This is a genomic window from Methylobacterium aquaticum (assembly GCF_016804325.1).
Lineage (GTDB): Bacteria > Pseudomonadota > Alphaproteobacteria > Rhizobiales > Beijerinckiaceae > Methylobacterium > Methylobacterium aquaticum_C.
In genome coordinates this window covers 949,693-1,063,436 of the sequence record NZ_CP043627.1, presented here as the reverse complement: position 1 = coordinate 1,063,436, position 113,744 = coordinate 949,693, and the positions used below count along the sequence as shown (strand labels likewise).

Here is a 113,744-nt window from a genome sequence, read left to right as displayed (position 1 = left end):
GCCGGCCCGGCGGTAGAGCGCCGTCATGCCGCTGCCGCGCGGATCGTGCAGGAGCCCGGCCACCCGCTCGTGGGACAAGCCTGAGAGATCGGTCAGGGCCGCCTCCGTGAAGGCCATCCGGCCCGACAGCAGCGCCCGCAGGATCAGCCCGGCGGTGAGCTGGCCCGCCCCGCGCAAGTAGGCGACGAGGCGGCGCAGGTCGGCGCGGTCCGAGGCCTCGGCGAGCCCGAGGGTCGCGCGTTCCCGCGCCTCGCGGGTCACCCGCTCGCTGCGCTCCGGCGAGAGCCAGCCGCAGCCGGTCACGAAGGCCGAGAGCGCGCTGGCGAGGCGGGCGGTCACCGCCTGGCGCACGTCGACGGGCAGGTCGGCCCGGGCGAGCAGCGCCTCGCGCAAGGAGGCGTCGTCGCCGTGGCGCTCGACCATCCGCAGGAGGCTGCCGCGGGTGATCTCGGCCCCCGGATTGGCGGCGAGCGCCCGCAGGGCCGCGACCCCGGCGATCTCGGCCAGCGCGCCGCACAGCATCGCCGAGAGGTAGGGACGACCCGCGATGGCGATCCGCCCCGCCTCGTCGCCGACGGCGGCGCAATCGACGAGATCGGCGTCGGACAGGACCGGCGAGCGCGCCAGCACCAGCCCGGCGATGTCCGGCCGGTCCTGGGCGAGAGCCACCACCAGGGTCCGGGGCGCCTCCGCGGCATTGGCGCAGGCCTCGGCGAGCGCCCGCCGCACCAGGGGCGAGGGATCGTCGAGGAGCGCCGTGATCGCGGTCTTGGCCTCCCAGCGGGCCGCCGGGTCGAGCTTGGCGTAGAGATAGGCCCGGGCGAGCGACGCGGCCGCCTCGGCCCGCCTTCCGGCGGATTCGTGCTGCGTCCAGAGCAGGAACTGGCGGACGATCATCGGCGCGGCTCCGTGGAGGGGTTTTTCGGCGGGTGGTCAGGATTGGATCGAGGGGGGCGTGACGGCGGCGCGGCCGCGCCCGCCGAATTCCGGCGGACGGGCGGGCGGCAGGGGGATGCCCGGGATCGGGGCGTCCTGGGCGCCGTCCTGACTCTCGGCCGGGGCGGCCGGCAGGCTCGGCGCGGGCGCGGCGGCCGCGAGGACCGGGCCGTCGTTCGAGCGCGGGAAATAGCTCGGCGCGCTCGCGCCGGTGCTCCGGCTGCCCCACAGGCGGGCGACGCTGTCGGAGACCGGGCCGCGACGGGCATCGGTCTGGAACAGCGAGCGCAGGCCGCTGCCGGCCTCGGGTGCGTAGGCCGAGGGCGCGGCGGCTTGCGCCGCGAGGGTGGTGGCCGTCGCGGTCGGGACGGCGGGACTGGTGCCGAGCACGGCGTAGAGTTCCGAGGCGCTGCGCGCCCGGCCGGCGCGGTCGTAGAACAGGCCGCGATTGCCGGCGGCCGCCTCCGGCAGGTCGGCGGCGGCGGAGCGGCCGGGGCGCCCTCGGCGGCGCGGATCAGGGTCAGCGCCCCGCGTACCCCGAGAAGATGGGCGGCGTAGAGGTCGGCCCGGTTCGGCTCGCGGCCCAGCGCCTCGGAGAGGGCGTCGGCGTTGCGCCGGGTGAGCGCGCCGGCCATCGCGGAGGCGACCTCCGGGTCCCGCCGCAGGTCGAGGATCGCCTGGCGGGCGGCCGGGTCGCTGACCGTGTAGCCGCCCGACGACCGCGCGGTGATCGCGTCGGCATAGGAGCCGAGGCCCAGCGACGGGCCGTCCTGCTTCATCACCCCGAGCCAGGTCTGCTCGATGAACTGGAACAGGCCGGTGGCCGAGGACGACCCGGCCTTGGCGCTCGGGTTGAGGCTCGATTCGCGTTGCGCCGTCGAGAGCAGGTAGTCGAAGGCGGCGCCGGTCTTCTCGGCGCCCTGGCGGATCGCGTCGATCACCGGGTTGCCGGACGCCGCGCGGCCGGTGGCCTGGGCGTTCATCCCTTGGCTGGCAGTCCCTTGCGACGGCGTGCTGCTGAACAGGAACATAGCGGCCCGGTGGAGCGGAGCCGCAACGCGCGGGCCGGCTCTCTCATGGGCCGCAGGATGCTGGGGTTATGGTAAAGGAAGGTTGAAGGCGGGGTGAGGCCGCCGAGTCCCGCTCGGGTTCCTCCCTCCCGCGCCCTGCCTTCCGGCTCCCCGGGCCCACGACCGCGATGGGCTACCTCACGCGAAACGACCATCCCGTTCGGCCTCGGCGAAGAGTGCTTCCAAGGCAGCATCGACCTCATCGAGAGTCAGGTCGGGCCGCGGATCGTCCAGCGAGCGGCGGATGCGGGCGCGGATGGCGTTGAGGCGCCCGGCGTGCTCCTCCTCGCGTTCGCGCTTCTCCAGGCTCACCGCATCGCGCAGCACGTCGCCGAGGGAGGCGTGCTCGCCCGCCGCACCGCTCTCGCGCGGTGGCTCGGACGGAACGCTGATCCCGGTCGTCTTGTCGGCGGCTTGCATCGGGGACTCCTTCGCGGTGTACTCGAAGGATGGTGGCACGGGTCGGACCCGATATCGGCCTCACGTGCGGCACGGAGAGAGATACCTCGCCGGTGGGTACGGGAGGCATGGGGCGAGCACGGCAGTTCGAAGCTCTCACCTGATGCATGAGGCCTCCCGCGGGTGCCAGGACGGTCCGGGGAAATTTTCGAGACGAGAAGAGCGCGGGTCTCCCCTCTCCCGCGGGCGGGGAGAGGGGAGACCCGCCTCGTCGGGGGTGAAGGGAGCCCGCAGGGCGAGGGTGAGGGGGTGTCTCAGGATGAGGCTCTTCCGGAACCTCCCCCTCACCCTCGCTCCGGCTGCGCCTCCGCTCACTTCATCGACGACAAGGTCGATGAAGTCCTCTCCCGCCCGCGGTGAGAGGGGGATTTCCCGCGCCTCTTCTTTTCCCCGGACAGCCCTGCCGCCCGCGGGGAGAGGAGAGAACTCGCGCCCCTCTTGTCCCGGCCAGTTCCGCAGCGCGAGGCGTCTGCCCTCACCGCTTCGGCACGTCACCCCCGCCCGCCGGCCGGCGCATCTCGAAGCGGTTCTCGGATTCGACCGTGAAGTAATCGAAGTAGCCGCCGCGCATGATCGGGCGCATCGCCCCGGTATCGACCCGGCCCTCCGGCGTCACGAAGCGGTCGTCGATATACATCGACACCACCTGGCCGATCACCATGAAGTAGGCCGCCTCGCCCCCGCCGGCCGGCACGAGCGGGATGGTCTGGAGCCATTTGCATTCGAGGGCCGCGGGCGCGTCGGCCACCCGCGGCGGGCGCACCTTGCGCGACGGGGCGGTGGCGAGACCGGCGAAGGCGAACTCGCTCTCGCCCCGCGGCAGGGGCGCCGAGGACTGGTTCATGCCCTCCCGGGTGTCGAAGGTGGCGAGGCTGCACACGAACTCGCCCCCCTCCTCCGCGAAGGTCAGCGCGTCCTTGCGGCCGAAGGACGAGAACATCACCATCTCGGGGTTGTCCCCGATCCCGTTGAAGAACGAGTAGGGCGAGAGGTTCAGCGCACCCGAGGCGCCGATCGCGCTGACCCACCCGATCGGGCGCGGCGCCACCAGCGCCTTGAACGGGTTGTGCGGCAGGGTGCGGGTCTCGGCGTCGTAATGCATCGGCGGCCCCGAAATGCTCTGGAAGCGGCGGCCCGTCCGGACCGCCCGCCGCCAGTTAGAGCATCCCCGGGGCCCGGCGCCAGCCCGCTCGCGCTCAGTACCGCGTCACGATCTCGGACAGCGCCGGCCGCGGCCGGTCGGGGGGCACCTCGCCGGCCCGGCCGACATGGACGAAGCCCGCCAGGCGCTCGGCCGGGTCGAGGCCGAGCGCGTCGAGCACCCGGCGGTCATAGGCCATCCACTCGGTGAGCCAGGCGGTGCGCAAACCGAGCGCGTTGGCCGCCACGATCAGGTTCATGCAGACGGCGCCGGCCGAGAGCACCTGCTCCCAGTCGGGGATCTTCACGTGGGGGGCGGCCCGCGACACCACGGCGATCACCAGGGGCGCCTGGGCGAGGCGCCCGGCCTCGAGGGCGAGGCGCTTGTCGTCGGCCTCCGGATGGTCGGCCCGGTAGGCCTCGGCCACCACGCGGCCGATCCTGGCCTGCCCCTCGCCCTCGATCAGGATGAAGCGCCAGGGCGCGAGCTTGCCGTGGTCGGGCACGCGCGCGGCGGCGGCGAGGATCGTGTCCAGTTCCTCTCGGGAAGGGCCGGGGCCGGCGAGCTGCGCCGGCGGCACCGAGCGGCGGGTGCGAAGAAGGTCGAGGGTTGCGTTCATCTCGGCTTCAGTGGCTTGAGCTATAGCGGGCGGACGGAACGACAGGCTGCCACGCTGGCGCCCCGATGCTCCCTTTAAGCACCATTCCGCCCCGGACGGCCACGGCCGGGCGCGACGACTAGCCCTGCGCCGGGAGAGCCGGTGCCGAGGACGCCGACCGCACCATGACGCGCTCCCCCGTTTCCCAAACGTCACCGGCCCATCTCCCACCGGTCCATGCCTGGACCTCCCGGGACCTCTGGCTGGCGCTCGCCGCCGTGATGCTGTTCTGGGCCGCCGCCGCCGCGGTGTGGCCGCTCGCCGGCGCCGTGGTGCCGTGGGATTCCAAGAACCACTTCTACCCGATGCTGCGCTATCTCGGCGCCGCGCTCGCCAACGGCGAGTTGCCGCTCTGGAACCCCTACCACTTCGCCGGCCACCCCTCGGTCGCGGACCCGCAATCGCTCCTCTTCACCCCGACCATGCTGTTCTTCGCGTGGCTCGATCCCTCCCCGTCGATGGAGCTGTTCGACGCGGTGGTGTTCGCCCACCTGATCCCCGGCGCGGTCGCGACCCTGCTGCTGTTCCGCCGCCGCGGCTGGCACCCGGCCGGCGCGGTCGCGGCCGCGATGGTGTTCGTGCTCGGCGGCTCGGCCTCGGCCCGGCTCCAGCATACCGGCATGATCATCTCCTACGGCTTCGTGCCGCTGGCCTGGTGGCTCCTGGAGGAGGCGCTGGCGCGCCGCTCCTATGCCTTCGGTCTCGCCTTCGCGGTGGTGGCCGCGGTGATGACGGTGGGGCGCGACCAGGTCGCCTTCCTGTGCGGGCTGAGCCTGATCGGCGTCGCATTCCACGCGATCCTGACGGCGCCGGCGCCGCTGGCCTATCTGCGGGCGCGGATCGGCGTGCTCGCGGTGATGGGCGTGGTCGGCGGGGCGCTGCTCGCCGTGCCCTCGCTCCTCACCATGCAGTTCCTGATGACCTCGACCCGGCCGTCCTTCGGCTACGGCGCGGCGATCATGGGCTCGCTGCCGCCGTCGAGCTTCGCCACCACGCTGTTCGCCGACGTGTTCGGCTCGCTGCGCTGGACCTACGACTACTGGGGTCCGGACTGGCAATCGATGGACGGCAACACCTGGACCGACCGGGCGGTGAACTACCTGTTCGCCGGCACCCTGCCGGCAGTGCTGATCCTCTGGCACGGCATCGCCGGCGGTCGCCTCGCCGCCCGGGAGATCCGCTACCCGGTGATCGTGCTCGGCGCCGCCATCCTCTATGCGCTGGGGCGCTACACCCCGCTCTTCGCACCGATCTTCGACCATTTCCCCGGCGTCGACCTCTACCGCCGGCCGGCCGACGCGACCTTCGTCATCAATATCGGGCTGGCGCTCACCGCCGGCTACCTCGTCCACCGCTACGTCACCGAGGGCGCGCCCCGGCTGTCTTCGGGCGCGGCGGGCCTCGCGCGGGCCGCCCGCCTCGCCCTGCGGGCGCGGCCTTCGCCATCCTGGCGGGGATCGTGTGGGTGTCCTACCGCTACGCGGCCAAAGGCCAGCACCTGCCGGACGCCCTGCGCGACGGCCTGATCGGCACCGGCATCGCGCTCGTTGCCGTCATGGTGATGCTGCGGGCGACGCCGCGGCGGCGGGCGCTCGCCGCCTCCTGCCTCGTGGCCGTGCTCGGCGCCGAGCTGGTCTGGCGCAATGCCGGCAATTCCCTCAATGCCGAGCCGGCGGGCCGCTACGCGGTGTTCCAGAAACTGCCGCCCGAGCAGCTCCAGGGCCTGACCCTGCTGAAGGCCGAGCTCGACGCGCGCCACGCCAAGGGCGAGCATCCCCGGGTCGAGATCCTGGGTCTCGGCGGCGCCTGGCAGAACGCCTCGATGGTGCTCGGGCTCGAGGACACGATTGGCTACAACCCCCTGCGGCTCGCCGATTACGAGCGCGCCGTCGGCCCGGGCGAGAACGCCGCCGATCCGAACCTGCGCCAGTTCCCCGGGCTGTTCCGCGGCTACCGCTCGCGGCTCGCGAGCCTGCTCGGCCTCGAATACCTCGTCCTCGACCGGCCGGCCGAGCGACTCCCAAAACACTTCCCGCAGCTGACCGGCGCGAAGCTCCTCTACGGCTCGGGCGAGATGTGGATCTACCGCCTCGATCCGGCCAAGCCCCGGGCCTATCTGGCGACCCGCCTCGTCCCGGTCGATTCCGAGAGCGTGCTCGACCAGGACGAACTGCCCGACTTCGAGGGCAACGACACCGCGCTCGTCGACAAGGACAGCGTGCCGAAGATCTCGGGCGAGTTCGGCCTCAAGGACCCGGCGGCCCCGGTGACCGCGGCGAAGGGCACGGCGACGATCCTGGCCTATCGCCGCAATATCGTCACGGTGGAGGTCGAGACCGACCGCGACAGCGTGCTGGTGCTGCACGACATCTTCTATCCGGGCTGGCAGGCCCGGGTCGACGGTGCCCGCCGCCCGATCCTGCGCACCAACCTGCTCTTCCGCGGGGTCGAGGTGCCGGCCGGCAAGCACGTGGTCGAGTTCAAGTTCCGTCCGCTCTCGGTCGACAACCTGGTGGCGGCGGCGAGCGAGTTGCTGGCGAGGGACGATGACGCGGGCGAGACGGCGGTACGGTAAGGCGCTCGCGCTCGCGCTCGCGGCAAGCCCAGCGCTGGGACACCTCCCGGCCCTGGCGCAGGCACCGGCCCCCCTCACGGGCGCCGCGCCGCAGGGCGTGACGCAGGGCCCGCCCCCGGCGCCGGCCCCCGCCGAGGCCAGCCTGTCCCTGCGGGCGGTGCTGACCAGCGAGGCCAAGCCCCTGCGCGGCGGCCTGACCTGGCGGATCTACGAGGACCGGCCGGAGGGCGGCAAGCCCGTGGTGCTGGCCCGCTCCGAGGAGGCGCAGCCGACCTTCCGGCTGCCGCCGGGGACCTATCTGGCCAACGTCACCTACGGCTTCGTCAGCACCTCGAAGCGGGTGACCCTGAATTCCGGGGCGGCGAGCGACCAGCTCACCGTCAATGCCGGGGCGTTGCGCCTCGCCGGCGCGGTCGGCGAGGCGAAGATCGCCCCGGGCCAGCTCGCCTTCGCGGTCTTCGTGCCGATCGGCAACAACCCGGAGGGGCGGCTCGTCCGCGACGGCGTCAAGGCCGGCGAGGTGGTGCGCCTGCCCGAGGGCACCTACCACGTCGTCTCGACCTGGGGCGATTCCAACGCGATCCAGCGCGCCGACCTGAAGGTGGAGAACGGGCGTCTCACCGACGCGACCCTCAACCACCGCGCCGCCACCGTGACGCTGAAGCTCGTCGCCTCCCCCGGCACCGAGGCCTTCGCGGGGACCGCCTTCAGCGTGCTGACGCCGGGCGGCGACACGATCCGCGAGGCGATCGGCGCCTTTCCGCAGGTGACGCTGGCGGAAGGCGAGTACCAGCTCATCGCCCGCCACGACGGCAAGGTCTACACCCAGGACTTCAAGGTCGAGAGCGGCGTCGACCGGGACATCGAGGCGATCGCCAAGGATCCGTGATACGAAGTCCGGACGATCACTTCCGGACTTCGTATCACGAGCCCGCGCGGCGAAGCCGTAGGCTTCACTGGTTTGAGCGAAGCCGATTTCCGCATCGCGAAGCGATCAATCGGAAGTCGTATGATACGCCCGCAAGCGCCGGGCGGGCGCGCCCATCGGCGGAGGACCTCGCCGCCGGGGCCGGGTCTGTGGGTAACCGGTCCGGGCATCGCGTCCGACGGTCCGAGTCCCGGACTCTCCGAGATCCGATTACCGCGATCTTAACTTGCTTGCCCTAGGGCTAGCGGCATGCGGCACACGCTTCGCCTCCTCCGTGAAGACAAGGGATCGACCACCGTCGAGTTCGCCCTGGTAGGCCTGATGTTCATCGTGGCCCTGCTGTTCACGTTGGCCGTCGCCCAGATTCTCTATTTCGGCCAGAGGCTCGATTTCGCGGTCGAGAAAGCCGCACGCGACATCATCGTCGGCAATTCCCAGAAGATGAATCCGCCGCCGACGCTGGCCACCTTCACCCAGACGTTGTGCGCGACCCTGCCGTCGACGATCTCCTGCGACGACATCATCGTCAACCTGTACGTCGTGACCGGGAGTTACTACGCCTACGTCAAGGCCGACCAGAGCGGCCTCGCGATCCCGCCCCTGACGCCGGGAAGCGGCCAGTTCACCCTCGGCACGCAGGGGCAGTACCAGTATCTGCAGGTGATCTACCCGGTCACCTTCCTGCCGTCCGTCGTGGCCGACCTGATCGCCACCACGGCGACCTACAAGGGCAAGCCGGCCTACCTGATGATCTCGACCGCCGCCTTCCGCGTCGAGCGATACTGATGCGCGCCGGTCTCAGGCTCCGGCTCCGGCGCTTCCGTGCCGCCGATGACGGGCTCGCCGCGATCGAGCTCGCACTGATCCTGCCCGTGCTCCTGGTGTTCATGCTCGGGGGCATCCAGCTCGTCGCCTACATCAACGCGGTGCGCAAGGTCGAGCTGGTGGTGGAATCGATCAGCCAGATGATCTCGCAGACCACGCCGCCGAGCAACGGCAGCACGAGCGTCGCCACCGTCAATGCGGGTGACCTGCATTTCAGTTACGATTCGGCCCTCGTGCTGTTTCCGTACCTGATGAGCGAGGGCCGGCGGCAGGGCAAGTCCTGGTGGCAGGTCGTCACCATCAACTATGCCAGCATCCAGTTCACGCAGGTGGCGACGTCCTGCAGCGACAGCAGCGACCTGTCCGCCTGCTACCGCGCCGACGTGGTCTGGACCAGCACGGGCACGACGCAGCCGTCGGGCGGGCCGGCCTACCGGCCCTGCGGCATCGCGCAGGTTGCGGCCTCGAACACCGCGGCTCCGACTCCGCAGACGCTGCCGCGCTCCCTCTTCGGCCCGGCCTCGATGGTGGTGATCGACGTGGTGTTCACGTTCAACCCGACCTTCGGGCCGGCTACCTCCCCTCGCTGCGGATCGCCCGCTCGGCCTACATCCAGCCGCGCTACGCCTCGCTCATCACTTTCGACACGACCGGCAACGACGGAATCGCCACGAAATGTCCCGGCTTCTGAACTGCGCGTCCCGGTTCACCGCCGCGGCGGCATCCCTGGCCCGCGCCCGCGACGGCGGCATCGCCATCCTGTTCGGTCTCAGCCTGATCCCGCTGATCGGCCTCGTCGGGCTCGCGGTCGATTACGGCATCGCCATCACGGACCGGACGCGGCTCGACCGGGCCGCGGACGCGGCGGCGCTCGCCGCGGTCGTGACCGCCAAGGCCTACGCCGCCGCCCATTCGGGCGAGAGCGGCATGATGGCTGCCGCCCTCGCCGCGGGCTCGAAACAGGCCGTCAACACCTTCAACGTCAATGCCGGCAACGTGCCCCTCGCCACCGTGACGATGCAGACGCCGCAGGTCTCGTCCTCGGCCAACGGACTGACGATCACCGCGTCGATCACCTATACGGCAACGATCAACAACAGCTTCTCCAAGATTTTCCTGGTTCCGACCACGACGATGACCAACACCGCGACCGCGTCGGTCGACCTGCCGAGCTATCTCGACTTCTACCTGATGGTCGACGTCTCGGGATCGATGGGCCTGCCCGCGACCCCGACCGGCATGACCCAGCTCGCCAGCGTCAACTACGACATGTATTCCGATTACCAGCAGGGATGCCAGTTCGCCTGCCATTTCCCCGGCAATACCGGCTGGGGCCTGGCGGCGGGCAAGATCCAGCTGCGATCGGACGCGGTGAACAACGCCGTCTGCGCGCTGCTCCAGCGAGCCTCGAACCAAGCCGTGACGAACCAGTACCGGATCGGCTTCTATCCGTTCGTCAACCAGCTGGCGACGCTCGCGGCGCTCTCCGGCGACCTCGGCAGCCTGAAGACGACGGCCCAGTGCGCGAGTCCCTGGCCGCTCGCCTTCACCAATCTCCTCGATACCGGGGCCACGCAGCTCTACTCCCCGGGCGATCCGACCACCGGCACCGGCTCGGGCGGCACCCATTTCGAGGTCGCCTTCCCGCAGATGAAGGGGATCGTCGGCCTCAACGGCTTCGGGGACGGTTCCAGCAGCGCGAGCCGCAAGCCTTTCGTGTTCCTCATCACCGACGGGATGCAGAACGGTCAGCACTTCTTCACGTCGAGTAACGGCAAGTATGCCTATCCGGGCAATCCCTCGAAGTTTCCGGGCTATGCGAATGCCTGGTGGGATGGCTCGCAGCCGTCGCAGATCGACTACAAGAACTGCGACGCCCTGAAGGCCGCGGGCGCGACCGTCTCGATCCTCTACATTCCCTACAATCAGATCAGCTTCGTCGACAAGGGCGGCGGCGTCGCCTGGGAGAACAACCGAGTCAACGGCTTCAGCCCGACGCTGGCGACGCCGCTTCAATCCTGCGCGTCGCCGGGGAACTTCTGGACCGCCGACGGTCCGGACCAGATCAACGCCGCCTTGGCCGCGATGTTCGACCAGGCGCTGAAGGTCGCCCGCCTCGTCCAGTAGGGCGATGGCATCGAGCGTCCGCCGCCAAGTCCGCACGCGGGAAACCAGGTCCTGACGCGGAACGCCAAGTCGTCACCCGGCACCGGGTTGTGGGCAAGCCCGGCGGCGATCTCCCGCTCCTCGGCCGCCGTCAGTCGGGCGCGCAGCCCACGCGTCGCGCGGCCGGCCCTCCCGGTCCATCGGACCGTGCCTTGCCCGGACAGGTCGAGCGGAAGCCGGATCACGGCTCGGTGCCCACGGTGTCCCCGCCGGGGAAGCCGAGCCGCGCCCGCACCTCCTGCGGGCTCACCCCGCGCCCGCGCAACGCCGCCAGCGCCTCGGAGCGCAGGCTCTTCGACAGCTTCTCCCCCTCCGCGTCGCGGATCAGCCCGTGGTGATGGTAGCGCGGGGTCGGCAGGCCGAGCAGACGCTGGAGCAGGACGTGGAGGTCGGTGGCGGCCTCCAAGTCCTGGCCGCGGACGACGTGGGTGATCCCTTGCGCGGCGTCGTCGAGCACCACGGCGAGGTGATAGCTCGTCGGCACGTCCTTGCGGCCGAGGACCGCATCGCCCCACCGCGCCGGCTCGGCGGTGCGGACCGTGTCGGGCTCGCCCGGCGCGAAGGCCGTGTAGGCATGGGGCCCGGGGCAGCGTGCGAGCGCCCGCCCGATGTCGAGGCGCCAGGCATGGGGCGCCTCCGGCACCGGCTTGCCGCGGCAGGTACCGGGATAGAGCGGCGCTCCGTCCGGGTCGCGGGCGGCGCCGGACGCCGCCTGGATCTCCCGTCGGGTGCAGGTGCAGGGATAGATCAGGCCCCGCTCCCGCAACGACTCCAGGGCGGCGCGGTAGGTGGACATCCGGGCCGACTGGCGCCAGACCGGCTCCGGGAACGTCAGCCCGAGCCAGGCGAGGTCGTCGATCACGGCGTCCGCCAGCTCGGGCCGGCAGCGGAGCGGGTCGATGTCCTCGATGCGCAGCAGGACTTCGCCGTGCAGCGCGCGGGCGATGGTCGCGTTGAGGAGGGCCGAATAGGCGTGGCCGAGATGCAGGCGCCCGTTCGGGCTCGGGGCGAAGCGCAGGCGGGGAGACGGCACGGCGGCATGCGGACGAAGAAAGCTTCTCACGCCATAATCCCGCCGGGCTCCGCCGTCACCGGGGTGCTGCTGGATTCGGAACGTGCCCTGCGCGAGGGCACGGCAGCGCTGGCGGCCCTCGATCCGGTGATGGCGCGACTGGTGACACAAGGCGCGCAGCCGGTGTTGCGCAAACGGCCGCCCGGCTTCGAGGGTCTTGCCGGCATCGTGGTCGGACAGCAGATCTCCACCGCCGCCGCCTCGGCGATCTGGGGCCGCCTGACGGCCTGCCTGCCGGACCTCACCGCCGAGACCCTGACGGCTGCCCCGGACGAGACCTTGCGCGGGGCCGGCCTGTCGGCACCGAAGATCCGCACCCTGCGGGCGGCGGCGGACGCGGTCATCGGCGGCGCCCTGCCCCTCGATTCCCTGCATGCGCTCCCGGCCGACGAGGCCCACCGGCTGATGGTGGCGGTGCATGGCATCGGGCCGTGGACGGCCGACGTCTACCTGCTGTTCTGCCTCGGCCATCCCGACGCCTTCCCGGGCGGCGACCTCGCCCTCCAGGAGGCGGCCCGCCTCGCCGACGGGCTGGAGACCCGGCCGACAGCCGCCGCCCTGATCGTGCGGGCCGAGGCGTGGCGCCCGTGGCGCGGGGTCGCCGCCAAGGTGCTGTGGGCCTATTACCGGGTGGCCAAGGCGCGCGATGGCGCGCCGCTCTCCCCCTAGAATCGAACGGAGCCCGAGACCCGATGCCGATCCTCACCGGCCCGCGCCTGATGCCCCGCTCGGGCGCCCGACCGCGCCAGCTCGTCGTCCTGCTGCACGGCTTCGGCGCCGACGGCAACGACCTGATCGACCTCGCCCAGGAATGGCAGCCGCTCCTGCCCGACGCCGCCTTCGTGGCGCCGCACGCGCCCGAGCCCTGCATCCAGGGCTTCGGCCGGCAATGGTTCTCTCTCACCTTCCGCGATCCGCACGAGCGCTGGCGCGGCGTGAACCGGGCCGGCCCGACGCTGAACGCCTTCCTGGATGCGGAACTCGCGGCTTCGGGGCTGGGCCCCCACCAGCTCGCCCTCGTGGGGTTCAGCCAGGGCTGCATGATGGCCCTGCACGTCTCCTTGCGCCGCTCCGCCCCCTGGCGGCGGTGGTCGGCCTGTCCGGCATGCTGGTGATGGAGGAGGGCCAGGGTCCCGAAAGCCTGAAGCCGCAGGTCAGGGCGGTGCCGCCGATCCTGCTCGCCCATGGCGACCAGGACGAGGTGATCCCGGTCGACGCGCTGTTCCTCTCGGCCGAGGCGCTCGCGGCGGCGGACGTGCCGGCGGAGTGGCACCTCTCCGCCGGGATCGGCCACGGCATCGACGACGGCGCCCTGCACCATGCCGGCCAGTTCCTCGCCGCCGGCTTCAGGCGGGCGGCGGGGCGCGTCTAACCACGCGCCTCCTTCAGCGCCGCCGCGGCGCCGGCCCGCAGCAGGGCGCCGTCGCCCGAGAGCGCGATCAGGTCGAAGCCCTCGGCGATCAGCTCGCGGGTGCGCGGGCCGGACAGGGAATAGATGCCGATCCGCTTCCCCGCCGCCCGGGTGCGCGCCATGGCGTGCTTGAGCGCGTCGCGCACCGCCGCGCCGTCGGGATCGAGGCCGGCGCCGTTGGAGAGCGCGATCGAGAGGTCGGAGGGGCCGATGAAGATGCCGTCGATCCCGTCCACCGCCAGGATGTCGTCGAGGACGGCGAGCGCCTCCCTGGTCTCGATCATCGCGAGCGTCTGGCAGAAGCCGTTGGCCTCCTTCAGGTAGGTCTCGGGGGAAAGGCCCGACAGCATCAGGGCCGGGGCCGGGCCCCAGCTGCGCTCGCCGAGCGGCGGGTACTTGGCCAGGGCCGCGAAGCGGCGGGCATCCTCCACGGTGTTGACCATCGGGGCGATGATGCCCGAGATGCCGGCATCGAGCAGGCGCGACACGGTGGCGAAGCCGCCGACCGGCACCCGTGCGAGGGTCGGCTTGCCGCGGGCCGCGACGAGGGCGACGGTGCGGCTGATGCTGTCGAAGTCGTGGGCGCCGTGCTGCATGTCGAGCGTCACGGTGTCGAAGCCTTCCGCGGCGAGCAGCCCCGCGACCGAGGGCTCGGGGATCCCGCACCAGGCGGTGATCAGCGGCTTGCCCTCGCGGAACCGCGCCGCCAGCGCAGCCACCGCGCCGCCCCGTTCCGCCATCGCTCGTTCCGCCATCGTGATCCCTCCCGGATCGGCCGCCGGTTCCCGCGCGGCTCGTGGCCGCAAGCTTAGGTCAGGCGAGGGAGCGCCGTCGAGGCGGAGACGCCCTCGCCCGCGACATGGCGCCCCCTCCCGCCACGCTTGCACCATCGGCGCCCGATGCGCATATCGGCGCGACCACCAACCGCAATCCATCGCAGCGGCGTCCGGGCTCTCCCCGGCGCACAGGCTAACGCGTTGTGCTGCCTTCGCGGTTCGGGTAATTTGCCCCCGGCCGCCGGGACGCCCGGAGCGACGCGTCCCCCGGCCCGGCCTCCTCGTCTCGGAGGTCGTCCGCGCCGCGGGTCCCACACGTCGTCAGGAGCCTCGGCCCCATGGACTTCCTCAAACCACGGTACACGCCTATGAACCGCCGCCGTCGCATCTACGAGGGCAAGGCGAAGGTCCTCTACGAGGGTCCCGAGCCCGGCACGCTCATCCAGCATTTCAAGGACGACGCGACCGCCTTCAACGCCAAGAAGCACGAGGTGATCGACGGCAAGGGCGTGCTGAACAACCGGATCTCCGAGTTCGTGTTCCAGCACCTCAACGACATCGGCGTGCCGACGCACTTCATCCGCCGGCTGAACATGCGCGAGCAGCTGATCCGCGAGGTCGAGATCATCCCGCTCGAGGTGGTGGTGCGCAACGTGGCGGCGGGCTCGCTGGCGACGCGGCTCGGCCTGGAGGAGGGCACCCAGCTCCCGCGCTCGATCATCGAGTTCTACTACAAGAACGACCAGCTCAACGACCCGATGGTGTCGGAGGAGCACATCACCGCCTTCGGCTGGGCGACGCCGCAGGAGATCGACGACATCATGGCGCTGGCCATCCGGGTCAACGACTTCATGTCGGGTCTCTTCCTCGGCGTCGGCATCCGCCTCGTCGACTTCAAGATGGAGACCGGCCGGCTCTGGGAAGGCGACATGATGCGCATCGTCGTCGCCGACGAGATCTCCCCGGATTCCTGCCGCCTGTGGGACATCAAGAGCCAGGACAAGCTCGACAAGGACCGGTTCCGCAAGGATCTCGGCGGCCTGATCGAGGCCTATACCGAGGTGGCCCGCCGCCTCGGCATCCTGGGCGAGAACGAGAAGGTGCAGACCGGCGGACCGCGCCTGGTGCAGTGACGCGAAGCCGGCATCGAGCCGGATCGGGATGACGAGCGGGGCCGCTTCCGGGAGGGGGCGGCCCCGTCGTCGTCTCCGGACCGCCCGAACGGCACCCCACCCGGCACGACCCCCGATCATGGCACGGCCGCCGCCGCCGTCGAGGCGCGCCACGGCGCACCCCCGATGCGCGGCCTTGGCTGGACAAGACCCGCCCGCTCCTGCCACTCTCCCGCGAAACAACATTTCGCAGGGTGGAAAATCCAATGATCAGTGCGGATCTGCGCGGGCGCTGCGTGCTCGTCACCGGCGGCGCCTCCGGGATAGGGCTCGCGGCCGTCACGGTGTTCGCCCGCTGCGGCGCCAGCGTGGTGCTCAACCATCTCGCCGAGGATGCCCGCGGGCCGGATGAGGCCGGGCGGCTGACGGCGGAGGGCCTGAACGTCCAGGCGCTCGCCGGCAACGTCTCGGTGCCGGGCGAGGCGGAGGCGATGGTGGCGCGGGGAATCGACGCGCTCGGCGGCCTCGACGTGCTCATCAACAATGCCGGCACCCCGGCCACGACCACGCCGATCGACTTTGCCGACCTCGACGCGATGACCGAGGAGTTCTGGCAGACCATCCTGGCCACGAACCTGATCGGCCCCTATCGCTGCGCCCACGCGGCGGCGCCGGCGCTCCGCCGCGCCAAGGGCGCCATCGTCAACACCGCCTCGGTGGCCGGCCTCGGGCAGCGCGGCTCCAGCATCGCCTATTCGGCGAGCAAGGCGGGGCTCATCAACCTCACCCGCAGCCTCGCCCGGGCGCTCGCCCCGGATGTGCGGGTCAACGCCGTGGCGCCGGGCCTGGTCGAGACGCCGTGGACGGCGCCCTGGTCACCCGAGCGCAAGGCCGACTCGGTGTCCCGTACCCTGCTCGGCCGCATGGCGAAGCCCGAGGACATCGCGCAAGCCATGCTGTTCCTCGCCGCCGGCGCACCTTACGTCACCGGCCAGACCCTGGCGGTCGACGGCGGCATGCTCTGAGGGAGGGACCGATGTCTCGCAAGACCGTCATCACCTGCGCCCTCACCGGCTCGTTCGACACGGCGTCGAAGAACCCCGCCGTCCCGGTGAGCCCGCAGGCGATCGCGCAATCGGCCCTCGAGGCCGCGGCAGCCGGCGCGGCGGTGGTCCACATCCACGTCCGCGATCCCGCCACGGCCAAGCCCAGCATGGAGCTGGCGCTCTACCGCGAGGTGGTGGAGCGGATCCGCGACCGGAACGCCGACGTGATCCTCAACCTCACCACCGGGGCCGGCGGGCGCTACGTCGCAGGCGATCCCGACCCGGGCGTGGCGGGCCCCGGCACGACCCTGGCCTCGCCGGAGGCCCGCACCCGCCACGTCACGGCGTTGCGGCCGGAGGTCTGCACCCTCGACGTGGCGACGATGAATTTCGGCGAGCACGCCTTCATGAACACGCCCGCGCATTTGCGGGCGATGGCGGCGATGATCCGCGAGGCGGGGGCAAAGCCCGAGATCGAGGTGTTCGACCTCGGGCAGATCGAGCTCGCCCGCCACCTCCTGGCGGAGGGGCATCTCGACTCCCCGCCTTTGTTCCAGATCTGCCTCGGCATTCCGTGGGGGGCGCCGGCGACGCCCGAAACCCTGCTGCAGATGCGCGACCGCCTGCCGAGGGACGCGGTGTGGTCGGCCTTCGGCATCGCGCGGGCCGAGTTCCCGATGGTGGCGCTCGCCGCCACCGCCGGCGGCCACGTCCGGGTCGGGCTCGAGGACAACCTCTACCTGTCGCGCGGGCAACTCGCGCCGAGCAACGCGGCCCTGGTCGAGAAGGCGGTGAGCCTGCTCGCCCATCTCGATTGCGCCCCCGCCAGCCCGGCCGAGGCGCGGGCGATCTTCGGGCTCGGCGCCTGAACCGACGGCGTGGCCGAAAGGCCACGCCCGCGGACCGTCGTCCCGGCAGGCCCTGCCCGGCCCTATCTCCTTCGACGAATCGGTCGCGCTCGCTCGAGACGGGTCCGTCTCGGGTCGTGTTGCAGTTCCGCCGTAAAGGTTTCGCAGAGGGCGGGATCGTAGTGTCGCCCGACGGGCGGGCGCGACTTGGATGACGCGACTTGACTGAAAACGGGATCCGCGGCGGCCCGACGTCCCGAGGCTGAGCGCGCGGCTCCCAAGGAGTGTTGGGGATGATCGGAAGCGGTTACGGGAGGGCGCTCATCGCCGCGGGTCTCGCGGTGCTGGCCGGGAGCGCGCAGGCGGCGCAATGCGGCAACACCTCCGCAGGGTTCGAAGCCTGGAAGCGGGAATTCGCCGACGAGGCCCGTGGGCGCGCCAGCCCGGCGGCGATCTCGGCGCTGATGGGCACCTCGTACTCGTCGGCGACCATCGCGGCGGACCGGGGCCAGAAGAGCTTCAAGCTCTCCCTCGACCAGTTCATGGCCAAGCGCGGCGCCGCCTCGATCATCTCCCGCGGCCGGGCGATGAAGCGCTCGCAGGCGGCCCTGTTCGACTCGATCGAGCAGCGCTACGGCGTGCCGCCGGGCCCGCTGCTGGCGATCTGGGGCATGGAGACGGCGTTCGGCGCCGTGAAGGGCAACGTCAACACCCTCTCGGCGGTGGCGACCCTGGCCTATGATTGCCGCCGCTCGGCCTATTTCACCGACCAGCTCTACGCGGCCCTGACCCTGGTCGATCGCGGCGTGCTCACCCCGAACACCCGCGGCGCCGCCCATGGCGAGATCGGCCACACCCAGTTCCTGCCCAAGAACGTCCTGAACTACGGCACCGGCGGCAGCCTCGACAACGCCTCGACGGCGCTGAACTCGACCGCGAACTTCCTCAAGGCCCATGGCTGGCGCGCCGGTGCCGGCTACCAGCCCGGCGAGCCGAACTTCGCGGCGATCCAGGGCTGGAACGCCGCCTCGGTCTACCAGCGCGCCATCGCGATCATCGGCGCGAAGATCGACGGGGAGTGATGGCAAGCGGCCTCCGGGATTCGTCTCCGGGGGTCGTTTTCGCTTGGATTCCTGTTGATCCGACAACGATGTTGACATCCTCCATGTCATTCCAGGGACGCGGAGCGGAGCCCGGAATCCAGACCCTCAGGTGATCAAGAATCGAGCGGAACGCGGCCCGCTTCGTTCTGCACCATCCGCGGTTCTGGATTCCGGGCTCCACTTTCGCGGCCCCGGAATGACATGGAGGGTACGATAATCGTCGGTTTTTCGATCGAGCCGATCTCTCAGCCTCGCGTATACCGGTCCGACGGGCCGCCCCGGCCGATCCGCGGCAGGTCGCTCGCGCCCGCGCCCGGCACCACGACGAGGCGGCGGACCTCGCCGCGCAGGAAGGCCTGCAGGAAGCGATCGTAGTTGCGGAACGAGACGCAGCCGTTCGAGGCGCCGCTCGGGCCGAGCATGTAGGTATGGGCGAGCAGCCCGACGCGCCCGTGGATGGCGCCGCTGCCGCCGACCGGGTTCAGCCGGATCGCCCGCACGCCGTGGAAGAGGGCCTCGCGCTCGGTGAGGTCGTAGGTGCCCGGCGGCGTCGCGCCGCGCATCTTCAGGTGGACGTTGCGCGGATCGTCCATGTGCGGCCCGAGGCCGGAATGGGCCTCCAGCGACTCGCCGCTCGGCAGGGTCACGGTGCGGGCGCTGATGTCGTAGACCGCGATGCCCGGGCTGGCGCTCAGGCGCGGCCGCGGGCTCGGATCGAGGCCGCCGGGGGCGGCATAGGCGAGAGTCTGCGATGGGGCGCTCGAGCCCCCTCCCCCGAAGATCCGGTCGAACAGCGACGGCTCTTCCGGCAGGGCGGCCTTGAACACGCTCTGGGTCGAGGCGATGGCCTGGTTCTGGCGCCGCGGGATCCGGGTCGCCAGGACGGTCGGCGACGGCCGCGCCTCGGAGGGGCGCAATTCGGGCGGGCGCGGCACCGGCAGGGGCACGGCGACGAGCGGCGTGGTGGCGGGCTGCACCGCCTCGGACGGTACCGCCGGTGGCGGAACCAGGGCGGCCGGCACGGCCTCGGCAAGGCGCAGCGGCTCGGGAGCCGGCGACGGCGCGGGAGAGACGGCGGCGATCTGCCGGTGCGCCTCGACCGGGAGGTCGCGGGTGAAGCCCGTCGTCTCGCCCCTCAGGGTCGGCAGCGGCGCGAGCATCCAGCCGAGCTCGGCCGGGGCGACCCGGGCCTCGCGGACCGGCGCGGCCGGCTCCGCGGCGATCCCGGCGACGGGCGAGCGAGTTTCCTCGCGCGGCACCAGGGCGGCGGCGGCCCCGATGCCGCCGAGCACGGCGGCGATGCCGATGAGCCGCCGGTTGCGGCGGCGGCGACGGATGGAGCCCGGGGCGAGGCGACCGGACGAATACGCGACGAGGTCCATGCGGCCTGTACTCGATGGCTTGTCCCGCACGGACCCGCCCGGCCGGCCGCCGGCGCGCGAGCGCAGGGCGGGCCGGTGAGATCGGCCGTTTAGGAAAGGATCAACCTTAAGCCCTCGTATTGAGGCGGTTTTTGGTTAATCCCAGCTAAATGGGAGCGACCGAAATCATGGAATTCTCATTCATCGGTCCCGACTCCCTTCGGCCCGGTCGATCCCGGGCACCGGTCGGCAGGTGCCGCTGGACCGCCGGCAGCGGTGGCCCGGTCCATCTGGTGCCCACCGGTCCCGTCTCCCTCGCGGTGTCGCCGCCCGACGCGCCCCCATCCATAAGCGGCGACCTGGATCGGCAACGGGCGGAGGGCGCCGAGATCGGGCTTGGGGCACGCGGTGCCGAGGCTAATCGACGTTTGTCAGGATTTGGCAAATCGTTTAGTCAACGCGCGCATTGGCCGTTCCCGCTGCGGGCTTGACGCCCCGCGTCGCTCTCGGCCCCGGGCGCCGGCCATCCACGATTTCCGGGACCACAGGGGATCCGAGGCGATATGGAAAAGTGGCTCCTGATCTCCAATTGCCAAACTGAAGGGCTGAAGAACAGTCTCACGCTGCGCAGTCCAGGTTTACAGGTCGAAGCGCTGGATATCTGGTCGTTCCTGGCGTCCACGCGCTCCTGGAGCGAGGAGATGCCGGCCTACGACCGCGTCGTCGCGGCGACCCAGGTCATCCAGATGCGACCCGACAGCTTTGTCCATGTGGGCAAGCTGTCGAAAATTCCAAACTTTATGTTTCGTGCATTTCACCCAGACGTATGCTACGTACAAGCAGGTGACGAACCGTTGTTCTCACCGCTGCATGATTATTACTCTGCGATCTGCGCTGCGGCCTACAAGGCTGGCTACTCCGCGCAGGACACTGCAGCTCTCTATAACCAGGATGTCTACGAAAGCCTCGGCTTCTTTTCCCTATGGGATGCCGAGAGGGATGCAATTACCCAGGAATACAAGGCTGAAGGAATCGATATCCGCCGCCCTTTCCTGGATTGGTCGCGCCTGCCGACGCCGTTCATGCATGTCTTCAATCATCCCAATATCAGTGTGATCTATGATTTGGCGGGCGCCATATTGAACAGTCTTGGCGTGGAGTGCCAGACGCTGAACTTCCTCCCGCCCGACAACCTCGCGAATGCGAGCATTTTCCCCGTCTATCCCGAGATCGCCGAGCGTTACGGCTATGCCGGCGGCGCATATCGTTTCAAGCCGCACAGCACCTACACCACGTTGTCCCTTGGTGAGTATGTGGCGGGCTGTTTCGCATACCTGAGCAAGCACGACCGTGCTGCGATCACATCGGCCAGCCCGCAATTCGCGGCGGCATACGAACTGTTTTCGGAGTCGTGATGAGCAATCCATACCAGGGTGCCCCGGATTACCGGATGTGGCGTCGGGCGATCTCCAACGTCGAGCCTCACCGTGTCGATCCTGTCGTGGCACCGCGGTTCCTCATCACCAGATCGGACAAGTTCGCCACGGCCGGCAGTTGCTTCGCACAGCACATCTCGCGGCGCCTGACAGCCCTCGACTTCAGTTATTTCATCCCGGAGCATGGCCTGCACCTCGATCCCGATATCCGAGCGAGGCGCGGATTTGGCATGTTTTCTGCGCGGTTCGGAAACATCTATACGGTCCGGCAACTTCTATTCCTCCTGCTGGAGGCCATCGGGGAGCGCGTCCCCGCCGAGCGAGCGTGGAGGCGACCAGACGGACGTTTCGTCGATCCGTTTCGTCCGAACATCGAGCCCGATGGCTTCGGAACCGAGGACGACGTCGTGGCTGCCCGCGCGGAGCACATCGCGTTCGTCCGACGGATGTTTCTCGAATCGGACATCTTCATCTTTACGCTCGGCTTGACCGAGGGTTGGGTCAGCAAAGCCTCGGGTGACGTGTTCCCGCTCGCACCCGGCGTGGCGGGTGGCGACTACTCCGACGGCCTCCACGGATTCGTCAATTTTACCATTGACGACGTGCGGGCGGATCTGTTCGCCTTCTTGGAGAAGATCAAGCAGGTCAACCCATCGGTGAAGGTTTTGCTGACCGTCTCACCGGTTCCGCTGATCGCGACGGCGGAAGACCGTCACGTGCTGGTCTCGACGACGTATAGCAAGGCCGTGCTGAGAGTCGCTGCCGAGGCAGCTTATCAGGCATACGAATGGGTGGATTATTTTCCTTCATTCGAGATAATTACCGGAAATTTTAACTTAGGCAAATATTACGAAGCCGATCTGCGTGATGTCAACAAGACTGGCGTCGATCATGCGATGCGGTGCTTCATCGAGCATTACGTTCGCCGAAACAAGCAGGCGAGCGATGGGATCAGGTTCATAGACAACATCGAGTATTCAAAGGCTCTCGGTTCGGTCATTTGCGACGAGGAAACGATCGCTGCCGTGACGACTTGAGGTCAGTGACTGTCGGCGACCGTGCGCACAGCCGTCGGCGCGGAAGCGCATACAAGCGGGCGAGGTTGGCCGTTTCGGAAACGATCAACCTTGAACCGCCGTATCGAGACCGATTTTTTGTTAAACTCGGCTAAATGAGAGCGGCTGAAACACTGGAACTCTCAGCCACCGAGCTGGATCCGAACCATCATCGAACGTCCTGAATGCCGGTTTCCATGGCGGGTAGCACTTGGCGTCGTCTGCTGGACGCGCAGGGATGACCGCTTTGCGGCCGTCCGGGCAGCAGGACGCGCACATGCGACCGATTATGCCGACCGGGAGGCGGATTTTAACACACGCCGAACCTCGCGGGTGGTCATCAGCCGGACACGATGCCGAGTGATCCTGTTGACGTCGGCGGCCGACCGCTGCCCGCAGCGCGCTCCGGGGCGACCGGACGGACCGTCGAGGTACTGCCCCCCTCGATGCAGGGCGCGCATCGAAGGGATGCGCCGCCGCCCCTCAAGCGGCGCTGCTCTCGTCCTCCTCGATGGCTTCGCGCAGTTTATCGACGGTGCGCGCATCGGACGTCAGGTCGAGGACGCGGCTCTCGCACGCCTTGCACATCGCGGCGTAGTCCTGGAGCGTGATGGCGTCAATCCGAGCTACCAGTTCGTCGATCGTGTCGGCCAGGATCGAGGTGGTATCGTCGAGAAAAAAGGCCTTGAGTGTCGTTCCTGCCATCAAGCTGTTCAGCCCAACCACGGGAGTCCCGATCATCATCGACTCAAGACATGTCAGGCCGTACCCCTCCGCATCCTTCAAATGGACGGTGAAGAACGCTTCTGCCATCTTCGTGTGGCACTGCGCGTGACTTAGAGCCCCTCCTGAAGCATCGGTCCCGTATTGCTCACACTCACCATCGTATTTGCTTGTGAATTCCGCAAAAGCCTGCGACCCTCTCGGCCAATGATGCGGAAGATTGATATAGGAATAAATTTTCTTGCCGTAGTATGCGGTTTCAATGTTTTTTGTTGGTATAGATTCGATGAATGGCCTCGGAAAGTAAAGTAGCTTATGTTTGATGTGGCTAGAATAATTATTGTATAAACCAATATCTGGACAAATCATTATGTCCGATATTCCGCTTTCGTATTCATGATGTTGCTGCGCGATATTTAATATAATGCCGTGATTTCCGCTCCTGGCTAGCTTCTTGAAATCTTCTTCCTGAGGCTTGCATGCAATCATCACGTATCCAGGCGGCAACGCGACAAACTCCTCGTAGCTGATCAACTCGCCGCCAAGACCATCATTAGGCGCATAATATGATATACGACCCCAATTGCTATCGGGCGCGACAACTCTGAAGCCGATTTTTTTGAAGTCGCGGATCAGGCCCTGTGTACCTGGTGGATGATAATTCTGTATAAGTATCGTTCTTTGCTTCATCTCGAAATCCCTTCGGCCCGACAGCTGTTGCCGAACTGAGCAAGAGCCGGCGAACCGAATAGCACTTTTGCCGGATGTTTGTCGAACCGGGCGGACCTATTCCACAGTCACGGACTTCGCCAGGTTGCGCGGCTGGTCGACATCCTTACCTAGCACCACGGCGGTATGGTAAGCCAGGAGTTGCACCGGGACCGCGTAGACGATCGGCGCCACGACCGGGTCGAGGTCCGGCATCATCAGGGTGGCGAGCGTATCGAGGCCGGCGGCGTCGGCGCCGCGGGCGTCGCCGATCAGCACGATCCTGCCGCCGCGGGCCGCCACCTCCTGCATGTTCGAGACGGTCTTCTCGAAGGTGGCGTCGTGCGGGGCGATCACGATCACCGGCACCGCGTCGTCGATCAGCGCGATCGGGCCGTGCTTCAGCTCGCCGGCGGCGTAGCCCTCGGCGTGGATGTAGGAGATCTCCTTGAGCTTCAGCGCGCCTTCGAGCGCCATCGGGTAGGCCGTGCCGCGGCCGAAATAGAGCACGTCCCGGGCCTTGGCGATCTCGCGCGACAGGACCTCGATCTCGTCCTCCTGCTTCAGGGCCTCGGCCATCAGGCCCGGCACCTTGATCAGCGCGTCGACGAGGCGCTTCTCCTCGGTCGCGTCGATGGTGCCGCGGGCCCGGCCTGCGGCGAGCGCGAGGCAGAGCAGCACCGTGAGCTGGCACGAGAACGCCTTGGTGGAAGCCACCCCGATCTCGGGGCCGGCCAGCGTCGGCACCACGGCGGAGGCCTCGCGGGCGATGGTCGAGGTCGGCACGTTGACCACCGCGAGCGTGTGCTGGCCTTGCGACTTGGCGTAGCGGAGCGAGGCCAGGGTGTCGGCGGTCTCGCCCGATTGCGAGATGACGATCGTCAGCCCGCCCTTCTCCAGCGGCGGTTCGCGGTAGCGGGTCTCGGACGCGACGTCGATCTCGACCGGGAGCCGAGCCAGCGTCTCGAACCAGTACTTGGCGACGAGGCCGGCATAATAGGCGGTGCCGCAGGCGGTGATCGAGATCCGGCTCAGGTTCGCGAAGTCGAAGGGCAAGGCCTCCGGCAGGGCGACGCGGCCGGCGGCGAGGTCGACGTAATGGGCGAAGGTGCGGCCCACCACCTCCGGCTGCTCGTAGATTTCCTTCGCCATGAAGTGGCGATAATTGCCCTTGTCGACCAGGAAGGCCTGCGTGGCGATCTTCTGGCGCGGGCGGGCGACGACGTTGCCGGCCTGATCGCGGATCTCGGCGCCGTCGCGGGTCAGGATGGTCCAGTCGCCCTCGTCGAGATAGGTGATCTCGTCGGTGAAGGGAGCGAGCGCCAGCGCGTCGGAGCCGAGATAGGTCTCGCCGTCGCCGAAGCCCAGCGCGAGCGGCGCACCATGGCGGGCCCCGATCAGGAAGTCCTCCTCGCCGGCGAACAGGAAGGCGAGCGCGAAGGCGCCGCGCAGGCGCGGCAGGGCCGCCTCGACGGCGGAGACCGGGCCGAGGCCGGAGCGCATCAGGTGGGTGACGAGCTGAGCCACCACCTCGGTGTCGGTCTCGGTCTCGAAGACGCAGCCCTCGGCGGCAAGCTCGGCCTTCAGCTCGCGAAAATTCTCGATGATGCCGTTATGGACGACCGCCAGGCGCTCGGTGGCGTGGGGATGGGCGTTGGTCTCGTTCGGCCGGCCGTGGGTGGCCCAGCGGGTGTGGCCGATGCCGATCGCGCCGGAAAGCGGGTTCTGGAGCAGCTTCAGCTGCAGGTTCGACAGCTTGCCCTCGGCGCGCCGCCGCTCCAGCCGCCCGGATTCCAGGGTGGCGATGCCGGCCGAGTCGTAGCCGCGATATTCGAGGCGGCGCAGCGCATCCACCACCTGTCCCGCCACGGCATTCCGGCCGACGATTCCAACGATCCCGCACATGCTCACCGCCTCAACGTCTCGCCCGCAGAGTGTCCCGCTGCGGGACGCCCCGGCCCTTATACGGAGCATTGCGGCAGGATTCCCGCCAGTCGGTTCCGACCGGGGAATTCCTGCTGCACCGCACCCGCCACGCTCGTCGTCCTTCTAGCGGACCGGCCGGCGATCCGGCGAGTCAACTTGCGTAACGGATTATGACGTCCAAGGCTCACGGGGAGGTTTCACGGACCGGCTGCCCCGGGCGGCGGCCGGGCGGTGCTCCCGCCCGGCGACCGGATCGATCAGGGCATCAGCACGGTGTCGATGACGTGGATGACACCGTTCGACTGCATCACGTTGCCGATCGTCACCCGGGCGGTGTTGCCCTTATCGTCGGCGACGAACAGCCGCTTGCCCTTCTGCATCACCGTCAGGGTCTGGCCGGCGGCGGTCTTCAGCTCGGCTTGGCCGCCGCCCTGCTTCACCAGCCCCATCAGGTCCTTGGCCGTGTAGGTGCCGGGCACGACGTGATAGGTCAGGATCTTGGTGAGCGTCGCCTTGTTCTGCGGCTGGACGAGCGACTCGACCGTGCCGGCCGGCAGCTTGGCGAAGGCGGCGTTGGTGGGCGCGAAGACCGTGAACGGACCGGGGCCGGCGAGCGTGTCGACGAGGCCGGCGGCCTTCACGGCGGCGACGAGGGTGGTGTGGTCCTTCGAGTTGACCGCGTTCTCGACGATCGACTTCGAGGCATACATCGGCGCGCCGCCGACCATCGGGTTCTTGGCATGGGCGCTGCCGGCGGTCGCCGCCAGGGCGAGGGCGAGAACCAGGGTGCGGGCGTGGGTCCGGATCGTCATGGGATCGCTTCCGTCTCTCGTATCGGCCCCGCTCTCGTCGGGGTCGAGGGCCGGTACGGAAGGCCGGACGGGAAAGTTTCGAAAGGGCGGCGATTTTTTCGTCCGCCCCCGAATTTTTTCGCGCCTATTCGCGGATCAGGCGGCCGGTATAGACCACCGGCCCGGTCGGGGCGCCCGAGGGCGAGCCGCCGGGCGGCTCCACGGTGACGGCGAGGCTCGCTCCCTCGAGGAGGCCGCGGTCGCCCGCCGGCAGGGGGAGACGGGTGCCCGCCTCGTCCCGGACGAGGCCGACGGAGCGGGGCGCGCCGGCCGCCGGCACCACCCAGAGCTCCAGGCTGCGGTCGCGCGGCGCCTCGGCGGCGAGCGCCCGGACCTGCACCGTGCCGGCCCGCGGATCGACCCGCACCACCAGGGCCGGCAATTCGCCGCCCCGGTTCACCACCGCGAGGTACTGCGCCGCCTCCGGGCGCGGCATCAGGCGCTCGACGGCGATGAACATGGCGAGGCCGGCGGCGAGCGACCCCGCCGCCAGGGCGGCACGACGCCAGCGCCGGAGCGCCGGGCGCAGGTCGACGACCGGGGCGGCGGGACGCGGCGCCTCGCGGGCCACGCGCGCGGCGATGCCCGCCCAGGCGCCGGGCGGGCTTGCGACCTCCGGCACGGCCCCGGCCAGGGGGGCGAGGCGCGCCTCCCAGGCCCGCTCGGCCGCTTGCAGCGCCGGGGAGGTCTCCCGGTCGCGCCGATAGGCCTCGCGCTCGGCGGCGCTCAGGGTACCGAGCACGTATTCGGCAGCCCGCAGGTCGGGTTCGTCGGGCGGGCCCATCGCGTCGGGGGCGCTCATGCGGCGTCGTCCAGGCAGCCCCGCAGCGAGGCGAGCCCGCGATGCAGCCAGGTCTTCACGGTGTTGACCGGTCGGTCGTAGCGCACGGCCAGTTCCTCCCGCGACAGGCCCTCGCAATAGGCCCGGACCACACAGTCGCGCTGCGTCGGCTCGAGCCGTTCGAGGCAGGCGAGGAGCGCGTCGCGGCTCAGGAACTCGGCCTCGCGGTCCCGCGGGTCGGCGATGCGCTGGAGCCAGTCCTCCTCGTCGTCGTCGCTTGCCGGCATCGGCACCTCGCCCCTTCGCCGCACCCAGTCGATGGCGCGGTGGCGCGCGATCGCGGCAAGCCAGGCCATCGGCCGCCCCGCCTCCGGGGCGTAGCCTCCGGCATGCTGCCAGACCCGCAGGTAGGAATCCTGCAGCACGTCCTCGGCGGCGGCCCGGTCCCGGACGATACGCAGGATCAGGCCGAAAAGTTTCGGGGCCGTGCGGTCGTAGAGCGCCCGCAGGGCCTCCTGCCGCCCCGCCGCCACCCGGGCGATCAGCTCGGCCAACAGGGCGACGTCACGGTCGGCGGGCGGGTCTCTCTGGAGCAGGTCTCTCGGGGCCGGTCCTCGCCGCGCAGCATCGCTCGTGCCTCCGGGGACGCCGCCCCTCTTCCGCTTCCGCCATAGATCAATCGCGCGCCAAGGACCACGGGGCAGCCTCGGATCATCGGTGCGATGCGCGTCTTCCGGTCCCCCCGCGATCTGCGCCATGATGCCGGCGCCCGGGCCCGGACGACGAAGAGGCGCCGGCAAGGGAGGCCCCATGATCGCCGCGACGCCGGAGGCCGCCGCCCTCCCGTTCCCCAAGACGCCGTCCGAGACCATCACGGTCCTGGCGCATTACCACCGGGCCGAGATCGCCCGCATGGCCGGCTGGCGCGACCGGATCGACCGCACCACCAACTGGGCGATCACCGTCATCGCCGCGATGCTGTCGGTCTCGCTCTCGACGCCGACGGCGCATCACGGCGTGCTGCTCTTCGCCATGCTGCTGGTGATGCTGCTGCTCGGCATCGAGGCACGGCGCTACCGCTTCTTCGACGTCTACCGCACCCGGGTGCGCCAGCTCGAGCGGCACTATTACGCCGAGGTGTTCGCACCGGGGAGCGTGGTCGATCCCGGCTGGACCCGGCAGCTCGCCGAGGACCTGCGCCACCCGGTGTTCCACATCGGCCTGCGCGAGGCGTTCGGCCGGCGGCTGCGGCGCAATTACGGCTGGATGTTCGCGATCCTGCTGCTCGCCTGGGTGCTGAAGATCACCTCGGCGCGGCTCCAGGAGACCGGGACGCAGGCGGGCGTCGCCGAAACCGCGCACGGCATCCCGGAGATCCTGGCCGGGGCCGGCCTCGGGCCGCTGCCGGGCTGGCTGGTGCTCGCCGGGGTGGCCGGGTTCTACGTCTGGCTCCTGGCGGCCGGCCTGCGGGCGGGCCGGCGCGACCCGGATGATGGGTCGGTTCATGTGTGATACCAACGGTCGTTGGAAACGACCTTTGGTTCCGTTCTGGAATTTTCGTCAAGCCTCTGGCTTGGCACAGAAAATTCGAGATGGCTCAATGGCCCGATGCGTCAGCATCTTGGGCCATTGGTATGAAGCCTGTTTATTGGCTTCAGGCATGCGATCCGACGCGCGACCTCATCCTGAGGTGTTGGCGATCGAAGATCGCGCTCCATCGAAGATGGGCTGACCTCGAAGGAGGGCTCCAGGGATCGCAGCGACATCTGGAGCCCTCCTTCGAGGCTGCTTCGCAGCACCTCAGGATGACGTCGCGAATGGGACAATAGAATTCGACCGTGATGCTCATATCCGAAGCCGGACTCTCTCCGAGCGCGCGCCCTCACCCCTTCGTCGGCTTCACCCACCCCGCCTTGATCACCTGCCGCCCGCGCCCGATCGCCAGGGTACCGGGCGGCACGTCCTCGGTGATGACCGAACCGGAGCCCACGAAGGCGCCGGCCCCGACCGTGACGGGGGCGACGAGCGCCGAGTTCGAGCCGATGAACGCCCCGGCCCCGACCACCGTGCGGTGCTTGTTCACGCCGTCATAGTTGCAGGTGATGGTACCGGCCCCGAGATTGGCGCCCTCCCCGATCTCGGCGTCACCCACGTAGGTGAGATGGTTGACCTTGGCGCCGGCCCGGATCGCCGCGTTCTTCACCTCGACGAAGTTGCCGATGCGCGCGCCCTCCTCCAGCACAGCGCCCGGCCGCAGGCGGGCATAGGGGCCGATCTGGACGCCTGCCGCGAGCCGGGCCTTCTCGAGATGCGAGAAGGCGTGGATGGTGCAGCCGTCGCCGACGACGACGCCCGGGCCGAACACCACGTGGGGCTCCACCACCACGTCGCGGCCGAGCGCGGTGTCGTGGCTGAAGAACACCGTCTCGGGGGCGATCAGGGTCGCGCCGCCGAGCATCGCGCGCCGCCGCAAGGTCGCCTGTACCGCCGCCTCGGCGACGCTGAGCTGCACCCGGTCGTTGACGCCCTGCGCCTCGGCCTCGTCCACCGGCACCACCGCGACCCGGTGGCCGTCGGCAACCGCCAGGGCGACCGCATCGGGCAGGTAGTACTCGCCGGCCGCGTTGGCGTTGCCGATCCGCTCCAGCAACCCGAGGGCGTGGGCGCCGGAGAGCGCCATCAGGCCGGCATTGCACAGGGTGACGCGGCGCTCCGCCGCGCTCGCATCCTTCTCCTCGCGGATCGCGACGACCCGGCCGTCCTCGACCAGCACGCGGCCGTAGCCGGCCGGGTTCGGGCTCTCGAAGGCCAGGACGGCGACCGCGGCGCCTTCCGCCAGCGGCGCCCGCAGGCGGGCATAGGTCTCAGGCGCGATCAGCGGCGTGTCGCCGAAGGCCACCACCACGTCGTCGGCGCCCTCGGCCAGCGCCCGGCGGGCCGCCAGCACCGCGTGGGCGGTGCCGAGGCGCTCGGCTTGCGGAAACGTCGCGGCGCCGGCAAAGCCCGCCACGATCCGGGCGACGTCGTCGCGGCCGGGCTCGACCACCACGGCGAGGCGCCCGGCCCCGGCCTCGGCCACCGCCGCCAGCACGTGCGCGAGCATCGGCCGGCCGGCGATCGGGTGGAGCACCTTGGGCAGGTCGGAGCGCATCCGCGTGCCCTTGCCGGCGGCGAGGACCACGGCGAGGAGGGAGCGCGCCCCTGAGGGCTTCGGGGTCGAGGTCATCGGCGGCCTGTCGCGTCCGGGGGAAACTGTCTGCTGGCGACCGTCTAGCCGATCGCCCCGTCAGAACAAGCACCGGTAGGCCCTTCCCCAGCGGCGCCACTGTCGCGTTTCTTAACCCCCGGTTCAGCCCGGATCGTGGTAAACGGCCGGCGCCCCCTTGTTTTCCGTATCCGGTGACGGTTCCTCTCCCCACGATGACGCACAGCCCCACCGCTCCGCCCTCACGCACAGCCCTCGACCGACGCGCGGTTCTGGCGCTCGCCGGTGGCCTGGCCGCGACCACAGCCGCGGGCGCTCAGCCGACGGAGCCCGCGCCCCTGTCGGACGGCCAGCGTTTCGATCCCGGCCAGGTGGTCGATCTCGCACGCGCGCTGGCGAAGAAGCCCTACGCGGCGCCGCAGGCCGACCTGCCCGATTCCTTCAAGGACCTCACCTACGACCAGTATATCGGCGTGCGGGCTCAAGCCCCGGGCCTGCTCTGGGCCGGCGAGGGCCGCGGCTTCGTGGTCGAGCCGCTGCACCGCGGCTTCGTCTTCACCACGCCGGTGGCGCTCCACGCGGTCGAGGACGGGGTGGTGCGCCGCATCGCCTACGATCGCAACCGCTTCGCCTTCGGCAAGCTGAAGCCGCCGGAGGAGGGCCGCGACCTCGGCTTCTCGGGCTTCCGGCTCTATGCCAGCTTCAACGGCGCGGCGCCGACCGATTGCGCGATCTTCCAGGGCGCCTCGTTCTTCCGGGCGCTCGCCGCCGGTCAGAGCTACGGCGTCACCGCCCGCGCCCTCACGCTGAAGCCCGCCGAGGCGAAGGGCGAGGAATTCCCGCTGTTTCGCGCCTTCTGGCTCGAGCGGCCCGGGGCCGGGACCGGGCAGATCGTGATCCACGCCCTGGTCGATTCCGAATCCGCCACCGCGGCGCTCCGCATGACCCTGCGGCCGGGCGACGCCACCATCGTCGACATCGAGGCGACTGTGTGCCCGCGCACGCCGCTCGAGCATGTCGGCATCGCCGGCATGACCGGTGCCTTCCTGTTCGGCCCGACCGACCGGCGCGGCGTCGACGATGCGCGGCTGGCCGCCCACGAGGTCGACGGTCTCCAGATCCGCAACGGCTGGGGCGAGGCGATCTGGCGCCCGGTGCAGAACCCCGAGACGCTGCAGATCTCCGCCTTCCTCGACCAGGACCCGAAGGGCTTCGGGCTGATCCAGCGCGCCCGCGCCTATGGCGACTACCAGGACGACGTGCAGCGCTGGGAGAAGCGGCCGAGCCTGTGGATCGAGCCCCTCGGCAGCTGGGGGCCGGGGGTGCCGCAGCACGGCTGGGGCGCCGGCGCGGTCCAGCTGATCGAGATCCCGAGCGAATCCGAGGTCAACGAGAACATCCTGACCTATTGGCGCCCCAAGGAGCCGGTCGCGAAGGAGACCGCCTTCAGCTACCGGCAGTTCTGGTGCTGGACGGTGCCGGGCGGGCCGCCCCTCGCCGCCTGTTCCGGCACCCGGGTCGGCAAGGGCACCGGCGGGAAACGCCGGATGTTCCTCGTCGACTTCACCGGCGAGGCGCCGTTTGCCGAGGGCATCGACCCGGCCACGCTCCAGCTCGCCCTGAGCACCGCGCCGGGCAGCATCGCCCGCCAGCGCCTCTACCCGTATCCGGAGCGCAAGACCGTGCGCGCGGTGTTCGAGCTCGATCCGGGCAACGACACCTCCTGCGAACTGCGCTTGGTCGTCAAGGCCGGCGACAAACCCGTCACTGAGACATGGCTGTACCGGTGGACCCCGTGACCCTCGCACAAGATCCCGACACCCTCCGCCGCGACGCGCAGCCCGTCGCGGTCGCGCCCGCGGTGCCGGAGGAATCCCCCCTCGCCATGCCGGTGCAGGACCTGCGCCGCTGGTCGGACGCGCAAGCACACAAGGTGCCCGGCCGCCGCGCTCCTTGGGCGGCCCGCGCCTTCGTGTTCGGCGGCGGCCTCGCGCTGACGGCCTACGGCGCCGTGCAGATGTACGAGGTCGTGTCGGTCGCCGGCTCGACGACCTGGCTGCAATGGCTGCTGCTGGCGCTGTTCACCCTCAACTTCTCGTGGATCGCGCTCGCCTTCACCTCGGGCCTGCTCGGCTTCCTGGCGCTCCTGCGCCGGCGCCGGCCGCAAGCGCCGCAGGCCCCGCTCACCACCCGCACCGCCGTGGTGATGCCGGTCTACAACGAGGCCACCGCCCGCACCTTCGCGGCGGTCGAGGCGATCCGCGAGTCGATCGAGGCCACCGGCGAGGGTGACGCCTTCGATTACTGGATCCTGTCCGATTCGACCCAGGCCGATGCCTGGATCGCCGAGGAGCGGGCCTATCTGAGCTTACGCGCCCGCCTCGGCGACGGCGCCCGCCTGTATTACCGCCACCGGCAGAAGAACCACCACCGCAAGGCCGGCAACATCGCCGACTTCGTCACGCGCTGGGGCGGCCATTACGACCACATGCTGGTCCTCGACGCCGACAGCCTGATGAGCGGCGACTGCGTGGTGACGCTGGCCCGCGCCATGGAGGCCGATCCGGATTCCGGCATCATCCAGTCGCTGCCGCTCATCATCAACCGCAACACCCTGTTCGCCCGGGTGCAGCAATTCGCGGCCCGGATCTACGGGCCGGTCATCGCCACCGGCCTCGCCCTGTGGTCGGGCCGGGACGGCAATTACTGGGGCCACAACGCGATCATCCGCACCAAGGCCTTCGCCGACCATTGCGGCCTGCCCGACCTCTCCGGCAAGCCGCCCTTCGGCGGCCACGTGCTCAGCCACGACTTCGTCGAGGCGGCGCTGATCCGGCGCGCCGGCTGGAGCGTCTACATGCTCCCGGAACTCCAGGGCTCCTACGAGGAGAGCCCGCCCTCGCTGATCGACGTGGCGATCCGCGACCGGCGCTGGGCGCAAGGAAACCTCCAGCACAGCCGCATCATCGGCACGGCGGGGCTCAAGCTCGCCTCGCGCCAGCACTTCGCCACCGGCATCGCCGGCTACCTCGCCTCGCCGCTCTGGGCGGCGCAGCTCGTCGTCGGTATCGCGCTCGCCCTCCAGACCGCCTACATCCGCCCCGAATACTTCTCGACCGAGTTCCGCCTCTACCCGGTCTGGCCGCGCTTCGACCCCGTCCGCGCGCTCCAGCTCTTCGGGATCACCATGGCGATCCTGCTCGCCCCGAAGCTCTTCGGCCTGATCCTCGGCCTCCTCGACGGCCAGGTCCGCCGGGCGAGCGGCGGGGGCCTGCGCCTCGTGCTCTCGGCGCTGATCGAGACCCTGCTCTCGGCCCTGATCGCCCCGATCGCCATGCTGGTGCAATCCGGCTCGGTGATCCAGATCCTGCTGCGGCGCGACGCCGGCTGGAACCCGCAGCGGCGCGACGACGGCTCGATCCCGCTCTCGGACATCGTGCGCCGCCACCGCTGGCACACCATCCTGGGCCTCGTCGCCGGCATCGCGGCCTTCGCCATCGCCACCTCGCTGTTCCTGTGGATGTCCCCGACGATCCTCGGCCTCGTCCTGGCGATCCCGATCTCCTGGGCGAGCGGGCAGCTCTTCCTGGGCCTGGCCTTGAAGCGCGCCGGCCTGCTGATGACGCCCGAGGAGCGCGAGCCTCCGGCGATCGCCACCGCCGCCCGGGCGATCGAGGAGCGCAACGCGGCGCTCGCCTACGACGATGCCGACGGGTTGCGGGCCCTCCACGCCGATCCGGACCTCCAGGCCGGCCACCTCGCCTTCCTGCCCCCGGCCGAGCGCCGGCCCCGCGGCGCGCCGCAAGCCGACCACGTCATGGCCCAGGCCAAGGTCGTCGAGGCCGAGACCATCGACGAGGCGGCCGAGTGGCTGAACGCCAAGGAAAAGATGGTGCTGCTCCACGACCGGGCCTTGCTGGACCGGCTGGCCCGGCTCGACGGGTAGAGTTCCGCCGGATCGTCGGCCCCCTCCCGCCTCGTCCCGACCTCGTGTCGGGGTGCCGCCGTCGGCGGCACCCCGCGGAGGAGGGGTCCATGCTCTCTCGCCTCTTCCGGAGCCCTCCTTCGAAGTCCGGCGATTCGTCGATCGACGGGTACGGGAGTCTCGACGGCGGCCTCGAACAGCGGCGCGTCGGGTCAGGGACCTCTCCGCCGTCATCCCGAAAATCTACAATTCCGGATTCGTCGGCTCGGTGCGCCGCGCCACCACCGTGTAGCAGAGCCGCTTCTGCCCGAGCAGCGTCGGGCGATGGTAGGTCACCGTCGATTCGCCGAAGCCCAGGATCGCCAGGAATTCCTGCATCGTGGTCGGGGCGATGGTCCACCAGGTGTCGAAGCGGATCCGCTGGTCGGAGCGCGGCAGGAGAAACAGCGGCAGGCCGAGGCTGCGCGGCAGGTAGCGCAGCCATTGCAGCGATTTCGGCAGCATCTCGGTCACCACCACGGTCTCGCGGGTGAGCCCCAGAGCGCCATGGAGGGCCCGGAACGGATCGCGCAGGCGCGCCAGCGCGTTGCCGAGCACCGCGACGTCGACCGGACCGATCGCCTCCGGCACGGCATAGAGCGAGCCGCCGGCCCGCCGCGCCCGCGAGCCGAGGGCGGCGTGCGAGAACCAGAACGCGTCCTCGAACCGCCGCAGGTGGTTGCGGATCTCGGGCGCGATCACCGCACGCTCGAAATCCGGATACGGCACCATCTCCCAGCAGGCGTCGCCGGTGAAGTCGTAGGACACCACCTCGGCACCGCGCGCCTCCATGGCGAAGCCGAGGAATCCGCTGGTGGCGCCGAAATCGAGCACGCGCTTGTCCGCCACCGCGACGTGGCCGAGATACGCGTCGAGCCCGGAACGCAGGTCCCAGGCTCCCGCCATGGTGCCGTGACCGGGCAGGTCGATGGTGTGGTTGAAGGTGCAGACCGCCGGGTCGTCGACCGCGCGGGGCGGCAGGAAGGGCCGGTCGGCCAACGGCGCATCGGTTTCGGGGTGAGCGGTCGGGTCCGCCATCGTCATGCGGGCATCGTCTCGTGTGGCGGCGGGAAATGGGGGGTGTCAGGAGCCGCGGGCCCGCGGATGCGCCGGCAGCCCGGGGGCCAGAGCGACCCAGGACAGGCGGCGCGAGACCCAGACCTGGTCGCGCGGCGGGAAACGCTCGGGATCGTCGAGGCTCGCCATCGTCAGGTCGATCTCGTCGGGCAGGGCGTCGGCCCGGTAGGCGAGCGGCGTGCCGCAGGACGGACAGAAGCCCCGCTCCGCCCGCGGGCTCGAACGGAACCAGGCCGGCTCCGCGGTGAAGCGGCAGGCGTCCCGCCGCACGGTCAGCCAGCCGACCATCGGCGCGCCGGTGGCACCGCGGCAATCCTGGCAATGGCAGACTGTCAGGTTCCACGGCGCCCCCTCGGCCTCGTAGCGCACCGCGCCGCAGCGGCATCCTCCCGAGATCCTTGCGGAAATCGTCGTGCTCATCGCGCCGCCTCCGTCAGGGCGCCGACCCGCGGCTGCGGGAACGCGGCGGCCGCGAGGCGCGGATAGACGAGCGCCTGGCCGAGGCCGCGGGCGGCCAGGAAGATCAGCATCGCGAGCCAAAGCCCGGTATTGCCGAAGCCCCGCGTCGCCGCCAGCATCGCGACATCGACCGCGAGCGCCACGAGCATCAGGTTGCGCATCGCCCGGGTCCAGGTCGCCCCGATATAGACGCCGTCGAACGCGAAGGCGGCGGCCGCCGCCAGCGGCGTCAGGGCGGCGAAGACGAGGTAGTCGCGCGCGAAGGCCCGCACCTCCGGCGCCGTGGTGACCGCGTCGATGAACGGCCCGCCCATGCCGAGGAAGAGGCCCGAGACCGCCAGCGCGAAGCCGAGGCACCAGCCCAGCGAGAGCCGCACGGCACCCCGGAAGGCGCCCTCGTCGCGGGCGCCGAGCGCCTGTCCGCACAGGACCTCCGCGGCGGTCGCGAAGCCGTCGAGGAAGAAGCTGCCGATCAGGAAGAGGTTCTGGAGCACCGCATTGGCCGCCAGCGTCACGTCGCCGGCCCTGGCACCGAGCCCGGTGAACAGGGCGAGCGCGGTGATGAGCGCCAGCGTGCGCACCATCACGTCGCCGTTGACCGCGAGCATCCGAGTGAGGCCGGTCCGCTCGACGATCTCGCGGACGGGCACCCGCCAGGGCCGGGAGCCGAGGCGATGCAGCACCACGAGCCCGAGCGCCGTGCCGGCCACCTCCGCCAGCACGGTGGCGAGCGCCGCCCCGGCGACGCCGGATCCGAGACCGAGGACGAACAGGAGGGTGAGCGCGACGTTGACGGCGTTGATCGCCACCTGCAGCGCGAGGCCGAGATCGGTGCGGCCCCGTCCCAGGGTCGAGCCGAGGATGGCGTAGTTCGCCAGCGTGAACGGCGCGCACCAGATCCGCACTGAGACATAGCTCGCGAGCGCCGCATTCACCGCCGGGCTGGCGCCGAACAGCCGGAGCGCCGCCGCCCCGAGCGGGCCCTGCACCGCCACCATGGTCAGCCCGACCGCCAGGGCCACCGCGAGCGCCCGGGCGAGGGTGCGGTCGATCTCGGAGCCGTCGCCGGCCCCGGTCGCCTGCGCGGTGAGGCCGGCGGTGGCCATGCGCAGGGCCCCGAAGGTCCAGAACAGGTAATCGAAGACCACCGCCCCCAGGGCCAGAGCCCCGAGCAGGGCCGCGTCGCCGAGCCGCCCCACCGCCGCCGTCCCGACGAGGCCCAGCAGCGGCGTGGTGACGTTGGCGAGCGTCATCGGCACGGCGAGCGCGAGGATGCGCCGGTGCGTCACCTCCGGGCTCGCGCCGGGCCGATTTGGGGCGGCGGGCTGCATCGCGACTCAGCGGCTGCGGGCGAAGACGCGCGACAGGAGCCACAGCGGCACCACCACGACCGCGCCGGCGACGAACCAGCGGCCGGCATCGTGGAAGGTGTCGAAGCCGAGCGCGATCAGCGAGTGGATCGTCTCGTAGGCCTGGGCGAAGAGCAGCCCCGGCGTCACCCCCATCATCGCCATGCCGGCGCCGACGAGGAGCGACAGGAACACCAGCCGCACCAGCACCGCCCCCGGCGAGCCGCCGAGGAAGCGGTTCAGGTTCAAGCGCCTTTCGTCCCGGTAGCCCGGATCGTAGCCGCCGGGGGACTGGCCATAGGGATCCTGGCCGTGCGGTGCCTGCCCGCCGAAGGGGCGGTGAAATCTCTGCTCGCTCATGCGTCCTCGCGACCCTGCCGTTGCGGAATCCGATATCCAAACGTTGCGGGATTGTCACATCCCTGACGAAACCCGGCGCGGCCCGGCGCATTGCACCGTTTGGCAATCCGGACCTGAGATGGCAACCTTCGCGGAATATCCCAAGATGCCTGACGTAAGATGCCCGCCGTCCCATTCGGGCGGGACGGTGACCCGCCTGCAACCCCGAGACGCTCCGCCGCCCCGCGCCGGCGGCGCAGCGCCGCGAGATTGATACCCCCAGCATGATCGACCACGCGATCTTCGACCCGGCGAAAACCGATCCCGACGCCGAGCGCCTGAACCGGGAGATCATCGCCGCCCAGGCGCAGGCGCCGGACCCCTGGTCCATGCCGGTGGCGGAGGTGCGCGAGCGCCGCAGGCGCGGCAGCCTCGCCTATCCGGCGATGCCGCACAGCGCCCGGGCCGAGACGATCACGATTCCCGGGCCCGGCGGCCCGCTGACGCTCCGGGTGATCCGGCCGCAGCGCAAGGCCCGGGGCGCCTACCTGCACATCCATTCCGGCGGCTGGGTCTGGGGCGGGTCGGACGAGCAGGATCCCTGGCTCGAGCGCATTGCCGAGCGCTGCGGCTTCGTCTGCGTCTCGGTCGAGTACCGGCTCGCGCCGGAACACCCCTACCCGGCCCCGATCGACGATTGCGAGGCGGCGGCGCTCTGGCTCCATCGCGAGGGCCGCGCGCTGTTCGGGGTCGAGGCCCTGACCATCGGCGGCGAATCGGTCGGCGCGCATCTGAGCGTGATGACGCTCCTGCGCCTGCGCGACCGCCACGGGCTGCGCAAGGCGTTCCGGGGCGCCAACCTGTTCTCCGGCCTCTACGACCTCGGCGTCACCGCCAGCGCCCGCAACTGGGGCGAGGAGCGCCTGGTCCTCAACTCCACCGACATACGCCGCTTCGCCGACGGCTTCGTGCCCGAGGGCGTCGCCCGGCGCTCGCCCGACGTCTCGCCGCTCTATGCCGACCTCGCCGGGCTGCCGCCGGCCCTGTTCTCGGTCGGCACCCGCGATCCGCTCCTCGACGACACCCTGTTCATGTCGATGCGCTGGGCCGCGGCCAATAACGGCGGCTACACCTCGGTCTATACCGGCGGCTGCCACGTCTTCATCCGCTACGACATCGCCATGACGCAGCGGGCCCTGGAGCTGATCGAGCGCTTCCTGATGGCCCTGGCGTGAAGGATTCGGGCACGGGAGCCTGCTTGATCCAATGACGGGGTTTCCCACCCGCGACCTCATCCTGAGGTGCTGGCGATCGGAGATCGCTGAGCCTCGAAGGAGGGCTCCAGAAACCACAGCGTTTCCTGGAACCCTCCTTCGAGGTCAGCCCATCTTCGATGGGCTGACACCTCAGGATGAGGTCGCGAGTGGGACGAAAACTCCAGCGACGCTGCTTGTGCAGGTCGAACCGTTTCTGAAAGACCTCGCGTGAAACACGGCCATTCGGCCGCGGCCGCCTACGCGCTGCTCGCCTTCGCGACGTTCCTCTGGGCCGGCAACGCAGTGGCGAGCAAGGTCGCGGTCGGCCTCGTCTCGCCGCAGGCCCTCGTCGCCCTGCGCTGGTCGATCGCGCTCACCGCCATCGCGCTGATCGCCGGGCGCGAGACCTGGGCGCATCGGCGCACCCTGTGGGCGCATTGGCCGATGATCCTGCTGATGGGCGGGGTCGGCTATACCGGCTTCAATGCGCTCACCTACGAGGCGGGCGCGCTGACCAGCGCCGTCAACCTGTCGCTGATCGAGGGCACGATCCCGGTCCTGGTGCTCGTCCTCAACTTCCTCGTCCGCGGCGTCGCGGTGCGGCCCGGCCAGATCGTCGGGTCGGTCATCACGCTCGCCGGCGTGGTGCTGGTGGCGAGCCACGGCGACCTCGCGCGGCTCCGCGCCCTCGACTTCAACCGCGGCGACCTCCTGGTGCTGCTCGCCTGCCTGTTCTACGCCGGCTACACCGTCGCCCTCCCCTTGCGGCCGGCGGTGCGGGCCTCGCCTTCTTCGCCGCCATGGCGATCGCCGCCTGGGCGACCTCGGTGCCGCTGCTGATCGGCGAATGGGCGGCCGGAAGAGTGCTCTGGCCCGGTATCCCCGGCTGGGCGCTGATCGCCTTCACGGCGCTCGGGCCGTCGCTCGTGGCGCAGCTCGCCTACATGCGCGGGGTCGAGACGATCGGGCCGAACCGCGCCGGCCTGTTCAACAACCTGGTGCCGGTCTTCGGGGCGATCCTGGCGGTGGGCCTGGTGGGCGAGTCCTTCGGCCTCGTCGAGGCCCTGGCCCTGGCCTTGGTGCTCGGCGGGATCGCGGTGGCGGAGTTTTTCGGGCGCAGGGTGGGGTGAGGCGGCCTGAGCTGTTTTCTCGTTCCGTGCTTCGACGGACGATCGGTTCCCAGGGTGCATCTGCCACCCTCCGCGTCATCCCGGGGCCGCGAAAGCGGAGCCCGGGATCCAGAGCCGTGGATGGTGCAGTCTTGCGCGGAATGCAAGCCGCTTTATCCTGATCGGCCCGAGGTTCTGGATTCCGGGCTCCGCTTTCGCGCCCCCCGGAATGACCAGGTGCTTGTCAGATTCGTCGAGCGTGTCCAATGACCATGTCCGGATATTTCTCTCCGGACACACCGCTCACGCCTCCATCGCCTCCAGTTCCGCGATCATCCCCTCGATCATCGACAGGCCGATCTGCCAGAAGGCCGGGTCGCGGGCATCCAGCCCGAACGGCGCCAGCAACTCGCCGTAGGGCTGGCTGCCGCCGGCCGCGAGCAGCGCGAAGTAGTGCTCGACGAAGGCCTGTTCCGCCGCCGGGTCGCCGCTCGCCCGCTGGTAGACGCCGTAGAGCGAGTTCACCAGGCAATCGCCGAAGGCGTAGGCGTAGACGTAGAACGGCGAGTGGATGAAATGCGGGATATAGGCCCAGTACGGCTCGTAGCCCTCGTCGAGCCGGATCGCCGGCCCCAGGCTCTCCGCCTGCACCGACATCCACAGGGCGTTGATCGTGTCGGCGGTCAGCTCGCCCTCGCGGCGGGCGAGGTGGACCTTGCGCTCGAAGCTGTAGAACGCGATCTGGCGCACCACCGTGTTGATCATGTCCTCGACCTTGGCGGCCAGCATCGCCCGGCGCTGGACCGGGTCGGTGGTGGCCTCCAAGACGCGGCGGAAGGTCAGCATCTCGCCGAACACGCTGGCGGTCTCGGCGAGCGTCAGCGGCGTCGGCGCCATGAGCGCGCCGTTATGGCCCGCCAGCACCTGATGCACGCCGTGGCCGAGCTCGTGGGCGAGCGTCATCACGTCCCGCGGCTTGCCCTGGTAGTTGACCAGCACGAACGGGTGGGCCGAGGGCACGGTCGGGTGGGCGAAGGCGCCCGGCGCCTTGCCGGGCCGCACCGGCGCGTCGATCCAGCCGCCGTCGAAGAAGCGCCGGGCGATCTCGGCCATCTTCGGCGAGAAGGCGCCGTAGGCCGACAGCACGGTCTCGCGCGCCTCGGCCCAGGGGATCGTGCGCTGCTCCACCTTCGGCAGCGGCGCGTTGCGGTCCCAATAGGCGAGGTCGTCCCGGCCGAACCACCGCCCCTTCAGCGTGTAGTAGCGGTGGGACAGGCGCGGATAGGCCGCCTGCACGGCGGCGACCAGGGCCTCGACGGTGTCGCGCTCGACCCGGTTGGCGAGGTGGCGGGCATCCGACACGTCGGAGAAGCCGCGCCAGCGGTCGGAGATCTCCTTGTCCTTGGCGAGCGTGTTGGTGATCAGCGTGAATACCCGCAGGTTCGACCGGAACACGCTGCTCAGCGCGCCGGCCGCGTCCCGGCGCACGGTCTCGTCCGGGTCCTGGAGCTTGTTGAGGGTCGGCTCCAGCGTCAGCTCCTCGCCCCGCAGGGGGAAGCGCAAGGAGGCGATGGTCTCGTCGAACAGCCGGTTCCAGGCGGCGCGCCCGGTCACCGACTTCTCGAGGAAGAGCTTCTCGGTCTCGTCGCTCAGCTGGTGCGGCTTCTCGCGGCGGATGTCCTCGAGCCAGGGGCGGTAGCGGGCGAGCGGCGGGTGGGCGGCGGCCGCGTCGATCAGCGCGTCCTCGACCCGGTTGAGCTCGAGGGTGAAGAACAGAAGGTCGCTCGACGCGGTGGTCAGGCGCTCCTGGGTGTCGCCGTAGAACTTGGCGCGGGCGGGATCGGTGGTGTCGCCGGAATAGACCAGGCCGGCATAGGACATCAGCCGGCCGAGACGGTCCTCGATCGCCTCGTAGGCGGCGACCGCGGTGCCGAGCCTGTCGGACGCGCCCTCGCCGGCGACGAGGTCCCGGACGCGGCCGCGATAGCTCTCGGCGAAGCTCCGGCACTCGGCCTCGGCGCGGTCGAGATCGGCGGCGAAGGCCGGGTCGTCGAGGCCGGCATACAGGTCCGACAGGTCCCATTCCGGGAGCGGCCCGAGATCGACGGCGCGGGCCGTGGCCTTCGCGGTGCTCAGGGCGCTGTCCGACGGCGCGGCGGCACTCAGCGGCATGGACGATGTTCCTCTCGGGGGAAAACGGTGCGGGGGACATATCGGTCCCGGGGCCCTGCGATCAACCGAGCCCGCCACGATTGCGGCGCAAGGCCCCTCGAAGGCTTTCGCCCGGTAACCTCCCGTTGGCGTTAAGAGCGACTTTACGGTTGTGCCGCAGCATACGGCTCGAAACGAAACAGCCGCGTGATTCGCGGACGGCTCGCCCGGGCCGCCGGACACGCCAGGCTTCGCGGGCGGTGCTCCACGGCCCCGGTCCTGCCTGAGGAGAACAGATGACCACCACGGTCCTCATCGTCGACGACGATCCCGTGCAGCGCCGGCTGGCGGAGGCCATGGTGCGGCGCCTCGGGTTCGAGGCCGTGGTGGCGGAGAGCGGCAGCGCCGGCCTCGATGCGATCCGGGCCCCCGATTCCGGCATCGACGTGGTGCTCCTCGATCTGGCCATGCCGGGCGGCCTCGACGGGCTCGGCGTGCTGGGCGAATTGCGCAAGGCCGGCATCGACACGCCGGTCATCGTCCAGACCGCGAACGGCTCGATCGACGCCGTCGTCAACGCGATGCGGGCCGGCGCGGTCGATTTCGTGGTCAAGCCGGCGGGTCCCGAGCGGCTCCAGGTGTCGATCCGCAACGCGCTCCAGGTCGACCAGCTCCAGGACGAGATCCGGCGGATGCGCCGGCGGGCCTCCGGCGCCCTGTCGTTCCGCGATCTCACGTCGAAGAGCCCGGATATGGGCCGGGTGATGCGGCTCGCCGAGCGGGCGGCGAAATCGAACATCCCGGTGCTGATCGAGGGCGAATCCGGCGTCGGCAAGGAGGTGCTGGCCCGCGCCATCCAGGGCTCGGGCGACCGCCGCGGCAAGCCCTTCGTCACGGTCAATTGCGGGGCGATCCCCGACAACCTCGTCGAATCGACCCTGTTCGGCCACGAGAAGGGCGCCTTCACCGGCGCGACCGAGCGCCATCTCGGCAAGTTCGTCGAGGCCTCGGGCGGCACGCTGTTCCTCGACGAGATCGGCGAGCTGCCCCTCGACGCGCAGGTGAAGCTCCTGCGGGCGCTCCAGGAGGGCGAGGTCGATCCGGTCGGCGGGCGCAAGAGCGTGCGGGTCGACATCAGGCTGGTCTCGGCGACGAACCGCTCGCTCCTCGACCTCGTCAAGCAGGGCCGGTTCCGCGAGGACCTGTATTACCGCCTCAACGTCTTCCCGATGACCCTGCCCCCGCTACGGGCCCGGCGCGAGGACATCCCGGACCTCGCCCGCTCGTTCTGCGCCCGGTTCGCGGCGGAAGAGGGCAAGCGGGTCCGCGGCATCGCCGCGGAGGCGATGGCGCTCATCACCCGCTACGACTGGCCCGGCAACGTGCGCCAGCTCGAGAACGCGCTGTTTCGCGCCGTGGTGCTCGCCGACGGCGACGAATTGACGATCGCGGAATTCCCGCAGATCGCCGCCCAGGTCCAGGGCTTCGACGTGCGCATTCCCGCCGCCCCGGCAGCGCCCGAACCCGGCACCGCCCCGGCGCCGGTGCGGGAGATCGTCCGGGTCGAGGTGCGCGACCCCCATGCCCTGTCCCTCGTCGCCGAGGAGACCGGCGAGATGAAGACCATGGAGGGGCTGGAAGGTGAGATCATCCGCTACGCCCTGCAATTCTACCGCGGGCGGATGTCGGAAGTCTCGCGCCGCCTCGGCATCGGTCGCTCGACGCTCTATCGCAAGTTGAAGGAACTCGGCCTCGACGACGAGAAAGCCGAGGACGCCGCCTGATCTTCGCGTCCGCGCGCGGTCCCGTCAGAAGAAAACCGCATTTGACGGGCTTTGAGCCCGGAATGCGGTTGCCGATCCGGGTTTTGCGACCCGACCACGTTCGCGGTGCGTTGCGACACGCGGCGAACGCCCAGGGTTGCATGTCGTCGGGGTGTGGCTGCCGTGCGATGGCACGGCCTGCGCCGACGTGTTTACTGATCTAGATTGACCAGCGTGGCCGCTCGTGATGGCCGCGGCTTCGAGGAGAGGACCATGGCTCCCAGGCGCAGGACCGGGCGGAATGCGGGCGCGGCAGCGACCCTCGCGGTGCTGCTGGCGGCGCAATCCGGCCTGCCGGGGGCGCGGGCCGAGGGCGTCGCCCCGGGGCCGGTCGCAGGCGTGACCGCAACGCCGCCGGCGATCACCACGATCCCGGACGCGGCAAAGCCCATCGCCGAGGCCCCGAAGCCGGAGGCTTCGACACCCGCTGTCGACGGCAAGTCCGGCGACACGGCAAAGTCCGGCGACACGGCAAAGCCGGGCGACGCGCCGAAGGCGGCGTCGGTCTCGACCGAGCCGATGCCCGTCCCGGCGGAGACCGCTCCGGCCCAGCCCGCGTCCCTGCCCGGCACGACGGCGCCGGCCGACGCCGCTCCCGTCCCGACCGAAGCCACGGCACCCGCCCTGCCCCCGCCCGCCCCCGGCGACCCGGTGGCCGAGGTTGTGGCCGCGCGCCTCGCCGATCCGAGCTTCAGCCTGATCCGCCGCCTGAACGCCAAGCAGCGCGAGGCGATGCAGGCCTTCTACGCGCTCGGCGCGTTCAAGTCGGTCTGGCTCACCGATTCCGGCTGGTCCGACGCCGCCAAGGCGGTGATCGCCCGGCTCCAGGCGGCGGGCGAGGACGGGCTCGATCCCCTCGCCTATCCGATCCCGCTCCTCGACCCGCCCCACGCCAAGCCGGCCGACCGGGCCGAGGCCGACCTGAAGCTCTCGGCGGCGGCCGTGCTCTATGCCCGCGACGCCCGCGGCGGCCGGCTCGAGCCCTCGCGCCTGTCGCGCTTCATCACCCCGAAGCTCGACCTGCCCGCCGCCGATGCGGTGCTCACCCGCCTCACCCCGGCGGGCGCGAATGCCGGCGCCCAGCTCCAGGCCTACAATCCGGGGCAGCCCGGCTACCTCGCCCTCAAGGCGAAGCTCGCCTCGTTGCGCGCCCAGCAGCCGAACCGTGCCGTGCCAATGGTGCGCCTGCCGAAGGGCCCGGCGCTGAAGACCGGGATGCGCGACGCCCGGGTGCCGCTGATCCGCGCCCGGTTCGGCCTGAGCGGCGCGCAGGACGCCACGGCCTATGACGAGGGCGTGGCGACGGCGGTGGCGAGCTTCCAGCGCCAGCGCGGCATGAAGGCGAGCGGCGTGCTCGATCCGGCGACCGTGGCGGCGCTCGCGGGTCCCGCCCCCGACCGGCAGGAGGCCGACCTCCTCGCCAACATGGAGCGCTGGCGCTGGCTGCCGGCCGATCTCGGCCGCACCCACGTCTTCGTCAACATTCCCGAATTCAAGGTACGGGTGATCCGCGACGGCCGCGTCCTCGACGAGGCCCGCACGATCGTCGGCAAGCCCGATTCGCCGACCCCGATCTTCTCCGGCGAGATGACCTACGCGGTGGTCAACCCGTCCTGGACGGTGCCGCCCTCGATCCTGAAGAGCCAGTTCCTGCCGGGGCTGGCCCGCGACCCGAACTACGCCGCCCGCCTCGGCTACCAGGTGGTCAAGCGCGGCAACGGCATCGCCATCCGGCAGCCGCCGGGCGAGCGCAACGCGCTCGGCTTCATCAAGTTCATGTTCCCCAACGATCACGCGGTCTACCTGCACGACACGCCGAACCGGAGCCTGTTCTCCCGCTCCGAGCGGGCGCTGAGCCACGGCTGCGTGCGCGTCGACGATCCCTTCCGCTTCGCCCAGGTGGTGCTCGGACCGCGCTGGCCGACCGAGCGGCTGAAGGGCCTGATCGGCAAGGGCGAGCGCACCGTGATGCTGCCCGAGAAGCTGCCGGTCCACCTCGCCTACTTCACCCTGGAGGCGGATGCGAACGGGACCCTGCGCAGCCTGCCCGACCTCTACGGCATCAACGCCCGGGTGAAGGTGGCGCTCGGCCTCTCGACCGAGGCACTGCCGCCGGAGGCCGGGCACAAGCCGAAGGTCGCCACCCCGAAGCCGCCCGCGACCGCGCCAGCCGCCCATCCGCGGCCGACCCGCGATCTCGCGCAGCAGCAGCCCGCCCATCGCCCGGCCCCGCGCCGTCCGGTCACGGCGGCGGCGGTGCCCGAGGAGCCGGCCGTGGTGCAGCCGGCGCCGGATTATTTCGGCGAGACCGGGGCGATCCGGCGCGGGTGGTGGTGAGGAAGCGGGCGGGCGTGAGCCGACCCGGCCCGCTGGAACGACACCCCGTCAGAGCAAATCAGACTGGTCTTCATGGATCTCAAACCCTCCTCGTCATTCCAGGACCGCGAAAGCGGAGCCCGGAATGACGAGGAGGGCGTCAACACTGTCGATCAAGTCAAACTAACTCTCATTCATTGCGACGATGCATTGACGATAGCCGCACCTTGAAAGGCATGGCTCTCAGCGTGAGACGAGTGGGCACGATACGCCGGCCTCGTCTTCGGTTTTCATCGGACGTGGCCGCTCGACCGGCCTCTCATGCACTTCGGCTCGGCGCCAGCCACGCCCCCGCGAAACGGAACACCGGGTCGCCGCGCTGGTTCGTGCCGGTCGCCGTATGGCTGACGACGCCCCATCCCGGCCGGGTCCGCGAGGGCCGGGCCTCGGTCAGGGTCACGTCGTAGCGGATCGTGTCGCCGGCATAGACGGGCTTGAGCCATTGCAGATCGCGGAATCCCGGCGAGGGACCGCCCTCGACGACCGGCTCGGCCCGCTCGATCGCCAGCGCCCGGCCGCGGTCGCGGCCCGCCACCATCCGCTTCATCCAGGCCGCCGCCGTGTGCCAGCCCGAGGCGCACAAGCCGCCGAAATGCGTCTGTGCGGCCGCCGCCTCGTCGACGTGGAACGGCTGCGGGTCGAAGGCGCGGGCAAACCGCAGGATGTCGTCGCGGCTGAAATGGTGCGCGCCGAGATCGAAGGACCGGTTCAGCGGCATGTCCTCGAGGTAGCCCGAGGGCAGCGCCTCGCCCTCGGGCAAAACGGCCGGGGCCGGCTCCTCCGGCGGGCGGGGACGGGGCGGCAGGGGCGGCGTGCCGGCCTTGCCGAACATCGCCCAAAAATCCTGGGTCATCACCGGCTGGCCGGCGCCGTTGGCGATCGTGAGCAGGAAGCGCACGAAGCCGCGGTCGGGCTTGCTGCCCGACGGCCGGCTCTCGGTGACGCTCATCTGCATCGACAGTTCATCGCCCGGCCGGACCGGACGCAGCCAGCGCACCTCCTCGATGCCGGGCGAGCCCATCGAGCTCGATTGCAGGATGAAGCCGTCGGCGACCAGCCGCATGCCGAGCGCGCAGGTATGCCAGCCCGAGGCGATCAGCCCGCCGACGAAGCTCTCACGGGCCGCCGCCTCGTCGGTGTGGAAGGATTGCGGATCGAACTCGCGGGCAAAGCCCACGATGTCGTCGCGGCTCACCGCCAGCGGCCCGAAATCGAGCCGGAACCCGGGCGTGAGATCCTCGAAGCAGTAGCGGGGCATCGGCGAAGTCCGGCACGTTTGCGGGCGGCCGGGCTAGCACGGCGAAGGTCCGACGCGAAAGCGCTGCGGCCTCAAGAGAAGGCGCCCGCGGCCTTGTGGGCGAGGCGGATCGGCTCGGGCAGACGGAATTTCGGCGCGCAGGCCAGAACCAGGGCGACGCTCGACGGGATGTCGGCGAGGTGGCCGGGCGAGATGAAGAGCGGGTGCTTCCCCGTGCGGGTGCGCACGACTGCGCCGATCGTCTCGCCCTTGTCGACCAGCGGCTGGTGGGCGCCCTTCTCCTCGGCGAGCGGCGCATAGCGGCCGCAGAGCCGGGTCTTGCCGACGCCGATCGTCGGGCGCTGGAGCCACAGGCCCAGATGGCTGGCGATGCCGATGCGGCGCGGATGCGCGATGCCCATGCCGTCGAACAGGAACACGTCCGGTTCGGCCTCCAGGCGTCCGAACGCCTCCTCCAGCACCGGGCCCTCGCGGAAGCTCAGCAGGCCCGGCACGTAGGGAAACGGCGTCGGCATCAGCGCCGTCACCGTCTCGACCACCCGGAAATCCGGATAGGTCGCGACCACGATCGCCGCGTGCGAGCGGTCGTTCTTCACGCTGACGTCGACGCCGGCGACGAGCCGCACGGCGTCGAGGTCGAGGGCTTTGTCGGCCACGATCTCGTCGGCGAGCTCACGCTGGAGCGCCACCGCTTGCGTCGGCGTCAGGTTCCAGTCGTGGCGCCGGACGAGATCCATCGGCGCGTCAGTTGGCGAAGCGGAAATGCAGCACGTCGCCGTCCTGCACCAGGTACTCCTTGCCCTCGAGGCGCAGCTTGCCGGCCTCGCGCGCCCCGGCCTCGCCCTTCAGCGCCGTGTAATCGGCATAGGCGATGGTCTCGGCCCGGATGAAGCCCTTCTCGAAGTCGGTGTGGATCACGCCGGCGGCGGCCGGCGCCCGGGTGCCCTTGGTGATGGTCCAGGCCCGGGCCTCCTTCGGGCCCACGGTGAAGTAGGTGATGAGGCCGAGCAACTCGTAGCCGGCGCGGATCACCCGGTTCAGGCCCGGCTCGGCGAGGCCGACCGCCTCCAGGTACTCGACCTGGTCGGCCGGCGGCAGCACCGCGATCTCGCTCTCGATCTTGGCCGAGACGACCACCGCCTTGGCGCCTTCCTCCTTCGCGCGGGCGAAGACGGCGGCCGAGTGGGCGTTGCCCGAATCGGCCGAGCCCTCCTCGACGTTGCAGACGTAGAGCACGGGCTTGGCCGTCATCAGGCCGAGCTGGGAGAACAGGCGCTCCTCGTCGGCCTTGCGCTCGACGAGCCGGGCCGGCTTGCCGTCGCGCAGGAGCGGCAGGGCGCGCTGGACGAGGTCGAGGGTTTCCTTGGCCTCCTTGTCGGCGCCCTTGGCCTTCTTCTCGAGCGCGGTGAGGCGCTTCTCGAGGCTGTCGAGATCGGCCAGCATCAGCTCGGTCTCGATCGTCTCGATATCGGCGATCGGGTCGACCTTGCCCTCGACGTGGGTGACGTCCCCGTCCTCGAAGCAGCGCACGACGTGGGCGATGGCGTCGACCTCGCGGATGTTGGCGAGGAACTGGTTGCCGAGGCCCTCCCCCTTCGAGGCGCCGCGAACCAGGCCGGCGATGTCGACGAAGGTCAGGCGGGTCGGGATGATCTCCTTCGAGGAGGCGATCCGGGCGAGGTCGTCGAGCCGGCTATCCGGCACCCCCACCTCGCCGACATTCGGCTCGATGGTGCAGAACGGATAGTTCGCCGCCTGCGCCGCCGCGGTCTGCGTCAGCGCGTTGAAGAGCGTCGACTTGCCGACGTTCGGCAGGCCGACGATGCCGCATTTGAAGCCCATCAGATCGTTCCGTTCGAGTCAGGAGACCGCCGGCCCGCAGCCATAGCGCGTCGTCGTTGCAGTGTGGAGGGTGTCGGAATCAGGCCGGCTTCTCGCCGACGCGCTTCACCTCGTCCCAGCCGCGTCCGGCCATGGCGACGTGGACCTTGTTCTGGAAGCGGGCATCCTCGCCCGAGGCGAGCAGCTCGGCGGCATCCGCCATCGCGTCGCACAGGTCCTCGACCCACGGCATCTCGGCCTTGGCGAAGTCGTTGAGCACGTAGGCGTGGACCAGGGCCTTGTCGCCCGGATGCCCGATCCCGAGGCGGGCGCGCCAATACTCGTTGCCGCATTGCGCGGTGATCGAGCGCAGGCCGTTATGGCCGGCATTGCCGCCGCCCTTCTTCACCCGGAGCTTGGCGGGAGCCAGATCGAGCTCGTCGTGGAACACCGTCACGCCGTCCAGCGCGATCTTGTAGAAGCGCTGCGCCTCGGCGACCGCCCGGCCGGATTCGTTCATGAAGGTCAGGGGCTTGAGCAGCAGCACGCGCTCACTGCCGATCACCGCCTCGGTGCAGTCGCCCTGGAACTTGCGCCGCCACGGCGCGGCACGATGCCGGCGCGCGATCGCGTCGAGCGCCATGAAGCCGATATTGTGCCGGTTGCCCGCGTAGCGGGTCCCGGGATTGCCGAGGCCGACGAACAGCCGCATGGCGACAGACACCCCGAAAAAGAGGAAACGCCCCGGGTCTCGCGACCGGGGCGCTCCGATGACGTGAGAGGTCGAGCCGAGACCGGCTCAGTCCTCCTTGGCGGCCTCGTCCTTGGCAGCCTCTTCGGCGGCCTCTTCGGCAGCCTCGGCCGCCGACTCGGCGCGGGCGGCCTCGGCCACCGCGGCCTCCTCGGCCTCGACCTCGGCGCCGAGCACCGTCGGCGGCACGACCGTGGCGACGACCTCGTCACCCGCGAGGACAAAGGTGGCGCCGGCCGGAGCCGGCAGGTCCGACACGTGGACGGTGTCGCCGATCGCCTTGCCGGTCAGGTCGACCGTGATGGCATCCGGGATCGACTCGGGGGCGACCTCGACCGTGACGGTGTGGTGGACGACGTTGAGCGTGCCGCCCTCCTGCTTGATGCCGGGAGCCGCGTCCTCGTTGGTGAAGTGCACCGGCACCTCGACTTCGATCGACTGGCCGGCGACGACGCGCAGGAAGTCGACGTGCAGCGGGACGCCGGTGACCGGGTCGAGCTGGAAGTCGCGCGGGATCGCCCGGACCTTGCGGCCGCCGGCGCTGATCTCGAACACGGTGGTCCGGAAACCGCCGGCGTAGATCAGGGTGCGGGTGCGGATGAGGTCGATGGCGATGGCCTGCGGCGGCTGGTTGCCCCCGTAGATGACGGCCGGCACCTGGCCCTGGCGACGAACGGCCCGGGCGGCCCCCTTGCCGACCCGGTCGCGTGCCACGGCCTCAAGCGGCTTCACGGCGCTCATGGCGTGATCCTTAAAATTGGTGTGTCTGGATGGCTCAAACGCCGAAGGCCGCCCCCTCGAGGACGGCCCTGTGAACCGACGTCGCCACGCCCGTTCCCATGACGGGAATCCGGCCTCCAAGGGTGTCCGGCGGGCGGGGTGCTGCTAGCAGACGCGAGGCCCGATGGCAAGGATGAGCAAGTATCCTGGCAAGGTATCTCGGCAGGGCATCTTGGCAGGGTATCCTGGCAGCGCATCTCGGCAGGGCCGTTCGACGCAGTCCTCCCTGGGTGCTTCGATGGCACGGATCCTGTTCTCGGCGAGGGCTTCGTGGGTTGCGCGCGGCGGTGCGGGAGCGTCGTTCGCGCGTGGAGCCTGAGCTTCTTTCGCCGAAGCGGTGACCGGTTCGGCGCGAAAAATCTGGGATGAAACAAGAACCTGAGCAGGCGAAGCATTGGCCCGCCACCGCAAGTCCGCGTAGCATGGCGCGGCCGTGGCCTGCGGGCTGGTCCCCGGGTGGATCACCGCGTCGGCGACCCCATGGCTGATGCGTTCCTTCGTCTCGCGGATCCGCTCGAGCCGGCAGGTCCGGGCGCCCTCCGGCCAGCCGAGATGGACGAGTCCGACCGTGAAGGATCACACCCCGCCGCTCGCCCCCGCGGTCGCCTTCTCCGAACCACTCTGCCTGCCCCTTGGACCGTCTTGACAGTATTGCGCCCGGACTCGTAAACCCTCTCGCTTTTTGGAGTGTGACGGAATTATTGTCTCAGGCCCTCTGAACGTGACCTGGATGCGCTAGAAATACAATTTTTGCTTGCGCGCTGTCAGGACGGCAATTTTCAAACGATCGGTAACAGCGGGGAGCATAATGGATTTTTCCAAGCAGTTGCGGCTCGACGCGAGCGAGAGTACCGCGACGCTCGATATCAATTTTTATCGTAGTTATTACAAAGAATTGAATGACGCCCCGGACGACGAGATCGTCCGCCATTGGGAGGAATTCGGGCGGGCCGAGGGGCGTTTCGGAACCGAAACGCAAGCCCGGACCGCTGCGGTCGCCTGCGATGGGCTTCCGCAGGATTTCGACATCGAAACGTATCTGCGTCTGAACCCGGATGTCGCGGCCGCGGTCAAATGGGATTTTCAGGCGGTCTACCACTACATCGAGTACGGCAAGGAGGAGCAACGGGCTTACGCCGGCCCGCCGCCCGTCGACGTTCCTGAAGCCGTCGCCATGCCGGATGTCGAGGTCTCGCCGGAGTTGAATGTCCTCCCCGAGGCTCTCCCCGCGCCGGAGGTCGTCGTTGTGCCGGAAGCCGCTGCCGAGCCGGAGGCGGCCACGGACGATCTTCCCTGGGGCTTCAATCTGGCGAGTTACGTCGCCTGCAATCCCGATATTGCGGGCGCGATCAGCTCCAATAGCGGGCGCTTGAAGCATTATTTCGACTATGGCCGCGCCGAGAATCGCAACAACGCCCCGCTGCATTACGACGCAATCTTTCTTTCGCAGCTCTATGGCGTCAGCGTTCCCAACGGCCTGTCGGGCCGACAGGCCGTCTCCCTCGTCAAGCAGCGACTACGTCCGGCAGACGACCAAATCATTTATTTCTGCGAAGCGGAAGCCGCAAAATTCAACGGAATCGAAATCCCGTATTTTTCACAATACTTCGATCATGATTATTACAGATATAAATATCTCAGGAGTTCGGGAAAATTCTTCAACAGGGCCGAGTGCGTACGACATTTCTGTGAGATCGGGCAGCACGAACAGTTCGACATCTCGGGCGATGCCGCCTTCGACGACGCCTTCTTCCGTGCCGAGCACGAATCCGACGGCTCTGCCGCCGGATCAACGCGAGAGGAGCGCTACCGGCGCTGGCTGAGGAGCGGTCCGGGCGAGCCGCTCTGGCCGAACCTCCGGATGCTCGTGCGGTTCGTCTACGGGGCGAAGCTGCCGCGGTCGGTCGAGGCCGGCGTCGCGGCCCGCGTCGCGCAGGAGGCGGACCGGGCCGAGCCGGCGAAGCCGAGCCAGATCGTGGCGAGCCTGCTGGCATGGACGCTGGACCTGAACGATCCCGCGGCGGCAGGCTTCTTCATCGACGTGGCGGATGCGCGCGCGCGGCAGGGCCAGGATGTCGAGGCCGCCGAACTCTATGCGCGCGCCCTGGTCCATGCTCCGGGCCACCCCCGCGCCCTCGATCGTCGGGCGGACCTGATCCAGCGCGGCGGCAACCTCGCCCTGGCGACCGGTCTGCGCCGCCACATCCTCGCGCTCGATGCCGGCACGGAGTGGACCTTCCGCCAACTGGCCGATGGTGAGATCGCGCTCGGCGAGCCGGAGGCCGCCCTGCGCACCATGGTGGCGGGCGTAAAGAAATATCCGGGCGATGTCGGCCTGCGCCTCCACCTGCGCGAGGCCCAGGAGAAGTTCTTCTACGACGTCTGGGAGAAGAGCGCCGACCTGGCCCTGGACGCGGGCTACGACAAGGCCCGCGCGCTCGTGACCGGGGCCGCGCGATCCCTCGCCTCGGGGGAGGAGCGGCCGACGGTCGGTGCGGGCCCGGTCCGCCGCGTCGCGGTCTACGCCAATTGTGGCCTGGCGCAGTGCCGCTTCTACCGGGTCGACCAGCGCGCCGAGCAGCTCGTGGCGGCCGGCTACGAGGTCACGGTCTACGACTACACCAAAAATCACGACCAATACATGCTCGATCTTATGCAGATCGACTACACGATTTTTTATCGCGTTCCTGCATTTCCAAACGTCATCGATGCCATCACCAAGACGGCCCAGCTCGGTGTCGTGACGATCTACGACACCGACGACCTCGTGTTCGATTCGGAGTATTTCCCACCGGGGCTCGACACCTATGCCGGCCTGATCGACGCCCGCCAGCATGCCTCGATGGCCTGCGGCGTCAGCCTGTTCGCCGAGGCCGCCGCCTTGTGCGAATACGGCATGGCCTCGACGCCGAGCCTCGCCCGGCACCTCGAGCGCCGGGTGCGGACCGGCACGGTGTTCCACCATCCGAACGCCCTGAGCGGCGCGCACGTCGTCAGCATGCAGGGGCGGGGACCGGCGACGGCGGCCCGGGACGCCGTCACGATCTTCTACGGGTCGGGCACCAAGGCCCACAAGCTCGACTTCGAGCAGCTGATCGAGCCGGCCCTGGCACGCCTGTTCGAGACCCACGGGGCTCGGATCCGCCTCGTGGTGGTCGGTGACGTGACGGTCTCGGACCTGCTGCGCCCTTGGGCCGAGTCCATCATCGTCTCGCGGCCGATCGCCAATGTCGGGGTGTACTGGGACCTCCTGCGCGAGGCCGACATCAACATCTCGGTGCTGGTGCCGGACGCCTTCAACGACTGCAAGAGCGAGATCAAATGGATGGAGGCCGCGATGTTCGGCATTCCGTCCGTGGTGAGCGCCACGCAGACGCATCGCGAGGTGATCGTCGGCGGCGAGACCGGTTTCCTGTGCGAGTCGAGCGCGGCGTTCCACGCCGCCCTCGACCGCCTGGTCCGCTCACCCGACGACAGGCGGCGGATCGGCGAGGCGGCCCGGCAGGTCGTGCTCGACCGCTACGGGATGGAGCGCCAGGCGCGGGAACTGGCTGGCATCATCGCGCGGTCGACCGCGGGCCAGCTCGCCCCGCGCAAAAAACTCGTCATCGTCAACGTGTTCTACCCGCCGCAGGCCATCGGCGGCGCGACCCGGGTCGTGCACGACAACGTCCGCTCGCTGGGCCGGATTCTCGGGCCCGAATGGCAGATCGACGTGATCTGTACCCTCGAGGGCGGGCCGGTGCCCTACGCCCTCGACTGGTACGTCCGCGACGGCGTGCGGGTGTTCTGCATCACCGCCGGCAACCAGCCGGACATCGACAGCCTCGTCGAGGATCCGGAGATGGGGCGCGTCTTCGACCGCGTCCTCGACCGGATCGCCCCGGACCTGATCCACTTCCACTGCATCCAGCGGCTGACCACGAGTTGCCTCACCGCCGCGACCCGGCGGAACATCCCCTACCTGATCACGATGCATGACGGGTGGTGGATCTCGCCGCACCAGTTCCTGATCGACGGAAACCGGGCGGTCGTGACCTACGACTATACCGGCCGGGCCTCGCTCGATACCTACATGAGCGAGGACTACGTCAGGGCGCGGACGCTGCTGCGCTGCATCAGGGGCGCCGAGCGCGTCCTGACCGTGTCGCGGCCGTTCGGCGAGTTGTGCCGGCGGGTCGGCCTCGACCGGATCGAGGTGGTCGAGAACGGCGTGTCGCGCCTGCCCGAGGTCATGCGGACCGAGAGCCCGACCGGCCGGGTCCGCCTCGGCTTCATCGGGGGGCTCGCCGACCACAAGGGCTACGGGTTGATCCGCAACGTGATCCGCAACGAGCCGTTCCGGAACCTGAGCCTGCTGCTGATCGACCATGCCATGCACCCGAACGAGCGGGTCACGGAGGAATGGGGGAGCGTGCCGGTCGAGATCCGGGGCAAGTTCCCGCAATCGGGCGTCGGCGGCCTCTACGCCCATATCGACGTGCTGCTGGCGCCCTCGGTCTGGCCGGAGAGCTACGGCCTGGTGACCCGGGAGGCGATCGCCTCGGGCTGCTGGGTCGTCGCGTCCGACCGGGGCGCGGTGGCCGAGTGCGTGGTCGAGGGCCGCAACGGCCTCGTCGTCGACGTGGCGGACGAGACCGGTCTCCTCGCCGCGCTCCGCGTCATCGACGACAACCCGGCGGTCTACCTGCGCTCGCCCGACCACACGATCCCGATCCGGACCGCGGACCAGCAGGCCGAGGACCTCGCGGTCATCTACGGCGAGGTCGTCGAGGCCGACCGGGCGAAGCGGACCTGATCCCGCGAGCCTCGGCGCCGCCCTCCCCCGGGGCTGCGGCGGCGCCGGGGTTCTCGCGTCCGGGCATGACACCCGAAAGCGAAACGCCCCGGCATCGATCCGTCGATGCCGGGGCGTCGTCTCGTGCGAGAGGCGCGGGGTCAGGTCGGACGATTCCGGGACCCGTCAGCGCCGCGGCTGGAACAGCGGCTGGGCCAGGGCCTCGGCCCGGGCCATCCACAGGTCGCGCTCGGCGCGCAGCTCCTCGGCCCGGTCGACCTCCTGCTGCACGTGGGTACGCAGGGCGCGCAGCTCGTCGGCGAGCATCGCCTGCAGCTCGTCGTACCGCCCGTGCTCCTGCCGCAGGCGCGCCTTGAGCATCATGTTCTCGGCCATCAGCGCGGCGAGGTCGTCCTGCTCGGCGACGGGCGCCGCCGCGGGAGCCTCGGGCGCCGCCGGCTCGCTCGGGGCGACGATGCGCGGCTCCCAGGCCGGCGGCGGGGTCTCGGCCGGCCGGCGCGGCGCGGCGCGCGCCTGGTCGGCGGCATCGATCCGCGACAGGGTCGCGAGCCAGTCCTGAAGCGGGCCGGAGGGCGGCCGGGCGGCGGCGGGGGTCTGCGTCTTCAAGGCGGGATCGGACACGCCGCATCTCCTGCGAATCTTGAGGACCAGTTAACCTCCCGCATGGTTAAGAACCGGTAAATGCGCCTCCGATCCGGTCGGTCCGGGTTTCAAACGTTGACATCGCGGGCGCGGGGGATAGGCCCCGGCCTCTCAAGGACGAGGTCTCGTCCCGACGCCGACCGGCCCGTGAGGCCGGAGGTCAACGCCCGACAGCGCGATGCGCCCTCGGGCGCGACTTGCGTTGGGCGAATCCTCGAGACGTACCGCCCCACCGGGCGGCCCGCAGGAGACCGGATGACCAGGACCGACCCCACGCCGTTGCGCATCGAGGACGCGGTGAACGAGCTCTGCCCCTGGTCGGGCAAGCCGATCGCGGCCGACTCGCTGGCGCTCTACAACGGCGCGGTCGTCGGTTTCTGCAATCCCGGTTGCCGCGACAAGTTCGAGCGGGCGCTGAACCACTTCGAGGGCGCCCTCCAGGTCCGGCGCGCCGCCTCCGCGGGCGTAGACGAGTGAACGTCGGAGACTGACGCGCATGTTCGAAGGCCTCTCCGACCGCCTCTCCGGCATCCTGTCCGGGCTGACCCGCCGCGGCGCCCTGACCGAGGCCGACGTCACCGCCGCCCTGCGCGAGGTGCGCCGCGCCCTCCTGGAGGCGGACGTCGCCCTCGAGGTCGTGCGCTCCTTCACCGAGAAGGTGCGCGAGCAGGCGGTCGGCGCCGTCGTGCTGAAGTCGGTGACGCCCGGCCAGATGGTCGTGAAGATCGTCAACGACCAGCTCGTGGCGATGCTCGGCGGCGAGGCCGGCATCATCGACCTCAACGCGCCTGCCCCCGTCGGCATCCTGATGGTCGGCCTCCAGGGCTCGGGCAAGACCACCACCACGGCCAAGATCGCCCGGCGCCTGACCCAGCGCGACAAGCGCCGGGTGCTGCTCGCCTCCCTCGATACCCGCCGCCCGGCGGCGATGGAGCAGCTGGCGGTTCTCGCCAGCCAGGTCGGCGTCGAGTCGCTGCCGATCGTCGCCGGCCAGTCGGCGGTGCAGATCGCCAGGCGCGCCATGGAGGCCGCGCGGCTGGGCGGCTTCGACGTGGTGATGCTCGACACCGCCGGCCGCGTCACCCTCGACGAGGCGCTGATGCAGGAGGCCGCCGACGTCAAGGCGGCCACCAACCCGCACGAGGTGCTGCTCGTCGCGGACGCCTTGACCGGCCAGGACGCGGTCAACACCGCGCGCGCCTTCGACGAGCGGCTCGGCGTCACCGGCATCGTGCTCACCCGCATGGACGGCGATTCCCGCGGCGGCGCGGCGCTCTCGATGCGGGCGGTCACCGGCAAGCCGATCAAGCTCGTCGGCACCGGCGAGAAGGTCGACGCGCTGGAGGAGTTCCATCCGGCCCGCGTCGCCAACCGCATCCTCGGCATGGGCGACATCGTCTCGCTCGTCGAGAAGGCGGCCGAGACCATCGACCAGGAACAGGCCCTTCGCGTCGCCGAGAAGATGCGCAAGGGCAAGTTCGACCTCGACGACCTGTCGATGCAGCTCGCCCAGATGGAGAAGATGGGCGGGATCGGCGGCCTGATGGGCATGCTGCCCGGCATGGGCCAGATCAAGAAGCAGGTCGAGGGCGCCAACCTCGACGAGAAGATGTTCAAGCGCCAGCGCGCCATCATCTCGTCGATGACTCCCGAGGAGCGCCGCAACCCCGACGTGCTCAAGGCCTCGCGCAAGAAGCGCGTGGCGAAGGGCGCCGGCGTCGACGTCTCGGAGATCAACAAGCTCCTCAAGATGCACCGCACCATGGCCGACATGATGAAGGCCATGGGCTCGGGCAAGCGTGGCATCGGCCAGGCGCTCGGCAGCATGTTCGGGCTCGGCGGCGGCGGCATGGGGGGCATGGGCGGCTTGGGCAAGATGATGGGCGGCATGCCCCAGCCCACCCCCGAGATGCTCGCCGAGCTGCAGAAGGCCCTGCCGCCCGGCACCTCCCTTCCGCCGATGCCCCCGGCCTCGGCGGTCCCAAGGCGCCCGGCCCCGCCGGCAAAGCGCCCCCCACCGCCCCCGGCCTGCCGGGCTTGGGCGGCAAGCTCCCGGGCCTTCCCGACCTCGGCGGCCTTCCCTTCGGCAAGAAGAAGTAGGCGGTCCGGGATCCATCCGGATTCCCCCGTCCGCATCGTCGAACACCCCTCGAACCTCAAGAACAGGAAGAGACCCATGTCCCTCAAGATCCGCCTCACCCGTGGCGGCGCCAAGAAGCGCCCGTACTACCGCATCGTCGTCGCCGACGCCCGCTCTCCCCGCGACGGCCGCTTCATCGAGAAGGTCGGCGCCTACGACCCGATGAAGCCGAAGGACGATCCGGCCCGCGTGATCCTCGAGACCGAGAAGGTCCAGGCCTGGCTCGCCAAGGGCGCCCAGCCGACCGACCGCGTCCTGCGCTTCCTCGACGCCGCCGGCCTCGCCAAGCGCCCGACCCGCAACAACCCACAGAAGGCCGAGCCGGGCACCAAGTCCAAGGAGCGCGCCGCCGCCCGCGCCGAGAAGGCCGGCGCCGCCGCCGGCTCGGCCGAGTAAGCCTCTCGTGGCGCGCCGCCCCGACGCCCGTCCTCCGCGTGGCAAGACCCCTTCGGGTCCGGCCGGTGGGGGCTCCGATCCGCGCCGGGGCGCAGGCGCGCCCGCGCCTTTTCGCGGCAAGCCGGCGCCTGCGCGCACCGAGACCGGGATCGCCGCCGATCCCGGCTTCGTGCTGCTCGGCGAATTCGGTCGCGCCCACGGCCTCAACGGCGAGGTGCGGCTGAAATCCTACACCGCCGACCCGACGGCGATCGGGTCCTACGGCCCGCTCACCGGGGCCGACGGACGCACGATCGAGATCGCGTCCCTGCGCTCCGCCGCGGGCGCGGCCGACATGATGATCGCCCGGGTCGCGGGTGTCTCCGGCCGCGACGGCGCCGAGAGCCTGAACCGCCTCGCCCTCTATGTCGCGCGCGACCGCCTCGGTGCGCCCGAGGAGGAGGACGAGTTCTTCGCCGCCGACCTCGTCGGGCTGGCGGTGGTCGACCGTCACGGTGCCCCCGTCGGCACGGTGCGGGCCGTGCCCAATTTCGGCGGCGGCGACCTCCTGGAGATCGCCCCGGCCACCGGCGGCAGCCCGGCCCTCCTGCCCTTCACCAAGGCCTTCGTGCCGGAGATCGACATCGCCGGCCAGCGCGTCGTCGTCGATCCGCCCGAGGACCTGTTCGCCCCGGCGGCGCCGCGGGATCCGGACGCTCCTTGAGGGCGGCACGCGGGCGGGGGGTCGGGATGCCCGCCACCGGTGATCGACTGCACGACGTCCTCGCTCGACGGGACTGCCGATTTCGCTTCGCCCGGTCCTGACACGTGCAGCCTGGGGTCGACCTCCGCTCCTGCCATCCGGGACGATCTTGGGATTGATGCAGTAGCGCCTGGCGGGCTGCCTCAAGCTGTCTCGGCTGTGCTGGACCGCTCGACGGATCGCCGCTACCTTCGTGGCGCAGCCGTGATGAACCTAGCCCAGAGCGCGTCTCTTCTCTCGTGCGTGGAAAGTTCACGATCAAATCCTATGATCAAACACCCGAAATCTTCCTGCATAAATATTTGATAATACACTAGTCACGGTTGCTCGAGTGGCAAATGAGCTTACAGCTCTCTGTAATAAAAGGCGTTATTTGATATAAATTAAATCGATAAAATGGCTCTATAGTATTAGCTAAAACAATATCAACAAAATAATATATACACTGCAGTGGCTTATTTTCTGATCAAAAAATTTTTACCGTTGTAACTATCAAAATTATACCCATCTTACGCATGCTATGCCTGCCGTGCCGGCGCGTTCGAGAGAAACCGCGAGACCGTTTAGGGACGGATTTTTATCGATTCAGTCTCGAAGCGGTTAAATCCTCTAATATATTCTATATGACGTGGATGTGGAATTATTATAAATTCGATGACATGCAGAGGCGGAAAAGGTGGCGGCACAGCCAATTTCCAGAAAGGCGAAATCCGATCTTTTTTCGATTTGACCGCAGAAAGTCATTTTTACGAATGATCGAGATGGTCCGGCGTTGCACCTGTGCCGATCCAGCGCTACCAAGGCGTTATCAGACGCAAGCCGGCTGACGCTCCGATCTGCTGCAACCTGCCGAATGGCCAGGAGCGAATCGTCGAGCGTCCGTCCGCCGCAGCCACCAGCATGACGGGGCCACGGCGCTCCCTTGCGTGCCCCTTCCCTCGACAAGCACGGATCTACCCAGCATGCCGATCAAGGCCATCAACGACCGCAAGAAGCTCTCGTCCGACTTCAACGAGGCCAACGACGCCTTCATCGACGCAGTGCTCGGCGCGCTCCAGGCCGGCGACATTCCGCTCGATCTGGCCCGGGCCTACCTCGCTCACCCGGTCGCGATGATGCATGCGAGCGGCGCGCAGGCCGTTGCCGACTATTTCGAGCGGATCCTGTCGCAGAAGCCGAAGATCGACTGGACGCCGGGCGTCTGAACAGGCCCGTGTGATGGGCACGCTCTGCCGGTCCCGTGCCTCCGGCGGATCGGGAGGCCGGGAGCGCCTTACGGCAAGAGGCGTCCTGCCATGAACGTGGTGCCCATCGCGACTGGCCTGCGCGTTGCCGGAACGGGCACTTCCCTTGCCCGGAGCGGACCTTCGGAGCGCCCGGTTCTCGACTGCGCCGACGTTTCGAAGCGGAATCACGGTCAAGGGTTGGCCGGTGCGCATGCCCGTTACGGCCCGGTCGACGATCGGGCCGACCGCGCGCCTCGCCGAGGTCGAGGAGGCGAACGAGACATCGTTTCAGCCCGTTGGCTTCGGCTGGGGCTAAGCGGATTTCGCCGGAGTGATTACCGGTTCGGCGCAAAAAAAATCTGCGACAGGACAAGAAGCCTGAGCGGGCGAAGCGTTGGCCTGCCAAGGCAAGTCTGCCTAGGGCGGCTGCGGAACCGGCTGGACGCGCGGCAAGCTCGGTTGGATGGCGGGCGGATGCCGTGATCACCAGGGTCGTCGGCCGCAACCGCCGCCGGATCTCACCCGACCGTCCCTGCACGACTTGCCCTACACGACTTGCCCTGCACGACTTGCGCCCCAAGGCCACTGCCGGCACATCCCGGGGACCGTATGCTCACCGCCGCAGAGGGACCCGAGCGTGTACAAGGTAACAGGAACCGACCCGACCGGCCGCGCGCTGACATTCGCCTGCGGCACGGATCTGCAGGCGCTCGACAAGGTCCGGGAGCTGCTGGGGCGCGGTTTTCGCGATATCTCGGTGGCCGATCCCAAGGGGAAGACGACCAGCGGCACGGCGTTCGAGCACTCCGTCGGGCTGGATTACGACTGAACTCCCCCCGGTCCGCGGCCGAAAGGTGTCTTCACCCTCCGCACCGCACCCCCACCACCGCCCCGGCGAAGCGCCCGGCGATCGCCCCGGCGGTGAGCGGCGGGGTGTCGGGCCCGGCGGCCTTCGGGGTGTCCGGGCCGAGGAAGGCCTTCAGCGCGGCGAGGCCCACGAGCGGGTGGGTGAGCGGGGGCAGAACCCCGGCGACGAGGCGGGGTTGCGCCGGCAGGCGGGCGACGAGGCTCAGCAGCCGGCCGGAGCGGTTGAGGACCGGGGCACCGGCGGCGCCGGGCTGGAGCGGGGCGAGGAGGCCGGACGCCGCGATGTCGCCGGTGGTCACGGTCGCGCCCTCGGCGCCCGCCGCGAGCACGATCGCGGCCTCGCCCGGGGCGGCCGGCGCGGAAGCGAGGGCGGGCGGCGATCCGGGCGGGGTCGCGCCATCGAGGAGGGCGAGGCCGCTCGCCTCGTCGCGCCGCACGAGGCGAGCCGGTTCTCCGGCGATCCGGGGGCTCGAACACGCGCCGGGCAGTACCGCGACGACCCGGCGGGGGCCGACGACGAGGCCGGTGGCAGCCCCCGGCCCGGCGCCAGGCGATACCGGCGCGGCCGGCCCTGACACCGTCGCGGCCGGCCGCGTCGGCACCGGCGGGGTCTCGTCCGGGAACGGCACGAAGCTGTTGGCGATGGCGATGACCATCCGGTCCATCTCCCGGGCCGAGGCCTTGTCGTAGGCCAGGGTGAAGCCTCGGATGCCCGCGGGGCCGGCGGCGTGGCGGATGTAGAACTTGCCGGCCGGCGTCTCGCCGGTGACGACCGTGAAGTCCGGCCGCTTGAGGGAATAGGTCACCTTGCGCTCGGGCGTGACCAGGGCGCTCTGCGCGAACAGGGCGTCGAGGTCGGCCTCGCCGGGGGCGGCGGCCCTGGTGTCGAGGGTGATGCGCCCGTCCGGGCTCTGCCAGCGGGTGCCGCCGGGCGAAGTCCCTCCGGCCAGTCGGCTGCGCTTCGGGAGCAGCCGCTCCGGCACCCCGATGACGAGGCCGGTGGCGGGATCCGCCGCCACGGTGAACCGGGCCGCCCGGCGCGCCGCCTCGCCGGCGGCAAGCAATGCGGCGCGGGCGGGTTCGTCCAGGATCCCGGTCGAGGTGGCGCCGGATCTGGTCTGCCAGGCGCCGATCGCCTCGTAGGTCCGCCGGCCGAAGGCGCCGGTGACGACGCTGTTGTAGCTGCCGGCCCAGACCAGGGCGTCCTGCACCGCCCGGCGCTCCGCCTCGGGCCGGGCCTCGAAGGCGGAGCGGGCGGCCTCGAAGACGGGGTCGGGCGTGGCCGGGCTCGTGGGGCGGGGTGCGGGAACCTTCGCGGCGGGCGCGGCGGAACCGGGACCCTGCTGCGCGAGTGCCGGAGCGAGACCCCAGGCGAGGAACGGCAGCAGGCCGGCGGCGATCAGGCGGACGGGTCGCGGCATCGGGCTCTCCGAGGACAGGCCCCGGACCTTGGCAGAGGCGCCGCGGGACTTCCAGGGCTCCTCTTCCACCGGACGACGTCTTGCGGGCCCATGTCTTGTGGGACTACGTCTTGCCCGCACTCGTCTTGTCGACGACGAGTTTCTTCCCGGTCGCAAGGTCGATCGACCGGCCGTCATGATGAATGCAAGGCCGATCGGACGAAGCCTTGGCGAAATCGATCGCCTCGGAGCGACGGGCCGATTGCACTGCCGTCGGGCGCTGCTTAGGCTCCGCCCGCGCGGGGAATCGCTGCGGGGCCGGACATGTCGCTCATCTCAACGGTCGGTCGCATCGCCATCGGCCTGACCGGCCTGCTGGCAGGGCTTCCCGGCGCGGTGGCCCAGCAACCCGCGAGCCCGGCGCCCCGCCGCGCCGCCCTGGTGCAACCGGCGCCCAGGCCGAAGAGCTTCGTCCGCCCGGCATTGGCCAGCGAGGCGGTGCGGCTCGAGGCGCGGGTGAAGGAGGAAGGCGGCGCGAGCGGAAAATCCGCCCTGCAGTGGCGCCGCGAGGCCGACGCCCTCAAGGCGAAGGACGAGACCGACGGGGCGCTCACCGCCTATCGCCGGGCGGCAATCGCGGAGCCGGCGGATTGGCGCAACTGGTACGCCCTGGCGGAGACCGCGGGCGAGGCCGAGAACGACGATTACGACACCAACCAGAAGCTGAAGGCGGAGGCCCGGGCCGGCGCCTACCTGGCCTATCAGCGAGCGGCCGCCCCGACGGATGAGGCCCGCGCGCTCTCGCTCCTCGGCGCGGTCCTGGCCAAGCAGGAGAGCTGGCGCCCGGCCCTGGAGGCCTACGCGGCGAGCCTGGCGCTGGCGGGCGATCCGGACACGGCCAAGACCTACGAGGCCTTGCGCGACGCGCACGGTTTCCGGGTGCTCGACTACAAGGTCGATTCCGACGCCGCCGCCCCGCGGGCCTGCTTCACCCTCTCGGAAGGCATCGACCCCAAGGCGGATGTCGCGCCCTTCGTCGCCGTCTCGGGCGCCGCCGACACCGCCGTGACGGCGCAGGGGCAGCAGGTCTGCGTCGACGGCCTGCGCCACGGCGAGCGCTACGGCGTCGTGCTGCGCCAGGGCCTGCCCTCGACCGTCGGCGAGAGCTTACGCAAGGCCGCCGATTACGAGATCTACGTCCGCGACCGCAGCCCGCAGGTGCGCTTCACCGGGCGCAACTACGTCCTGCCCCGCACCGGGCAGGCCGGCGTGCCGCTGGTCTCGGTCAACGCGCCGAGGGCCGACGTCGAGGTGGTGCGCATCGGCGATCGCGGGCTGCTGCCGGCCCTGCGCTCGGACGAGTTCCTGTCGCAGCTCTCGGGCAGCGGCCTGCGCACCATCGCCCGCGAGCGCGGCGTCCAGGTCTGGAAGGGCACCCTCGACACGACTCCGGCCGAGACCAACCGCGAGGCGGTGACGGCCTTCCCGGTGCTCCAGGCGGTCGGGAAGGTCGAGCCCGGGCTCTACGTCATGACGGCGCGGCCGAGCGGCACCGCCTCCATCGCCGACGAGGAGGGCGGCTACGAGAGCGAGGCGACGCAGTGGTTCGTGGTCTCGGATCTCGGGCTCACCGCCTTCAAGGGCCGGGACGGGATCCACGTGCTCGCCCGCTCCCTCGCCTCCGCCGCCGTGCTGAAGGGGGCGGAGATCCGCCTCGTCGCCCGCAACAACGAGGTGCTGGCGACCAGGAGCACCGACGGCCAGGGCCACGCCGCCTTCGATCCGGGGCTCGCCCGCGGCGAGGGCGGGGCGGCTCCGAGCCTCGTCGTGGCCCGCCTCGGCGACGATTACGGCTTCCTCGACCTCTCCTTGAGCGCCTTCGACCTCGCCGATCGCGGCGTGAAGGGCAGACCCGCCCCGGGCGCGGCGGAGGCCTACCTGTTTCCCGAGCGCGGGGTCTATCGCTCGGGCGAGACGGTGCAGCTGACCGCGCTCCTGCGCGACGCCAGGGGCGCGGCGATCCCGACCCTGCCCCTCACCCTGGTGGCCAAGCGCCCGGACGGGGTCGAGTACCGCCGGGCGCAGGTGGCGGATGCGGGGTTGGGGGGCCGCGCCTTCTCCCTGCCGCTGCTGCCGGGGGCGCAAGGAGGCACTTGGCGGGTCGCCGCCTATACCGACCCCAAGGCGCCGCCGGTCGGCGAGGCGACGTTCCTCGTCGAGGATTACGTGCCGGAGCGGATCGAGTTGACGCTGACGCCGGCCGAGGCTGCCTTACGCCCAAGCGATCCGGCGACGGTCGGGATAGCGGCGCGCTACCTCTACGGCGCGCCGGGGGCGGGCTTGAGCGTCGGCGGCTCGGTCACGGTGCAGCCGGCCGCCCGCAGCGGCATCAAGGGGTTCGAGGAATTCTCGACCGGCCTCGACGACGAGCGCGTCGAGCCGGTGACGGCGGAACTGGACGCGCCCGTCACCACCGACGCGCAGGGCCGCGCCACGGTACGGGCGCCGGTGCCGGCCTCGAGCGGGCCGCGGCCCTTCGAGGCCCGGGTCTCGCTCCAGGTCGGCGAGCCCGGCGGCCGGGCCGTGCAGCGCAGCCTGACCCTGCCGATCCTGCCCGCCGGCCCGGTCATCGGCATCCGGAAGACCTTCGGCGAGCTGCGCGAGGGCGCGACCGCGACGTTCGAGGTCGCCGCCGCCCGGCCCGACGGCACGCGGCTCCCGGGCGAGGCGACCTGGACCCTGCTGCGGGTCGACCGGCGCTATCAATGGTACCGGGCCGACGGGCGCTGGTCCTACGAGCCGGTCAAGACCACCGCCAAGGTCGCCAACGGCCGCGTGACCCTCGAGCCCGGCGCGCCGGCGAAGGTGGCGATGCCGGTCGATCTCGGCCAGTACCGGCTCGAGGTGCGCAGCCCCGGTGTCGAGGCGGCGAGCCTGTCGTTCAGCGTCGGCTGGAGCGGGTCCGAGACCGCCGATGCGCCCGATCTCCTCGACCTCACCCTCGACCGCGAGGCCTATGCCTCCGGCACCACGCTCAAGGCGCAACTGCGTCCGCGATTCGCCGGCACCGCGACGATCGCAGTGGTGAGCGACAAGGTCCACGAGATCCGCATTCTCGACCTGCCGGCCTCCGGCACCACCGTCGAGATCCCGGTCAAGCCCGATTGGGGCGCGGGCGCCTACCTCGTCGCCACCGCCTACCGGCCCCTCGACCAGGCGGCCAAGCGCCTGCCCGGCCGGGCGATGGGACTGGCCTGGTTCGGGATCGACCGCGACGCCCGCACCCTCGGCGTCACCGTGGAAGCCCCCGCCAAGGTCCGGCCCCGGGGCGAGTTGCGCCTGCCGATCCGGCTGGCGGGGCTCAGACCCGGCGAGGAGGCGCGGGTGACCGTGGCGGCGGTCGATGTCGGCATCCTCACCCTCACCCGCTACGCCAACCCGGACCCGTTCGGGTTCTTCTTCGGCCAGAAGGCGCTCTCGACCGAGATCCGCGACCTCTACGGCTACCTGATCGACGGCATGCAGGGCACGCTCGGCGCGATCCGCTCGGGCGGCGATGCCGGCGGGGCGGAGCTGGAGGGCGCACCGCCCGCCCAGGAGCCGCTCGCGCGCTATTCGGGCGTCGTCACGGTCGGGCCGGACGGCCGGGCCGTGGTGGCGTTTCCGATTCCCGCCTTCAACGGCACCGCCCGGGTGATGGTGACGGCCTGGAGCGCGGCACGGGTCGGGGCGGCGTCGGCCGAGGTGGTGATCCGTGACCCGGTGGTGGCGAGCGGCACCCTGCCGCGCTTCCTCGACATCGGCGACCGCTCGCGCCTGCACGTCGCCCTCGACAACGTCGAGGGGCAGGCCGGCGACTACGCGGTCGATGTCGACCTCGCCGGGCCGGTGGTGGTGCCGGCCGGGGCGCTGAGCCGCTCGCTCCGCCTGGAGCCGGGTGGGCGCGGCGCGGTCGAGATCCCGCTCACCGCCGCCGGTCCGGGGCTCGCCCGCATCGACCTGCGGCTGACCGGCCCGGGGCTCGCCGAGCCGGCCGGCCAGAGCTTTGCCCTCGGCATCCAGCCCGGCACCGGGGCGCTCCTGCGCCGCGAGGTCCGGAAGGTCGAGCCCGGCGCGAGCCTGACCCTGTCGGGCGATCTCCTCGCCGAGGTGATCCCGGGCACCGGCTCGGTGACGCTCGCCGCCTCGCCGCTCAGTGGCATCGACGTGCCGGCCCTGCTCCAGGCCCTCGACCGCTACCCCTATGGCTGCACCGAGCAGGTGGTGAGCCGGGCCCTGCCGCTCCTCTCGGTCAACCGCCTGGCGTCGCTCGCGCAGCTCGGCCTCGACGGCACCGCCGACGAGCGGGTGAAGGCGGCGATCGAAAGGGTGCTGTCGCGCCAGGATTCGAGCGGCGCCTTCGGGCTGTGGTCGGCGGGCCAGGCCGAGGACTTGTGGCTCACGGCCTATGCCACCGACTTCCTGACCCGGTCGAAGGAGCGTGGATTCGCCGTGCCGCCGGGCGCGCTGTCGCTGGCCCTCGACCGGCTGCGCAACAGCGTGGCGAATGCCAACGAGGTCACCGATGGCGGCCTCGACCTCGCCTACGCGGCATACGTGCTCGCCCGCAACGGACGGCCGGTGATGGGCGACCTGCGCTACCTCGCCGACACCAAGCTCGCCTCCTTCGCCACCCCCCTCGCCCGCGGGCAGATCGCGGCGGCGCTCGCGCTGCTCGGCGACCGGACCCGGGCCCGCACCGCCTTCGAGGCCGCCGTGGCCGCAATCCGGGCCGAGCGCGACGGCGGCGCCTACCGGGCCGATTACGGCTCGCGCCTGCGCGACGGCGCCGGGCTGATCGCGCTCGCCGCCGAGACCGGGGTGGCGCGGGACGCCATCGGCGCGCTGGGCACCGTGGTGGGCGAGGAGCGGGAATCCGGCCGCCCGACCAGCACCCAGGAACAGGCCTGGATGGTGCTGGCGGCGGCCGAGCTCGCCAAGGATGCCGCCAAGGATGCGGCGAAGGATGCCCCGTCCCTCGCCGTCGACGGCACGCCGGTCCCGGGCGCCCTCTACCGCACGTTTTCGGGCGCCGCCCTGGAGGCGAAGCCGGTGACGGTGACCAATCGCGGCACCGCCCCGGTACAGCTCGCGCTGGGCATCGCCGGCAACCCGGCGGTGCCGGAGCCGGCCGCGGCGAAGGGCTATGCGATCGAGCGCAGCTTCCACCGCCTCGACGGCAGCCCGGCCGACCTCGCCTCTTTACGCCAGAACGACCGCTTGGTGGTGGTGCTGAAGGTGACCGAGGCCAAGGCCAGCGCCGGCCGCCTGCTCCTCGTCGACCGCCTCCCGGCGGGCCTCGAGATCGACAACCCGAAGCTTCTCGATACCGATGCGGCCGCCGGCCTCGCCTGGGCGAAGTCCGACGTGAAGCCCACCCATACCGAGTTCCGCGACGACCGCTTCGTGGCCGCCTACGACCGCGATCCGAGCCAGTCCGCCTTCTTCAGCGTCGCCTACACCGTGCGGGCGGTGACGCCGGGCCGCTACGTCCACCCGGCGGCGACGATCGAGGACATGTACCGGCCCGAGCGCTACGGGCGCACGGCGTTCGGGACGCTGGAGGTGGGGGCGGCGCGGTAGGGACTGGCGCCGAAAAAGCCCTCTCCCACTCGGCAGAGGGGAGGCGCGCTGCAACTGTCCCCGGACAGCCCTGCCCTGCAGGGGGATGGGAAAGCGCGTCTATTTCCAGAGGGTCAGCTCTCAAAGGCGATGTGCGAATCCGCCGGCCCCGCCCGCGGGGAGAGGAGAAAGCCGCGCTCCTTGCTTTACCGGACAGCCCTGCGCCGGTCTCTCTCGGACTGCTCCACCACGGCGCTCCCCTCACCCGCCATCATCCCGGCGATGCGCTCCGCCGGCTGCGGCTTGCCGAACAGGTAACCCTGCATCTCCCCGCACCCTTCCGCGATCAGGAAGCGCATCTGGTCCTCGGTCTCGACGCCCTCGGCCACCACCCGGAGGCCGAGGCTGCGGCCGAGACCCAGGACGGCGCGCACGATCACGGCGGCGGCCGGGCGCCGCTCGATCTGGCTGACGAAGGAGCGGTCGATCTTGATCGCGTCGAACGGGAAGGCCTGCAGGGTCGCCAGCGACGAGTAGCCGGTGCCGAAATCGTCCATGGCGATGCGGATCCCGAACGACTTCAGCCGGCGCAGGACCGTCATGGCCCGCGCCATGTCGTTGATGATGACGGTCTCGGTGACCTCGATCTCGAGCCGGTCCGGCGACAGGCCGGTCTCGCTCAGGATCGCCAGGACGCGCTCGGGCAGGTCGACCTGCTGGAACTGGCGCGGGGACAGGTTGACCGCGACCGTGAGGGGACGCGCCCAGCCGGCCGCCTCCCGGCAGGCCGCGCGCAGGACCCATTCGCCGAGGGCGACGACGAGGCCGGTCTGCTCGGCGAGCGGGATGAACGCGCCGGGCGGCACTAGGCCGCGCGTCGGGTGCCGCCAGCGCACCAGCGCCTCGAAGCCGACGATCCGCCCCTCCGCCGATGGCCCTTCCGGACGTTCTCCCGCCGGACGTTCTCCCGCCGAACGTTCTCCTGCCGGCTTGGCTGATCCGCCCGGCCGCACCTGCGGCTGGAAGTGCAGCACCAGCTCGTCCCGCGCGATGGCCCGGCGCAGGTCGGCCTCGAGTTGCCGCCGCTCGGCCAGCGCCAAGTCCATGGCCGGATCGAAGGCGCGGGCGGTGTTCCGCCCCTCCTTGGCGGCGTAGAGGGCGAGGTCGGCCCGCCGGAGGATCGTCTCCTTGTCGATCCCATGCGCCGGCGAGACGGCGATGCCGATGCTGGCGCCGATCTCGATGGTCTGGTCGCCGAACCGGACCGGCCGGGCGATCTCCCGGATGAGGGTCTCGGCCCGCGCCACGGCGTCGCCCGGCCCGTCGACCGCGGCGAGCAGGACCGCGAACTCGTCGCCGCCGAGCCGCGCCGCCATGTCCTGTCCCGGATTGTCCTGCGCCTGCAGGCCGGCCCGCAGCCGCTGGGCGACCTCGGTCAGCAGCGCATCCCCGGCGAGATGGCCGAACACGTCGTTGACCTCCTTGAAGCGGTCGAGATCGACGCACAGGACCGCGCACGCCCCCTCGCCGCGACCGGTCTCGGCGAGGCGCCGCCGCAACCGATCGTGGAACAGGGTGCGGTTGGGCAGGTCGGTGAGGGCATCGTGGGCCGCCAGGTGCGCGATCCGGCTCTCGGCCGCCTTGCGCATGTCGATGTCGACATCGGTACCCACGAACCGGGTCGCCCGTCCACCCGCATCGCGGCCGACCACCTTCGCGCGGGTGAGGAACCACCGCCAGGTCCCGTCCTTGCGCCGCAGCCGGTGCTCGCGCTCGACGACCGGGATTTCCCCCTTGAGATGCGCCCGGAGCTGCGCGAAGGTCCCGGCCCGGTCGTCGGGATGGATCAGCGCCTGCCAGGTGCTGTAATGCAACGGCATCTCGCCCGGCTCGAAACCGAGCATGAGCCACCAGCGGTCGGCGGTCCACACCGCGCCGGTGGCGAGGTCGCAATCCCACAGGCCGTCGCTGCCCGCCTCGAGCGCGAGCGCCAGGCGCTCCTCGCTCGCCTGCAGCGCCTCGCGGGCGCGGACCATGTCGTCGATGTCGAGCGCCGTCCCGATCCACTCGACGACGGCCCCCTCCTGCACGACCGGGGCGACGACGATCTTGTGCCAGCGATAGGCCCCCGACGGGTCCCGCCAGCGGATCTCCGCCTCGAAGGTCCGCCGCTCGGCCACCGAACGCTGCCACGCGGCAGCGGTCGCGGCGCGGTCGTCCGGGTGCTGGGCGTCGATGCGCGAGGCTTGGGAGGCGGCGCTCGCGCCGAAGAAGGCCCGGAACGGCCGGTTGCCGTAGAGGGTCGTGCCGTCGTCCTTGACGACCCAGACCATCTGCGGCAGCGCGTCCGTGAGCGCCCGCCTGCGCTCCTCGCTCATGAGCAGCGCTGCCCTCTGCTCGCGCAGCACGCGATTCATCCGGCGCAGGCGGTCGGCGACCAGCGCCAGGGCCGAGCAGGCGAGCACCACGAGGGTGACGCCGGCGATGCCGCCGGCGATCGCCGCGCGCGGCAGGCTGGCGGCATCGCTCGCGGCGCGCGGATCGGGCACGATCTCGGCGGCGGCCATGGCGAGGAAATGCAGCGCGGCGACGCCCCCCGACAGCAGGGTCGCCGACGGGACCAGGCTCCCCCGGCCGTTCCGGTGCCGGCTCATGAGCAGGGAGGCGCAGGTCAGGGCGGATCCGAACCCGAGCGCCGCCGCGGCCAGGCCCGGATGCCAGACGAAGGTCCCGGGCACGCGCACGCTCAGCATGCCGGCGGCATGCATCGCGGCGATGCCGAGGGTCAGCAGGAGCCCCGCGGCGATGCAGCCGGGAGGGCCGTCGGCGCTCCGCAGGAGGGTCAGCGCCGCGAGCGCGCTCGCCACCGCGACAAGGAGCGAGCCGAGGGTGACCGCCGGGTCGTAGCCGAGCCCGATGCCCGGATCGTAGCCGAGCATGGCGATGAAATGCGTGCTCCAGATGCCGGCGCCGGCCGAGAAGGCGGCGCCGAGCAGCCATCCGAGCGAGCGAGCGCCCCGATCGGCGCGCGCCTGTGCGAGCAGTTGCAGCGCCGTATGGCTGGAAAGCCAGGCGACCAGAGTCGCCAGAGGAATTGCCCAGGCCGTGTGTTCGGCAGTCAGGCAGACGAACGCACGATACATGGCATCCCGGCACGTCGATCAATCTGTCCCGCAGTTTGCGGCCAAGTCATTGATCAATCATTACTGCCGCACGAGTGCGTCGACTTGAAAGATATATTTCAGATAACGACCATGCACATCTGCATCAAGAACATAAAGCCGATGCAATCGCGGATAAAAAACTTGTCGCCCCGCAAATCCTTCCGACGTTTGCGGGTGCCGACAGGCCGATCAGATCGATCGATGGCCATGCTCACATCGGACCGCAGACCCGGACTGCGCGCCCGGGGCAATCCTCGCAGCCCGAGGGGCCGGCACTTGTCAGAAACCCGGCTCGCCCTCGCCGAGGACGACGATCCTGGCGGAGCCGTCGTCGCTCGGGTCCCGCTCGCCATCGACCCTCGCGGCATCGCGCTTCGGGGCGCGGGCGCCTCTGCCGAATGTCTGCGCCCAGGTCAGCACGACGATCTCGGCCCCCGCACGGCGGGCGTCGCGGCTCGTCCGTGACGCCCGCCGGCCGCCGCCCCCATTCCCTCGCCCCACCGTCCGTCTCCCCTTCGACGACAATCGGACGACATGTCGGGCACGGACGGCGCCGGGGCGACCGTCCTCCGTTCCAATTCCTTGCGCAGGCGTCTCATATGACGTCCGGCCGATCGCTGCGCGGAGCGGAAATCGGCGTCGCCCAGGCTGGCGATACGAAACTTTGTTTCACGCCTTGCGCAGCCACAGGCTGGTCTCGAAGGCGCCGGGCGGCAGGGGCAGTCGCGCGAGCACGCCGTCGAGCGGCCAGCCGCTTCGGATCGCGACGTAGCGGCTGGCAAAGAGCGGGGCATAGGCGCCGCCCTGGAGGAGCGCGCCGACCAGCAATTGCTCGTTGTAGCCGCGCCAGGCCCACTCGTCCGGGTAGGCGTCCGGCAGGAACACGTCGTGCAGATGCACGACCACGCCTGACCGCAATCGCGGCAGCACGTCGAGGAGGAGCCGGTCGACATCGGTGCCCGGCATCGCGACGTGGCTCGAATCGATAAACAGCACGTCGCCGGCGTCGAGCGCGGCTGCGGCGTGCGCGTCGGCGGGTGCGAACAGGCGCGCCTCGTGGCGGACGCCGAGACCGGCGAGCGGCGCCCGGGGCGCCGGGTCGATGCAGGTGATCGCGGTCGAGAGAGCGCCGTCGCGGACGGCCTGCGCCAGGAAGCGGGTCGAGTGCCCCGAGCCGATCTCGACGATGCGGCGGGGCCGCTCGCGCCGCACCAGGGCATAAGCCGCGGCCGCGTCGAGGCGCGGGAACCAGTCCTGGGTGAAACGCGCCGGCCGCTCGCCGACGAGGCTCGCCGCGCCGGCCGCGATGCGGGCGAGGTCCGGCGCATGGGCCTCGATCGCCGCCAGGACCGCACGGAAGTCCGGCTCGGCCTTCACGAAGATCGGGCGGAGGGCCGGGTAGCCCTCCGCCCGCGCCGCGCCGGCATGCCGGTACGGGATCAGGAAACCGCCCGGCCGGATTCCGAGCAGGGTGCTGAGACCGAGCCCGGCGCGGCGCAGGCGGGTGCGGGTCATACCGCCTTGCGCACTTTCGTATCGCGCAGGTCCGGGGTGATGCCGGGGCCGTCGACCGGCGCCGGCGGCACGGCAGCGGGGGATTTCGCCTTGCTGCGCATGGCCTCGGCGAGGCGGCCGCGCTCGAACAGCAGCACCACGCCGATCGCGAGCGCGAAGGGGATCAGCAGGTAGAACAGGCGGAAGATCAGCACGGCGGCGAGCACGTCGGTCTTCGGCAGGTCCGGCATCGCCGTGATGAAGACGAGCTCGAACACACCGATGCCGCCCGGCGCGTTGGAGACCAAGGCCACCGAGAACGAGGCGAGGAACACCGCGAGCACCACGAGGAAGCCCGGATTCCCGGCCTCCGGCAGGGCGAAGTAGATGATGCCGGCGGCACCCAGCAGCTCGAGGGGCGCGGCGATCAGCTGGCGGCCCATGATGTTGGGGCGCGGATACTCGATCTTGAACGAGCGGATGTGCAGCGGCCGGAAGTGCAGGATCGAGCCGACGACGTAGAGCGCCACGAAGCCGAGGAGGCCGAAGCCGACGAGGCGGGCGGTGGTCGGGCTCGCGAGCACCGGCGGCAGGAGGCTCGCCACGCGCTGCAGGAGTTCGGGCTCGAGCACCAGCACCAATCCGCCGAGGAACGCGGTGCCGAGGCCGAAGGTGAAGGAGCAGAGCGCCACCAGCACCGCCACCTGCGCCGGCGACAGGCCCTTGGAGGTGTAGGCGCGGTAGCGCACCACCGCACCGGAGAACACCGAGGCGCCGATATTGTGCGACAGGGCGTAGGTGGTGAAGGAGCAGACCGAGACGAAGAGCCAGGAGATGCCCTTCACCCCGAGATGCAGGAGCGCGATCCGGTCGTACCAGGCCAGCGCGCCGTAGGCGACCAGGGTCGAGAGGACGGCGAGCGCGTAGCGGTGCGGCGGGATCGCGGCAAGGCTCGCCTTCACGTCCGCGAAGGACAGGCCCTTCAGCAGGTGCCACAGCAGATAGACGGAGACCACGACGGCCCCTAGGCCGATGACCGGCCAGATGAAATCCTTGATCTTCTTCATCGCGGTCCCGTCGCGTCCCCATCTCTCGCGCGCGCTTCTGCCCGACCCTGCGGGCGACCGCAAGGACGGCCCCGCGGCGGCCCCTCCTTTCATGGGATCGTGACGGTTTCGTGCCGGCCTTGCGGCGGAGCCGGCCCTCTCGCCTTCGTCCGCGGTGTCAGCCGCCCTCAGATGCCGCGCCGGTCGAGCCAGTCGAGGAGCAGGCGGGCGACGCCCTCCGAGCCGAGGTCGAGCTGCAGGAAATGGGCGATGTCCGGCACGGTGCGGTGCTCGGCGCCGTGATAGAGCGCGGTGCGCCACGTCGTCGCCGGCCAGATCATGCGGTCGTCGGCGCCGCCGAGCACCAGGGTCGGCACGCCCGCGAAGGCGGCCGAGAGCGGCAGAGCCGGCCAATGCGCCTCGGCGAGCGCCACCGGGCTCTCGGCCGACATCCGGGCGGCGTAGTCCTGCGCCCGCTGCAGCGGCAGGCCTTCCGAGAACAGCCAGTGCCGGGCGAGCGCCACCGCCGGCTCGCGGCCGGGCAGGAGCGAGCCGGCCAGGGCCTCGACCCAGAACCCCGCATCGGTCATCGCGATGCGCGGGCCGACGACGCCGAGTCCTTCCGGCGGCAGGGAGGCCATCAAGACGAGACCGCGCAACGGCACCCGGCCGAGGATGCGCTGCGCCAGCAACCCGCCGAGGGAATGCCCGATCAGGACCGGCGGCTCGCCCCACTGCGCCAGGGCCAGGGCGACGTCGGCGACGTAGTCGGTCAGCGTGGCGGTGGGCAGGTCGCGCCCGCCCTGGCTGCGGCCGTGGCCGCGCAGGCTCACGGCCGCGGCGCGGCGGCCGCGCCGGGCGAGGTGGGGCAGGAAGATCTCCTCGAACATCCAGGCGCCGCCGAAGGCGCCATGCACGAACAGGAGCGGCGCGCCGCGGGGCTCACCGGCGGGCTGGGCCTCGATCCATTCGAGGGCCGGGCCGTCGCGGCGCTCGATCAGGCGGCGCGTCACCTGGGCGCGGGGCTCGGTGACGACGGTGAAGCGGCGCCGGTCCCGCGCATGGGCGTCGTGCATGGTCGTGCCTCTCGAACGGTCCGGCAGCCGGCCCGGCCCCACAGTTAACGGCTAAGCCCGGCCCGCACAGTCGGACGAACGGCGCAACCGCCCGCGTGGCGGAAGAGTCGCACGGGCAAGTCTGCCAGGAGAAAGTCTGTCATGAGAAAGTCTGCCACGGGAAAGCTTGACACGAGGGAAACGGGCCGCCCCCCTGGCGATCCGCGCGAGCCCGCAGGAGACGCCGCCGTGAGCGATCACCCGACCGACGAGCCGACGTTGCGCCTCGACGGCTACACCCCGATCCCGCCGACCCACGTCGCGGCCGTCGTGACCTACCTGGAGATGCGGGAGCCCCCTCCCCGGCGATCGCGGGAGCCTCTGCCGCTCGCCGAGATCGGCACCGACATCGCCCGCTACCGGGCGCTCTACGCGGCCATCGGCACGCCCTGGCTGTGGTTCGGCCGCGCCCGCCTGAGCGACGACGCGCTCCTGGCGATCCTGGGCGATCCGGGGGTCGAGGCCCTGGCTCTCGTCGAGGACGGGCGCGACGTCGGCCTCCTGGAACTGGATTGGCGGCGGCCCGGCGAGGTGGAGCTCGGCTATTTCGGCCTCGTGCCGGACGCGGTCGGGCAGGGTCGCGGGCGGCGCCTGATGGACGAGGCCCTGGCCCGCGCCTTCGCGCGCCCGATCCGGCGGTTCTGGGTGCATACCTGCACCTTCGACCATCCGGGCGCGGTCGATTTCTACCGGCGCTCGGGCTTTCGCCCCTATGCGCGGGCGATCGAGGTCGCGCCGGATCCGCGGCTCACCGGCGACCTGCCCCGCATGGCCGCCGGACAGATCCCGCTGCTGGCGGAGTGATTCGTCAGGCCCGGGCGCGGCCGAGCCCGATCGCGTCCATGCTGGCCTGGTCGCGGGCATTCTCGGCCGCGCGCTCGCCCGACCGCTCGCGGTCGTCGAGGATCTCGACCTTCTTCAGCTCCTCGAACGCCTCCGCGAGCGCCGCCTTGGCCGCGGCGAGCTGGACGTCGAGTTCCTCGGCCGAGCGGCGGATGTTGTCGCGGCGCTGGGCGGCGGCGCGGGCATAGGTCGGGTAGGCAAAATGGGCCGGATCGGAGATCCCGGCCCGCTGCTCCTCCTGGCCGATCTCACGGTCGAGATCGGCGGCCATACGGGCGAAATCGGCGATCATCGCCTCGATTTGCGCGACCTTGCGCCGCTTCTCGTCGGCCTGGAAGCGGCGCAGCCGGATGAGCGTGTCCCGCGACTTCATTGTACTCCACTCCAGCCAGCGGCTTGCGGCCGAGCGTTCGACCGCTACGCGCCGTCACCCGGTCGCGCGAGCGGCCCGCGCGACCGGCCCTCACGCCTCGCCGACGATCGCGGCGAGACGTTCGTAACCCTCGCGGATGGAGGTTGCTTCTTCCTTACCCTGCCCCAGAAAAGCCTCCAGATCCGGCATCAGGCCGATCGCCTCGTCGACCTCAGCCGAGCTGCCGGGCCGGTAGGCCCCCAGGCGAATCAGCTCCTCCATGTCGGCATAGGTCGAGAGCACCCGGCGGGCGCGCCGCACCGTGGGGAGGAAATCCGGGTCGCAGGCGCGCGGCATGGTGCGGGAGACCGAGCGCAGCACGTTGATCGCCGGGTAGCGCCCGCGCTCGGCGATGGCGCGCTCCATCACGATGTGGCCGTCGAGGATGCCGCGCACCGCATCGGCCACCGGCTCGTTGTGGTCGTCGCCCTCGACCAGCACGGTGAACAGGCCGGTGATCGCCCCCTCCCCCGTGCCGGGCCCGGCCCGCTCGAGCAGGCGCGGCAACTCGGAGAAGACCGTGGGGGTGTAGCCCTTGGCGGTCGGCGGCTCGCCGGCGGCGAGCCCGATGTCGCGCTGGGCCATGGCGAAGCGGGTGATCGAATCGACCATGCACAGCACCTGCGCGCCCTGGTCGCGAAAATACTCGGCGAGCGCGAAGGTGACGTAGGCCGCGTTGCGGCGCATGAGCGCCGGCTCGTCGGAGGTGGCGACCACCACCACCGAGCGGGCGAGACCCTCCTCCCCGAGATCGTCCTGGAGGAATTCCTGCACCTCGCGGCCGCGCTCGCCGACGAGGCCGATCACCGCGACGTCGGCGGCGGTGTAGCGCGCCAGCATCGACAGCAGCACCGACTTGCCGACGCCGGACCCGGCGAAGATGCCCATGCGCTGGCCGGCGCACATCGTGAGGAAGGTGTTGATGCAGCGCACCCCGAGATCGAGGGGCGGCCCGACCCGGCGCCTGGCATGGGCGGGCGGCGGATCGGCCTGGAGGCCGTAAAGCGCGGGGCCGGACGGCAGCGGTCCCTTGCCGTCGATCGGGCGGCCGAGCGCGTCGACGACGCGGCCGAGCCAGGCCCGGCTCGGCCGGATCGCCCCCGCCCCCTCCGCCCGCACCCGGGCCGGGCAGCCCCGCCGCACCCCCTGGAGCGAGCCGAACGGCATGGCGAGCGCGTGCGGGCCGGAGAAGCCGATGATCTCGCACGGGACGGCGGCGCCCGCGGCCTCGTTCACCACGACGTCGAGCCGGCCGCCCAGCCGCATCGCCGCCACCGGGCCGGCGACCTCGATCAGGAGGCCGCGCACGGCCACGACCCGGCCGAAGGTCTCGACCTCCTCCACCCCGGCAAGCGCCGCGCGGGCGGCGTCGAAGCCCCTCCCCCCGTCGCGGAGCCGGTCACGACGCCGCTCCCGGCACCATCCTGTTGATACGAGGCGGTTTCCCGAACCGTGACGCTGCCATTGCCGGATTCCATCAACGATCCATTTACCCCTCTCCTTAACACTGAGGCAGATGGGATCCGCGTCCGCTGCCCGGAGGTTCTCCGGGGGCGTGGCGTGGGGGCAACATCACGGGCAGGCCTCAATGATGCGAGTCATTTAGGCCGCTCGCCGGGAGCGGGATGCAGGTATGCTGCCGCGATTCGGCCGGAACGGAACGCCAACCCGCAAGGGGCCGGACCGTCAGCGGTTTCCTAACCGCTTGCGGGACCCGAGCAGGGTTTGTTAACCGTTCGGGCATAGCGTCGCGGTTCGGAAGATAACGGGCGTCCCCCACGGGCCGGTGGGAGACGGGCGGCGGGGGCTTGCCTTAACCCTTGAGGGCCAGGGCTTGGGGACCTGAGATGCGGGTACTTCTGATCGAGGACGACAGCGCCACGGCGCAGAGCATCGAGTTGATGCTCAAGTCCGAGAACTTCAACACCTACACGACCGACCTCGGCGAGGAGGGTGTCGATCTCGGAAAGCTGTACGACTACGACATCATCCTGCTCGACCTGAACCTGCCCGACATGTCGGGCTACGAGGTTCTGCGCTCGCTGCGCGTGGCGAAGGTCAAGACCCCGATCCTGATCCTCTCCGGCATGGCCGGGATCGAGGACAAGGTGAAGGGCCTGGGCTTCGGTGCCGATGATTACCTCACCAAACCTTTCCACAAAGATGAACTGGTCGCGAGAATCCACGCGATCGTGCGCCGGTCGAAGGGCCACGCGCAGTCGGTGATCACCACCGGCGACCTGATCGTGAACCTCGACCAGAAGACGGTCGAGGTGTCGGGCGCCCGGGTGCATCTCACCGGCAAGGAGTACCAGATGCTGGAGCTCCTCAGCCTGCGCAAGGGCACCACGCTGACCAAGGAGATGTTCCTGAACCATCTCTACGGCGGCATGGACGAGCCCGAGCTGAAGATCATCGACGTGTTCATCTGCAAGCTTCGCAAGAAGCTCGCGAATGCCAGCCAGGGCAAGAACTACATCGAGACGGTCTGGGGCCGCGGCTACGTGCTGCGCGAGCCGGCCGAGGAAGAGGACCGCATCGCGGTCTGACGGTCGGGCCCCTTCGGGTCCGGACGGCCGAAAGAACCCCGCTCCGGCGGGGTTTTTTCGTTGGTGGCGGGAGACCGCGGGAGTAGCACGGAGGGGCCGAGCGTCATGGGATGCTTGGCGTCATGGGATGCTTGGGCAGGTACCCATCCCGTTCTGCAGATCTCAGGCGCGGAGCCGGCGAGGGAATCGGCGACGGGCCGGGGGCGGGAAATCGCGGGCCCGGCCGACAGGCGGCGCAGGATCGAGCGCGGCCGGCCTTGCGCCTGTTTCATTCATTGAGAGCCGTCGGATTGACCGCTCCGGATTTCAGACTCGCCGCGTCATACCGGGGCCGCGAAAGCAGCGCCCGGAATCCATATCCGCTGAGAGCCTGCTTGTTTGACTCAAGCACTTACCCCCACACACGACCTCATCCTGAGGTGTCAGTCGATTGAGAATCGACTGACCTCGAAGGAGAGCTCCAGGGATCGCGAGGACTTCGGGAGCCCTCCTTCGAGGCTCCTTTCAGTCGCACCTCAGGATGAGGTCGTGAGAGGGATAGAAAAGGTCGTTGCAGCTGAATTTCGCAAGTCAAACAGGCTCTGAGAGTTCAGGACAAGGCGGATTGCGTTCCGCTTCATCCTTTTACACCTGAGTGTCTGGATTCCGGGCTCCGCTTGCGCGGTCCCGGAAGGACGGGATGGGTGTGAGTCCAGTTGGAGCCAGCCAAGCCGCGTTTGAGGTCATTCGGGATGTCGGGCCCCGGGCAATGGGGGCGCTGTCCGGGATAGGCGGCATCTTACCCCTGCCCGCCTTGCGCAAGGCTGTGGCGACGCGGGGGTCGGAGCCTTGCTCCACCTCTTTCATGCGCATGACGGCGCCACAATCCCGGAAGAGCCGGGACCGACGCCTTTCGGTGCGCTGAGTCTTCGGGTCCCGGCGCCCGCGGAGGCGGACGCCGAACGCGTCGCCTTCAGCGCGTCGCCCAGCGCAGGCCGGCCATTGCCGCAGCGGCCGTCGGCACGGCCGGCGCCACGCCCGGGGTCGGGAGGCTCGGAGCCGCGAAGGTCGGGGCCGCGAAGGTCGGGGCCGCGAAGGTCGGGGCCGGGATGCCCGGGCTCGAAGCCGCCTTGGCGTGGCGGTAGAGGCCGCGATGCTCGGGATCGGGCATCAGCGATTCGGTGATGCCGATCACCGTCTCGGCGGCGCCGAGCAGAACCGCGCCGTCCGGGGCGAGCTGGTCGGCGATGCGGCGCAGCACGTCGGCCTTGGTCACCGTGTCGAAGTAGATCAGCACGTTGCGGCAATAGACGATGTCGAACGTGCCGAGCTGCTCGAACGGCTGGAGCAGGTTGAGCGATCGGAAATCGACCATCTGGCGCAACGGTTCGGCGATCCGCCACTGCTCGCCCACCTGGGTGAAGTGCTTGAGCATCAGCTGCACGGGCAGGCCGCGCTGGACCTCGAACTGGTTGTAGAGGCCGAGCTTGGCCTTCTCCAGCACCTCGGTCGAGAGGTCGGTGGCGACGATCTCGACCCGCCAGCCGGCGAGCCGCGGCGCCGCTTCCGCGAGCAGCATCGCCAGCGAGTACGGCTCCTGACCGGTCGAGGCGGCGGCGCACCAGATCCGCAGGCGGCGCTGGTTCGCCCGCGCCGCCAGCGCGTTGGGCAGGAGCACGTCGCGGAACAGGTCGAACGGCGTCCGGTCGCGGAAGAAGAAGGTCTCGTTGGTGGTCATCGCCTCGACGACCGCCCGCTCGATGGCGCCGTCCCGGGCGAGCCGCAGGCAGCCGACCAGCTCGGGCAGCCCGGCGAGGTTGAAGCGCCGGCAGACCGGCGACAGGCGGCTCTCGACCAGGTAGCGCTTCTCCGCCGTCAGGGCGAGGCCGGAGCGCTGCTTGAGGTAGAGCCGGAGGAAGTCGAACTCGGATTCGGTCATCGGCGCGGCATCCTCCCCGGGATCCGTGGCAGGAAGCGCATCAGTGGCCGCTCAGTCCGGCGCCCGGACCGGCGATGGCCGTCCGCAGGGCCGGGCCGATCGCCGAGAGGGGCAGGATCTCGTGGGCATAGCCCGCCTTCACCAGGCTGCCGGGCATGCCCCAGACGGTCGAGCTCGCCTCGTCCTGGGCGAGCATGACGCCGCCGGCCTCGACGAGCGCCTTGGCGCCCTTGGTGCCGTCCGAGCCCATGCCGGTGAGGACCACCGACAGGGTGGCGGCGCCGTAGACCTCGGCCGCGTCGCGGAACATCACGTCGACCGCCGGACGGCAGAAATTCACCGGCGGGCCGTCGGTGAGCTGGATCACCGCCTCCGCGGCGGTGCCGGACAGGCCCATGTGGCGCCCGCCGGGGGCGACGTAGACGATGCCGGGGCGGACCGGCTCGCCGTGCTTGGCCTCCGCTGCCGGCAGGCCGATCCGGGCGCCGAGATGCTCGGCGAAGACCGCGGTGAAGACCGGGGGCATGTGCTGGACGATGAGGATCGGCACGCGCCGCAGGGTCGCGGCGCCGATGCTCTCGAGCACCTCCCCCACCGCCCGCGGGCCGCCGGTCGAGGCGCCGACGAGCAGGCAGCGCGGCGGGCTGGTGCGCAAGGGGCGCGGGCGCACGCTGACCGCGGCGGCGGCCGGGGCGGCCGGGCGCGGCGCCGGGGCCGGAATCGGGGCGGCGGCCGCCGCCGGGCGCCCCGGCAGGCCGGGCCGCTCGGGCAGCGGGGCTGAGCGCGCCCGCGGCCGGTTGCGCAGGTCGGCCCCGAGCATCCGGATCTTCTGGACCAAGTCCTCGCGAAAACTCGCCTGGGTGGTGACGCCGCGGTTGCCCTCGGGCTTGGGCAGGTAGTCGATGGCGCCGAGGGCCAGGCAGCGCAGCGAGATCTCGGCGTTGCGCTGGGTCAGGGTCGACATCATCACGACCTGGAGCCCGGGGCGCTTGGCCAGCATCCGGGGCAGGGCCTGGGTGCCGTCGAGCTCCGGCATCTCGATGTCGAGGAGCACGATGTCGGGCTGGACCCGGTCGAGGGCGTCGAGCGCGATGCGGCCGTTCGAGGCGGTGCCGACGATCTCGCAGCCGGCCTCCTCGAGCCAGCGCGAGACCAGGCCGCGGACCACGACGGAATCGTCGGCGACGAGGACGCGGATGCGCTGACCGGCGCTCGGGGTCGGGGTGGAGGGCGCGGCGGATGCAGCCATGGCGTGTCTCGGTCGGCGCGCCGCGGGGCGGGCCTGGGGGATCGGGCCCCGGTGCAAGGCCGGGACGTCTCGAGGCGTCGGATCGATGGGCGGGGAGCCTCTTGGCGAGGCTCGGAGGCGGCCGGCCTCGGGCGAGACCGACTGCGCGGCCGGCCTCAGGCGAGGCCGACCGCCTGGAGCTTGGCGGTCATGATGTCCTTGTCGAAGGGCTTCATGATGTATTCGTCGGCGCCGGCCTGCAGCGCGCGGGCGATCGACGCGACATCGTTCTCGATGGTGCAGAACAGCACCTTCGGGTGATCGCCCTCGGGCAGCCGGCGCAGGGCGCGCAGGACGTCGTAGCCGTCCATGTGCGGCATGTTCCAGTCGAGCAGGACGGCGTCCGGCATTGCCGCCCGGCACTGCTCGACCGCCTGGCGGCCGTCCTCGGCCTCCGCCACCCGGAAGCCGAGGCCCTCGATGATCCGGCGCGCCACCTTGCGGATCACCGCGGAGTCGTCGACGATCAGGAAGGTTCTCATCCGGCCGTTCCCAGGGTCACGCCGCGCTGGCGGCTTGGCGCTCGTCGCCGAAGGCGAGGACCGCCTCGACGTCGAGGATCATCAGCAGGCGGCCGTCGAGGCGGTGCACCCCGCGCGAGACCGCGCGCCAGCGGTTGTGGAGATGGACCGGGTTCGGCTCGTAGGTGTCGGCCGAGAGCTTCATCACCTCCCCGACCTGGTCGACGAGCAGGCCGTAGGCCTCGCCGCCATGCTCCAGGCCCACCGCCATGTTGCGGCCGTCGCCGGTGCGGTCGGGCAGGCCGAGGCGCCGGCGCAGGCACAGCGCGGTGACGACCCGGCCGCGCAGGTTGAGCAGGCCCTTGATCTCCGGCGGCGCCAGGGGGACGTCGGTCAGGTTGGTGGCGATGAAGACGTCGTGCACCCGGTCGATCGGCAGGCCGAACAGTTCGTCGCCGAGGAGCACGGTCACGTAGTCGGTGGTCTCGCCGGTGGACGGCGCGGTCGTGCCGGCGGTGTTGGTGTTGGCGGCCATCATGGGGCGGGGCTCGGGAAGTGTGAGGGCGGGCAATCGTCTCGGCGCCCGGACGCCGCGGCGTCCGGGCAGGGATCGGGAGGCCGTCAGGCCGCGGCGTCGAGGGGCGCGCTGATGATCTCGTTCACCGCCGCCACCAGTCCGGTGCGGTCGAACTTCGCCACGCAATCGGCGACGCCGAGCGCCCGGGCGCGGGAGAGCGAGTCCGGCGCCATGGTGCCGGCGAGCGCCACCACCGGCATCGTGCCGAGCCGTCCGCCGACCTTGCGCATCGCCTCGATCAGGTCGAACCCGGAGCGGCCCGGCATCTCGAGGTCGCAGACCACGACGTCGAAGCGGGCCTCGCCGCCAAGATGGCGCAGGGCCTCCTCGGCATCGGCGGCCTGCGTCACGCGGAAGCCGGCCGCCTTCAGCACCGGAGTCAGCATCTCGCGGAAGAAGGCCGAGTCGTCGACGAGGAGCAGGCTCGGCGCCTTCGGCACCGCGCGATGCGCCGCCTGGCCCCAATCGTCGTGGGCGAGCGGCAGGTAATGGGCGATGTTGACGATCTCGGTCGCCCGGTTGCGCACCACCGCCGAGCCGATCAGGTCGGAGCGCTCGGTCACCAGCTCGACGTCCAGCACCTCGTCGACGATGTCGACGATCTCGTCGACCACGAGGCCCATCGAGCGCTCGCCGTCCGAGAACACCACGAGCGCCTGGGAGCCCTCGCGCTTGAGAGCCTGGGCCGGGTCGGCCGGGACGAGCGGCATCAGGCGGCCGCGATACTGGATCAGCGGACGCCCGCCGACCCACTCGATCTTGGCCGCGTCGATCTCCTCGAGGCGGGTGACGAGCGACAGCGGCACCGCCTTCAGCGCGTCACCGCCGCCCTTGAACACGAGCAGCGTCACCGCCTGATCGGCCCCGTTCTCTTCGCCCTCGGCCTCCGCCTCGATCTCGCCCTGCTGGCCGGTCGCCGTGCCGGAGCCGACCATCTTGGCCACGCCGTTCGGATCGATGATCAGCACCACCGCCCCGTCGCCCAGGATGGTGTTGCCCGAGAAGAGCGGGATGTGCCGCAGCTTCGAGGACATCGGCTTCACGACGATCTCTTCCGTGTGGAAGACGCCGTCGACCAGAATGCCGAAGCGCTGGCGCCCGACCTGGCTCACCACCACGAAGCCCTCGTCGGTCGAGGCCGGGGCGTCGGGGGCGTCGAGGCCGAGCATTGCCGCCACCGGCACGATCGGCAGCAGGCGGTCGCGCAGGCGCAGGACCGGCGAGCCGTTGATGCGCTCCACCGTGTGGTCGGTGCCGGGCTGCACCCGCACCAGTTCCAGCACCGAGACCTGCGGGATCGCGAAGCGCTGCTCGCGGGCCGAGACGATCAGCGCCGCAACGATCGCCAGCGTCAGCGGGATCTTGATCGTGAAGGTGGTGCCGCGGCCGAGCTGGGTCTGGATGTCGATCGTGCCGCCGATCAGCTCGATGTTGGTCTTCACCACGTCCATGCCGACGCCGCGGCCGGAGACCGAGGTGACCGCCTTGGCGGTGGAGAAGCCGGCATGGAAGATGAACTTCGCCACCTGGGCGTCGGTCATCCGCTCGACCTCGGCCTCGCTGGCGACGCCGCGCTCGACCGCCTTGCGGCGGATCGCCGAGAGGTCGAGGCCCTTGCCGTCGTCGGCGATCTCGATCGTGATCGTGCCGCCCTCGTGGAAGGCGTTGAGGCGGATCGTCCCCTTCTCGGGCTTGCCGGCGGACTTGCGCTCCGCGCCCGACTCGATGCCGTGGTCGGCCGAGTTGCGCACCATATGGGTGAGCGGGTCCTTGATGACCTCGAGGACCTGGCGGTCCAGCTCGGTCTCGGCGCCCTGCATCACCAGGTCGATCTTCTTGCCGAGTTCCGACGAGAGGTCGCGCACCACCCGCGGCAGCTTCTGCCAGGCCGAGCCGATCGGCTGCATGCGGGTCTTCATCACCCCTTCCTGCAGCTCGGCGGTGACGTGGGAGAGCCGCTGCAGCGGCACCTTGTAGTTGCCGTCCTCGTGCCGGCGGGCGATCTCGAGCAGCTGGTTGCGGGTCAGCACCAGCTCCGAGACCATGGTCATCAGGTGCTCGAGGGTGTCGACGTTCACGCGGATCGTCTGCACCTTGCTGACCGGGCCGGTCTCGCTGTCGGCGGCGGCCTGCTCGGCCCGCGCCGGATCGGCGCGGCGGGTCTCGGCCGGCGCGGGCGAGGGAGCCGGCACAGCGGGGGCGGCCTCCTGGCGGGCGGGCTCCTGGCGGGCGGGCTCCGGACGCGCCGCCGGGCGCACCGGCTCGGGGGCGGGCGCGGGGGCGAGGGCCTCGGGGGCGGGCGCCTCGGTGTCGACGGCGGTCTCGCGGAAGGCGCGCTCGAGGTCGTCGAGGGAGACCTCGCCGGGCTTCAGGGCGCGTTCCAGCACCTGGAGCACGAGGGTGCCGGAGGCCGACGGGGCGGCGACGGGCACCGGCTCGGGGGCAGGCACCGGCTCCTCCGACATGCGCTCGAGGGCGCCGATCAGATCCTCGTCGATCCCGGCCGGCTCGCCGCCGGTGCGCTCCAGCTCGGCCAGGATCAGCTTGATCCGGTCGAGGGTCTGCAGGATCAGGCTGACCGCCGGGCTCGTCACCGGCATTCCGTCGCGGAACTTGCCCATCAGGGTCTCGGCGGCATGCGCCAGCGCCTCGAGGCGCGGCAGGCCGAGGAACCCGCAGGTTCCCTTGATGGTGTGAACCAGCCGGAAGATGTTCCGCAGGATCGTCTGGTTGTTCGGATCCTGCTCGAACCGGACGAGCTCGAGGTCGACAGTGTCCAGGTGCTCACCGGACTCCGTCAGGAACTCACGCAACAAATCGTCCATCGCGGCCACTCGTCGATCCACGCAGGATCTCTGCGCCGTCCGACGGTGCCACGCGAGCCTTTATGATCCGTTGCCGGAAATCCTCACAACGCGCCGACCCCGGTCACATTCCGCCCGGGGCCAGGGAAAACCATGGACGCCGAAGAGAAAACGGCCCGCTCCGACGGCCGGCCGCAGGGTTAGATGCCGTTATCGTCGGCCTCGACGTCGGGTTCGACGTCGGTCCCGGCCGGGGCGGCGGGCTCGGCGCGGATCGTCACCGTGTCGCCCTCGATCGAGAACCGCACCGCCATCGCGGCGGCCCGGGCGACGAGGCCGGCATAGAACGGCTGGATCGCATGGGCATCGACGGTGCCGCTCGCCGGCGCGCCGGCGATCAGCGCCTCGACATGGGGCGGGATGCGGGCATAGGCGCCCTTGGCGGTGAGGACGAAGAGCGGCGACTCGGCCTCGCCGGTGACCTTGACGTCGATGACGCCGCCGCGGGGGATCGCCGTCACGGCGATGACCACGAGGTTGAGGAGCAGCTTGACCTGGTTCTTGGGAAACAGCGCCCGCGGCGCGCTCCAGGACAGCCGCGTCTTCTCGTCGCCGAACATGCCGCGAGACACGTTCTCGGCATCGGCGAGGTCGATGCTGGCCCCCGCCGAGCCCGCCGCCCCGAAGGCGATGCGGGCGAATTGCAGCCGGGCCGAGGCCTGCTTGGCGCTCTTGCGGATCAGGTCGAGGGCGAAGTCGCGCATCTCGGCGCTGTCCTCGTCCTCCAGCACCTCGAGGCCGTTCACGATGGCGCCGACCGGGCTGATGACGTCGTGGCAGACCCGCGAGCAGAGCAGCGCCGAGAGGTCGAGGGCGTCCAGGGTAACGGTGGGCTCGGAGGTGTCGGTGGTCATCGGGGGTGCTCCGCGGGGCCGGCAGATGATGTCAGGTCGCGGCGGCTCCCGCCACGGTTTGCCGGCACCGATAGCCGCCGTCGGCCGGTTTGAAAAGGCGAACCCGCGCCCGCACGCCTCCCGGAACGATCCGGGACGGTCGATCCGGCAGGATCGATCGACAAACCCGCCGGTGCGGGGCATGACGGTGGCATGACACCTGCCACGCCATCCGCGACCACGCCCGTGCCGGCCCTGTCCCTCGACCGGCCGCCCGGCCCCGCCGAGTGCGACGCCGTCGCCCTGCGGCTCGCCGGGATCGCGGCGGCGGCCGGCGTGATCCTGCGGCACTACGAGCTCGGCGGCTGCCGTCACCACCTCAAGGCGGACGGCTCGCCGACGAGCCAGGCCGACCTCGCCGCCGAGGCGCAGATCGTCGCCGCCTTGGGCGAGGCCTGGCCCGGCATCCCGGTGATCGCCGAGGAGACCGCCGCCGAGGCGGCCCCGGCGGCCCTGTTCTTCCTGGTCGACCCCCTCGACGGCACGAAGGATTTCCTGAAGGGCACCGGCGAGTACACGGTCAACATCGCGCTGGTGTCCGGCGAGCGGCCGGTCGCGGCGGCGCTCGCCGCCCCCGCCCTCGGCCGGATCTGGGCCGCCGGCACCCGCGCCCTCGAGGCGCCGATCGTCGAGGGCGGCCCGGGCGCCTTCCGGCCGGTCGCGGCGCGGCCGGCCCCGCCGGAGGGGATGACGGCCCTCGTCAGCCGGAGCCACGGCGAGGCGGCGGACGAGGCCTGCCTGGCGGGCTTGGCCGTCGCGCGGCGGCGCGGGGTGTCGTCGGCCCTCAAGTTCGGGCTCCTCGCCTGCGGCGAGGGCGACGTCTACGTCCGCTGCGGCCCGACCATGGAATGGGACACGGCCGCCGGCGACCACATCCTCACCCAGGCCGGCGGCTGCCTCGTCGGCCCCGACGGCCGGCCCTTCGGCTATGGCCGCCGGCCCGGCCAGTACCGCAACGGCCCGTTCGCGGCCTTCGGCGACCCGTCCCGGGCCGCCCGCGCCGTGCTGCCGGCGACGAGCCCGACGCGGGCCGGCTGACCCGGCTCAGCCGCCGATCGCGGCGGCGGGCCGCAGCTGCGGCCAGCGCGCCTCGGCGGCGTCGACGAGCGTGGTATCGGCCCGCGACCGGCGCTCGGCGTCGCGGAACAGGTAGAGCCGGTCGTCGCTCATCGCCGCCACCAGGGGATCGGCCTCGACGAGGCGGCCGGCGGCCACGCCCTCGGGATCGAAGCCGCCGAGGCGGGGGGCATAGGCGTCCGGGGCGCGTGCGAAGGCGGCGCGGTTCGCCGCGGACTCGAAGCGCCAGACCAGCCCCGACCAAGTGAATTCATGTGCCTCCGAACCCGGCAGCGGCGCAGGCCCGAGCCGGTAGGAGACCGCATCGAAGCCGCGCAGCGCCAGCCCGGTCAGGTGGTCGGCGGCGTAGAGGCCTGGCACGCCGAGCGGCATCTCGCCGCGGGCCGGCCGGATCGCGACGGCGGGCAGGATCGCGCCTGCGGGGAGAAATACCGAGGCGGGGAGAAGCGACAGCACGCCGCGCCGCGTTAACCGGATCTTACCCATATTTGCAGCATTCGTGGCATCCCGCCGCCTGTCCGCGCCGGCTCCCGCTCGCCGGGACCGGAACAGGACCATCTAAAGCCGGGATGCCTAACGAATGCTCTCAGCCTCCTCCGCCCGCTCGGGCCGGCAGACATCCGGCTCCACCTCCCGGGTTCGGCAGATCCCCGGAAGACTCTCGCGCCGGCGCGCCCTCGCGGTGCTCCTTGCCGCGCCCGCGATGCTGGCGGCGCTGCCCGCCGCGGCGCAGGGGCGCGGGCCAGGCGATCCCGGCACGTTCCAGCCACGGGAGATCGTCGATTCGGGCCACCAGTTCTTCGGGTCGGTGTCCCGCGGCCTCGCCCTGACGATCCAGGAGGCGACGCGGCGCTGGGGCGAGCCCAACGGCTACATCCTCGGCCAGGAGGCCTCCGGGGCGATCATCGGCGGCGTGCGCTTCGGCGAGGGCACGCTGTTCACCCGCAACGCCGGCCAGCGCAAGATCTTCTGGCAGGGCCCGTCCCTCGGCTTCGACGTCGGCGGCGACGGCGCCCGCACGATGATGCTGGTCTACAACCTGCCGCGGGTGAACGCGCTCTACCGCCGCTTCGTCGGCATGGACGGTTCGGCCTACGTGGTCGGCGGCTTCGGCATGTCGGCGGTCACCGCCGATAACATCGTGGTGGTGCCGATCCGCGCCGGGGTCGGCGCGCGCTTCGGGATCAATGTCGGCTACCTGAAGTTTACCGATTCGCCGACTTGGAACCCGTTCTGACGGGACCGGCCGCGCCGGTCCTGCGGGCGGGTCCCGCGGACGGGTCTCCCGGACAGGTCTTGCAAGCTGGCCCTTGCGGCGTTCCCGTGGCAGGGTCCGGCCGCGCCACCCGTGCCCGGCCCTTCGCCGGATGGGCGGGGCGCGCCGATCGTATCAACCGTCCGTGCGGAGCGTTCCGCCCGGTCGCCGAGAGAGTGTCGCCCGGGTGATCGAGTCCCTGATGTTCGCGGCGCTGGGGTTCCTCGCCGCCAGCCTGTGCGCCCTGCTGGTCCTGCCGGCGCTCAACGCCCGGGCCGAGCGCCTGACGCGCCGCCGGCTGGAGGCGCTCTACCCGATGTCGATCGTCGAGCTGACCGCCGAGAAGGACCACCTGCGGGCCGAGTTCGCGGTGCGCGAGCGCCAGCTCGAGCGCCGGGTCGAGGAGGCGATGGCCGCTCGCCGGGCCGAGATGGAGGAGATGGGCCGCCGCACCGTCCGCATCGGCACGCTGACCCAGGAGATCGAGCGCCGGGACGCGCATCTCGCCGAGATCGAGCGCGACCTCGTCGAGGCGCGCGGCAGCCTCGCTCAAGGTCAGGGCGAGCTCGTCGAGGCCCGCACCGCCCGCGCCGCCGCCGAGGAGGCGATGCGGGCGCTGGAAGGCCCCTATCAGCGGGCCCTGGCCGAACTCACCTCGCTGCGCGGCGAGGTCGAGGCGCGCCGGAGCGGCCAGGCCGAGGCCGAGGCGGCGAGGGGCGTCGCCGAGGAGCGGGTCCGGGCGGCCCGCGGACAGGTGGCTGCGGCCGGCGAGAGCGTCGCCAGCGCCGCCCGCGAGCAGATCCAGGCCCTCGAGGACGCGCTGGCCGACCTCGTCACCCGCCACGCCGCGGAGGCCGAAGGCGCGCGGGCCGAGATCGCTCGGCTGCAGGAGGCTCTGGAAGCGGCGCTGCGAGCGGCGGCGAGCAAGGCCGCTCCCCCGCCCCCGAACGCATCGCCGCGGAGAACGCCGCCCTGGAGCGCCGGATCGCCGAGGTCGCCGATGCCCTGATGCAGGCGCAGGGGAGGCACAAGGCCGGCCGGAGCCGCGGATGCCGCCGGCGTCGCAGCTCGGCCAACCGGCGCCGCGGCCGACGCCCGCCGCGGCGGGATGACCCCGGCGGGAGCCGCAGGCGGTGTGCCCTGCGGCACATCGCGGCCGGCCCGGACCGGAGGGGCCGCCGTCGGCGGATCCGGATACCGCTCGGAAACACAACCCAAGTATTTGTCTTTACAGGGCTTTCCAGCCCCGATGAGGCGTCCGGCCCGATCCCGGCCGGCGCCTCGGCAGATCCGGCATCGCGTCGCGACCCTTGTCAGGTGACCGGTTTAGGGCCATGTCGCTGCCACTTCCCACGCTCTGCAAGGCTTCGACAGACATGATGCTCAGGCCGATGTCGCTCGCTCTCCTGACTGCCGGCAGCCTGATGGTGCTCGCCGGGCCGGCCCTGGCCCAGCGGGACGATCCCAATTTGAAGAAGTACTGCACCGGCGACTACATGACCTACTGCGGCAACCTGGCGCCGGACAGCCCCGAGGTCGATCGGTGCTTCGAGAAGAACATGAAGAAGATCTCGGTCAACTGCAAAAAGGCGATCGACTACTACGAGCAGACCCACAAGTAAGGCGATCGGAGGCCTCGGCTCAGGCCGAGGCCTCGGCCCGGTTCGCGGCCTCCAGGGCCTCGGCCAGGGCCTCGATGGTGAAGGGCTTGCGCAGGACCGTCTCGCCGGGGCCCGGGCGAGGTCCGTCCTGGCCGTCATCCGCCGGATGGCCGGTGGCGAAGATCACCCGCAGGTCGGGCCGCCGCCGCCGCGCTTCCGCCGCGAGCGTCGGTCCGTCGATGCCCGGCATCACCACGTCGGTGAACAGGACCGCCACGTGGCGCTCGCTGTCGAGGACGGCGAGCGCCGCCGCCCCGTCGGTGGCCGTTACGGTGCGGTAGCCGAGTTCGCCGATCGTCTCGGCGCTGGCGAGCCGCACCGCGGCATCGTCCTCCACCACCAGCACCGTCTGCCGGCTCCGCCCGGGCAAGGGCCCGGCGAGGCTCCCGCGCCCGGCGGTCTCGGCCGGCACGCCGTCGGCGCTCACCGGCAGGGTCAGCTCGATGGCGGTGCCCTGTCCGGGCTGGCTGTCGATGCGCACGCGCCCGCCCGACTGGGTGACGAAGCCGTAGACCTGGCTCAGGCCCAGGCCCGTCCCCCGTCCCTGCGGCTTGGTGGTGAAGAACGGCTCGAAGGCGCGGGCCACCACGTCCGGCGGCATGCCGGTGCCGGAATCCCGCACCGTGACCGACACCGCCTTCGTGCCGTCGTCGAGGGTGCCGTGCGCGGTCTCCAGCGCCAGCTTGCCGCCGCCCGGCATCGCGTCGCGGGCATTGACCGCGAGATTCAGGATCGCGTTCTCGAGCTGGTTCTGGTCGACGAAGATCGCCGGGGGATCGGCCATCAGGCGGGTCTCGACCCGGACGGTCTCGCCCAGCGTGCGGCGCAGGAGGTCGATCATCCCGCCGACGAGGCGGTTCGGATCGGTCGGGCGCGGTTCGAGCGGCTGCTGGCGGGCGAAGGCGAGGAGCCGGTGCGTCAGCTTCGCCGCCCGGTCGGTGCCGTCGAGGGCGCCGGCGATGAAGCGGCCGACATCGGTGTCGCCCCGGGCGATGCGGCGCTGCACCAGTTCGAGGGAACCGGTGATGACCGCCAGGAGGTTGTTGAAGTCGTGGGCGATGCCGCCGGTGAGCTGGCCCACCGCCTCCATCTTCTGGGCCTGGCGCAGCTGGTTCTCGGCGGCGATCCGCTGGGCGTGCTCGCGCTTGAGGTCGGAGAGCGCCTGCTGCTCGGCCCGCGCCCTGGCGAGCGCCAGCCAGGCCATCAGCACCAGGGTCAGGGCCGAGACGGTGGCGACGAGGCCGTAGACCCGCAGGTTGTCGTACCAGCGGTCCAGCGCGATCGCGGTCTCGACCGAGAAGGCGACCTCGACCGGATAATCGCCGATGCGGCGCCAGGCATAGAGCCGCTCGGCCTCGCCGGCCGGGGTGCCGGAGGCCGCGCCACCCTGCGGCCGGGCCCGGATCGCCCGCAGCAGCGGATCGGCCGGCGCCAGCCGCTCGTCGACCTCGGGGCCCGGCGGCTCGCGCACCAGGACCGCGCCGTCGGCGCGCAACAGCATCGCCCGGTGGTCGGTGGGCGCAGCGATCTCGGCATAGAAGCGGGCGAAATACTCGGTGCCGAGCAGGACCACGATCACGCCGTCGAAGCGGCCGTCGTCGGTCGAGCGGCGCCGGCTGACCATGAAGGCGGTGGTGCCGTCGGCCTCGCGCATGGCGGGGCTGACGAAGATCCCGATGTCGCGCGGGCGGTGGACCGAGAAGACGTCGCGCCCGGCGACGTCGCGGCCGAGATCGGCCTCGCGGCTCGCGGCCTGGATCTTTCCCTGCGGGTCGACCACCCAGACCGCCCGGGCCTGGGCCAGCGGCGCCTTCAGGCTCGCCAGGAACCCGCCGGTGGCGGGCGCGGCGATCTGGCTCCAGCTGCGGTCGAAGATGTAGTCGTCGACCCGGTCCATCGCCAGTTCGGCGGTGTCGAACACCTTCGAGGCGTGCTCGTGCATCACCGCCGCGGTGCGGACCACCGCGCTGTCCTCTTCCCGCAGTACCTCGGCCCGGTTCCACCACGCCGCGCCCACCAGGACGACGCACGGCACCAGGAAAGCCGCGGCGACGAGGAGCTGGTGCAGCCGCACCGTCGAAAGGCTCACGGGACACTCACAAACGCGACGGGAGCCGACGCGAGGATCGGCGAGAAGCTTAACCGTCGATGAAGGGATTGGCGAGCGAAACGATCTCCGTTCCATCGTCCCATGGGGAGCCTTCCGGCGTGGCTTTGTGTCGCTCGCGGATCGGCGGGACGCCCGGACCCAGCCCCGCACTCTCCCGGTGCTCCTTCCAACGCCGCCTTAACGGCCACGCTCGAATGCCGCGCAACCGTCCTTCGCAGGCAGTCCCCCGCAGGCTGTGAGTGCCGGGCTCGCCTCCCGGGATGCGGGCCGCTATGGTGCCGCCGCCACGCTTCTTATCGCTGTCCGGATCCCGCCCGTGTTCCGTCCCCGTACCCTCGTCCTCCTCGGCCTGATCGCCCTCTCGGCCGCCGCCTGCGGCCGGCGCGGCCCGCTCGAGCCGCCGCCCGCGGCGGCGCCGGCCGTGACGCCGCAAGCGGGGGCCGGTGCGGGCACGACCCGGCCGAAGACCGGGGCGGCCGCGGTCAACACCCTGCCGTCCGGCGTCGGGCTCTCGGCGGGCGCCTCCGCCCCCGATCCCGAGGACGAGCTGCCCTCGGCCGCCGTCGCGGCGCCGACCGGGATCCCGGCCCCGACCGAATCGTCGTCGCGCCGCCGCAAGGGCTACGTGATTCCCAAAGGCCCCTTCCCCCTCGACCCGCTGCTGTAGCCCCTGTTCGACCTGCGAAGAGTAAAGTTGCGAGAATTGTCTCTCCGACCCACGGCCTCATCCTGAGGTGCGACTGAAAGGAGCCTCGAAGGAGGGCTCCAGATGTCTCGCGATCCCTGGAACCCTCCTTCGAGGTCAGTCGATTTTCAATCGACTGATACCTCAGGATGAGGTCTCGTGTGGAATCGCGTGCCAAAGTGGATCGAACAGGCTCCCAGGCGCCCGCTAGGGTGCAAAGGCCGGCGGGTTTCGTGTAGAGGGCGCGTCTCACGCGCTCGCAGCAGGCGCGGCAGCGCCCGGACGTCGGTCACTCCCATGCACCATTTCACCTACCGCGACGGCGTGCTCCACGCCGAGGATGTCGACCTGGCACGGCTCGCGGGCGCGGTCGGCACCCCGTTCTACTGCTATGCCTCCGCCACCCTGGAGCGGCATTACCGGGTCTTCGCCGAGGCGTTCGCCGGTGACGACGCGCTCGTCTGCTACGCCATGAAGGCGAACTCGAACCAGGCGGTGCTCGCCACCCTGGCGCGGCTGGGCGCCGGCATGGACATCGTCTCGGAGGGCGAGTTGCGCCGGGCGCTCGCCGCCGGGGTGCCGGGCGAGCGGATCGTGTTTTCGGGCGTCGGCAAGACCGAGGGCGAGATGGCGGCGGCGCTCGACGCCGGCATCCTGTGCTTCAACGTCGAGAGCGAGCCCGAACTGGAGCAGCTGTCGCGGGTCGCCGCCGCCAGAGGCGCGACGGCGCCGGTCTCGATCCGGGTCAACCCGGACGTCGATGCCCGCACCCACGCCAAGATCTCGACCGGCAAGTCCGAGAACAAGTTCGGCATCCCGATCTCGCGCGCCCGCGAGGTCTACGACCGGGCCGCCCGCCTGCCGGGCCTGTCGCTGGTCGGCGTCGACATGCATATCGGCAGCCAGATCACCGATCTCGCGCCCTACGACAACGCCGCCGCCCTGCTCTGCGACCTTGCCCGCGACCTGATGGCGGCGGGCCACCGGCTCCACCACGTCGATTTCGGCGGCGGGCTCGGCATCCCCTACCGGGACGACAACGCGCCCCCGCCGGACCCGGCCGCCTTCGCGGCGGTGCTGCGGCCGCATTTCAAGCCGCTCGGCCTCAAGCCCGTCTTCGAGATCGGCCGGATGATCGCCGGCAATGCCGGGGTGCTCGTCACCCGGGTGCTCTACGTCAAGCACGGCGAGGGCCGCACCTTCGTGATCGTCGATGCGGCGATGAACGACCTGATCCGCCCGACCCTCTACGAGGCCTATCACGCGCTCCGCCCCGTCGCCGAGCCGAAGCCCGATGCGGCCCGCCTCACCGCCGACGTGGTCGGCCCGGTCTGCGAGAGCGGCGACTACCTGGCGCTCGCCCGCGAGATGCCCGAGGTGAAGCCCGGCGACCTGATCGCCGTGATGTCGGCCGGCGCCTACGGCGCCGTGCAGGCCTGCACCTACAACACCCGGCCGCTGGTGCCCGAGGTTCTGGTGCGCGGCTCCGACCACGCGGTGATCCGGCCGCGGCTCTCCTACGAGGAGCTGATCGGGCTCGACCGGGTGCCGGACTGGCTCTCGGCGCCGGCGGGCTGAACTCTTCTGATCTTTGCGGAGCGGATGGCGCCTCCGGGCGTGGTCCGCCTCCACGGGACTCGGCAGCTGCCTGAAGCCTGCTGGGTATGGGGCTCTCCCACGCGCAACCTCATCCTGAGGTGTCAGTCGATCGAAGATCGACTGACCTCGAAGGAGGTTTCCAGGGATAGCAGAGGCTTCTGGAGCCCTCCTTCGAGGCTCGTTTCACTCGCACCTCAGGATGAGGTCGCGGGTGGGAAGGGGCGGAGCCTCACATGAACGGTCCTGTCGTGCACAGTGGTCCGCCTCGTCTCCGGCCGCCCGCAACCCCTACTCCTTCAGATGGTCGAGCGGCAGCGCAGTCGTGTACTTCACCTGATCGAGCGCGAAGCTCGACCGGATCTTCGCCACCCCGGGGATCCGGGTGAGGTGATCGACGATCAGCCGCTGGTACTGGGCCAAGTCCTCGACCACGACGCGCAGCATGTAATCGGCCTCGCCGCTCATCAGGTAGCATTCCATCACCTCCGGCCGGTGCCGGATGGCGTCGGAGAAGGCCTGGAGGGCGGCCTGGGTCTGCTTCTCCAGCGAGACGTGGACGAAGACGTTGACGTGGAGGCCGAGCGCCTGCGGGTCGGCCACCGCGACGCAGCGCCGGATGATGCCCCGGGCCTTGAGGTCGGCGACCCGGCGCCAGCACGGCGAGGTCGAGAGGCCGACCGCCTCGGCGAGGTCGCCGATGCCGATCTCGCTGTCCTGCTGCAGGTGTTCGAGGATGCGGATCGAGGCCGGATCGAGGTCGACGGGTCTGGCCGGCACGGTCTTGTCTCCCGACGGGCGAAAGGCGGTCGAAACGACCGCCTAGCACGTCTCAGGCGGCAGACGCATCCCGGTCGTTCCACAGCCATGCCGCCCCGCGCACCCCCGAGGCGTCGCCGTGGCGGCTCTGCCGGATCGGCGTGTCGAAGCCTCCGCCGAAGATGTGAGGCGCGACCCGCTCCGGCAGGGCGTCATAAATCTCGGAAATCGTCGAGAGGCCGCCCCCGAGCACGATCACGTCCGGGTCGAGCACGTTGACGACACCGGCGATGCCGCGCCCGAGCCGGTCGAGCCAAGCCGAAAAAGTCGCCTGCGCCGCCGCGTCGCCCCCGCGCATCGCCGTGACGATCGCCTCGCCGGTCATCGTCCGGTCGGTGCGCCGGGCGTGATCGGCAGCCAATCCCGGCCCGGAGAGCCAGGTCTCGAGGCAGCCGTGGCGGCCGCAATAGCAGGCGGGGCCCGGCCGCTCGTCGTCGCGAGGGCTCGGCAGCGGGTTGTGGCCCCATTCCCCGGCGATGTGCCGGCGCCCGGACAGGGCCCGGCCCGACAGCGCGATGCCCGATCCGACGCCGGTGCCGAGGATCACCGCCCAGACGACGCCTTCCCCCTGCCCGGCCCCGTCGACCGCCTCGGACACCGCCAGGCAATTGGCGTCGTTCTCCAGCCGCACCGGGCGGGCGAGGACTCTTTCGAGATCCTCGCCCAGCGGCTGGCCGTTGAGCCAGGTCGAGTTGGCGTTCTTGACGAGGCCGGTCTCCGGCACCAGCGCGCCGGGGATGCCGACCCCGACGGTGCCGGTGCCGCCGGCCTCGGCTTCGAGGAAGCCGACGAGGCCGGCGATGGCCCGGAGCGAGGCGTCGTAATCGCCCCGCGGCGTCGCGACGCGCCGCTCGGCCAGGACCCGGCCGGCCTCGTCGAGGGCGATCCCGGCGATCTTGGTGCCGCCGAGATCGATGCCGATGCGAAGGACCGCCATCGCCGTCAGGGCGCGACCGGGACCGGCTTCTCGTCGGCGATCTCGGTGCCGATGGCGAGGGGATTGGCCATCACCTCGCGCAGCTTGACCGGATCGAGCTCGCCCTCCCAGCGGCTCACCACCACGCAGGCGACGCCGTTGCCGACGAGGTTGGTGAGCGCGCGGCACTCCGACATGAACTTGTCGATGCCGAGGATCAGCGCCATCGCGGCGACCGGGACCGGGTTACCGGGAATCGCCGCGAGCGTGGCGGCGAGCGTGATGAAGCCGGCGCCGGTGACGCCCGACGCCCCCTTCGAGGTCAGCATCGCGACCCCGATGATGGTAGCGTATTGCCCGAAGCTGAGATCCGCCCCCACGGCCTGGGCCAGGAACAGGGTCGCCAGCGTCATGTAGATGTTGGTGCCGTCGAGGTTGAACGAGTAGCCGGTCGGGATGACGAGGCCGACGACCGAATCCGAGGCGCCGAGCCGCTTCATCTTCTGCATCATGTGCGGCAGCACCGTCTCGGAGGACGAGGTGCCGAGCACGATCAGGAGCTCGTCCTTGATGTAGGCCAGGAACTTGAGGATCGAGAAGCCGGAGAAGCGCGCGATCGCCCCGAGCACCACGAGCACGAAGAGCAGGCTGGTGAGGTAGAAGGTGGCGACGAGGCCCGCGAGGTTGCCGAGCTTGCCGATGCCGTACTGGCCGATCGTGTAGGCCATGGCACCGAAGGCACCGATCGGCGCGAGCTTCACGATCATGCCGATGATGCGGAAGAAGATCTCGCCCGCCGCCTCGATGGCGTGGATCGCCGGCTTGCCGCGCTCGCCCAAGCCCGTGATGACGACGCCGGTCAGTACCGAGATCAGCAGGATCTGGAGCAGGTCGCCGCCCGCGAAGGCGTCGAAATAGCTCTTGGGGATGATCGCCATGATGTGGGCGACCGTGGAATCGGCCTGCGCCTTGCTGACGTAGCCGGCCACCGCCTTGGCGTCGAGCTGCTCGGCCGTGGCGCCGAAGCCGGCACCCGGCCGCACGATCTCGCCGACAACGACGCCGATGATCAGGGCGAGGGAGGACACGACCTCGAAATAGACGAGCGCCTTGAGGCCGACGCGGCCGACCTTCTTGAGGTCGCCGATCGACGCGATGCCGTGCACGATGGTGCAGAAGATGATCGGCGCGATCATCATCTTGATCAGCGCGATGAAGGCGTCGCCGAGCCACTTCATCGCCTTGGCGGTGTCGGGCGCCACGTAGCCGAGCAGCACGCCGAGGGCGATGGCGATCAGAACCTGGATGTAGAGGACCTTGTACCAGGGCTGCGACGAACCCGGGGCCGTCGCGGACGGCGTGGCGTGCTGCATGTTCGTTCTCTCCCCAGGGGACCGGCCGGCTCGACATCGGCCGTCGCGGCGCGGCCTTCGCCGCATGGCTGTCGGTGTGGAACAGGTCGCGGCGCGAACAGTGTAGGAAGTCCGCCCCGCCCGATCCAATTCGAAAATCCGGGATAACCCTGAGGTCGTCCCGGCTTACGGCCCCGCTGTCTTTGCGACATGGAGGGCCGGTGCCGTCTATCGTTGCCGCACCTCGGACACCGCCGCCGGACACCCGGCCGAAGACCGGGCGCGGTCCGGTCGGAACGCGGCGTGCCGCGTGAGCGCGGCCGCGTCAAGCGTCTGATGGATTACGGGGTGCCATTCAACCGTGCAACGCCGATTCGTCGCGACCGGCGGTGCGCGCCGGACACGAAAAATCCCGGGCTCCGGCTGGGGCGGAACCCGGGATGGGTCGGCATCGGGATGACTCGTCGGACGGAGGCCGCCCTCAGGGCGTCGGCTGGGTCCGGCGCGGGCGCACGGTCCAGCGCTCGAAGGCCGGTGTGCCGTCGTCGCGGGCGGCATCCCCGCCCGGCACCGCGGCGCCGAGCGCCTGGGACAGGCTCTCGATCACGTCGTCGATGCGGGCATCCGCATGCGGCTCGGGAGCCGGCGGCGGGGGCGGCGGCTGGTGCGCCTCTTGCGCGGCCTCGGCCTGGGGCGGCGGGGGCGGCGCCTCGTGGACCGGCTCGGGCTCGGGCTCGGGCGGCGGGGGCGGCGCCGGCTCGGGCGCAGGCGGCGTGGCGATGCGGCGGAGCGCGTTGACCACCCCGCCCTCGTCGCCGTTGCGGCTCGGCGCGGCGTAGCGGCCGAAGCCGTAGCGCGGCTCGATCAGGTCGAGCACGGCGTCGAGGGCGGCGTTGGACAGGCCGATCTCGCCGGGCTGCGGCACGCCCTGGAGCGCGATGCTGCGGCCCTCGTAGGCGGCATCCGCCGTGACCTCGGGGCCGAACCACGGCGGGGCCGGGAAACCGTTCGCCTCGTCGGGATTGTCGAACACCACCGAGACGACGTCGACGTTGCCGGGGGCGACGTAGCGGTCGATCAGGGCGTCGCGGCCGTTGCCGAGGGCCACCTGGGTGCGATCGTAGGCGGCGCGGCCGGCGCAGACGTCGAGGAGCGCGTCGCCATGGGCGCGCGGCACCTCGGTGCGCTCCTCGCTCGTCGTGCCGTTGTCGGAGGTCACCAGCACGAGATGGCACTGGCCACCGTCGACGCGCACGAACGAGGTCCGGCCGGATTGGGGCGGGAAGTAACCTTCGGTGATGCGGGAGGAGCCGCGCTCCTTGCGGATCAGGCGGACCAGCGCCGGCGCAACCTGGAAACGTCGTACGAGGGTCATACGCTCAACTCCACGGGGGTCGCGGCACCCGGCCGCGATCGGCGTCGATTCTCGCGTATCGACCGATCATGGCGCCGGAATCAAGGCCGCCCTCCCTCTACCCCCTGATTTATTGACGGAATTCCATCGTGCAATGCGGGATGCCGGGCCTCATGCGCGTTCCGATCGATCGCTTCGCGATGCGGAAAGCGGCTTCGCTCAGGCGTGTGAAGCCTACGGCTTCACCGCGCGGGCTGATGATACGAGATCCGGAAGTGATCGTCCGGATCTCGTATCATACCAATGGCCCAAGATGCTGACGCATCGGGCCATTGAGCCATCTCGAATTGTCTATGCCAAGCCGGAGGCTCGACGAAAATTCGAGAACGGAACCAAAGGTCGTTTCCAACGACCGTTGGCATCACGCCTGCCTTCGGCCTCGGACAGGTCGATCCGCTCGAACGGGATCGCGGAAAACGCCCGGTCTCCTCGCCTGCCCCCTTCCCGTTCCTCCCCATCGGTGACATCGACCGGGCCTGCGCCCGCTGCCGCCCAGGAGAAGTCCCGTGATCGTCTGCTTCGGCTCCCTGAACGCCGACCTGATCTTCCGCCTCCCCGAGATCCCGCGCTCGGGCCAGACCCTGCTGGCCGACGACCTCGCCGTGCAGGCGGGCGGCAAGGGGGCGAACCAGGCGGTGGCCGCGTCCCGGGACGGGGCGACGGTCGCGATGGTCGGCGCCGTCGGCGGCGACGCCCTCGCCGAGGTCGCGCTCTCGGGCCTGCGCGAGGCCGGCGCCGACATCGCCGGGGTGCGCACGGTCACGGCGGCGACGGGCTGCGCCTCGATCTGGATCGACGCGGCGGGCCGCAACCGCATCGTCGTGGCCCTCGGGGCGAACGCTCACGCCCGGGCGGACCAGGTCGCGGAGGCCGATCTCGCCCGGGCGACGTCGCTGCTCCTCCAGATGGAGGTGCCGGCGGCGGAGACCGCCGCGCTGCTGCGCCGGGCCCGGGCGTCGCACCTGCGCACGATCCTCAATCTCGCCCCCGCCCTGCCGCTCGACATCGAGACCCTGCGCCTCGCCGGCCTCCTCGTCGTCAACGAGGACGAGGCGGAGGCGACCGCCGCGCGGCTCGGCTGCGCGCCGGACGCGGCGTCCCTGCGGGCGGCGCTCGGGATCGACGTGGTGCGCACCCTCGGCGAGGCCGGCTCCGAGGCGGCGACGGCGGACGGCGCCTGGCACGTCCCGGCCCGGGCGATCGACCCGGTCGACACCACCGCGGCGGGCGATTGCTTCGTCGGCGTCCTCGCGGCGGCGCTCGATCGCGGCGCGCCGTTGCGCGCGGCGATGGAGCGGGCGAGCGTCGCGGCGGCCCTCGCCTGCGGGCGGCGGGGCAGCCAGGCGAGCCTGCCGTGGCACGCCGAGACCGACCGGGCGCTCGGGGCCTGATCGGGCGGCCTCGCTCAGACCGGGCAGGTTCCGGGATCGGCCGCGACCGGGAAGGCGGCCTCCCGCGCCTTGATGAGGGCGACGACCGTGTCGTTGACCGGGGTCGGCACGCCGCATGAGCGCCCGAGCCGCGGGATCGCGCCGTTGATGGCCTCGACCTCGCCGCGGCGCCCGGCCCGGTGGTCGAGCAGCATCGAGGGCCGCGCCTCGGGAATCTTGCCGCCGAGGCCGCGGATATGCGCGATCGGATCGCCGACCTGGAGCGTCACCCCCAGCGCCGCCGCCACCGCGACCGCCTCCTCGGCGCAGGCGCGCGCCACCCGCCAGGCCTCCGGATCGGCCATCACGCCGCCGATCGTCAGGCCCGTGAGCGTGGTGGTGCCCGAGAAGGTGACGTTCATGATCAGCTTCTCCCACACCATCCGGCCGAGATCGTCGAACAGGCTGGTCCTGAACCCGGCCGAGTCCCAGATCGCCGCCGCGGCTTCCAGGCGCTCCCGGGGCAGGCCCGCGAAGGCGCCGAAGCGGATCATCTCGAGGCCGTTATGGTGGGCGTGGCCGGGGCCGCGCATCGAGGCGCCGAAGCCGCCGACCACCCCGACGGCGATCCGGTCCGGGTCGACGAATGTCGCCGCCACCTCCGGCGAGCCGAGCCCGTTCTGGATCGTCTGCACCACCGTCCCGGGCCCGATCAGCGGGGCGCAACTCCTGGCCGCCGCCGCGACGTCGAAGGCCTTGGTGGCGACGATGACGAGGTCGCAGGGGCCGATTCCCGCCGTCGTCGTGCCGGCGCTCGCGAGCCGCACGGTGCGGTCGCCGCTCGCCCCCTCGACGCGCAGGCCGTTCTCCCGCATCGCCGCCGCATGGTCGGCCCAGAGCGTGACGGCATGCACCGCGTGGCCCGCCGACGTCATGAGTCCCGCATAGACCGAGCCCATGGCTCCGCATCCGACGATCGCGACCTTCGCCATCCTGTTCCCTCCCGGGGGCATCGTCCGGTTCCGGCGCGCCCGTCTCGTTGGAGGACAATCGATAGGACCTGCGGGCCGCTGTCCAGATGGAAAGATCGGTGCGGGAAGCCTCCTCTCCCCGCGGGCGGGGAGAGGGCTGTGTCTCCGTTCAGGAGACGCAGCAAGCGGAGGCGCAGCCGGAGCGAGGGTGAGGGGGTGCCTCAGGATGAGGCTCATCCGGAAACACCCCCTCACCCTCGCCCTTCGGGCTCGCTGCGCTCCCTAGACGGGAGCACAGCCCTCTCCCCGCCCGCGGGGAGAGGAGAGAGCCCGCGCCACGTCTTTGCCCGGACGGCCCTGCGCCCGCCGAGAGAGGGGGAAGTCCGCGCTTTTCCGTATCCCCGGGGTAAGCCGGGGCCAGGCAGACGAACGGAACACTGTGCATCGTCGCTGGCCGATCCGGCGCCGCTGGCCTATCAGACGGTAGGAGCTTTCCTCTCATTCGTCATACAAGGAGCCTGATGCCCAAGCTGGCGAGCCTCGCCGTCGCTGCCTTGCTGCTGGTAGGCGCCGTTCCGCATGAGGCGAGCGCGGAGCCGTCCGGCCCGCAGCTTACCTATTCCTGGCCGACCAATGTCGGCCCGCTGAACCCGCATCTCTACGCGCCCAACCAGATGTTCGCGCAAGCCAGCGTCTACGAGCCGCTGGTGAAGGTGCAGGCCGACGGCACGGTGGGACCCTGGCTCGCCACCGCCTGGACGATCTCGCCGGACGGGCGGACCTACGACTTCACCCTGCGCCCCGGCGTCACCTTCAGCGACGGGACGCCGTTCGATGCCGCAGCGGTGAAGGCGAATGTCGACGCGATCCTGGCCAACCGCGCGCGCCACGACTGGCTCGACCTGACCCGGCAGATCGACCGCACCGAGGTCGCCGGCCCCCTCGCCTTCCGGCTGGTGCTCAAGGCCGCCCACGATCCGACCTTGCGGGAACTCGCGCTGCCGCGGCCCTTCCGCTTCGTCTCGCCCGCCGCAATGGGGCCGGGCGGCACCACCGCCCAAGGCATCACGGCGCCGGTCGGCACCGGGCCGTGGCGGCTCGTCGAGACCCGGCTCGGCATCTCCGATACGTTCGCCGCCAACCCGACCTACTGGGGCGACAAGCCGGCCTTCGCGCGCCTCGTCGTCAAGGTCATCCCGGATCCCAACACCCGCGCCATCGCGCTCCAGACCGGCGAGGTCGATCTCGTCTACGGCGCCGCCGGGCAGATTCCGTCGGAGGCCTTCCTGCGCCTGCGCGACCAGGCCCCGGCCTTCTCCGCCGCCGTGTCGGGCCCGCTCGCCACCCGGGTCCTCGCGCTCAACTCCGCGCGCTTTCCCACCGACGATCCGGCGGTGCGGCACGCGATCAACCGGGCGGTCGACAAGGACACCCTGGTCCGCACCGTCCTCGACGGGCTCGAGCCCCGGGCCGATTTCCTGTTTTCCCCACGATCCCCTACGCCGATGTCGGGCTCGCGCCCTACCCCTTCGACCGGGCGGCGGCGGACAGCCTCCTCGACGGGGCCGGCTGGGCGAAGGGCCGCGACGGGATGCGGGCGAAGGCCGGGCGCCCGCTGGCGGTCGAACTCGATTTCGTCGGCACCAACGCACAGCAGAAGGCGATCGCCGAGGTGATCCAGGCCGACCTCGCCCGCATCGGCATCGCCGTGCGCCTCGTCGGCGAGGAGGAGAGCGCGATCCTCGCCCGCCAGAAGGACGGGCGCTTCGGCCTGATCTTCGGCGAGACCTGGGGCCCGCCCTACGATCCGGCCTCCTTCGTCAGCGCGATGCGGGCGCCGTCCCACGCCGATTACCAGGCGCAGAAGGGCCTGCCCGACAAGGCGGAGATCGACGCCACGATCACGGCGGCGCTCGCCGCGACCGACCCGGGCGAGCGGCAGCGCCTCTACGCGAAGCTCCTGACCGCGCTCCACGCGGCGGCAATCTACCTGCCGATCTCCCACGCCGTGGCGATCGAGGTCCACCGCGCCACGGTCGCGGGCGTGCGGTTCGGCGCGACGCTCAACGAGATCCCCTTCGCGGCCATGCGGCCGGCGGGAGGGGCCCGCTGATGCTGCGCTTTGCCGCCGCCCGCCTGGCGCTGATCCCCCCGATGCTGCTCGGCGTCTCGCTCCTCGTCTTCACCATGCTGCGGCTGGGGCCGGGCGACCCGGCGCTCGACTACTTGCGCCTGTCGCAGGTCCCGCCGACCGATGCGGCCATCGCCGATGCGCGGGCGATGCTCGGCCTCGACCGGGCCTTCGCGGTCCAGTACCTCGACTGGCTGCGGCACGCGCTGCAGGGCGATTTCGGCCTCTCCTACGCCACCCGCCGGCCGGTGCTGCCGGAGCTTCTGGGCTACCTGCCCGCCACCCTCGAACTCGCCGGGACGGCGCTCGTGGTCAGCCTCGCCACGAGCCTGCCGCTCGGCGCCTGGGCGGCCGGGCATCGCGGCGGATGGCAGGACCGGCTGGTGCGCGGCATCGCGGTGCTCGGGGTCTCGCTGCCGAATTTCTGGGTCGCCTTCCTGCTCGTCGCGGCCTTCTCGGTGTGGCTCGGCTGGCTGCCGGCGATGGGGAGCGGCACGGCGCTCCACCTCGTCATGCCGGCGCTCGCGATCGGCCTGATGTCGCTCTCGGTCAATGCCCGGCTCCTGCGGGCGAGCATGCTGGAGGTCGCGGGCGCACGCCACGTGCTCTACGCCCGCCTGCGCGGTCTTCCCGAGCGCGCCGTGACCCGCCGCCACGTGTTTCGCAACGCCCTCGTGCCCGTCGTCACGGCGACGGGGATGCATGTCGGCGAGCTCCTGGGCGGCGCGCTGGTGGTCGAGACGATCTTTTCCTGGCCGGGCATCGGCCGCTACGCCGTCTCGGCGATCTACGACCGCGACTATCCGGTGATCCAGTGCTTCACCCTGGTGATGACGGTGGTGTTCGTCCTGAGCAACCTCGCGGTCGACCTCGTCTATGCCTGGCTCGATCCGCGCATCCGCCTCGGGGGAGACGCCGCGTGAGCATCGCCGGATTCGCCCTCTCCCGGCCGGGACCCGTTGCCGTCGCCGGCGGGCTCGCCGCCGGCTTCGTGCTGCTCGCCCTCGTCGGACCGCTCGCGGCGCCCCACGATCCCCTGGCGGTCGATCTCACCCACCGCTTCGAGGCGCCCGGGCTGTCCCATCTCCTCGGCACCGACCATCTCGGCCGCGACATCCTCTCCCGCCTGATCGCCGGGCCCGCACCACCCTCGGCTCGGTCCTCGTCGTCCTCGGCCTCGTTCTCGCGCTCGGCCTCGCGGTCGGGGGGCTCGCCGGGATGGTGGGCGGAAAGGTCGACGCCGTCCTGATGCGCCTGTGCGACGTCTTCCTCACCGTGCCGACCTTCGTGCTGGCCCTGTTCATGGTCGGGGCGCTGGGCACCGGCCTCGTCAACGTGGTGGCGGCGATCGTGCTGTCGCACTGGGCCTGGTACGCCCGCATCGTGCGCGGCCTCGTGCTCGAGCTGAAGACCCGCGACTACGTTCTGGCGGCGCGGATCGCCGGCGCGCCGCCCTTCGCCATCTTCGCCGAGCACGTGCTGCCCGGCGTGGTGCCGCCGCTCGCCGCGCTCGCCACCCTCGATATCGGCCACATGGCGCTCCACGTCGCCGGGCTCTCCTTCCTCGGCCTCGGGGTGCAGCCGCCGACCCCGGAATGGGGAGTGATGATCAACGACGCCCGCCCGTTCTTCTGGACCCGGCCGTTCGTCGTGGTCTGGCCGGGCCTGGCGATCGCGCTCGCGGTCTTCGCCTTCAACCGCCTCGGCGACGCCCTGCGCGACCGCCTCGACCCGACCCTCGTCGCGGGACGCGGCCTGTGAGCGCGGGGACGCTGCGCATCGAGGGCCTGTCCATCCAGACTTGGCGCGGGCGCGAGCCGGTGCCCCTGGTGCGGGACGTGACCCTGGACCTGCACAGAGGCGAGGTCCTGGCCCTCGTCGGCGCCAGCGGCTCCGGCAAGTCGCTCGCCTGCGCCGGCCTCCTCGGCGTGCTGCCGCCGGGCACGAAGGCGGCGGGCGGGCGCATCCTCCTCGACGGCGCGGAGGTGCGGCCCGCCGCCTTGCGCGGCCGGGCCGTCGCCAGCGTGCTCCAGGCCCCGCGCACCGCCTTCAACCCCCTGCGGACGATCCGCGACCATGCCGGCGAGACCCTGGCGGTGGCGGGAATCAGCGGCCGGGCCGGGCGGGGGGCCATGACCGAGGCCCTGCGGGAGGTCCTGGACGCGGTCGGGCTCGGCGAGGATCCGGGCGTGCCGGACCTCTACCCGTTCCAGATGTCGGGCGGGATGCTGCAACGGGCGATGATCGCCCTGGCGCTCCTCTCCCGGGCGCCCTTCCTCGTCGCCGACGAGCCGACCACCGACCTCGACCTCGTCGCGCAGGCCGGCATCCTCGATCTCCTCGCCCGGCTCGTCCGCACGCACGACCTGGGATTGCTGATCGTGACCCACGATTTCGGCGTCGTCGCCCGCCTCGCCGACCGGGTGGCGGTGATGGAGGACGGCCGCATCGTCGAGACGGGCGAGGCCGCCCGACTGTTCGCTGCGCCCGCGCATCCGGCGACGCAGGCTCTTCTCGCCGCCCATCGCGCGCTGCACGAGGTCATGGCATGACGGCGTTGCTGACGGCGGACGGGCTCGGCAAGACCTATCCGGGCACCGGCTGGCGGAAGGCCGTCCGGCCGGTCCTGGCCGGGATCGACCTCGCCCTGGCGGAGGGCGAGTGCGTCGCCCTGATCGGCCGCAGCGGCTCGGGCAAGAGCACGCTCGCCCGCCTGCTCCTCGGGCTGGAAGACGCCGATGCCGGGACGGTGCGGTTTCGCGGCACGCCCCTCGGCACCCTCGACCGCGACGGCCGGCGGGCCCTGCGCGCCGCCGTGCAGATGGTGCTCCAGGATCCGCTCTCCGCGGTGAACCCCCGGCACACGGTCGGGCGGATCGTCGCCGAGCCCCTGCGCCACCTGACCGGCCTGTCGCGCCCCGAGCGGGAGGCGCGGGTTGCCGAGACCCTCGACATGGTCGGCCTCGATCCCGCCGCGGCCGGCCGCCTGCCCGGCCAGCTCTCCGGTGGCCAGGTGCAGCGGGTGGGGCTCGCCCGGGCGCTCGCCACCCGGCCCGCCCTCATCGTCCTCGACGAGGCGGTCTCGAACCTGGACGCGCCGCGCCAGGTCGATATCCTCGACCGCCTGTCGGACCTGCGCCGCCGGCACGGGACCGCCTTCCTCCTCGTCACCCACGACGTGCGGCTGGCGCGCCGCTTCGCCGACCGGGTCGTGGTGCTGAGCGAGGGGCGGATCGTCGACATGTCGGCGTGCAGGCCGGCCCTCGCCCTGACGCACCCGGCGGCGCGCGCCCTCCTGGACGCCGTCCTGCCGGCCATGCCTTGAGGAGACCGGTCGATGCAGCGGATCACCGTCACCCTCGATCCGGACCTCGTCGCCGAGGTCGACCGGGTCGCCGAGCGGCGCGGCTATGCCGGCCGTTCGGAGGCGATGCGCGACCTCCTGCGGCGCGGCCTCGCCGAGGCCCGCCGCGCCCTCGATCCCGACCTGTCGGGCGTCGCGACCTTCACCTTCGTGGCCGAGGCCGGCGTGCGCGATCTCGGCCAGCGCCTGGCGGCGATCCAGCAGCGGCGGCACGACCTCGTGATCGCGCAGCTCACGGTGCCCCTCGACCACGAGGCGAGCCTGCACACGCTCCTCGTCCGCGGCCGGGTGCGGGACATCCTCGATTTCGCCGACGAGGTCGCGACCCAGCGCGGCATCCGCCACGACAGCCTCTCGATCATCCCGGCCCGGATCGAGCTCGGCCACCACGATCACGGCCCCGATCCGCAGCCCCGGGATTCGCATCCCCGGGACCCGCATCCCCATGAGCATATCCGGACGTGATCCGCGCCGGTCGCGGCACGGTCCGGACGGGTGCGGCGGCGCCCATGCCCCCCGACACCCACACCCCTGAAAGGAGCCACGCATGACCCCCGAACAGAAGCTCGCCGAGCTCGGCCTGACCCTGCCCCAGGTGCCGGTGCCGGTCGCCAACTACGTGCCCTACCGCATCGTCGGCGACCTGCTCTACCTCTCGGGCCAGGGCCCGAAGCGCCCGGACGGCACCTACCGCCCCGGCCGGCTCGGCCGCGACGCCACGATCGAGGAGGGCTATGCCGACGCGCAACTGGCCGGCCTTCAGCTCCTCGCCGTCGCCAAGGCGGCGCTCGGCGACCTGTCGCGGATCAAGGCCGTGGTGAAGCTCCTCGGGATGGTCAATGCCGAGCCCGATTTCGCCGACCATCCGAAGGTCATCAACGGCTGCTCGGACCTCTTGGTGAACGTGCTCGGCGATGCCGGCCGCCATGCCCGCTCGGCGGTCGGCATGGGCTCGCTGCCCAACGCCATGACGGTCGAGGTCGAGGCGATCCTGCAGATCACGCCTTGAGGCGAATCAAGGCGCTCCGCCGGGTTCGGTCGGGTGCGCGTCGCTCGCGCGACGTGCCGGGAACAGGATAAGGACGGAGACCCTTTCTCTCGGGCATCGTCCGGGATCGGCGCTAGCGTCGATCCGGTCGTCCCGACTCCCTCCGCGTCTTTCGGGCAACCTCGGAACGGCGCGGAGGACCTGAAAACCGGCAAGACCGATCGAACGGAAACTTTTCCTGTCGGATCAAGCGATGATATTTTGCGTCGCGGCCTCGGATCCAACGACCGGCTCCGCCTCGGACCGTCGAACGGTCCCCCGATCCCGGTCGCTGCCGGACGAAAGCGGCCGGAGATAGACGTCGTCGAAGCAGGCGACCTTCCGCAGGGCCGCGACGTCCGGGATGCCGAGTCGCTGCCGCCTGAGCGTGATCAGGCCGGCCTGGCGCAGTTCCTGGAGCGTGCGGTTCACGTGGACGGTCGAGATCCCGACCGTCTCGCCGAGATCCTCCTGCGTGAGCGGCAGAAGACAACCGGTCTCGTCGGCCAGCCCGACCGCCTGCAGGCGGGAGACGATCTCGCAGAACAGGTGTGCGATGCGCTCCCGGGCGGTGCGAAACCCGATATTGGCGGTCCATTCCCGCTGAATGGCCGATGTCGCCAGCATGTCGAGCCAGACGGCGCGCCGGATGGACGGATGGCTTTCCATCGCGGCGAGGAGGATGGGACCGGGAATCCGGGCGGCGCGCACCGGCGTCAGCGTGCCGATCGCGTAGTTGACGGGGCTGGGACAATCGATCGGGGCCCCGCACAGGTCCCCGGGCAGGAGATAGGCGGTGATGTGCCGGCGTCCGTCCTCCAGTTGCTTGTAGAGGCAGGCCCAGCCCTCGAGGACCGCCCACACCGCCTTGGCGGCGGCTCCCTCCTGGAGCAGGTCGCGGCCGGGGCCGATCCAGGCGGCCTCGTGGACGAGCCGGGCCAGGACCGCCTCGTCTTCCGGCGGGAGGTGGACGTAGCGGCCGAGCTTGCGGATCAGGTGATGGGGCATCCCCGGCCTCGGCCTCGACGGTCCCGGCAGGAGGATGCGGGTCGCCGGGCCTCCCGCATTGATCTGGATCAAACGGGCCGTCACGCTCCGGGCCGGGCCGGCTCACTCGACGGTGTTGGGCGCCACGACGTTGCCGGTCCCGTGATCGCCGTTGTCGATGCTGCTGCCGAAGGGGTAGCCCGCATCCTCGCCGCAGGTCAGCCGCCAGCCGTTGCGGGAATTCACCACGATCGCCGCGGCCGGGAAGAAGCCGCCGGTGCGAAAGCGGTTGCCGGTGACCACGTTGTCGGACGGCGTCTGGTGGCGCACCGTGCCGCCCTCGCCGCAATTCCGGTAGAGGCGCACGCCGCCCTGCCCGCGCAGCACGAACCGGTTGCCGGTGATGCGGTTGCGCGCCGAACCGTCGACGGCGACGGCCTCGCGCGCGGTCTCGGTCTCGATGTCGTTGTCCTCGATGCGGTTCTCGGCGCTCTCGGCGTCGAGGTAGAGCGCAGTCGAGACCGAGCGGCCGGCGAGCCGCGAGCCCTGCAGGGTGACCCGGGTGACGCCGGGTCCGAGATAGAGCGGAATCGGCCCGGCCGCGACGATGGTCGTGCCGGTGATCGTCACGCCGGTCGGCGCGGCGGCTTGCGCGCGCTCGGTATGGCCCAGGCTGTGGGAGGAATCGCGGAGCAGGGGCCCCTGCCCGTTCTCGCCCATGCCCCAGATCCGGACATGGCCGAACACCGTGCAGTCGCGGATACGGATGTCGGAGGGGCGGTCCCAGGCCTCGCCCGGGCGGGTGGGAGCCTTCGAGCGGATCGCGATCGTGTAGGCGCCGAGATGAGCCGGCACGTCCGGCCGGCCGAGGGTGGCGCCGGCGCAATCGAGCGTGAGGCCGGAGGCCCGCCCGCCCTCGATCTCGATGCGCTTGAGGATGCGATCGCCGGGCGACAGGCGCAGGCTGCAGGTGAGGGAGACGGCGTCGTCGTCGACCGTCGGCGGCGCACGCAGACGCGCGAGAACGGCCGCGTCACAGGGCGCGGCCGTTGCTGCCCGCACGAGGGCGGGAGGTTCGGGGGGGAAGGGTGCCGGGATCACGCCGTGAGCCGGCGGAGCACGCCCACCCCGCCGGGATGGCGGGAGGGACGCGCCGACTTGCCTACCACCGGCCGCTGCTGGAGGAGTGCATGCTGCGCTCGACCGCCGCGAGGGCGCTGGCCTCGGCCTTGGCCTCGGTCGGATGCGGGCGATCGGAGCGCTCGATCAGCTTGCCGTTCCGGCGGATGGCCCACTGGTACTGGCCGGCCGGCTTGGTGATGGGAGAAATCTCGATGGTGAAGGGAGTGGAAGTGTTGTCTGCCATGACGCCGATATAGGGGAGGCGCGCGCGGATTTCCACCCGCCTGCCCCCGGATCGACGCGCAGCCGTCATGCACGCGGGTCGGGGATGCCGTCCCGGCGCTCGGCGTCGGCGGCCGCATCCTCGCCGAAATCCCTCGCACGGCCGGGTCGGGTCGTGGAATCCGCGCCCCGCGCGGCACGGTCGAGACACCCCTCCTCCGCGCGACGCCGGTTGCGAGACTTCGGCATGCGCCACCCCCGCCGCCGGGGACGAGTCGCCGGGAGCCGTTCCGGGGCCGGGGACGGTAGGCGACGTGTTGCCGTTCCGCATCACCCTGCGGATTTCACCTCCCCGCATGCTCCGCACCGATCCGCCGGACGTGCTCGGTGTCCCGTTGTTTCTTGCAGAAACACAACGGCTTGCCTTGGCACGGCACGTCCACTCTGGAATCAGACGAAATAAGATGAAGAAGTCACGGCATGACATGCTCTTGTGAGATCGTATTCGGGGTGATTGATTGATCAAGCGATAGTTTAGAGAAGTTCGGAGTTGGGGAATGCCGGCAATCTCGATCGATGCGCTGCATCGTGGCGAGGGCGTGAAGCTGCGGCGATTCCTCACGCGCCGTCTCGGCGACCCGGTGGACGCGGCCGACGCGCATCAGGAGACCTATCTCCTGATGATCGCGGCGCTCGCGCGGACGAAGATCGAGCAGCCCTCGGCCTTCCTGTTCCAGATCGCCAGCAACGTGGCGCGCCGGATGCGCAACCGGCAGCGGCTGGAGGGCACGATCTTCCAGGCGATCGACGAGGACGACTGGGCCGGCCTCGCCGACCGCCACGCCCTGCCGGAGCGACAGGCGATGGCCCGCCAGGATCTTCGGCGGCTGGCCGCCGCCATCGACGAATTGCCGCCGCGGTGCCGCGAGGTCTTCCTGCTCGCGCGCATCGACGGTCTGGCGAACGGCGAGGTGGCGGACAGGCTCGGCATCAGCCGGAACATGGTCGAGAAGCACCTGATCAAGGCGCTCCTGCATTGCCGGCGCCGCTGCGGCGATCTTTTCTGAGGAACGGATGTCAGGAATCCGACGGCTCGGCGATCATAGAGCGTAGGGCTTGCCGCCCCGGACCGTCCGGGCGCGACAGGATCCTCGAGGACGCCGGTGGCCATCGACGAGACCCAGGACGACGGACCCCATGACGGCGACGATCCGACCGACGCGGCTGCCGCCGCCTGGGTCGTGCGCCTCTCCTCGACCGATGCCACCGAGGCCGACCGGGCGGCGTTCGAGGCCTGGTGCGCGGCCGATCCGGTCCATGCCGTCGCCTATGCCGAGATGGACGCCCTGTGGCGCCGGCTCGGCCACCTGCCGGATCGCGAATCCCCGCCCCCCGCGTCCCGGTTCGAACAAAAGCCGCGGCCCGACAGGCCCGGCCTGCCTCGCCGCCCTCCTCGTCCTCGGGAGCGCCCTGGCCTACCGGGCCGGCCTCGCCGACTGGGTGCGCGCCGATCTGTGGAGCGGGGTCGGCGACATCACCCACGCGACCCTGCCCGACGGCAGCCGCGTCGACCTGAATACCGGCACGGCGCTCGCCCTGCATTTCGGCGACCGGGAGCGCCGGGTCGCGCTCCTGCGCGGCGAGGCGGTGTTCGACGTCGTCCGCGATCCCGGACGGCCCTTCATCGTCGAGGGCGGCGGGCTCAGCGTCCGGGCCGTCGGCACGGTGTTCTACGTCCGCGCCGACGGCGCCGGCCGGCCGGTCGGCGTCGCCGAGGGTCGCGTCGCCGTCACGGCGGCGGGCCGGCCGCTCGAGGTCGCGGCCGGAGAGGCGCTCGCCGACGGCGACGCGCCCCGGGTCGTCGCGGCGGATGTCGCCCGGGCGATGGCCTGGCGCGACGGGCGCCTGATCGTCTCGGGCGAGCGCCTGTCCGAGGTGCTGGCCGAGCTCGCGCGCTACAGACCCGGGCGCATCCTCCTCCTCGACGGGCAGGCCGGCGCGCGGCGCGTCACCGGCGCCTTCGACCCGCACCACACCGACGACGCCCTCGACGCGATCGCCGCCAGCCTGTCGCTTCGCGTCACCCGGGTCACTCCGCTCCTGGTCCTGGTCGGCTCGCCGCTCTGAAACTTTTTTCGAGAAATCGCGCGATCGGACGTCAGGAGTTTGCCGCCCCGTTGATCTCAAGCCTGTGAGGCAGGGGAGAGAGCGCACGTGAAGCGCCGCCCCTTCGAACGGACGGACGGGGTATTCGGACATGGCGGCGCGGGAGCGTGGTGGGGTGGGTGGACGGCTGGCCGGGATGGCGCTCGCCGGCGTGTCGCTGCTGGTGCTGGTGCCGGCGGCCCAGGGTCAGACGACACTGCCGCGCGAGAAACCCGAGGCGACGCAGGGGCCCGGCGACACCGTCGCCCTGTCGATCCCGAACGGTCCGCTCGAACCGGCGCTCGTCCGCTTCACCGAGCAGGCCGGGGTCAAGCTGGTCTACGGGACCGACCTGACGCAATCCCTGACGACGACCGGCCTCGAGGGCACGTTCCAGCC

92 protein-coding genes and 8 pseudogenes (2 of these 100 only partly in view) are annotated in these 113,744 nt (G+C 70.9%); 50 read left to right on the top strand and 50 right to left on the bottom strand.

The features are described from left to right. The 6 genes and pseudogenes from F1D61_RS04665 to F1D61_RS04645 all read right to left on the bottom strand — a co-directional run. Positions 1 to 897: the 5' portion of a DUF2336 domain-containing protein gene (locus F1D61_RS04665; RefSeq protein WP_203156714.1), read on the bottom strand. The gene continues 336 nt to the left of window position 1, outside the view; 897 of the gene's 1,233 nt are visible here — the first part of the coding sequence; it begins with the start codon at positions 895 to 897; the stop codon falls past the left edge of the window. 36 nt (positions 898 to 933) lie between these two features. Next, entirely contained in the window at positions 934 to 1,326 is a 393-nt protein-coding gene (locus F1D61_RS35250) for a hypothetical protein (RefSeq protein ID WP_432443335.1), read from the bottom strand. Between the two features lie 452 nt (positions 1,327 to 1,778). Further along, positions 1,779 to 1,919, bottom strand: a pseudogene (locus F1D61_RS35245) (lytic transglycosylase domain-containing protein); the annotation flags it as partial. A 225-nt stretch (positions 1,920 to 2,144) separates the two neighbouring features. Continuing rightward, the gene (locus F1D61_RS04655) at positions 2,145 to 2,426 is read right to left on the bottom strand and encodes a type II toxin-antitoxin system ParD family antitoxin (RefSeq protein WP_203156713.1); all 282 of its coding nucleotides are present in this window, start codon (positions 2,424 to 2,426) and stop codon (positions 2,145 to 2,147) included. 514 nt (positions 2,427 to 2,940) lie between these two features. Then, positions 2,941 to 3,567 carry a flavin reductase family protein gene (locus F1D61_RS04650; RefSeq protein WP_203156712.1) on the bottom strand — a complete coding sequence of 209 codons (627 nt, stop codon included), beginning with the start codon at positions 3,565 to 3,567 and terminating at the stop codon, positions 2,941 to 2,943. A 94-nt stretch (positions 3,568 to 3,661) separates the two neighbouring features. Beyond that, positions 3,662 to 4,225 (bottom strand): nitroreductase family protein, encoded by a 564-nt coding sequence (locus F1D61_RS04645; RefSeq protein ID WP_203156711.1) that lies wholly within the window; start codon positions 4,223 to 4,225, stop codon positions 3,662 to 3,664. Between the two features lie 164 nt (positions 4,226 to 4,389). Here F1D61_RS04645 and F1D61_RS33865 point away from each other — a divergent pair, with 164 nt between their 5' ends. The 6 genes and pseudogenes from F1D61_RS33865 to F1D61_RS04620 all read left to right on the top strand — a co-directional run bounded on the left by F1D61_RS33865 (position 4,390) and on the right by F1D61_RS04620 (position 10,719). Further along, entirely contained in the window at positions 4,390 to 5,790 is a 1,401-nt protein-coding gene (locus tag F1D61_RS33865; protein WP_246775715.1) for a hypothetical protein, read from the top strand. Beyond that, complete coding sequence (locus F1D61_RS33860) at positions 5,730 to 6,839, top strand: YfhO family protein (RefSeq protein WP_246775714.1); 1,110 nt, start codon at positions 5,730 to 5,732, stop codon at positions 6,837 to 6,839. Before F1D61_RS33865 ends, F1D61_RS33860 begins: the two co-directional genes overlap by 61 nt. After that, positions 6,811 to 7,728 carry a hypothetical protein gene (locus F1D61_RS04635; RefSeq protein ID WP_203156710.1) on the top strand — a complete coding sequence of 306 codons (918 nt, stop codon included), beginning with the start codon at positions 6,811 to 6,813 and terminating at the stop codon, positions 7,726 to 7,728. Before F1D61_RS33860 ends, F1D61_RS04635 begins: the two co-directional genes overlap by 29 nt. Before the next feature lie 288 nt (positions 7,729 to 8,016). After that, the gene (locus tag F1D61_RS04630) at positions 8,017 to 8,553 is read left to right on the top strand and encodes a TadE/TadG family type IV pilus assembly protein (protein WP_203156709.1); all 537 of its coding nucleotides are present in this window, start codon (positions 8,017 to 8,019) and stop codon (positions 8,551 to 8,553) included. Continuing rightward, positions 8,553 to 8,657, top strand: a pseudogene (locus F1D61_RS34980) (TadE/TadG family type IV pilus assembly protein); the annotation flags it as partial. The gene F1D61_RS04630 and the pseudogene F1D61_RS34980, both read left to right, overlap by 1 nt. Positions 8,658 to 9,267: 610 nt before the next feature. Beyond that, positions 9,268 to 10,719 carry a pilus assembly protein TadG-related protein gene (locus tag F1D61_RS04620; protein ID WP_203156708.1) on the top strand — a complete coding sequence of 484 codons (1,452 nt, stop codon included), beginning with the start codon at positions 9,268 to 9,270 and terminating at the stop codon, positions 10,717 to 10,719. Between the two features lie 220 nt (positions 10,720 to 10,939). Here F1D61_RS04620 and gluQRS read toward each other — a convergent pair whose 3' ends face one another. Further along, the gene (gene gluQRS, locus F1D61_RS04615; protein ID WP_203156707.1) at positions 10,940 to 11,791 is read right to left on the bottom strand and encodes a tRNA glutamyl-Q(34) synthetase GluQRS; all 852 of its coding nucleotides are present in this window, start codon (positions 11,789 to 11,791) and stop codon (positions 10,940 to 10,942) included. A 6-nt stretch (positions 11,792 to 11,797) separates the two neighbouring features. On the opposite strand from gluQRS, the gene F1D61_RS04610 reads away from it, so the two are divergent. Continuing rightward, positions 11,798 to 12,499, top strand: a complete 702-nt coding sequence (locus tag F1D61_RS04610; RefSeq protein ID WP_203156706.1) for a DNA-3-methyladenine glycosylase family protein — start codon at positions 11,798 to 11,800, stop codon at positions 12,497 to 12,499. Positions 12,500 to 12,522: 23 nt separating this feature from the next. Next, positions 12,523 to 13,202 (top strand): annotated as a pseudogene (locus F1D61_RS04605) (alpha/beta hydrolase). On the opposite strand, the gene F1D61_RS04600 reads toward F1D61_RS04605, so the two are convergent. Next, the gene (locus F1D61_RS04600) at positions 13,199 to 13,981 is read right to left on the bottom strand and encodes an HpcH/HpaI aldolase family protein (protein WP_203158926.1); all 783 of its coding nucleotides are present in this window, start codon (positions 13,979 to 13,981) and stop codon (positions 13,199 to 13,201) included. The pseudogene F1D61_RS04605 and the gene F1D61_RS04600 sit on opposite strands and share 4 nt — an antisense overlap. Before the next feature lie 374 nt (positions 13,982 to 14,355). On the opposite strand from F1D61_RS04600, the gene purC reads away from it, so the two are divergent. The 4 genes from purC (at position 14,356) to F1D61_RS04580 (ending at position 18,105) form a co-directional block, all read left to right on the top strand. Continuing rightward, complete coding sequence (gene purC, locus F1D61_RS04595) at positions 14,356 to 15,150, top strand: phosphoribosylaminoimidazolesuccinocarboxamide synthase (RefSeq protein WP_063928401.1); 795 nt, start codon at positions 14,356 to 14,358, stop codon at positions 15,148 to 15,150. Positions 15,151 to 15,395: 245 nt separating this feature from the next. Beyond that, positions 15,396 to 16,154, top strand: a complete 759-nt coding sequence (locus F1D61_RS04590) for an SDR family NAD(P)-dependent oxidoreductase (RefSeq protein ID WP_203156705.1) — start codon at positions 15,396 to 15,398, stop codon at positions 16,152 to 16,154. 11 nt (positions 16,155 to 16,165) lie between these two features. Beyond that, complete coding sequence (locus tag F1D61_RS04585) at positions 16,166 to 17,044, top strand: 3-keto-5-aminohexanoate cleavage protein (protein ID WP_203156704.1); 879 nt, start codon at positions 16,166 to 16,168, stop codon at positions 17,042 to 17,044. 272 nt (positions 17,045 to 17,316) lie between these two features. Next, complete coding sequence (locus tag F1D61_RS04580; RefSeq protein ID WP_203156703.1) at positions 17,317 to 18,105, top strand: lytic murein transglycosylase; 789 nt, start codon at positions 17,317 to 17,319, stop codon at positions 18,103 to 18,105. Between the two features lie 266 nt (positions 18,106 to 18,371). Here F1D61_RS04580 and F1D61_RS04575 read toward each other — a convergent pair whose 3' ends face one another. Next, complete coding sequence (locus F1D61_RS04575) at positions 18,372 to 19,508, bottom strand: DUF2778 domain-containing protein (RefSeq protein ID WP_203156702.1); 1,137 nt, start codon at positions 19,506 to 19,508, stop codon at positions 18,372 to 18,374. A 542-nt stretch (positions 19,509 to 20,050) separates the two neighbouring features. Here F1D61_RS04575 and F1D61_RS04570 point away from each other — a divergent pair. Further along, positions 20,051 to 20,902, top strand: a complete 852-nt coding sequence (locus F1D61_RS04570; protein ID WP_203156701.1) for a WcbI family polysaccharide biosynthesis putative acetyltransferase — start codon at positions 20,051 to 20,053, stop codon at positions 20,900 to 20,902. Then, positions 20,902 to 21,960: a GSCFA domain-containing protein gene (locus tag F1D61_RS04565; protein WP_203156700.1), complete on the top strand. Its 1,059-nt coding sequence runs from the start codon at positions 20,902 to 20,904 to the stop codon at positions 21,958 to 21,960. Before F1D61_RS04570 ends, F1D61_RS04565 begins: the two co-directional genes overlap by 1 nt. A 501-nt stretch (positions 21,961 to 22,461) precedes the next feature. Here F1D61_RS04565 and F1D61_RS04560 read toward each other — a convergent pair. The 5 genes from F1D61_RS04560 to F1D61_RS04540 form a co-directional block, all read right to left on the bottom strand. Beyond that, complete coding sequence (locus F1D61_RS04560) at positions 22,462 to 23,391, bottom strand: glycosyltransferase (protein ID WP_203156699.1); 930 nt, start codon at positions 23,389 to 23,391, stop codon at positions 22,462 to 22,464. A 96-nt stretch (positions 23,392 to 23,487) separates the two neighbouring features. Next, a complete protein-coding gene (glmS, locus tag F1D61_RS04555) occupies positions 23,488 to 25,314 on the bottom strand; it encodes a glutamine--fructose-6-phosphate transaminase (isomerizing) (protein ID WP_203156698.1) in 1,827 nt (608 codons plus the stop codon). Between the two features lie 278 nt (positions 25,315 to 25,592). Next, entirely contained in the window at positions 25,593 to 26,147 is a 555-nt protein-coding gene (locus F1D61_RS04550) for a fasciclin domain-containing protein (protein WP_203156697.1), read from the bottom strand. A 124-nt stretch (positions 26,148 to 26,271) separates the two neighbouring features. Further along, positions 26,272 to 26,988 carry an anti-sigma factor gene (locus F1D61_RS04545; protein WP_246775713.1) on the bottom strand — a complete coding sequence of 239 codons (717 nt, stop codon included), beginning with the start codon at positions 26,986 to 26,988 and terminating at the stop codon, positions 26,272 to 26,274. Beyond that, on the bottom strand, positions 26,985 to 27,521 hold the full coding sequence (locus F1D61_RS04540; RefSeq protein ID WP_348649427.1) for a sigma-70 family RNA polymerase sigma factor: 537 nt from the start codon (positions 27,519 to 27,521) through the stop codon (positions 26,985 to 26,987). The genes F1D61_RS04545 and F1D61_RS04540 overlap by 4 nt, the downstream gene beginning before the upstream one ends. Before the next feature lie 256 nt (positions 27,522 to 27,777). On the opposite strand from F1D61_RS04540, the gene F1D61_RS04535 reads away from it, so the two are divergent. Then, on the top strand, positions 27,778 to 28,479 hold the full coding sequence (locus F1D61_RS04535) for a DUF2270 domain-containing protein (protein WP_203156695.1): 702 nt from the start codon (positions 27,778 to 27,780) through the stop codon (positions 28,477 to 28,479). A 370-nt stretch (positions 28,480 to 28,849) separates the two neighbouring features. Here F1D61_RS04535 and glmU read toward each other — a convergent pair whose 3' ends face one another. Further along, on the bottom strand, positions 28,850 to 30,193 hold the full coding sequence (gene glmU, locus F1D61_RS04530) for a bifunctional UDP-N-acetylglucosamine diphosphorylase/glucosamine-1-phosphate N-acetyltransferase GlmU (RefSeq protein WP_203156694.1): 1,344 nt from the start codon (positions 30,191 to 30,193) through the stop codon (positions 28,850 to 28,852). Between the two features lie 194 nt (positions 30,194 to 30,387). On the opposite strand from glmU, the gene F1D61_RS04525 reads away from it, so the two are divergent. Continuing rightward, positions 30,388 to 31,971: a glucan biosynthesis protein gene (locus tag F1D61_RS04525; protein ID WP_203156693.1), complete on the top strand. Its 1,584-nt coding sequence runs from the start codon at positions 30,388 to 30,390 to the stop codon at positions 31,969 to 31,971. After that, positions 31,947 to 34,118, top strand: coding sequence for a glucans biosynthesis glucosyltransferase MdoH (gene mdoH / locus F1D61_RS04520; RefSeq protein ID WP_203156692.1), 2,172 nt, complete (start codon positions 31,947 to 31,949; stop codon positions 34,116 to 34,118). Before F1D61_RS04525 ends, mdoH begins: the two co-directional genes overlap by 25 nt. 222 nt (positions 34,119 to 34,340) lie before the next feature. On the opposite strand, the gene F1D61_RS04515 is transcribed toward mdoH, so the two are convergent. From F1D61_RS04515 to F1D61_RS04500, 4 genes are read right to left on the bottom strand one after another with little or no spacing between them, the layout of a single operon-like run. Next, on the bottom strand, positions 34,341 to 35,180 hold the full coding sequence (locus F1D61_RS04515) for a class I SAM-dependent methyltransferase (protein ID WP_203156691.1): 840 nt from the start codon (positions 35,178 to 35,180) through the stop codon (positions 34,341 to 34,343). A gap of 39 nt (positions 35,181 to 35,219) precedes the next feature. Beyond that, positions 35,220 to 35,633, bottom strand: coding sequence for a GFA family protein (locus F1D61_RS04510; RefSeq protein ID WP_203156690.1), 414 nt, complete (start codon positions 35,631 to 35,633; stop codon positions 35,220 to 35,222). Then, a complete protein-coding gene (locus F1D61_RS04505; protein WP_203156689.1) occupies positions 35,630 to 37,003 on the bottom strand; it encodes an MATE family efflux transporter in 1,374 nt (457 codons plus the stop codon). The genes F1D61_RS04510 and F1D61_RS04505 overlap by 4 nt, the downstream gene beginning before the upstream one ends. 6 nt (positions 37,004 to 37,009) lie before the next feature. After that, entirely contained in the window at positions 37,010 to 37,381 is a 372-nt protein-coding gene (locus tag F1D61_RS04500; RefSeq protein WP_203156688.1) for a DUF6460 domain-containing protein, read from the bottom strand. Positions 37,382 to 37,644: 263 nt separating this feature from the next. On the opposite strand from F1D61_RS04500, the gene F1D61_RS04495 reads away from it, so the two are divergent. From F1D61_RS04495 to F1D61_RS35240, 3 genes are all read left to right on the top strand, one after another. Continuing rightward, positions 37,645 to 38,595, top strand: coding sequence for an alpha/beta hydrolase (locus F1D61_RS04495; protein ID WP_203156687.1), 951 nt, complete (start codon positions 37,645 to 37,647; stop codon positions 38,593 to 38,595). Positions 38,596 to 38,844: 249 nt separating this feature from the next. Further along, positions 38,845 to 39,456: a DMT family transporter gene (locus F1D61_RS04490; RefSeq protein WP_432443206.1), complete on the top strand. Its 612-nt coding sequence runs from the start codon at positions 38,845 to 38,847 to the stop codon at positions 39,454 to 39,456. Next, positions 39,444 to 39,746: an EamA family transporter gene (locus tag F1D61_RS35240; RefSeq protein WP_432443205.1), complete on the top strand. Its 303-nt coding sequence runs from the start codon at positions 39,444 to 39,446 to the stop codon at positions 39,744 to 39,746. The genes F1D61_RS04490 and F1D61_RS35240 overlap by 13 nt, the downstream gene beginning before the upstream one ends. 282 nt (positions 39,747 to 40,028) lie before the next feature. Here F1D61_RS35240 and F1D61_RS04485 read toward each other — a convergent pair whose 3' ends face one another. Then, positions 40,029 to 41,897, bottom strand: coding sequence for a M3 family oligoendopeptidase (locus F1D61_RS04485; RefSeq protein WP_203156686.1), 1,869 nt, complete (start codon positions 41,895 to 41,897; stop codon positions 40,029 to 40,031). A 275-nt stretch (positions 41,898 to 42,172) separates the two neighbouring features. Here F1D61_RS04485 and F1D61_RS04480 point away from each other — a divergent pair, with 275 nt between their 5' ends. Both F1D61_RS04480 and F1D61_RS04475 read left to right on the top strand, forming a co-directional pair. After that, positions 42,173 to 43,660: a sigma-54-dependent transcriptional regulator gene (locus F1D61_RS04480; RefSeq protein WP_203156685.1), complete on the top strand. Its 1,488-nt coding sequence runs from the start codon at positions 42,173 to 42,175 to the stop codon at positions 43,658 to 43,660. Positions 43,661 to 43,912: 252 nt separating this feature from the next. Beyond that, positions 43,913 to 46,036 carry a L,D-transpeptidase family protein gene (locus F1D61_RS04475; RefSeq protein WP_203156684.1) on the top strand — a complete coding sequence of 708 codons (2,124 nt, stop codon included), beginning with the start codon at positions 43,913 to 43,915 and terminating at the stop codon, positions 46,034 to 46,036. Positions 46,037 to 46,334: 298 nt separating this feature from the next. On the opposite strand, the gene F1D61_RS04470 is transcribed toward F1D61_RS04475, so the two are convergent. The 5 genes from F1D61_RS04470 to F1D61_RS04450 all read right to left on the bottom strand — a co-directional run bounded on the left by F1D61_RS04470 (position 46,335) and on the right by F1D61_RS04450 (position 50,646). Beyond that, positions 46,335 to 47,333: a MaoC family dehydratase gene (locus tag F1D61_RS04470; RefSeq protein ID WP_203156683.1), complete on the bottom strand. Its 999-nt coding sequence runs from the start codon at positions 47,331 to 47,333 to the stop codon at positions 46,335 to 46,337. Between the two features lie 71 nt (positions 47,334 to 47,404). Next, positions 47,405 to 48,070, bottom strand: a complete 666-nt coding sequence (gene nfi / locus F1D61_RS04465; protein WP_203156682.1) for a deoxyribonuclease V — start codon at positions 48,068 to 48,070, stop codon at positions 47,405 to 47,407. Between the two features lie 7 nt (positions 48,071 to 48,077). Further along, positions 48,078 to 49,175, bottom strand: a complete 1,098-nt coding sequence (gene ychF / locus F1D61_RS04460) for a redox-regulated ATPase YchF (protein ID WP_203156681.1) — start codon at positions 49,173 to 49,175, stop codon at positions 48,078 to 48,080. 79 nt (positions 49,176 to 49,254) lie between these two features. Beyond that, positions 49,255 to 49,866 carry an aminoacyl-tRNA hydrolase gene (gene pth, locus F1D61_RS04455; RefSeq protein ID WP_203156680.1) on the bottom strand — a complete coding sequence of 204 codons (612 nt, stop codon included), beginning with the start codon at positions 49,864 to 49,866 and terminating at the stop codon, positions 49,255 to 49,257. An 87-nt stretch (positions 49,867 to 49,953) separates the two neighbouring features. Further along, entirely contained in the window at positions 49,954 to 50,646 is a 693-nt protein-coding gene (locus F1D61_RS04450; protein WP_203156679.1) for a 50S ribosomal protein L25/general stress protein Ctc, read from the bottom strand. Between the two features lie 847 nt (positions 50,647 to 51,493). Here F1D61_RS04450 and F1D61_RS04445 point away from each other — a divergent pair. Then, complete coding sequence (locus F1D61_RS04445) at positions 51,494 to 55,483, top strand: glycosyltransferase (RefSeq protein ID WP_203156678.1); 3,990 nt, start codon at positions 51,494 to 51,496, stop codon at positions 55,481 to 55,483. 165 nt (positions 55,484 to 55,648) lie between these two features. Here F1D61_RS04445 and F1D61_RS04440 read toward each other — a convergent pair whose 3' ends face one another. Continuing rightward, positions 55,649 to 56,104: a hypothetical protein gene (locus tag F1D61_RS04440; protein ID WP_203156677.1), complete on the bottom strand. Its 456-nt coding sequence runs from the start codon at positions 56,102 to 56,104 to the stop codon at positions 55,649 to 55,651. Positions 56,105 to 56,380: 276 nt separating this feature from the next. Here F1D61_RS04440 and F1D61_RS04435 point away from each other — a divergent pair, with 276 nt between their 5' ends. From F1D61_RS04435 to F1D61_RS04410, 6 genes and pseudogenes are all read left to right on the top strand, one after another. Continuing rightward, on the top strand, positions 56,381 to 56,602 hold the full coding sequence (locus F1D61_RS04435; RefSeq protein WP_203156676.1) for a glutathione S-transferase: 222 nt from the start codon (positions 56,381 to 56,383) through the stop codon (positions 56,600 to 56,602). Between the two features lie 19 nt (positions 56,603 to 56,621). Beyond that, positions 56,622 to 58,225: pseudogene (ffh, locus tag F1D61_RS04430) on the top strand (signal recognition particle protein). A 76-nt stretch (positions 58,226 to 58,301) separates the two neighbouring features. Then, a complete protein-coding gene (gene rpsP, locus F1D61_RS04425; protein ID WP_203156675.1) occupies positions 58,302 to 58,661 on the top strand; it encodes a 30S ribosomal protein S16 in 360 nt (119 codons plus the stop codon). 7 nt (positions 58,662 to 58,668) lie between these two features. Further along, positions 58,669 to 59,364, top strand: a complete 696-nt coding sequence (gene rimM, locus F1D61_RS04420) for a ribosome maturation factor RimM (RefSeq protein WP_203156674.1) — start codon at positions 58,669 to 58,671, stop codon at positions 59,362 to 59,364. 1,001 nt (positions 59,365 to 60,365) lie between these two features. Continuing rightward, positions 60,366 to 60,608, top strand: a complete 243-nt coding sequence (locus F1D61_RS04415; protein WP_203156673.1) for a hypothetical protein — start codon at positions 60,366 to 60,368, stop codon at positions 60,606 to 60,608. A 658-nt stretch (positions 60,609 to 61,266) separates the two neighbouring features. Beyond that, on the top strand, positions 61,267 to 61,458 hold the full coding sequence (locus F1D61_RS04410; protein WP_203156672.1) for a hypothetical protein: 192 nt from the start codon (positions 61,267 to 61,269) through the stop codon (positions 61,456 to 61,458). Between the two features lie 31 nt (positions 61,459 to 61,489). Here the strand turns inward: F1D61_RS04410 and F1D61_RS04405 are convergent, their stop codons facing one another. Beyond that, positions 61,490 to 62,917, bottom strand: a complete 1,428-nt coding sequence (locus F1D61_RS04405; RefSeq protein ID WP_203156671.1) for a peptidoglycan-binding protein — start codon at positions 62,915 to 62,917, stop codon at positions 61,490 to 61,492. A 303-nt stretch (positions 62,918 to 63,220) separates the two neighbouring features. Here F1D61_RS04405 and F1D61_RS04400 point away from each other — a divergent pair, with 303 nt between their 5' ends. Then, entirely contained in the window at positions 63,221 to 68,518 is a 5,298-nt protein-coding gene (locus tag F1D61_RS04400; RefSeq protein ID WP_203156670.1) for an alpha-2-macroglobulin family protein, read from the top strand. A 185-nt stretch (positions 68,519 to 68,703) separates the two neighbouring features. On the opposite strand, the gene F1D61_RS04395 is transcribed toward F1D61_RS04400, so the two are convergent. From F1D61_RS04395 to F1D61_RS04375, 5 genes are all read right to left on the bottom strand, one after another. Then, positions 68,704 to 71,640, bottom strand: a complete 2,937-nt coding sequence (locus F1D61_RS04395; RefSeq protein ID WP_203156669.1) for a bifunctional diguanylate cyclase/phosphodiesterase — start codon at positions 71,638 to 71,640, stop codon at positions 68,704 to 68,706. Positions 71,641 to 71,940: 300 nt separating this feature from the next. Further along, the gene (locus tag F1D61_RS04390; RefSeq protein WP_203156668.1) at positions 71,941 to 72,162 is read right to left on the bottom strand and encodes a hypothetical protein; all 222 of its coding nucleotides are present in this window, start codon (positions 72,160 to 72,162) and stop codon (positions 71,941 to 71,943) included. Between the two features lie 168 nt (positions 72,163 to 72,330). Beyond that, positions 72,331 to 73,176 (bottom strand): class I SAM-dependent methyltransferase, encoded by an 846-nt coding sequence (locus tag F1D61_RS04385; protein ID WP_203156667.1) that lies wholly within the window; start codon positions 73,174 to 73,176, stop codon positions 72,331 to 72,333. Further along, on the bottom strand, positions 73,173 to 74,222 hold the full coding sequence (locus tag F1D61_RS04380) for a lysylphosphatidylglycerol synthase domain-containing protein (RefSeq protein ID WP_203156666.1): 1,050 nt from the start codon (positions 74,220 to 74,222) through the stop codon (positions 73,173 to 73,175). Before F1D61_RS04380 ends, F1D61_RS04385 begins: the two co-directional genes overlap by 4 nt. A gap of 167 nt (positions 74,223 to 74,389) precedes the next feature. After that, on the bottom strand, positions 74,390 to 75,277 hold the full coding sequence (locus F1D61_RS04375) for an alpha/beta fold hydrolase (RefSeq protein WP_203156665.1): 888 nt from the start codon (positions 75,275 to 75,277) through the stop codon (positions 74,390 to 74,392). Positions 75,278 to 75,505: 228 nt separating this feature from the next. Here F1D61_RS04375 and F1D61_RS04370 point away from each other — a divergent pair, with 228 nt between their 5' ends. Beyond that, complete coding sequence (locus F1D61_RS04370) at positions 75,506 to 76,120, top strand: GNAT family N-acetyltransferase (protein WP_246775712.1); 615 nt, start codon at positions 75,506 to 75,508, stop codon at positions 76,118 to 76,120. 4 nt (positions 76,121 to 76,124) lie between these two features. Here the strand turns inward: F1D61_RS04370 and fliJ are convergent, their stop codons facing one another. After that, complete coding sequence (fliJ, locus tag F1D61_RS04365) at positions 76,125 to 76,532, bottom strand: flagellar export protein FliJ (protein ID WP_203156663.1); 408 nt, start codon at positions 76,530 to 76,532, stop codon at positions 76,125 to 76,127. A 90-nt stretch (positions 76,533 to 76,622) separates the two neighbouring features. Next, positions 76,623 to 77,957 (bottom strand): annotated as a pseudogene (fliI, locus tag F1D61_RS04360) (flagellar protein export ATPase FliI); the annotation flags it as partial. 461 nt (positions 77,958 to 78,418) lie between these two features. On the opposite strand from fliI, the gene ctrA reads away from it, so the two are divergent. Next, a complete protein-coding gene (gene ctrA, locus F1D61_RS04355) occupies positions 78,419 to 79,120 on the top strand; it encodes a response regulator transcription factor CtrA (RefSeq protein ID WP_203156662.1) in 702 nt (233 codons plus the stop codon). A gap of 952 nt (positions 79,121 to 80,072) precedes the next feature. Here ctrA and F1D61_RS04350 read toward each other — a convergent pair. The 6 genes from F1D61_RS04350 to chpT all read right to left on the bottom strand — a co-directional run bounded on the left by F1D61_RS04350 (position 80,073) and on the right by chpT (position 87,082). Next, positions 80,073 to 81,038: a CheR family methyltransferase gene (locus tag F1D61_RS04350; RefSeq protein WP_203156661.1), complete on the bottom strand. Its 966-nt coding sequence runs from the start codon at positions 81,036 to 81,038 to the stop codon at positions 80,073 to 80,075. A gap of 40 nt (positions 81,039 to 81,078) precedes the next feature. Continuing rightward, positions 81,079 to 82,287: a protein-glutamate methylesterase/protein-glutamine glutaminase gene (locus F1D61_RS04345; protein ID WP_203156660.1), complete on the bottom strand. Its 1,209-nt coding sequence runs from the start codon at positions 82,285 to 82,287 to the stop codon at positions 81,079 to 81,081. 155 nt (positions 82,288 to 82,442) lie between these two features. Then, positions 82,443 to 82,808 (bottom strand): response regulator, encoded by a 366-nt coding sequence (locus F1D61_RS04340; RefSeq protein WP_203156659.1) that lies wholly within the window; start codon positions 82,806 to 82,808, stop codon positions 82,443 to 82,445. A gap of 16 nt (positions 82,809 to 82,824) precedes the next feature. Then, on the bottom strand, positions 82,825 to 83,325 hold the full coding sequence (locus F1D61_RS04335; protein WP_093569635.1) for a chemotaxis protein CheW: 501 nt from the start codon (positions 83,323 to 83,325) through the stop codon (positions 82,825 to 82,827). 83 nt (positions 83,326 to 83,408) lie between these two features. After that, positions 83,409 to 86,189 (bottom strand): hybrid sensor histidine kinase/response regulator, encoded by a 2,781-nt coding sequence (locus tag F1D61_RS04330; RefSeq protein ID WP_203156658.1) that lies wholly within the window; start codon positions 86,187 to 86,189, stop codon positions 83,409 to 83,411. Positions 86,190 to 86,368: 179 nt separating this feature from the next. Beyond that, positions 86,369 to 87,082, bottom strand: coding sequence for a histidine phosphotransferase ChpT (gene chpT / locus F1D61_RS04325; protein ID WP_203156657.1), 714 nt, complete (start codon positions 87,080 to 87,082; stop codon positions 86,369 to 86,371). A gap of 192 nt (positions 87,083 to 87,274) precedes the next feature. On the opposite strand from chpT, the gene F1D61_RS04320 reads away from it, so the two are divergent. Beyond that, positions 87,275 to 88,159: a 3'(2'),5'-bisphosphate nucleotidase CysQ family protein gene (locus tag F1D61_RS04320; protein ID WP_203156656.1), complete on the top strand. Its 885-nt coding sequence runs from the start codon at positions 87,275 to 87,277 to the stop codon at positions 88,157 to 88,159. A 6-nt stretch (positions 88,160 to 88,165) separates the two neighbouring features. On the opposite strand, the gene F1D61_RS04315 is transcribed toward F1D61_RS04320, so the two are convergent. Continuing rightward, a complete protein-coding gene (locus tag F1D61_RS04315) occupies positions 88,166 to 88,654 on the bottom strand; it encodes a YHS domain-containing (seleno)protein (RefSeq protein WP_246775710.1) in 489 nt (162 codons plus the stop codon). Between the two features lie 247 nt (positions 88,655 to 88,901). Between F1D61_RS04315 and F1D61_RS04310 the strand changes: the two genes are divergently transcribed. The 3 genes from F1D61_RS04310 to F1D61_RS04300 all read left to right on the top strand — a co-directional run bounded on the left by F1D61_RS04310 (position 88,902) and on the right by F1D61_RS04300 (position 91,075). Next, positions 88,902 to 89,435 carry a DUF1134 domain-containing protein gene (locus F1D61_RS04310; protein WP_203158923.1) on the top strand — a complete coding sequence of 178 codons (534 nt, stop codon included), beginning with the start codon at positions 88,902 to 88,904 and terminating at the stop codon, positions 89,433 to 89,435. A gap of 205 nt (positions 89,436 to 89,640) precedes the next feature. Continuing rightward, the gene (locus F1D61_RS04305) at positions 89,641 to 90,462 is read left to right on the top strand and encodes a hypothetical protein (RefSeq protein WP_246775708.1); all 822 of its coding nucleotides are present in this window, start codon (positions 89,641 to 89,643) and stop codon (positions 90,460 to 90,462) included. A 367-nt stretch (positions 90,463 to 90,829) separates the two neighbouring features. Then, positions 90,830 to 91,075, top strand: coding sequence for a 3',5'-cyclic-nucleotide phosphodiesterase (locus F1D61_RS04300; RefSeq protein ID WP_203156654.1), 246 nt, complete (start codon positions 90,830 to 90,832; stop codon positions 91,073 to 91,075). 19 nt (positions 91,076 to 91,094) lie between these two features. On the opposite strand, the gene F1D61_RS04295 is transcribed toward F1D61_RS04300, so the two are convergent. Beyond that, positions 91,095 to 93,203 carry a hybrid sensor histidine kinase/response regulator gene (locus F1D61_RS04295; protein ID WP_203156653.1) on the bottom strand — a complete coding sequence of 703 codons (2,109 nt, stop codon included), beginning with the start codon at positions 93,201 to 93,203 and terminating at the stop codon, positions 91,095 to 91,097. A gap of 337 nt (positions 93,204 to 93,540) precedes the next feature. On the opposite strand from F1D61_RS04295, the gene lptM reads away from it, so the two are divergent. Next, entirely contained in the window at positions 93,541 to 93,891 is a 351-nt protein-coding gene (lptM, locus tag F1D61_RS04290) for an LPS translocon maturation chaperone LptM (protein WP_246775706.1), read from the top strand. A 315-nt stretch (positions 93,892 to 94,206) separates the two neighbouring features. Continuing rightward, on the top strand, positions 94,207 to 95,487 hold the full coding sequence (gene lysA / locus F1D61_RS04285) for a diaminopimelate decarboxylase (RefSeq protein ID WP_203156652.1): 1,281 nt from the start codon (positions 94,207 to 94,209) through the stop codon (positions 95,485 to 95,487). A gap of 309 nt (positions 95,488 to 95,796) precedes the next feature. On the opposite strand, the gene F1D61_RS04280 is transcribed toward lysA, so the two are convergent. The 4 genes from F1D61_RS04280 to F1D61_RS04265 form a co-directional block, all read right to left on the bottom strand. Further along, a complete protein-coding gene (locus F1D61_RS04280) occupies positions 95,797 to 96,285 on the bottom strand; it encodes an Lrp/AsnC family transcriptional regulator (RefSeq protein WP_048462430.1) in 489 nt (162 codons plus the stop codon). A 52-nt stretch (positions 96,286 to 96,337) separates the two neighbouring features. Further along, the gene (locus F1D61_RS04275) at positions 96,338 to 97,261 is read right to left on the bottom strand and encodes an ROK family protein (RefSeq protein ID WP_203156651.1); all 924 of its coding nucleotides are present in this window, start codon (positions 97,259 to 97,261) and stop codon (positions 96,338 to 96,340) included. 5 nt (positions 97,262 to 97,266) lie between these two features. Further along, on the bottom strand, positions 97,267 to 98,613 hold the full coding sequence (locus tag F1D61_RS04270) for a dicarboxylate/amino acid:cation symporter (RefSeq protein WP_203156650.1): 1,347 nt from the start codon (positions 98,611 to 98,613) through the stop codon (positions 97,267 to 97,269). A 460-nt stretch (positions 98,614 to 99,073) separates the two neighbouring features. Further along, a complete protein-coding gene (locus tag F1D61_RS04265) occupies positions 99,074 to 99,967 on the bottom strand; it encodes a hypothetical protein (protein ID WP_203156649.1) in 894 nt (297 codons plus the stop codon). A 545-nt stretch (positions 99,968 to 100,512) separates the two neighbouring features. Between F1D61_RS04265 and F1D61_RS04260 the strand changes: the two genes are divergently transcribed. Continuing rightward, on the top strand, positions 100,513 to 101,397 hold the full coding sequence (locus tag F1D61_RS04260) for a ribokinase (protein WP_203156648.1): 885 nt from the start codon (positions 100,513 to 100,515) through the stop codon (positions 101,395 to 101,397). A gap of 14 nt (positions 101,398 to 101,411) precedes the next feature. Here the strand turns inward: F1D61_RS04260 and F1D61_RS04255 are convergent, their stop codons facing one another. Next, complete coding sequence (locus tag F1D61_RS04255) at positions 101,412 to 102,368, bottom strand: ketopantoate reductase family protein (RefSeq protein WP_203156647.1); 957 nt, start codon at positions 102,366 to 102,368, stop codon at positions 101,412 to 101,414. A gap of 500 nt (positions 102,369 to 102,868) precedes the next feature. On the opposite strand from F1D61_RS04255, the pseudogene nikA reads away from it, so the two are divergent. The 7 genes and pseudogenes from nikA to F1D61_RS04215 all read left to right on the top strand — a co-directional run bounded on the left by nikA (position 102,869) and on the right by F1D61_RS04215 (position 108,851). Then, positions 102,869 to 104,460, top strand: a pseudogene (gene nikA / locus F1D61_RS35235) (nickel ABC transporter substrate-binding protein). Beyond that, entirely contained in the window at positions 104,460 to 105,401 is a 942-nt protein-coding gene (gene nikB, locus F1D61_RS04240) for a nickel ABC transporter permease subunit NikB (RefSeq protein ID WP_203156644.1), read from the top strand. Before nikA ends, nikB begins: the two are co-directional and overlap by 1 nt. Beyond that, a pseudogene (gene nikC / locus F1D61_RS04235) lies at positions 105,398 to 106,239 on the top strand (nickel ABC transporter permease subunit NikC). The gene nikB and the pseudogene nikC overlap by 4 nt, the downstream one beginning before the upstream one ends. Beyond that, positions 106,236 to 107,030, top strand: coding sequence for an ATP-binding cassette domain-containing protein (locus F1D61_RS04230; RefSeq protein ID WP_203156643.1), 795 nt, complete (start codon positions 106,236 to 106,238; stop codon positions 107,028 to 107,030). The pseudogene nikC and the gene F1D61_RS04230 overlap by 4 nt, the downstream one beginning before the upstream one ends. Then, the gene (locus F1D61_RS04225; protein WP_203156642.1) at positions 107,027 to 107,803 is read left to right on the top strand and encodes an ATP-binding cassette domain-containing protein; all 777 of its coding nucleotides are present in this window, start codon (positions 107,027 to 107,029) and stop codon (positions 107,801 to 107,803) included. Before F1D61_RS04230 ends, F1D61_RS04225 begins: the two co-directional genes overlap by 4 nt. A gap of 12 nt (positions 107,804 to 107,815) precedes the next feature. Then, positions 107,816 to 108,307 carry a nickel-responsive transcriptional regulator NikR gene (gene nikR, locus F1D61_RS04220; protein ID WP_203156641.1) on the top strand — a complete coding sequence of 164 codons (492 nt, stop codon included), beginning with the start codon at positions 107,816 to 107,818 and terminating at the stop codon, positions 108,305 to 108,307. An 82-nt stretch (positions 108,308 to 108,389) separates the two neighbouring features. After that, a complete protein-coding gene (locus tag F1D61_RS04215; protein WP_203156640.1) occupies positions 108,390 to 108,851 on the top strand; it encodes a RidA family protein in 462 nt (153 codons plus the stop codon). 225 nt (positions 108,852 to 109,076) lie between these two features. Here F1D61_RS04215 and F1D61_RS04210 read toward each other — a convergent pair whose 3' ends face one another. The 3 genes from F1D61_RS04210 to F1D61_RS04200 form a co-directional block, all read right to left on the bottom strand. Beyond that, positions 109,077 to 109,877, bottom strand: a complete 801-nt coding sequence (locus tag F1D61_RS04210) for a Crp/Fnr family transcriptional regulator (protein ID WP_203156639.1) — start codon at positions 109,875 to 109,877, stop codon at positions 109,077 to 109,079. Between the two features lie 102 nt (positions 109,878 to 109,979). Then, a complete protein-coding gene (locus tag F1D61_RS04205; protein ID WP_203156638.1) occupies positions 109,980 to 110,918 on the bottom strand; it encodes a right-handed parallel beta-helix repeat-containing protein in 939 nt (312 codons plus the stop codon). 100 nt (positions 110,919 to 111,018) lie between these two features. Beyond that, positions 111,019 to 111,222 (bottom strand): hypothetical protein, encoded by a 204-nt coding sequence (locus F1D61_RS04200; RefSeq protein WP_203158921.1) that lies wholly within the window; start codon positions 111,220 to 111,222, stop codon positions 111,019 to 111,021. A gap of 535 nt (positions 111,223 to 111,757) precedes the next feature. On the opposite strand from F1D61_RS04200, the gene F1D61_RS04195 reads away from it, so the two are divergent. The 4 genes and pseudogenes from F1D61_RS04195 to F1D61_RS04185 form a co-directional block, all read left to right on the top strand. Beyond that, entirely contained in the window at positions 111,758 to 112,267 is a 510-nt protein-coding gene (locus tag F1D61_RS04195; RefSeq protein ID WP_203156637.1) for an RNA polymerase sigma factor, read from the top strand. A gap of 96 nt (positions 112,268 to 112,363) precedes the next feature. Further along, positions 112,364 to 112,489: pseudogene (locus tag F1D61_RS34975) on the top strand (DUF4880 domain-containing protein); the annotation flags it as partial. 28 nt (positions 112,490 to 112,517) lie between these two features. Further along, a complete protein-coding gene (locus F1D61_RS04190) occupies positions 112,518 to 113,327 on the top strand; it encodes a FecR family protein (protein ID WP_246775705.1) in 810 nt (269 codons plus the stop codon). 154 nt (positions 113,328 to 113,481) lie between these two features. Next, positions 113,482 to 113,744, top strand: the 5' end (the start) of a protein-coding gene (locus F1D61_RS04185; protein ID WP_432443204.1) for a TonB-dependent siderophore receptor. It continues 2,254 nt past the right edge of the window; 263 of the gene's 2,517 nt are visible here — the first part of the coding sequence; it begins with the start codon at positions 113,482 to 113,484; the stop codon falls past the right edge of the window.

Bases quoted from the DNA above. Each gene is read 5' to 3' on its own strand.
- F1D61_RS04655 (WP_203156713.1), bottom strand. From the start codon at position 2,426: ATGCAAGCCGCCGACAAGACGACCGGGATCAGCGTTCCGTCCGAGCCA.
- F1D61_RS04650 (WP_203156712.1), bottom strand. From the start codon at position 3,567: ATGCATTACGACGCCGAGACCCGCACCCTGCCGCACAACCCGTTCAAG.
- F1D61_RS04645 (WP_203156711.1), bottom strand. From the start codon at position 4,225: ATGAACGCAACCCTCGACCTTCTTCGCACCCGCCGCTCGGTGCCGCCG.
- F1D61_RS33865 (WP_246775715.1), top strand. From the start codon at position 4,390: ATGACGCGCTCCCCCGTTTCCCAAACGTCACCGGCCCATCTCCCACCG.
- F1D61_RS04635 (WP_203156710.1), top strand. From the start codon at position 6,811: ATGACGCGGGCGAGACGGCGGTACGGTAAGGCGCTCGCGCTCGCGCTC.
- F1D61_RS04630 (WP_203156709.1), top strand. From the start codon at position 8,017: ATGCGGCACACGCTTCGCCTCCTCCGTGAAGACAAGGGATCGACCACC.
- F1D61_RS04620 (WP_203156708.1), top strand. From the start codon at position 9,268: ATGTCCCGGCTTCTGAACTGCGCGTCCCGGTTCACCGCCGCGGCGGCA.
- F1D61_RS04610 (WP_203156706.1), top strand. From the start codon at position 11,798: ATGCGGACGAAGAAAGCTTCTCACGCCATAATCCCGCCGGGCTCCGCC.
- F1D61_RS04600 (WP_203158926.1), bottom strand. From the start codon at position 13,981: ATGGCGGAACGGGGCGGCGCGGTGGCTGCGCTGGCGGCGCGGTTCCGC.
- purC (WP_063928401.1), top strand. From the start codon at position 14,356: ATGGACTTCCTCAAACCACGGTACACGCCTATGAACCGCCGCCGTCGC.
- F1D61_RS04590 (WP_203156705.1), top strand. From the start codon at position 15,396: ATGATCAGTGCGGATCTGCGCGGGCGCTGCGTGCTCGTCACCGGCGGC.
- F1D61_RS04585 (WP_203156704.1), top strand. From the start codon at position 16,166: ATGTCTCGCAAGACCGTCATCACCTGCGCCCTCACCGGCTCGTTCGAC.
- F1D61_RS04580 (WP_203156703.1), top strand. From the start codon at position 17,317: ATGATCGGAAGCGGTTACGGGAGGGCGCTCATCGCCGCGGGTCTCGCG.
- F1D61_RS04575 (WP_203156702.1), bottom strand. From the start codon at position 19,508: ATGGACCTCGTCGCGTATTCGTCCGGTCGCCTCGCCCCGGGCTCCATC.
- F1D61_RS04570 (WP_203156701.1), top strand. From the start codon at position 20,051: ATGGAAAAGTGGCTCCTGATCTCCAATTGCCAAACTGAAGGGCTGAAG.
- F1D61_RS04565 (WP_203156700.1), top strand. From the start codon at position 20,902: ATGAGCAATCCATACCAGGGTGCCCCGGATTACCGGATGTGGCGTCGG.
- F1D61_RS04560 (WP_203156699.1), bottom strand. From the start codon at position 23,391: ATGAAGCAAAGAACGATACTTATACAGAATTATCATCCACCAGGTACA.
- glmS (WP_203156698.1), bottom strand. From the start codon at position 25,314: ATGTGCGGGATCGTTGGAATCGTCGGCCGGAATGCCGTGGCGGGACAG.
- F1D61_RS04550 (WP_203156697.1), bottom strand. From the start codon at position 26,147: ATGACGATCCGGACCCACGCCCGCACCCTGGTTCTCGCCCTCGCCCTG.
- F1D61_RS04545 (WP_246775713.1), bottom strand. From the start codon at position 26,988: ATGAGCGCCCCCGACGCGATGGGCCCGCCCGACGAACCCGACCTGCGG.
- F1D61_RS04535 (WP_203156695.1), top strand. From the start codon at position 27,778: ATGATCGCCGCGACGCCGGAGGCCGCCGCCCTCCCGTTCCCCAAGACG.
- glmU (WP_203156694.1), bottom strand. From the start codon at position 30,193: ATGACCTCGACCCCGAAGCCCTCAGGGGCGCGCTCCCTCCTCGCCGTG.
- F1D61_RS04525 (WP_203156693.1), top strand. From the start codon at position 30,388: ATGACGCACAGCCCCACCGCTCCGCCCTCACGCACAGCCCTCGACCGA.
- mdoH (WP_203156692.1), top strand. From the start codon at position 31,947: ATGGCTGTACCGGTGGACCCCGTGACCCTCGCACAAGATCCCGACACC.
- F1D61_RS04515 (WP_203156691.1), bottom strand. From the start codon at position 35,180: ATGACGATGGCGGACCCGACCGCTCACCCCGAAACCGATGCGCCGTTG.
- F1D61_RS04510 (WP_203156690.1), bottom strand. From the start codon at position 35,633: ATGAGCACGACGATTTCCGCAAGGATCTCGGGAGGATGCCGCTGCGGC.
- F1D61_RS04505 (WP_203156689.1), bottom strand. From the start codon at position 37,003: ATGCAGCCCGCCGCCCCAAATCGGCCCGGCGCGAGCCCGGAGGTGACG.
- F1D61_RS04500 (WP_203156688.1), bottom strand. From the start codon at position 37,381: ATGAGCGAGCAGAGATTTCACCGCCCCTTCGGCGGGCAGGCACCGCAC.
- F1D61_RS04495 (WP_203156687.1), top strand. From the start codon at position 37,645: ATGATCGACCACGCGATCTTCGACCCGGCGAAAACCGATCCCGACGCC.
- F1D61_RS04485 (WP_203156686.1), bottom strand. From the start codon at position 41,897: ATGCCGCTGAGTGCCGCCGCGCCGTCGGACAGCGCCCTGAGCACCGCG.
- F1D61_RS04480 (WP_203156685.1), top strand. From the start codon at position 42,173: ATGACCACCACGGTCCTCATCGTCGACGACGATCCCGTGCAGCGCCGG.
- F1D61_RS04475 (WP_203156684.1), top strand. From the start codon at position 43,913: ATGGCTCCCAGGCGCAGGACCGGGCGGAATGCGGGCGCGGCAGCGACC.
- F1D61_RS04470 (WP_203156683.1), bottom strand. From the start codon at position 47,333: ATGCCCCGCTACTGCTTCGAGGATCTCACGCCCGGGTTCCGGCTCGAT.
- nfi (WP_203156682.1), bottom strand. From the start codon at position 48,070: ATGGATCTCGTCCGGCGCCACGACTGGAACCTGACGCCGACGCAAGCG.
- ychF (WP_203156681.1), bottom strand. From the start codon at position 49,175: ATGGGCTTCAAATGCGGCATCGTCGGCCTGCCGAACGTCGGCAAGTCG.
- pth (WP_203156680.1), bottom strand. From the start codon at position 49,866: ATGCGGCTGTTCGTCGGCCTCGGCAATCCCGGGACCCGCTACGCGGGC.
- F1D61_RS04450 (WP_203156679.1), bottom strand. From the start codon at position 50,646: ATGAGCGCCGTGAAGCCGCTTGAGGCCGTGGCACGCGACCGGGTCGGC.
- F1D61_RS04445 (WP_203156678.1), top strand. From the start codon at position 51,494: ATGGATTTTTCCAAGCAGTTGCGGCTCGACGCGAGCGAGAGTACCGCG.
- F1D61_RS04435 (WP_203156676.1), top strand. From the start codon at position 56,381: ATGACCAGGACCGACCCCACGCCGTTGCGCATCGAGGACGCGGTGAAC.
- rpsP (WP_203156675.1), top strand. From the start codon at position 58,302: ATGTCCCTCAAGATCCGCCTCACCCGTGGCGGCGCCAAGAAGCGCCCG.
- F1D61_RS04415 (WP_203156673.1), top strand. From the start codon at position 60,366: ATGCCGATCAAGGCCATCAACGACCGCAAGAAGCTCTCGTCCGACTTC.
- F1D61_RS04405 (WP_203156671.1), bottom strand. From the start codon at position 62,917: ATGCCGCGACCCGTCCGCCTGATCGCCGCCGGCCTGCTGCCGTTCCTC.
- F1D61_RS04400 (WP_203156670.1), top strand. From the start codon at position 63,221: ATGTCGCTCATCTCAACGGTCGGTCGCATCGCCATCGGCCTGACCGGC.
- F1D61_RS04395 (WP_203156669.1), bottom strand. From the start codon at position 71,640: ATGTATCGTGCGTTCGTCTGCCTGACTGCCGAACACACGGCCTGGGCA.
- F1D61_RS04385 (WP_203156667.1), bottom strand. From the start codon at position 73,176: ATGACCCGCACCCGCCTGCGCCGCGCCGGGCTCGGTCTCAGCACCCTG.
- F1D61_RS04380 (WP_203156666.1), bottom strand. From the start codon at position 74,222: ATGAAGAAGATCAAGGATTTCATCTGGCCGGTCATCGGCCTAGGGGCC.
- F1D61_RS04375 (WP_203156665.1), bottom strand. From the start codon at position 75,277: ATGCACGACGCCCATGCGCGGGACCGGCGCCGCTTCACCGTCGTCACC.
- fliJ (WP_203156663.1), bottom strand. From the start codon at position 76,532: ATGAAGTCGCGGGACACGCTCATCCGGCTGCGCCGCTTCCAGGCCGAC.
- ctrA (WP_203156662.1), top strand. From the start codon at position 78,419: ATGCGGGTACTTCTGATCGAGGACGACAGCGCCACGGCGCAGAGCATC.
- F1D61_RS04350 (WP_203156661.1), bottom strand. From the start codon at position 81,038: ATGACCGAATCCGAGTTCGACTTCCTCCGGCTCTACCTCAAGCAGCGC.
- F1D61_RS04345 (WP_203156660.1), bottom strand. From the start codon at position 82,287: ATGGCTGCATCCGCCGCGCCCTCCACCCCGACCCCGAGCGCCGGTCAG.
- F1D61_RS04340 (WP_203156659.1), bottom strand. From the start codon at position 82,808: ATGAGAACCTTCCTGATCGTCGACGACTCCGCGGTGATCCGCAAGGTG.
- F1D61_RS04335 (WP_093569635.1), bottom strand. From the start codon at position 83,325: ATGATGGCCGCCAACACCAACACCGCCGGCACGACCGCGCCGTCCACC.
- F1D61_RS04330 (WP_203156658.1), bottom strand. From the start codon at position 86,189: ATGGACGATTTGTTGCGTGAGTTCCTGACGGAGTCCGGTGAGCACCTG.
- chpT (WP_203156657.1), bottom strand. From the start codon at position 87,082: ATGACCACCGACACCTCCGAGCCCACCGTTACCCTGGACGCCCTCGAC.
- F1D61_RS04320 (WP_203156656.1), top strand. From the start codon at position 87,275: ATGACACCTGCCACGCCATCCGCGACCACGCCCGTGCCGGCCCTGTCC.
- F1D61_RS04310 (WP_203158923.1), top strand. From the start codon at position 88,902: ATGCTGGCGGCGCTGCCCGCCGCGGCGCAGGGGCGCGGGCCAGGCGAT.
- F1D61_RS04300 (WP_203156654.1), top strand. From the start codon at position 90,830: ATGATGCTCAGGCCGATGTCGCTCGCTCTCCTGACTGCCGGCAGCCTG.
- lysA (WP_203156652.1), top strand. From the start codon at position 94,207: ATGCACCATTTCACCTACCGCGACGGCGTGCTCCACGCCGAGGATGTC.
- F1D61_RS04275 (WP_203156651.1), bottom strand. From the start codon at position 97,261: ATGGCGGTCCTTCGCATCGGCATCGATCTCGGCGGCACCAAGATCGCC.
- F1D61_RS04270 (WP_203156650.1), bottom strand. From the start codon at position 98,613: ATGCAGCACGCCACGCCGTCCGCGACGGCCCCGGGTTCGTCGCAGCCC.
- F1D61_RS04265 (WP_203156649.1), bottom strand. From the start codon at position 99,967: ATGACCCTCGTACGACGTTTCCAGGTTGCGCCGGCGCTGGTCCGCCTG.
- F1D61_RS04255 (WP_203156647.1), bottom strand. From the start codon at position 102,368: ATGGCGAAGGTCGCGATCGTCGGATGCGGAGCCATGGGCTCGGTCTAT.
- nikB (WP_203156644.1), top strand. From the start codon at position 104,460: ATGCTGCGCTTTGCCGCCGCCCGCCTGGCGCTGATCCCCCCGATGCTG.
- F1D61_RS04225 (WP_203156642.1), top strand. From the start codon at position 107,027: ATGACGGCGTTGCTGACGGCGGACGGGCTCGGCAAGACCTATCCGGGC.
- nikR (WP_203156641.1), top strand. From the start codon at position 107,816: ATGCAGCGGATCACCGTCACCCTCGATCCGGACCTCGTCGCCGAGGTC.
- F1D61_RS04215 (WP_203156640.1), top strand. From the start codon at position 108,390: ATGACCCCCGAACAGAAGCTCGCCGAGCTCGGCCTGACCCTGCCCCAG.
- F1D61_RS04210 (WP_203156639.1), bottom strand. From the start codon at position 109,877: ATGCCCCATCACCTGATCCGCAAGCTCGGCCGCTACGTCCACCTCCCG.
- F1D61_RS04200 (WP_203158921.1), bottom strand. From the start codon at position 111,222: ATGGCAGACAACACTTCCACTCCCTTCACCATCGAGATTTCTCCCATC.
- F1D61_RS04195 (WP_203156637.1), top strand. From the start codon at position 111,758: ATGCCGGCAATCTCGATCGATGCGCTGCATCGTGGCGAGGGCGTGAAG.
- F1D61_RS04190 (WP_246775705.1), top strand. From the start codon at position 112,518: ATGCCGTCGCCTATGCCGAGATGGACGCCCTGTGGCGCCGGCTCGGCC.